Source organism: Kitasatospora sp. NPDC002522 (assembly GCF_053595195.1).
The window spans coordinates 54,921-168,377 of the sequence record NZ_JBSFXE010000002.1 but is presented as its reverse complement, the minus strand read 5'-3'; the positions used below and the strand labels follow the sequence as shown (position 1 = coordinate 168,377).

Below are 113,457 nucleotides of genomic sequence, written 5' to 3'. Positions count from 1 at the left end.
CCGCGAGCGGATCCCCGGCGTGACAGTGCTGGTGCACCCCGAGTGCAAGCACGAGGTGGTCACCGCCGCCGACATGGTGGGCTCGACCGAGTACATCATCAAGGCGCTGGACGCCGCCGAGCCCGGCTCCAAGTGGGCCATCGGCACCGAGCTGAACCTGGTCCGCCGGCTGGCCAAGGCGCACCCGGACAAGGAGGTCGTCTTCCTCGACCGCACGGTGTGCTTCTGCTCGACCATGAACCGGATCGACCTGCCGCACCTGGTGTGGGCGCTGGAGTCGCTCGCCGAGGGCCGGGTGCCGAACGTGATCACAGTGGACGCCGAGACCGAGAAGTACGCCAAGGCCGCGCTCGACCGGATGCTGGCCCTGCCGTAACGATCCTCCACGGCGCACACGAGAGGGCGGGCACCCCACCGGGGGTGCCCGCCCTCTCGTCACGTACCGCGCCCGAACTACTCCGGGATACCGGGGATCAGGCCGTCGCCCTCGTCCCGCAGCAGCTCGCGGACCTGCTCCAGGGACGCCTCGGCGTCCGGCAGGATCAGGTCCGACGGCTCCAGCGACTCCGGGGCCAGCGGCGTGCCGACCTCCCGGATCGCCGCCAACAGGCTGCCCAGGGCAGCCTTGAAGGCCGCCTCGTCGCCCGCCTCGACGGCCTGGAGCAGCTCGTCGTCCAGCTGGTTCAGCCGGTTCAGGTCGGCCTCGGCGACCTCGAACTGCCCCTCACCCAAGACCCGCATGATCATGCTGGTGCGTCTCCCCTGCTCGGGATTACTTGTTGTAGTTGATGGTGGGCGGCGGGGTGTCCTGCTTGCCCGGCTCGATGGCCTGCGGCTGCGAGGCGGGGGTGCCGCCGGTCAGCTCGGCCTTCATCCGCGCCAGCTCCAGTTCGACGTCGCTGCCGCCGGCCACCCGCTCCAGCTCGGCCTCGATGTCGTCCTTGCGGCCCAGGCCGCTGGCGTCGTCGAGCGCGCCGGAGGCCAGCAGCTCGTCGATCGCGCCGGCCCGCGCCTGCATCTGCGCGGTCTTGTCCTCGGCCCGCTGGATCGCCAGGCCCACGTCGCCCATCTCCTCCGAGATACCGGAGAACGACTCGGCGATCCGGGTCTGCGCCTGCGCCGCGGTGTAGGTGGCCTTGATGGTCTCCTTCTTGGTGCGGAAGGCGTCCACCTTGGCCTGCAGCCGCTGGGAGGCCAGCGTCAGCTTCTCCTCCTCGGCCTGCAGGGCCTGGTACTGCGTCTCCAGGTCGGTGATCTGGGTCTGCAGGTTGGCCTTGCGGGTGAGCGCCTCGCGCGCGAGGTCCTCACGGCCGAGCGACAGCGCCTTGCGGCCCTGGTCCTCGTACTTCGAGGACTGCTGCTGGAGCTGGGTGAGCTGCAGCTCCAGGCGCTTGCGGGAGGTGGCCACGTCGGCGACGCCCCTGCGCACCTTCTGCAGCAGTTCCAGCTGCTTCTGGTAGGAGTAGTCGAGCGTTTCGCGCGGGTCCTCCGCCCGGTCCAAGGCCTTGTTCGCCTTGGAGCGGAAGATCAGCCCCATCCGCTTCATGATTCCGTCGCTCATGGGCCTCGATAGCCCCCTTCTCGGGCCTTGGGTTTGCGTCTCGTGACAGGTCGAGTGTATGCGCGGCGGCCTCGCCGCCGCAGTCCACCAGCCTGCAACAATGCTGCTACAGCAAGGGGCCGTCAGGCATCGTCCTGGCGATCGATATCGGTTTGGGTCCAAGGGCCTGACGGAAAGCGGCCGGTCAACCCGTACGCTGGGAGTGTGTTCCGACGCCGCTCTGATGAATCCGCCGCCTCCACCGTCACGTTGACGAAGGAGGACGAGAAGTCCACCACCCGCGACCCGCAGGCCCCCAAGGGTCGGCCCACGCCCAAGCGCAGTGAGGCCGAGGCCAACCGGAAGACCCGGGTCACCGTCCCCAAGGACCGCAAGGAGGCCTCCAAGCAGGCCCGCGACCGGATGCGGACCGAACGGGAGAAGCAGCGCACCGCGCTTCTCAACGGCGACGAGTCCGCCCTGCCGCCGCGCGACAAGGGCAAGGTCCGCCGCTACGTGCGCGACTTCATCGACTCGCGCTGGGCCGCCGCCGAGTTCTTCCTGCCGTACGCCGTCGTGGTCCTGGTGCTCAGCATCACCAAGATCGGCTACCTGCAGCTGCTCTCGACCTACCTGTTCATGGTCTTCTTCATCGTCGTGATCCTGGACTTCGTCCGGATCGGCCTGTCGCTGCGCAAGGGCCTGGCGGCGAAGTTCCCGAACGAGGACACCCGCGGCGCCCTGATGTACGGCCTGATGCGCACCCTGCAGATGCGCCGGCTGCGGCTGCCCAAGCCGATGGTCAAGCGGGGCGAGCGACCCTGACCGCAGAGGCCGTTCCGCCGTACTGGGCCCCGCCCGCGCAGCAGCCGGGCGGGGCCTTCGGCACGCCGGGGATCCCCGCCCAGTACGGCCAGCCGCACGGGCGGCACGGACGGCTGCCGGGCCGGGTCGAGCGCTACCACAGCGGGGCCGGCGAGTGGCTGGAGCGGCAGGGCGGCCTGCACAACCTGGTCCGGCAGGAACTGGTCACCCGGCAGCTCGCCGAACAGCTCACCGGCCGGACCGCGCTGCGGGTGCTGGACGTCGGCTGCGGCCAGGGCACCCAGGCGCTGCAGCTGGCCCGGGCCGGGCACTTCGTCACCGGCATCGACCCCGATCCGGCCACCCTCGGCGCCGCGCAGGCCGCGCTGGCGGCCGAGCACCCCGGGGTGCGCGAGCGGGTCCAGCTGCTCACCGGCGACGGCCACCAGGTCGGCCGCTGGTTCGGACCCCGCAGCTTCGACCTGGTGCTCTGCCACGGCGTGCTGATGTACGTGCCCGACCCGGACCCGATGCTCGCCTCGGTGGCCCGCATCCTGGCGCCCGGCGGGCTGCTCTCGCTGCTGGTGCGCAACGGCGACGCGCTGGCCATGCGGGCCGGCCTCACCGGCGACTGGCGGGCCTGCCAGGAGGGCTTCGACTCCACCCGCTACACCAACCGCCTCGGCCTGCCCGCCCGCGCCGACCGGCTTGCCGAACTCTCCACCACCCTGGCCGAGTTCGCCGTCCCGGTGCAGCACTGGTACGGGGTGCGGGTGTTCACCGACGCGATGCCGGACGACGCCGCGCCGGTCGACGGGCGACAGCTCGCCCAGCTGCTCGACGCCGAGGAGCGGGCCGGCCGGCAGGACCCCTACCGGCAGGTCGCCGCCCTGCTGCACGTCGTCGCCGGGAAGTGACCGGCCGGCCGACGGACCGTCAGGCCTCGTGCAGGCTCATCGGGTAGATGTCCCGGCCGTCCTCGACCAGCACCACCCGGTCCACCCCGTCGTCCAGCAGCGACTTCCACTCCTCGCCGATCCAGGACTCGGCGTCGCCCTGGCTGGAGAACTCCTCGACGCCGCCGGCCGGGGACACCACGGTGCCGTCGTTCTTCTCGTACCGCCAGGTCCACACCATGCCGGGCTCCTCCGTGAGTCGTGCCACTGGGTCGTGACGGTAGCGTGCCCACCCGGCGAGCGGGCAATGCGCCGTCCGGCAGGATGATCGCATGGCACTCCCCCGCACCCTGCTCCTCGGCGGCGCCCGCTCCGGCAAGTCCACCCACGCCGAGCGGCTGCTCGCCGACCACGTCGACGTGCTCTACGTGGCCACCTCCGGCACCCGCGACGGCGACGCCGACTGGGCGCAGCGCGTCGACCTGCACCGGGCCCGGCGGCCGGCGAGCTGGCGGACCGCGGAGACCTGCGAGCTGGAGGCCGTGCTGGCCGACACCGCCGACCCGGCGCCGGTGCTGATCGACTGCCTGGCGCTGTGGCTGACCGCGGTGATGGACGAGCACGACGCCTGGGACGACGCGGTGTGGAGCGGCGGCGGGCAGGCGGCCGTGGAGGCGCGCTGCGCCGCCCTGGCCGCGGCCTGGGCGGCGACCGGCCGCACGGCGGTCGCGGTCAGCAACGAGGTGGGGATGGGCGTGGTCCCGGCCACCGCCGCCGGACGGCGCTTCCGGGACACCCTCGGACGGCTCAACATGGCGATCGCCGACGCCTCCGAGCAGGTGCTGCTGGTGGTCGCCGGACAGGTGCTCACCATCAAAGCGGCGGCCGTGTAGATTGCCGAGCGATGGACACCACCGTGGATCTCGACACTTTCTCCTCGCTCGTCGAACGACCGGACGAGAGTGCCCGGCGCGGCGCCGAGGAACGCTGGCAGCAGTTGGCGATGCCGCGCGGCGGCCTGGGCCGGCTGCAGGAGCTGGGTGCCTGGCTGGCGTCCGCGCAGGGTGAGGTGCCGACGCGTCCGCTCGCCACCGCCCGCGTCCTGCTCTTCGCCGCCGACCACGGCGTCGCCTCCCTCGGGGTCTCCACCCTCGACCCCCGCGGCGGCACCGCCGACCGGGTCCGCGCCGTCCTCGACGGCACCGCCCCGGTCGCCGCGCTGGCCCGCCGCTACGGGGCGGACGTCCGGGTGGTCGACGTCGCCGTCGACGCCGACCCGGCCGAGTTCCCCGAGGAGGTCGTCCGGCACCGGATCCGCCGCGGCTCCGGCCGGATCGACGTGGAGAACGCGGTGACCCAGGACGAGGCGGCCCGGGCCTTCCTGGCCGGCATGGCGGTCGCCGACGAGGAGGCCGACGCGGGCACCGACGTGATCCTGCTCGGCGACCTCGGGGTCGGCTCCACCACGGCCGCCGCGGTCCTGATCGGCGCGCTCTGCGGCACCGACGCCGCCGCGGTCACCGGTCGCGGCTCCGGCATCGACGACCGGGTGTGGATGGTCAAGTGCGCCACCATCCGCGACTCGCTGCGCCGCGCCCGCCCCGTCCTCGGCGACCAGCTCGCGCTGCTCGCCGCCGTCGGCGGTGCGGACTTCGCGGCGATCACCGGCTTCCTGCTGCAGGCCGCGGTCCGCAAGCTGCCGGTGGTGCTGGACGGCGTGGTCTCGGCCGCCTGTGCGCTGGTCGCCCAGCGGATCGCCTTCCGCGCCCCCGAGTGGTGGCGCGCCGCCGCCCTCACCGGCGAGCCGGCCCAGGCCAAGGCCTACGACCGGCTGACCCTGACGCCCCTTCAGGACCTCGACGTCACCATGGGCGAGGGCGTCGCCGCGGCGTTGGCGCTGCCGCTCCTGCAGGCCGCCTCCGACTCGCTCGCCGAGCCGGTTGCCGTCCCCAGCGCCAAGCCGCTGCCGCCGCGGGCGCCGGCCAAGCTGCCGACGGCCGCGGAGCTGCTGGGCAAGTACTGAGCTGCGGGGCACCGGTGGGTGACGAGCGGTCAGCGGTCGGCTCCTCGCCCTCCGGCCTCGCGGACGGGCTGCGCTTCGCGTTCGGGACGCTGACGGTGTTCCGGGTGCGGGTCCGCCGGTGGGACCGGCGGGCCGGCGGGGTGGCGATGGTGGTCGCCCCGGTGGTCGGGCTGGCGCTGGGGGCCCTCGCCGGAGCCGTGGGCGCGGGGGTCGCCTGGCGCGGGGGCGCGCTGCTCGGGGCGGTGGCCGTGGTCGGGGTACTGGCCGCGGCGACCCGCGGGCTGCACCTGGACGGCATCGCGGACGTCGCCGACGGGCTGGGCAGCGGGAAGCCGGCCGAGGACGCGCTCAGGATCATGAAGCAGTCCGACATCGGGCCGTTCGGCGTGCTGACGCTGGTACTGGTGCTGCTGGGTCAGGTCGCAGCGCTGGCCGGGCAGTTCGCGGTGTCGCCGCTGCGCGGGGCGCTGGCCGCCCTGGTGGCCGCGGTCGCCGGGCGGACGGCCCTGGCCTGGGGCTGCCTGCGCTCGGTGCCGGCCGCCCGCCCCGGCGGGCTGGGGGCGATGGTGGCGGCGACGGTGCACCCGGCCGTGGCGGTGGCGGTGACGCTGGTGCTCACGGCCGCGGCGGGCGCGGTGCGGTGGCAGTACGGGCTCGCGCTGCTCGCCGGGACGGCGGTCGCGGTCGCCTTGCTGCGGCGCTGCGTGCGACGGTTCGGCGGGGTCACCGGGGACGTGCTCGGCGCGCTGGTGGAGACCTCGGCGACCACGGCGCTGCTGGTCGTCGCGCTGGGCTGAGCCCCCGTCAACCTCCGCCCCGTACACGAACTCACGCACCGTCACGGACGGCGGCGGTTCGTGCACGGGGGAGGCGGGGCGGCGCGATCCCAACATGCGGACTACCATGCGGTGAGCACCCTGGCCCTGCGCCCCGTTTCGCCGCGGAGTCTGCCTGGGTTTGCCGGTCGGCAACGGAGCCGTCACCGGTTGTGGACCGCGAAAGAACAGGACGCATTTGTCGTGACTGCACTGTCTGTGAGCACCTCCTCCGCCGTGAGCCTGCGTGCGGATGCCCTGGTGATCGGCGTGGCGAAGGGCCCCAAGGGCCTGGTCGTGGCGTCCGGTGCCGAGGCGGTCGTCGAGGCGTTCGAGGGCAAGCTGGCCGAGGTCCTCACCACCCTGGGCGCCACCGGCGCCGAGGGTGAGGCGGTCAAGCTGCCCGCGCCGGCCGGCGTGAAGGCCCCGCTGGTGCTGGCCGTGGGCCTGGGCGAGGCGGCCGACGGCGCGTTCGGCGCCGAGGAGCTGCGCAAGGCGGCCGGTGTCGCCGCGCGCACCCTGGCCGGTTCGAAGAAGGTCGCGCTGGCGCTGCCGGCCGAGTCGGCGGACGACGTCGAGGCGGTCGCGCTGGGCGGCCTGCTCGGCGCGTACTCCTTCGGCAGCTACAAGGCCGAGGTGAGCAAGGCCCCGGTCGGCGAGCTGATCGTGGTCTCCGGCCGCAAGGGCTCGAAGGACGCCAAGGCCGCGGTCGAGCGCGCCTCGGTGCTCGGCGAGGAGATGAACCGCGCCCGCGACCTGATCAACACCGCGCCGAACGACCTGAACCCGAAGTCCTTCGCGGCGATCGCCCAGGCCACCGGCAAGGAGCTCGGCCTGAAGGTCGAGGTGCTGGACGAGAAGGCGCTCGCCAAGGGCGGCTTCGGCGGCATCCTCGGCGTCGGCGTCGGCTCGGCCAACCCGCCGCGGCTGGTGAAGGTGGCGTACACCCACCCGAAGGCGAAGGCCTCGCTGGCGTTCGTCGGCAAGGGCATCACCTACGACTCGGGCGGCATCTCGCTGAAGCCGGCCGGCCACAACGAGACCATGAAGTGCGACATGTCCGGCGCCGCCGCGGTGTTCGCCGCCGTGGTCGCCGCCGCCCGCCTGGGCCTGCAGGTCAACGTGACCGCGTGGCTGGCGCTGGCGGAGAACATGCCGTCGGGCTCGGCGACCCGCCCGGGCGACGTGCTGCGGATGTACGGCGGCAAGACCGTCGAGGTGCTGAACACCGACGCCGAGGGCCGCCTGGTGCTGGCCGACGCGATCGTCAAGGCCGGCGAGGAGCAGCCGGACGTGATCGTGGACGTGGCGACGCTGACCGGCGCGATGGTGCTGGCGCTCGGCACCCGCACCTTCGGCGTGATGGCCAACGACGACGCGCTGCGCACCCGGCTGCACGAGACCGCGACCGCGGTGGGCGAGCAGTCCTGGCCGATGCCGCTGCCTGCGGACCTGCGCAAGGGCATGGTCGAGTCGACCGTCGCGGACCTGGCGAACATGGGCGAGCGGATGGGCGGCGGCCTGGTGGCCGGCCTGTTCCTGAAGGAGTTCGTGGCCGAGGGCACCGCCTGGGCGCACCTGGACATCGCCGGCCCGGCGTTCAACGAGGGCGGCCCGTTCGGCTACACCCCGAAGGGCGGCACCGCCAGCGCGGTGCGCACCCTGGTCCGCTTCGCGGAGGACACCGCCGCGGCGAAGTAGTCGGCGGAGACCGTCCGTGGGGCCCGGCACCGTGGGTGCCGGGCCCCACGCGCATTACCAGCCGGTAGCCCCCGTCGACAATCCGCAGGCGTGTTCGCCCGGGGCGAAACTATGTTCCACCATGCGGAACCCGGCCGGTGAAGACCCCCGGACGGACCACCTCCGTTTGCCGATTTCGCGGCTGTGAGCTGCGACGATACCCCCGAGAACGGGGCATAGCGCCGCCGCCGGGGTCGCGCGGCCGCGGTCTCCGGGCAGCCCCCGACGCCAGCCGCCGCCAACAAGTGCAAAGATGTATTTCCGGCACGACTGGGCGCCCTTACAAGGGCACTCACCCACCGGACCGCGACCGGCCCGGCGATCCGCACTTTTGCATGGAGGACGTGACGTGGCGAACGACGCCAGCACCGTTTTCGACGTAGTCATTCTCGGAGGCGGAAGCGGCGGTTACGCCGCGGCGCTCCGGGGCGCTCAGCTGGGGCTGAGCGTCGCGCTGATCGAGAAGGGCGAGCTGGGCGGCACCTGCCTGCACCGCGGCTGCATCCCGACCAAGGCGCTGCTGCACGCCGCCGAGGTCGCGGACGAGACCCGCGAAGCCGCCGAGTTCGGTGTCCTCGCCACCTTCCAGGGCATCGACATCAACGGCGTCCACAAGTACAAGGACGACGTCGTCGCCGGCCTGTACAAGGGCCTGCAGGGCCTGGTCGCCTCCCGCAAGGTCACCTTCATCCAGGGCGAGGGCCGGCTCTCCTCGCAGACCTCGGTGGACGTGAACGGCCAGCGCGTCGAGGGCCGCCACATCGTCCTCGCCACCGGCTCCGTCCCGCGCTCCATCCCGGGCCTGGACATCGACGGCAACCGGATCATCTCCTCCGACCACGCGCTGAAGCTCGACTACATCCCGAAGTCGGCGATCATCCTCGGCGGCGGCGTCATCGGCTGCGAGTTCGCCTCGGTCTGGAAGTCGTTCGGCGTCGACGTCACCATCGTCGAGGGCCTGCCGCACCTGGTGCCGCTGGAGGACGAGAACTCCTCCAAGCTGCTGGAGCGCGCGTTCCGCAAGCGCGGCATCAAGTTCGAGCTGAAGTCCCGCTTCTCCGGCGTGGAGTACACCGCCGAGGGCGTGCGGGTCTCCACCGAGAACGGCAAGTCCATCGAGGCCGACGTCCTGCTGGTCGCCATCGGCCGCGGCCCGGTCTCGGCCGGCCTGGGCTACGAGGAGCAGGGCGTCGCGATGGACCGCGGCTACGTCCTGGTCGACGAGTACCTGCGCACCAACGTGCCGACCATCTCCGCCGTCGGCGACCTGGTCCCGACCCTGCAGCTGGCCCACGTCGGCTTCGCCGAGGGCATCCTGGTGGCCGAGCGGATCGCCGGTCTGAAGGTCGTCCCGATCGACTACGACGGCATCCCGCGCGTGACCTACTCCAACCCGGAGGTCGCGTCCGTCGGCCTGACCGAGGCCAAGGCCGTCGAGCAGTACGGCAAGGAGAAGGTCGTCACCCTCAAGTACAACCTGGCCGGCAACGGCAAGAGCAAGATCCTGAAGACCGCCGGCGAGATCAAGCTCGTCCAGGTCAAGGACGGCGCCGTCGTGGGTGTCCACATGGTCGGCGCCCGGATGGGCGAGCAGGTCGGCGAGGCCCAGCTGATCTACAACTGGGAGGCCCTGCCCGCCGAGGTCGCCCAGCTCATCCACGCGCACCCGAGCCAGTCCGAGGCGCTGGGCGAGGCCCACCTCGCGCTGGCCGGCAAGCCGCTGCACGCGCACGACTGATCGCGCCCCCGTCCCCGTTCATTCCTGTACGCAAGACTTGATAGGAGTCGCTGGAACCATGGCGGTCTCAGTAACACTGCCCGCGCTGGGCGAGAGCGTGACCGAAGGCACCGTCACCCGCTGGCTGAAGGCCGAGGGTGAGCGCGTGGAGATGGACGAGCCGCTGCTCGAGGTCTCCACCGACAAGGTCGACACCGAGATCCCGGCGCCGGCCTCCGGCATCCTGGCCTCGATCAAGGTCGGCGAGGACGAGACCGTCGAGGTGGGCGCCGAGCTGGCGATCATCGACGACGGCTCCGGTGCCCCGGTCGCCGCCCCAGCGCCCGCCGCCGCGGCCGCTCAGCCGGCCCCCAGTCCTGCCGCTGCCGAGGCCCCCGCCGCCCCCGCCGCCCCCGCCCCGGTCGCCGCCGCCCCGGCCCCGGCCGCTGCTCCGGCCGCTGCCGCTCCGGCCGGCGACGCCACCCCGGTGCTGCTGCCCGCGCTGGGCGAGTCGGTCACCGAGGGCACCGTCACCCGCTGGCTGAAGGCCGAGGGCGACACCGTCGCGGTCGACGAGCCGCTGCTCGAGGTCTCCACCGACAAGGTCGACACCGAGATCCCCTCCCCCGTGGCGGGCACCCTGGTGAAGATCCTGGTCGGCGAGGACGAGACCGCCGAGGTCGGCGCCCAGCTGGCGCTGATCGGCGCCGCGGGCGCGGTCGCCGCCGCTCCGGCCCCGGCCGCTCCGGCTGCCCCGGCTCCGGCCCCCGTTGCCCCGGCCGCCCCGGCGCCGGCTCCGGTCGCCGCCGCCCCGGCCCTCGCGCCGGTCGCTCCCGCCGCCCCGGTGGCCCCGGCCGCTCCGGCCCCGGCTCCGGCTCCGGTCGCCCCGGCTGCTCCGGCGCCGGTCGCCGCCGCCCCGGTCGCCGCCGCTCCGGCCGCGGACGCCGGTGACGCCTACGTCACCCCGCTGGTGCGCAAGCTCGCCGCCGAGCACGGTGTCGCGCTGTCCGCCGTCGCCGGCACCGGCGTCGGTGGCCGCATCCGCAAGCAGGACGTGCTGGCCGCCGCCGAGGCCGCGAAGGCCGCTCCGGCGCCCGTCGCCGCCCCGGCCGCCCCGGCGAAGGCCGCTGCGGCGCCGTCCGCGCTGCGTGGCCAGACCGTCAAGATGACCCGCATGCGCAAGGTCATCGGCGACAACATGCTGAAGGCCCTGCACGAGCAGGCGCAGCTGACCAGCGTGGTCGAGGTGGACGTCACCAAGATCATGTCGCTGCGCGGCAAGGCGAAGGACTCCTTCCTGGCCCGCGAGGGCGTGAAGCTGTCCCCGATGCCGTTCTTCGTGAAGGCCGCGGCCCAGGCGCTGAAGGCCCACGCGGTCATCAACGCCCGGATCAACGAGGCCGAGGGCACCATCACCTACTTCGACACCGAGAACATCGGTATCGCGGTGGACTCCGAGAAGGGTCTGATGACCCCGGTCATCAAGGGTGCGGGCGACCTGAACATCGCCGGCATCTCGAAGAAGACCGCGGAGCTGGCGTCCAAGGTCCGGAACAGCAAGATCACCCCGGACGAGCTGTCCGGCGCGACCTTCACCATCTCCAACACCGGTTCGCGCGGCGCCCTGTTCGACACCGTCATCGTCCCGCCGAACCAGGTCGCCATCCTGGGCATCGGCGCGACCGTGAAGCGCCCGGTGGTCATCGAGGCCGACGGCGGCACCGCCATCGGCATCCGCGACATGACCTACCTGTCGCTCTCCTACGACCACCGTCTGGTGGACGGCGCGGACGCCGCCCGCTACCTGGTCGCGGTCAAGGAGATCCTGGAGGCCGGCGAGTTCGAGGTCGAGCTGGGCCTGTAAGGCGCCCGGTTCGTCCCGGTTCGCGTCGAAGCCCCGCCCCGTCCTCGGACGGCGCGGGGCTTCCGCGTACCGGGGTGGCGTACGCGGGAGGTGGGCCGGGGCGGTACGGTGGCGGCCCAGTGGATCGGGTGCGGGCGGGATGGGGATCGTGAATCCTGGAGCGGTGATGGACGAGACGGCTTTCTGGCAGCTCATCGACGACACCCGGGACGCGGCCGACGGCGACCCGGACGACCAGGCCGAGGTGCTGGTCGAGCGGCTGATGCAGCTGACCCCGGACGAGGTGCTGGACTTCGCCCGGCAGTTCGAGGCGCGGTTCCAGCGCGCCTACACGGTGGAGCTGTGGGGCGCGGCGTCCCTGCTGCTCGGCGGGGCCTCGGAGGACGGCTTCGACTACTTCCGCTGCTGGCTGATCGGCCAGGGCCGCGAGGTGTTCGAGGGCGGGATCCACGACCCCGACCAACTCGCCGAGCTGGTGCCAGACTTCGACGACGAGGAGGACGGCGACGCGGAGGAGCTGGGCTACGCCGCCGACGAGGCGTACGAGCGGCTCACCGGTCTGCCGCTGCCCGACCTGGGGGTGCGTCAGCCGGCCACGCCGATGGGTGCCTCGTTCGACTTCGAGGACGGCGCGCTGATGGCGGTGCGCTACCCGCTGCTGTGGGAGCGGTACGGGGACTGACGGGGCGTCGGGCCGTCCGGGTGGCGGCCGTCCGGGTCAGCTTGCGGGCGCGATGCCGAGCACGATCCGGTCGAGCTCGGCGGGCTTCGGCGCCTTGGGGTCGTCGTCCACGCCGCCGTGCAGGATCACGAAGCCGCCGGACTGCGCGGGCAGCGCGACCACCAGCACGTAGCCGGAGGCGCCCTGCCCGGGCTGGACGTACCAGCGGATCGCGTGGCCACGGACGCCCGCCACGGTGACGGCGCCGGTGGCGAGTTCGCGGTGCGAGGTGAGCGGGCCGAAGACCTCCGGGGCGTAGGCGGCGATCTCGGCCTCGGCGGCGGACTCGGCGTCGGCGGCCTGGGCGGTGTCGACCGCGACCGAGAACTGCCCGCGGACGCACAGCGAGGTGGACTGGCTGCAGGAGTACTGTCCGGCGATCTCGATCACCGAGGCCTGGTCGCTGGGCCGCTCCGCGGTCCAGCCGTCCGGCAGCGGCACCCGCCAGCCGTGCACCGCGTCGGCGACGGTCAGCGCGGGCGCGGCGTTGGTGGCGCTGCGGCTCGGCGAGGCGGACGCCAGCGGGCTGGCCGTGACCGGCGAGTTGCCCGTCGCGGTGAGCGTGGGCACCGGGTTCGGGGTGGGCGGGTCGGTCCGGATCAGGACCACCGCGACGACCACGGCGGCGAGCAGCACCGCGCCGACGGCCGCGGAGACGCCGACCACCAGCCCGTTGCCGCGGCGCCCCGTTCCGTCCGACTTGCCGGTCGGGTAGGGGCCGGGCTGGGGCTGCCGGGTGGCGGCGGCCAGGCCGGAGTTGTCCCAGCCCTGGGTCGGGGCGTCGTTCAGCTGCCCGGCGGTGCGGTGGTCGTCGGTCCAGGCGGTGCCGTTCCACCACCGCTCCTGTCCGGTGCCGGGGACGGGGTACCAGCCGGGCGGCGTCGGGGTGCTCACGCCGGTTACGGTACCGGTCGCGGGGGTTCCGGTGGGAGCCGGGCGGCGGTCACGAATCGGGCGCGAGCACGCTGAGTTGACGGCCCGTCACGGGGCCGCTCAGAGCGCCCGGCCCATCCAGACGTCGTCGACGTACGCACCGTCCAGCAGGAACTCCTCCGGCAGCACCCCGTACACCTGGAACCCGTTGCGCTCGTACAGCCGCCGGGCCGGGGCGTTGTGCGCGAGCACCCGCAGCGTCAGCCGGCGGGCCCCGGCCGCGCGGGCCGCCTCCCCGGCGGCGGCCAGCAGGGCGTCACCGACACCCCTCCCCCGCGCCTCCGGCAGCACGCCGAGGCCCTGGATCTGGCGGACGTGCGCGTTGGACTCCAGCGGCGTGGGCGGCACCTGCCGGACGTAGCCGACCACCCGGCCGCCCCACTCCGCCAGCAGGTACTGCGCGGGCGTGTGCCTGCGGTCGAAGACCGGAGCGTCGGCGGCCGGCTTCTCGGACACCTCGCTGATCGGCGACCAGATCACCTGGTCGATGTCACGGATCGCCTGCTCGTCCGGCAGGACGGCCGGACGGATCGTCACTTCGTTCGAAGGCATGGCGGTCATGGTAGGGACCCGTCAGGGGCCCGGGGAACGGCGGGGGTGTGGGGCTGCCGGGGTTTCGGGGCGCTGCGCGGTCCGGGCGCACGGAGGTCTCCAAGGCCACCAACCCAGTTGAGACCGTCCGACACTCGCCTCGCCGTTCCCGAGCCCCCGGATAGTGCGACTCGAGCTGCGAGGATGAGTGCATGCGAATCGCGGTGACAGGTTCCACGGGATTGATCGGTTCCGCGCTGGTGCGCTCGTTGCTGGCGGACGGGCACGAGGTGCTGCGGCTGGTGCGCAGGCACTCGCGTACCGGGCCGCAGCCGGACGGCACGACCGGTGTCGGGTGGAATCCCCACCTGATGCAGATCGACGCGGCCGCGCTGGAGGGTCTGGACGCGGTCGTCCACCTGGCCGGCGCGGGAGTCGGCGACCGGCGGTGGACGGACTCGTACCGGCGCGAGATCCGGGACAGCCGGGTGCTGGGCACCGAGACCGTCGCCGCCGCGCTGGCCCGGCTGAAGGAGCCGCCGAAGGTGCTCGTCAGCGCCTCCGCGGTGGGCTACTACGGGCAGACCGGCGACCAACTGATCGACGAGTCGGCGCCGGCCGGCACCGACTTCCTCGCCGAGGTGTGCGTCGCCTGGGAGCAGGCCGCCCGGCCCGCCGCCGACGCGGGCATCCGGGTGGTGCACCCGCGCACCGGGCTGGTGCTCGACCCGGCCGGCGGCGCCGGGGCGCGGCTGCTGCCGCTGTTCAGGCTCGGGCTGGGCGGGCGGCTCGGCCGCGGCGAGCAGTTCTGGAGCCTGATCTCGCTGGCCGACGAGGTCGCCGCGCTGCGTTTCCTGATCGACCGCCAGGACGTCAGCGGCCCGGTCAACCTGGCCGGTCCGGCACCGGTCACCAACCGGGAGCTGACCGACGAACTGGCCCGCGAGCTGAACCGCCCCGCGGTGTTCGCCGTGCCGGAGTGGACGCTGCGCACCGTGCTCGGCGAGATGGCCGTCGAGGTGGTCGGCAGCCACCGGGTGGTGCCCAAGGCGCTGCTGGACGCGGGCTTCGCGTTCGGCGACCCGGACGTCGGCGCGATCGTCCGGGCGGCGCTGGGGAGGCGCTGAGGGGGTGCTGCGGGACGCGCTGAGGGAACGGCTGCGGGGGGGCGCTGCGGGGCGCTCGCGGGTGGTGCGGGTCACCGCCGCGGCGCGGCTGACGGCACGTCAGGGGGGCGCACGGTTGCACCGTCGCGGCGCGTGGGTGGTGGGCGGTGACGGTGTGCGCCCGTTCCCGCCCCGCGCGCCCCGTTTGACGCACGGTGGGTGACCGTCCGGACGCGCTGTGTCGGGACGCCCGGGCCTTCCTCCGATTGAGACCTACCGGCCGGTCTGGCACCCGAGATGACGGGGCATCACCACTGCGGACCATGTCCTGGCCCCCCGCTGCCCGCCCCGGCCGCCGCCCGTTCGCGGGCGACCGCCGTGCGCGGCCGGCCGCGGAGGGCTCCGCCAGGGAGGGAGCACCCACTCGTGCCCGCACATGACTTCACCAGCCGCGCCCGCGCCACCGACCCCGATGTGGTCGTGGTCGGCGCCGGCGTCGCCGGGCTGTCCGCCGCCGCCGCGCTGACCGCCCAGGGCCTGCGCGTCCAGGTCCTGGAGGCCACCGAGCGCGTCGGCGGCCGGATGGCCACCCGCGAACTCGACGGCTTCCGCCTCGACCACGGCTGCCACCTGCTCAACCCCGCGTACCCCGAGCTCGAACGCCGCCTCGACCTCGACCGCCTGGAGCTGCGCCCGCTCGCCCCCGGCGTGCTGGTGCACAGCGGCGGCCGCAACTACCGGGTCGGCGATCCGCAGCACACCCCCGCCCGGCAGGCCGCCTCCCGCGGGCCGCTCGGCACCCCGCTCGACAAGGCCCGGCTCGCCGCGACGCTCGCCCGGATCGCGGCCACCCCCGCCTCCCGGCTGCTCAGCCGACCGGAGACCACGGCGGCCCGCGCCCTCGCCGACCGCGGGCTCGCCCCGCGCACCGTCGACGGTTTCCTGCGCCCGCTGCTCGGCGCCCTGCTCTCGGACCCGACGCTCGGCACCTCCAGCCGGGTCGCCGACCTCGTCCTGCGCGCCTACTCGCGCGGCCGGCTCTGTCTCCCCGCGGCCGGAATAGGCGCCGTCCCGGCCCAGTTGGCGGCCTCCCTGCCGGACGGCACGGTCCGGCTCGGCACCGAGGTCGTCTCGGTCGGCACCGACGGGGTGGAGATCGCCGGGAACGGCCGGATCGCGGCCCGCGCGGTGGTGGTCGCCACCGACGCCGCCACCGCGACGGGCCTGCTGCCCGGTCTGCGGCAGCCCGGCTTCCACCCGGTCACCACGTACTACCACGCGGCCCCCCAGTCGCCGCTCGACGAGGCCGTCCTGCTGCTGGACTCCGAACGCTCCGGGGTCTCGCACTCGGTCGTCCTCAGCGACGCCGACCCCTCCTACGCCCCCGAGGGGCAGGCCCTGATCGCCACCACGGTGCTCGGCCGCCGCGCGTTCGACTCCGGCGGGCCGTCCGGCGACGAGCCGCTGGTGCGACGGCGGCTGGCCGAGCTGTACGGCACCTCCACCGCCGGCTGGGAGTTCCTGGCGGTCCGTCACGTCCCGGACGCCGTCGTCTCGATGCCGCCCCCGCACCACTTCCGCCGCTCCGTCCGCCTGCTGGCCGGCCTCTACGTCTGCGGCGACCACCGCGACACCGGGACGGTCCAGGGCGCCCTGGTCTCGGGCCGACGGGCCGCGGAGGCCGTCTGCCGCGACCTGGGCGTCCGGATCGAGGCGGCGGTCGCCGAGGCGGCGTAAGCCGTTTTTTAAGGGGCTCGGGGAACTGCGAGGCGAATGGCGGAGGATCTCAGTCCGGCTGTGGGTCTTTGGAGACCTCTGTGCGCCCGGACCTTGCAGCGCCCTGTGACCCTGACCGCCACGCACTCCCGCCGTTCCCCGGGCCCCTGCTTTCAGATCACTCCCGCCTGCCTGGTGGCCTCCTCGAAGGCGCGGGCGGCCGGGGTGGTGCGGTAGGGGGCCAGGCGGCGGTGGAAGTCGCGGAGGTACTCGACCGTCCGGGCCGATCGCATTTCGCCGGCCGCCCGCAGACTGTCGGTGGCCATGGAGCAGGACTCGTCGACGTCTCCCATGCCGAGGCGGGCGGAGGCGAGGACGAGGCGGCAGAGGATGCGGCTGCGGGCGAACGCGGGGGCCCGCAGCCGCAGGGACTTCTCGGCGTGCTGGGCGGCGGGGCGCCACTGCTGGAGGTCGCGGTAGCAGTGGGCGAACTCGTCGGCGAGTTGGGCGTCGTCGAAGTAGCGGGCCCAGGACGGGACTTCGTCGGCGGTGCGGGCGGTGCCGAGGGCGCGTTCGCAGCGGACCAGGGCGGTGGTGCAGGCACGGACGTCGCCGGCCAGGGCGTGGCCGCGGGCTTCGGCGGCGTGCATCAGGGCCTGGACCACGGGCGCGGCGGTGGTGCCGACGCCCTGCTGGGCGACCCGGGCGAGTTGGATGGCTTCGCGGGCGTGGCCGAGGTGGACCGCCTGCTGGCTCATGGTGGTGAGGATGAAGCCGCCGAGGACGCGGTCGCCGGCGGCCTGGGAGAGCCGCAGGGCCTGGACGAAGTAGCGCTGGGCGAGGCCGTGCGCGGCGATGTCGAAGGAGGTCCAGCCGGCCAGGCGGGTGAGGTCGGCGACGGCGCCGAACAGCGCGCGGCCGATCTGTTCGCCGTACCGGCCGCGGAGCATGGGTTCGGCCTCGCTCTCCAGGTAGCGGACCAGGGCCTGCCGGGCGTGGCCGCCACCGTAGGCGTGGTCGAGGGCACGGAAGAGGTCGCCGACCGCGCGGATGGCGGCGATGTCGCCGCGGCCGACCCGGACCGGGGGGCGGGTGTCGCGGTGTTCGGTGGCGGGTTCGGCCGCGGTGCCGCCGGGGCGGCGCAGTTGCTGCTGGGGGACCCGGTTGCTGCCGCCCTGTGGGGGTGTGCGGAGCTCCTCGGGGGGCAGCGTGGAGCCGTCCCGGGCGACGCGTTCGTCGGTCCGGCCGATCAGCCAGTCGCGGCTGGGGACGACCAGTCCGGCGGGGGTGAAGGCGATCTTGCGGAGTTCGGCGTAGGGGCCGTTGTCCTTGCGCCACATGGAGGCGACGATGTCGACGGCCTCCTGCGGGGTCTCGGCGAACTCGAGTCCGGCGTAGACCGGGGCGCAGGCGTCGAGACCGACGTCCTGGGCGGTGAGCCGGCGGCCCAGTCGGCGGGTGAAGACCTCGGCGATCAGCGCCGGGGTGGCGCCGCGGGGTTGCTGGCCGCGCAGCCAGCGGGTGACCGAGGTCTTGTCGTAGCGCAGGTCGAGGCCGTGTTCCAGGCCGAGTTGGTCGACCCGGCGGGCGAGGCCGGCGTGGGAGAAGCCGGATTCCTCGATGAGCGCCGCGAGTTGGGGGTTCTGCGCGCGCTGGACCGCGGCCGAGGGCGACTCCGCCGGGTCGGGGGCGTGCGGAGGGGTCTCATCCGCTCCGAGCGGGCGCGGGTCGAGCGGGCGCGGGTCGAGCGGGTCGAGCGATCGGTACACCGGGCTGTCGATTACGGGCCGTTGGGGCATAGCAGTCCACACCTCTCAGGCGCCGCTCCGGCCCCTCCTGCCCGGGACAGCGCCCCCTGTCGGGAATCGGCGCGAATGTAGCGAGCATTGGGGCGCTATGGGTGGATTCGGCCCCTCAATCCTCCGAACGGGTGAAGTGACCGCGTCCGTTGTGAGGAAGCACGGCCGGAGCGTGTTTGAGTCGGTGAGCCCTTGGTCCGGTTCTGACCACATGGTGTCGGGGCCCATGGGGGTCCGGGATGCTGTGGTGTCCGCCCACATCGTTGGCGGGGCCGCGGATTCCTACCGTTCTCGGCCATGGACACCACTTCAGCCCCGCTCCCCCAGCCCTCGCTGCGCGGCCGGACCGCACTGGTCACCGGGGCCGCCTCCGGCATCGGGCGGGCCTGCGCGGAGGCGTTCGCCGCGGCCGGTGCGCGGGTGTACGTCGTCGACCTGGCCGCCGAGCCGGCCGAGGAGCTGGCCGCGCGGATCGGCGGGGTCGCGTTCGTGACCGACCTGTCGGACCCGGCGGCGGTGGAGGAGCTGCCCGCCGACGCGGACATCGTCGTCAACAACGCGGGGCTCCAGCACGTCGCACCGGTGCACGAGTTCCCGATGGAGCGGTTCACGCTGATCCAGCGGGTGATGGTGGAGGCTCCGTTCCGGATCCTGCGCCGCACCCTGCCGCACATGTACGAGCGCGAGTGGGGACGGGTCGTCAACGTCTCCTCGGTGCACGGCCTGCGGGCCAGCGCCTTCAAGTCCGCGTACGTCACCGCCAAGCACGCCCTGGAGGGCCTGAGCAAGACGGTCGCCCTGGAGGGCGCGCCGTACGGCGTGACCAGCAACTGCATCAACCCCGCGTACGTCCGCACCGCCCTGGTGGAGAAGCAGATCGCCGCGCAGGCCCTGGCGCACGGCATCCACGAGGACGAGGTGGTGGAGCAGATCATGCTCGACCGCACCGCGGTGAAGCGGCTGATCGAACCGGACGAGGTGGCGCAGCTGGCCGTGTGGCTGTGCTCGCCGAGTGCCGCGTACATCACCGGGGCCAGCCTGCCGATGGACGGCGGCTGGACCGCGCACTGACCCACCCTCATCCCCCCACCTCTGCAAGGGACTCTCCATGGCTGCCACCTCTCCCGACGTCGCGAGATCCGGCTCCCTGCCCCGGGTCGTCGCCGCCTCCCTGATCGGTACGACGATCGAGTGGTACGACTACTTCTTGTACGGATCGGCGGCGGCGCTGGTCTTCGGGCACGTCTTCTTCCCGAAGTCGGACCCGCTGACCGGCACCCTGCTGTCCTTCCTGACCTACGCGATCGGCTTCGCCGCCCGGCCGCTGGGCGCGCTGGTCTTCGGGCACTTCGGCGACCGGATAGGCCGCAAGAAGCTGCTGGTGCTGAGCCTGCTGCTGATGGGCGGCGCGACCACGCTGATCGGCTGCCTGCCCACCTACGACCAGGCGGGCGTGGCCGCGCCGATCATGCTGACCGGCCTCCGGCTGGTGCAGGGCTTCGCGCTCGGCGGCGAGTGGGGCGGCGCCGTCCTGCTGGTCTCCGAGCACGGCGACCGTCGGCGGCGCGGCTTCTGGGCGTCCTGGCCGCAGGGCGGCGCGCCGGCCGGCAACCTGCTGGCGGCGGGCGTGCTCTCGCTGATGACGGCCGTCCAGTCGGACGCGGCGTTCCTGGACTGGGGCTGGCGGGTGCCGTTCCTGCTCTCCGCGGTGCTGGTGATGGTCGGCCTGTGGATCCGGCTCGCGGTCGACGAGTCGCCGCTCTTCAAGGCGGCGCTGGCCGCCGCGGAGCAGCGCAGGGCGACCGAGCACGCGGTGGAGCGCACGCCGCTGGTGTCGGTGCTGCGCGACCACTGGCGGGACGTCCTGGTGGCGATGGGCGCCCGGATGGCGGAGAACATCTCGTACTACGTGATGACCACCTTCGTCCTGGCGTACGCCGTCGGCCACGCCCACCTGCCCAAGCAGACCGCGCTGAACGCGGTGCTGATCGGCTCGGCGATCCAGTTCGCGCTGATCCCGGTCTTCGGCGCGCTCTCCGACCGGGTCGGCCGCAAGCCGGTGTACCTGGTCGGCGCGGTCGGCGTCGGGATCTGGGCGTTCGTCTTCTTCGGGATGGTCGACACCAAGGACTTCACCGCGCTGGTCGTCGCGATCACCGTCGGCCTGTTCTTCCACAGCATGATGTACGCCCCGCAGGCGGCGTTCTTCTCCGAGCTGTTCGCCACCCGCAACCGCTACTCCGGCGCCTCCATCGGCGCCCAGTTCTCGTCCGTCGCGGCCGGGGCGCCCGCCCCGCTGATCGCCACCGCGCTGCTCAAGGACTACGGCAGCGCCACCCCGATCGCCGTGTACGTGGCGATCGCCGCCGTGATCACCGTGGTCGCCGTGCTGTGCGGCCGGGAGACCCGCGGCACCGACCTCGCCGACGTCCAGCCGGACCAGGCGAAGGCCGCGGCCACCGTCGGCTGAGCCTTTTCCGCCGGGCCCGCTTTCCGGAAGGATCGAGGCCGCGTCCCCGGGCACCCGCCCGGCGACGCGGCCCGGGCCCGTCTCCGCGGCGGGTCGACCCGCCCGCGCGGCGGGCCCGGGGAGCCAGGGCCTGTCTGACAATTCGCGTCGGGTAAGCGCGCGGCGTCGGGCGCCCGGCTGGGCCTGCCGGCGGAACGCCCTCGTACTGGGTGTACTTGGGTGTTTCGCCGGCGGGTCCAGGCGGGATGATCCGGCGTCGCGCGCCCGGCGGGAATTGTCAGACAGGCCCTAAGGGGTCACGGGGGACGAGAGCGACAGGGAAGGCCGCATGGACCGCCACACCACCGCCGCACCGGCGCTGCGCCGACTGCTCGACCTGCTGTCGACCGGCGCGGCCACCGAGGACTTCGCCGAGGTGCTGGCCGACGCCCGCCGCCAGGGGGCGACCGCCCAGGTGCTCACCGACATCGACGACGCCACCTGGCAGGCCCTGCGCGTCCACCGGACGCTGCGCCAGCACCGCCGCCGCGAGGCCGAGTTGACGGCGCTCTTCGACACCGCGGGCGACCTGGCCGCCTCCCGCGACCTGGATTCGGTGCTGCAGGCCATCGTCCGGCGCGCCCGGATGCTGCTCGGCACCGACACCGCCTACCTGACCCTCCCCGACGAGCAGGCCGGCGACACGTACATGCGGGTCACCGACGGCTCGGTCTCGCCGCTCTTCCAGACCCTGCGGCTCAGCCTCGGCGACGGCCTCGGCGGCCTGGTCGCGCAGACCGCCCGCCCGTACGCCACCCACGACTACCGCACCGACGAGCGCTTCCGGCACACCGGCCAGATCGACGCCGGCGTGCTCGACGAGGGCCTGGTCGCGATCATCGGCGTGCCGCTGCTGCTCGGCGGCACCGTGATCGGCGTGCTGTTCGCCGCCGACCGCTCGCCGCGGGCCTTCTCCCCCGACGAGGTCGCGCTGCTCTGCACCCTCGCCGCGCACGCCGCGATCGCCCTGGACACCGCCAAGTCGCTCGCCGACACCCGCGCCGCGCTCGCCGAACTCGCCGCCGCCAACGCCGTCATCCGCGCCCACTCCGCCGCCGTCCAGCGCGCCGAGCAGGCCCACGACCGGCTCACCGACCTGGTGCTGCGCGGGGCCGAGGTCTCCGACGTGGCCGCCGAGGTCGCCGCGCTGCTGGACGGCGAGGCCTCCGTCCACGACGCCGAGGGCGGCCCGCTGACCGGTCCGGGCGCGGTCCCTGACGGCCTGTCGGAGGCGGTCGCCGCCTCCCGCGCCGAGGGCCACGCGGTGCGGCACGGCAAGGAGTGGGTCTGCGCGGTGCTGGCCGGGCAGGAGCTGCTGGGCAGTCTGGTGCTGCACGGGCGGCCCGAGTTGGACGACGCCGACCGCCGGGTCTTCGAGCGCGCGAGCGTGGTCACCGCCCTGCTGTTGCTGCTGCGCCGCTCGGTCGCCGAGACCGAGAACCGGGTCCGCGGCGAACTGCTCGCCGACCTGCTCACCGCCCCCGACCGCGACCCGGCGGGCCTGGCCGCCCGCGGCCGCCGGCTCGGCGTCGACCTGGGCCGCCCGCACCTGGTGCTGGTCGCCGAGGCCGCCGAGGCCGCCGCCCGCGAACGCCTCGGCGGCGCCGCGGCCCGCTACCTGTTCGGCTCCCGCGGCATCAGCGCCGAGTTCGGCGACGGCGTGGTCCTGCTGGTCCCGCACGAGGGCCCCGGCGACGGCGCGGTGGCCGCCCTGGCCGCCGAACGCCTGGCCCGGCTGGTCGGCGCCCCCGTCACGGTCGGCACCGGCCGGGCCGCCAGCGGCCCGGTCGCGCTGGCCGCCGCCTACGCGGAGGGCGTGCGCTGCGTGCGCGCCCTGCGGGTGCTCGGCCGCACCGGCGACGGCGCCTGCGCCGCCGACCTCGGCTTCCTCGGCGTCCTGCTCGGCGACGGCCACGACGTCGACGGCTTCGTCCGCGCCACCCTCGGCCCGCTGCTCGACTACGACGCCAAGCGCGGCACCGAACTCGTCCGCACCCTGCGCGCCTACTTCGACTGCGGCGGCAGCCTGACCCGCGCCAAGGACCTGCTGCACGTCCACGTGAACACCGTGGTGCAGCGCCTGGACCGGGTCGAGGTGCTGCTCGGCCGCGACTGGAACCAGCCCGAGCGGGCCCTGGAGCTCCAACTCGCCCTGCGGCTGCTGCTGTTGGCCGACGGATGACCTGGCCCACCGGGTTCCGCGGCCGCTGGGCGTACAGTGGCGAGGTTGGGCTCGGTGGCCGACAAGGAGCTGTGGTGAGCGAGAACGTGCGGTTCGTGCGGATGGGCATAGGCGAGCGGACCGTCCCGTACCCGGAGGCGTGGGAGGAGCAGCAGCGGCTGCACGCGCTGCGGGTCGCGGACGAGATCCCGGACACGGTGCTGCTGTTGGAGCACGACCCGGTGTACACCATGGGCAAGCGCACCAACCCGGAGGACCTGCCGCTGGACGGCACCCCGGTGGTGGAGGTCAACCGCGGCGGCGAGATCACCTGGCACGGGCCGGGCCAGCTGGTCGGCTACCCGATCGTGAAGCTGCCGGACCCGATCGACGTGGTGGCGTACGTGCGGCGGCTGGAGGAGGCGCTGATCCGCGCCTGCACCGACTTCGGGGTGGCGACCACCCGGATCGAGGGCCGCAGCGGCGTGTGGAAGCTCGGCGCGGACATCCCCGGCGCGGTGGTGGACCCGTCGCAGGTGGTGGAGATCGGCAAGCTGACCCTGCGGATGGGCCTGCCGCTCGGCATCGACCCGCGGCTGGCCGGCCCCGAGTACGCGCCGTCCAACGCCGGCCAGCGCGGCGACGACCGCAAGCTCGCCGCGATCGGCGTCCGGGTCGCCCGCGGCGTGACCATGCACGGCTTCGCGCTCAACTGCGACCCGGACATGACCTACTTCGACAAGATCGTCCCGTGCGGCATCCGGGACGCCGGCGTGGCCTCGCTCAGCGGCGAGCTGCGCCGCCCGTTCAGCGTCACGGACGCCGTCGGCACCGTGGAGCGCCGGCTCGCCGAGGTCCTCGCCGAGCTGCCCGAGCCCGCCGTCGTCGGCTGAAGCCCTACCGCCGGGTACGGAATCGGCGCGCCACGCCCGGTGTTGCCTTCCGAATGAAGGCCCGGGGCCCCGCGCAGGCCACCGAAGCACAGGCGTACCCTGATGGGTACCCCGTCTAGTTCTAGGAGTCACACGTGTCCGCTGTCGCACCCGACGGCAGGAAGCTCCTCCGCCTGGAGGTCCGCAACAGCGAGACCCCCATCGAGCGGAAGCCGGAGTGGATCAAGACCAGGGCGAAGATGGGGCCGGAGTACAACGCCCTGCAGTCCCTGGTGAAGAAGGAGGGGCTGCACACGGTCTGCCAGGAGGCGGGCTGCCCCAACATCTTCGAGTGCTGGGAAGACCGCGAGGCGACCTTCCTGATCGGCGGCGACCAGTGCACCCGCCGCTGCGACTTCTGCCAGATCGACACCGGCAAGCCCGCCGAGTTCGACCGGGACGAGCCGCGCCGGGTCGCCGAGTCCATCGTCACCATGGACCTCAACTACGCCACCATCACCGGCGTCGCCCGCGACGACCTGGCGGACGGCGGTGCCTGGCTGTACGCCGAGACGGTCCGCCAGGTGCACGCGATGACCGCCGCCCGCGAGGCCGGCCGCACCGGCGTCGAGCTGCTGATCCCCGACTTCAACGCGGTGCCCGAGCAGCTCGCCGAGGTCTTCTCCTCCCGTCCCGAGGTGCTCGCGCACAACGTCGAGACGGTGCCGCGGATCTTCAAGCGGATCCGCCCCGCGTTCCGCTACGAGCGCTCCCTGGACGTCATCACCCAGGCCCGCGCGGCCGGGCTGGTCACCAAGTCCAACCTGATCCTCGGCATGGGCGAGACCCGCGAGGAGGTCAGCGAGGCGCTGTCCGACCTGGTGGACGCCGGCTGCGAGCTGATCACCATCACCCAGTACCTGCGCCCGTCGGTGCGCCACCACCCCGTCGAGCGCTGGGTCAAGCCGCAGGAGTTCGTCGAGCTGCAGCAGGAGGCCGAGGAGCTGGGCTTCGCCGGCGTCATGTCCGGCCCGCTGGTGCGCTCCTCGTACCGCGCCGGCCGCCTGTACCGCCAGGCGCTGGAGCACCGCGCCAAGGCCGCGGTCTGAGGTCGCCGTTCGCACGCCGCCGAGGGCGGGTCCGCTGCCGGGCCCGCCCTCGGCGCGTCTGCGCGGCCTCGCGCGGCCTCGCTCGGCTGTGCGGTCTGCGCGGCCGATCGGCGTAAGCGCCCACGTTTCACGTGGCATTGACGACCGGGTCACCGTACGGTAACGGGCGTCCGGGACGCTTGAGCGGTACCCGGGTCGAGGAGTGGTGTCGAGATGCGTACCGGAATCCGGTCTGCCATGAAGTACGCGAAGTACGCGGAGCAGGTGCTGATCCGCGGCGCCCGCCGCAACGCGTGGGCCGCGGTGTGCGAGAACCGGCGCCTGGCCGGCGAACGCGAGCAGGCCGTGCAGGTGTTCGGCCGCAGCGCCTGACCCGCTGGTCGGCCGTGGGACGACCGTCGGCCTGCGCGCCCGGCCGGCTCAGGGAAAGACCAGGGTCACGAACCGGCACCGCCTTGGATGATCGCGGTGGCCGCCACGTACCATGAGCGGTATGGCGAGGCAAAATTCCGATACCCCTGGGCGGATCGCACAGATCCGCCAGGCTTATGTCATGACCAAGAAGGTCGATTCCAAGATCGGCCTGATCATCGCCGGCGTCGGCCTGCTGACCTTCGGCGTGTTCCTCGCCATCGGCTTCGCACTCGGCCACCCGGTCTACCTGGGCATCCTCGGCGTCGTCGTCGCGGTGCTGGCGGTCGCGATCGTCTTCGGCCGGCGCGCCGAGCGGGCCGCGTTCGGGCAGATGGAAGGCCAGCCGGGCGCGGTCGCCGCGGTGCTGGGCAACATCCGCCGCGGCTGGAGCGCCAACCAGACCCCGGTCGCGGTCACCCGCAACCAGGACGCGGTCTACCGCGCGGTCGGCCGGGCCGGCATCGCGCTGATCGGCGAGGGCAACCCGAACCGGGTGCGCCCGCTGCTGGCGTCCGAGAAGAAGAAGATGGCCCGCGTCGTCGGCGACGTGCCGGTGCACGACATCATGGTCGGCAACGGCGAGGGCGAGATCCCGCTGAAGAAGCTCCAGGTGCACCTGATGCGGCTGCCGCGCTCGATCAGCGCCGCCCAGGTCACCGAGACCAGCGACCGGCTGCGCGCGCTCGGCGACCTGCTCTCCAAGGCGCCGATCCCCAAGGGCCCGATGCCGAAGGGCGCCCGGATGCCCAAGGGCGGCGCGCGCTGAGGCCCGTTCCGGCCTCCGCTCCCCGCTCCACTCCCCCACACGACACCACGGCCCCGCTCGCGAGATGTGCTCTCGCCGGCGGGGCCGTTCGACGTTCTGGCGCTCGTTCTCGCCGTCGCTCAGATGCGGACCTCGACGGTGCCGACCGCCTTGTCGTGCAGGCCGCGGGTGTCGCGGTCCCAGACGAGGGCCGGGACGACCAGGCAGAGCAGCAGGGTGCGCAGCAGCACCTGCGGAATGGTGGCGCGCCGGCCGTCCAGCCGGACCACCCGCAGGCCGAACAGCCGCTTGCCGACGGTGGTGCCGGTGGTGGCCAGGAACAGCGCCGTCACCGCGTAGAACAGCGGGGTGGTCCACAGGTTGGCGGTGCTCTGCTCACCGCGGGCCAGGAGACCGTACGCGACCAGGCTGACCAGCCAGCCGTCGACGAACAGCGCGCCGATCCGGCGGCCGGGGCCGGCGATCGAGCCCGGGCCGGTCTGCGGGAGGCCGAGGCGCTCGCCGCGGTAGCCGAAGTCGGCGCCCATCTTCTCGGCGGCCGCCTTCGGGCCGTCGATCCACGATCCGAGTGCTTCTCTGGTGTCCACGAATCCACCCTAACCGGGCCCTACATCCGCCCCGGCGGCGGGCGTCGGTGCGGCGCGCCCGGGCGGTGTGCCACGCGGGTGAACCGGGTGGGGCCGAGTGCCACAAGTGGTCTGGACCAGTTGTGGAGCATCGGGGCGGTGAGCATGGAGATTTGCCCGGAACCGTACCGCTTTGCCAGCCCGCCGAGTGGCCTGGTTAACATGTGGGAAACAAGCGAGTCACGAGCCGGAAACGGGGCGTTCCTATCGTGAGGCCCCTGTACGGGGGCTTCCGTGCACGCCGAGGAGGAGGACGGATGTTCACCAACGCCGACGAGGTGAAGCAGTACATCGCGGACAACGACATCAAGTTCGTCGATGTCCGGTTCTGCGACCTGCCGGGCGTGCTGCAGCACTTCGCGGTCCCGGCCGCGACCTTCGACCCGGCCGAGACGCTGATGTTCGACGGTTCCTCGATCCGGGGCTTCCAGGCGATCCACGAGTCCGACATGGCCCTGGTGCCGGACCTGTCGACCGCGCGGCTGGACCCGTTCCGCACCGAGAAGCACCTCAACATCAACTTCTTCATCCAGGACCCGATCACCGGCGAGGCCTACAGCCGCGACCCGCGCAACGTCGCCCGCAAGGCCGAGGCCTACCTGGCCTCGTCCGGCATCGCCGACACCGCCTACTTCGGGCCCGAGGCCGAGTTCTACGTCTTCGACTCGGTGCGCTTCGAGACCAGCGCCAACGCCTCGTACTACCACATCGACTCGGTCGCGGGTGCCTGGAACACCGGCTCCGCGGAGGGCGACGCGCGCGGCTACAAGGTCAAGTACAAGGGCGGCTACTTCCCCGTCCCGCCGGTCGACCACTTCGCCGACCTGCGGGCCGAGATGTCGCTGGAGCTCGCCAAGGCCGGGCTCGCGGTCGAGCGCCAGCACCACGAGGTGGGCACCGCCGGGCAGGCCGAGATCAACTACAAGTTCAACACCCTGCTGCACGCCGCCGACGACCTGATGCTGTTCAAGTACATCATCAAGAACGTCGCCTGGCGGGCGGGCAAGACCGCGACCTTCATGCCCAAGCCGATCTTCGGCGACAACGGCTCCGGCATGCACGTCCACCAGTCGCTGTGGACCGGCGGCTCCCCGCTCTTCTACGACGAGCAGGGGTACGCGGGCCTGTCCGACATGGCGCGCTACTACATCGGCGGCATCCTCAAGCACGCCCCCTCGCTGCTCGCCTTCACCAACCCCTCGGTGAACTCCTACCACCGCCTGGTCCCCGGCTTCGAGGCCCCGGTCAACCTGGTCTACTCGCAGCGCAACCGCTCCGCCGCCATCCGCATCCCGATCACCGGGTCCAACGCCAAGGCCAAGCGCATCGAGTTCCGCGCCCCCGACCCGGCCTCCAACCCCTACCTGGCCTTCTCCGCCATGCTGATGGCCGGCCTCGACGGCATCAAGAACAAGATCGAGCCCCTCGAGCCCGTCGACAAGGACCTCTACGAACTCGCCCCCGACGAGCACGCCGCCGTCCCCCAGGTCCCCGCCTCCCTCAGCGCCGTCCTCGACGCCCTCGAAGCCGACCACGAATACCTCCTGGCCGGCGGCGTCTTCACCAGCGACCTGATCGAGACCTGGATCGACTACAAGCGCACCAACGAGATCGCCCCGATCGCCCTGCGCCCGCACCCGCACGAGTTCGAGCTGTACTACGACCTGTAGGAGTGCCTCCAACCTGCGGAAACGCAGGTCGGTCTCTCATCGTTTCCGCAGGTCAGCGCCCTCCTGACCTGCGGAGACGCTGTCTTCGGACCCGCCATCGATCGTCTGACGGCTCGCGATGTGAAATGACAGTGAAACGGAGAACGGGCAGGCAGGGCGCCCGAGCTCGTCAACTTCTCCCGCGCGTGGCCGCCAGGTGGCCCTCGTCGGACGGGAAGCCGGTACCGGGAAGCTTGTTCCGCGCAGCGAGTTCGAGCTCTACTCCCGAAGCGGCAGCGTTATCAACGGCAGTCTTCTGCTGCGGGGCGTGAATCGGGCGGCGTGCCCCGCGACCTCGATGGGCGGGGAGACGCGCTGTGCCGCCACCGGCACCTTCACCGACGACGCCACCGCCAAGACCGTCTCCCTCCCCCCGACCAGCGCACGCTACGTCCGGTTGCGCGCCCTCACCGAGGCCGGCAACCGCGGCCCGTGGACCTCCGCCGCCGACATCCGCGTCATCGGCACCACCTGACCGCCACCCGGAACCGACCGGCAACGAGGGGCACGCACCACCGCCGTGACCTCGAGGATCCCTCGTCAGCGCTGCCCTGCGGGACGGGCGGCGCGGGCGTAGCGGGCGGCCAAGTCCCGGAACGCGGCGGCCAGTTCGGGTGGGTCGAGGACTTCGATGTCGGCGTCGAAGCGGCCGATCGCGGCGGCGAGTCCGGTCCATGACCAGGAGCCGAGGATGAGCCGGCAGCGGTCGGGGCCGACGTCCACGACGATTCCGTCCTCGGCGAAGGGTGCGACGTGGGCGGCCGGGAGGTGGAGGATGACGTCGCCCGTGCACGGCCAGTCGGTGGTGGTGCCCTCGTTGCCGCGGAACCGGCTGGTGACGAAGGCGGAGACGGTGCCGCCGGGGAGGTCGCGCGGGGTGAAGCGGGGGCCGGTGGGGGTGCGGGGCCGGATGCGGTCGACGCGGAAGGTGCGCCAGTCCTCGCGGTGGAGGTCCCAGGCCACCAGGTACCAGCGATGACGCCAGGTGGCCAGGTGGTGGGGGTGCACCCGGCGCGCGTCACCGGCCGGGGTGCCCGGACCCGGGACGTAGTCGAAGCGCAGTTCCTCGCGGGCGTGGATGGCGCGGCTCAGCTCGATCAGGACCTGGGCGTCGACCCGGGGGGTGTCGCCGACCGCCTCGGGCGGTCGGACCGCGGTGACGCGCACCTGGTCGACGCGGTGGCGCAGGCGGGACGGCATGACCTGGCGGAGGGTGGCCAGCGCGCGGGCAGCGTCCTCGGCGACCGTGGTGCCGGCTGCCGCGGTCTGCAGCGCGACGGCCAGGGCGACGGCCTGCTCGTCGTCGAACAGCATGGGCGGCAGGTGCGTGCCGGCCTCCAGGCGGTAGCCGCCGGCGGGTCCTTTGACGGTCGTGATCGGGTAGTCGAGTTCGCGCAGGCGGTCGATGTCCCGGCGCACGGTGCGCGAGGTGATCCCGAGACGCTCGGCGAGATCGTCGCCGGACCAGGAACGGGGCGTCTGGAGGAGCGAGAGCAGCGCGAGCAGTCGGGCGGACGTCTTCTGCATGACACCCATCATCCCCGGAGTACCGGACACGTCCTGTCCTCTACTTTCGGCATCGTGGCACCCGAGCCGTCCGGGAGGCGCGACCCCCGGTCACGGCGCACACCTGTCACACCGAGGCGAGGAACGCATCATGTCCGTCACGACCACCACCCACCTGAACCTCCGGGGCACCGCACGGGAGGCGTTGGACTTCTACCAGTCCGTCTTCGGCGGGCGCACCGTCGCGGTCACCTACAAGGACGCGGGCGCCGTACGGAACGAGAGCGAGGCGGACTGGGTGATGTGGGGCGAGGTGGTCGGCCAGGACGGCTTCCACGTCATGGCCTACGACGTGCCCTCGCAGCTGCCCTGGAACCAGGGCGAGAACCCGTTCTTCGTCTCGGTGCGCGGGGACGACGCCGAGGAGATCAGCGCCCTCTGGGGCAGGCTCGCCGCGGGCTCGACCATCGTCAGCCCCCTGGAGCCCGCGCAGTGGGCGCCGCTGTACGGCATGCTCACCGACCGCTTCGGCGTCACCTGGGTGCTGGACGTCGCCGCGCCGTACACCGGCTGAACGCCTGCTGACGCGCGCACGGGGCGCAGGCTCGGGTGAGCCTGCGCCCCGTGCGGGCGTGGTCGCTATTGCTTGCAGGGGACCATCTTGACGCCGGTGTACGTGGTCTCGGCCGGCCAGAACGGGTTCGGGACGTCGCCGATGCCGTGCCAGCTGACCTGGAGTTCGCCTCCGGGGCGGCTCTGTTCGAGGTTGGCGACCTGGATGAGTTCGTCCTGGGTCGTGGAGATCATGATCGCGACTGCTCCGGCGCAGGCGATCATGGCTGCGGGGTTGGGGACCTTGCTGCAGATGAGGCCGGAGAGGGTGGCGGTCATCGAGGCGAGGCTGTTGGAGTTCTGCGACACGAACGCGGCGATCTGGGAGGTCTGTTGGGGGCTGAAGGTGTACCTGCAGATGCCGCCCGAGCAGTGGTAGCCGGGAGCGGGCATGCCCGTGACGGGGCCGGTGCCGTCGCATCCGCCCTGGCCGCTGAGGTCGCTGCTGTTCAGGGGGTCGCCGAAGCCGTAGACGTAGGCGTTGGCGCAGCCGCCCTGGATCGGGTCGACCGAGAGGAAGCGGCCCTCGGCCGGGTTGAGGGCGCGGGCACCCATGATGATGATGTCGCTCGCGGTGTCGGTGACCTTCCCCGCCGCCCCGTAGGCGCCGAGGCTGCCGCCGCCCGGGGTGTTGGCGAGGGCCGGGCCGCCGCCGATCGTCTGGCCCCACGGGTCGTACAGGACGGGGCCGCTCGTGCGGGTGCCCGAACTGTCCGCGGTGGTGATGAAGTTGCCGCGCAGGTCCGGGTAGGACCAGGTGGTGGCGCTCGCGGTGGCCGTGACGGAGACCCCGCCGGGCAGCGAGAAGAAGCCCGAGGTGACGTTCCCGAGGGCGTCGACGGTGCCGCCGGGTGAGTCGGCGAGGCCGGCGTACCAGTAGCCGGTGGTGGTGCCGCCGGTCTGCCGGGTGATGACGCGGTCGAGCGCGTCGTAGCGGTAGGTGGTCGCGGAGCCGCTCGCCGGGGTGGTGGTGGCGACCCGGTCGGCGGCGTCCCAGGTGAGTGTCGTGGTGCCGTCGTTGGTCTGGTTGCCGTGCGGGTCGTAGGCGTAGGCGCCCGGTCCTGCCGTGCCGTTGGCGAGGGTGCCGGTGAGCTGTTCGGCCCCGTTGTAGCAGTAGTCGGTCGTCTGCGCGGCCGCGGCGGCCGGGGTGACGGTGACCCGGGTGCGGTTGGTGTCCGCGCCGGCGCCGGGTGCCGAGCAGCCGTCGGCGGCCGGGTTGGCCGCGTAGCCGTAGTCGGCCACGGCCCCCGTCGCCAGGTAGGCGCGGGTCAGGCGGCCCGCGCCGTCGTAGCTGTAGTCCGTCGCGCCGGATCCGGCCGGGTTGGGGTTGGTCAGCGAGCTGCCGTTGATGTCCATCAGCTCGCTGGTGTAGCGGCCCGCCGGTGACATGGTGGCCTGGTCCCCGGCGACCATCGTGCCGGTGGGGGTCTTGAAGACCAGGCTGTTCTCGTGGCCGAGGGTGTCGAAGCCGATCGTCGCGGTGGTGCTGTTGGCGTAGGCGACGCTGGTCACCCGCCCGGCGACGTCGTAGCCGGGGGTGGCCAGCGTGGTCCCGTTCAGCGCGACGCCGGACAGCAGGCTGCTGTTGGCGTCGTAGCTCACGGTCAGCGTGCCCGCGGGGCTGGCCGTGCTGGTCACCCGGCCGGCCTGGTCGTAGGTGGTCCTGGTGGTCTTCCCCTGACCGTCGGTGTAGCTGATGGTGCGTCCGAGGAAGTCCGGCACGACGGTGATCGGGCCGCCGGGCGCGACGGAGTCGCTCACCGAGGAGACCAGCGGGTTGAGGAAGGTGCCGTAGCTGTAGCTGACGGTCCGTGCGGTGGTGCCGCCCGGGCCGGGCCAGGTCTGGCTGGTGGTCCGGCCGCGGCTGTCGTAGGCCGTGCACTGCCAGGGCTGGCTCGCGATGGCGTTGGCCGGTCCGGTGCGCACGCCCGCCTGGAGCCCGCCGGCCGTGTAGACGAACTGGCGGGCCCGGGGCTGTCCGCTCCCGCCGGGCGCGGGGTCGGTCACGCTCTGCAGCAGTCCGCCCTGCGGGGTGCCGGCGGCCACGCCGCAGGCCGCGGCGAGGGGGCCGTCGGTGCCGCCGTAGTAGGCGTAGGTGGTGCTCGCGCCGGACGGCAGCGTGGTCGAGGTGCGGCGCAGGAAGCCCGACCCGGGTGCTTCGTACGTGGTCCGGGTGGTCAGCGCCAGCCCGTTCGGGTCGCTGGTCAGCGCGGTGGGCAGGCCGAGTTCGGGCCCGACGACACCGTCCGCGTACTGGGTCCGCACGACCTTGCCGTCCGGGTCGGTGGAGCTGGTGAGCATGCCGTAGTTCGGGCTCAGCACCGAGTCGGGGACGACCGGCAGTGTGGTCGCGCCGTGCGCGCCGTAGAACACGCCGAACTCGCTGAGCTGGCCGGCGTTTCCGGTGAAGTCGACCGCGATGAAGTGGGTCCCTGCCGTGAGCGTCGCGGTCCCGACCGCGGAGTTGACCTGGCCCGGCGTGTACCCGGGGTGGCTCGCCGGATTGTCCTGCACGACGAGGACCCCGTCGATGGTCAGCCTGACGGGCTGGCTGTCCTTGACCTTGAAGTCGTAGGCCTGCGCCGTGCCGAGGGTGATCCGGCCGGTCAGCCGCAGGCCCCAGTTGCTCGCGGAGTCGACGGTGACGGGCGCCGTGCCGGCGGTCCACTGGGTGCAGAGCACGCCGCCGCTCGTCCCGCAGAACGCGGTGGGTTCGGTCCCGCCGGCGCCGGTGCCGTGCAGCGCGGCCGCGCCGGCGAGTTGGCCGTTGGACCAGTAGGTCGCGGCCAGGCCGGTGACCCCCTCGTCGTAGGCCATGTGGGTGTGCGGCACGTTGGTCAGGCAGCCGGAGGTGAGCGGCGGGTTGGCGACCGGGAGGTAGCCGACGAACGGCGTCCCCGGCGAACCGGTACCGGCCGGCCAGGCGCCGCCGTAGCACGCCGCGGGGGCCGGGCCGTACCGGTCGACGATGTTGCCGTTGGAGTCGTAGACCAGGCTGACCTGCTTGCCGCCCGCGTCGATGCTGGCCACGGGCCGGTCGGCGCCGTCGAAGGCGGTGTTCTCAGCGTGGTTGCCGGAGTCGAGGTGCTTGGTGATGCGGCCCTGGCTGTCGTAGAGGTACTGCTTCGCGTAGCCGGCGGACGGGCTGAAGCCGGCGATCGCCATCCGGGTGCTGCCGGCGGCGTAGCTGTAGGTGCGCACCGGTTGGGGCGCGCCGCCGGTGATCCCGAGCTGACTGGGGGTCACCACCGGCTGGGTGACGGACGCGACGCGGCCCTGGGCGTCATAGCTGAACGTGGTGTCCAGCTGGCAGCCCTGACCGGGCGGGCCCTGGCAGTTCTGGGGTTCCCACGGGCCCTCGCCGTCGTACGAGGCGTAGGTGGTGAACTCGCTGTTCAGCGGGTCGCGGAGGGAGTTCAGCCGGTTGTCGCTGTCGTAGCCGAACTGGGTCAGCACCAGCCCCGGGGCCCACACGAACGACAGCTGGCCGCCGCTGTTGTAGGAGAACGTGGCGATGGTTCCGTCCCAGTAGGAGATCCGGCACAGCATGCCCACGACGATGCCGGAGTTGGTGCAGACGGGGTCGCCGCCGTAGAAGAGGTGGATGGTGCGCGCGGAGACCGGGTCGGTGATCGCGGTCAGCACCGCGGGGGTGCCGCTGTAGGTGTACTGCAGCGAGGCGGGGTGCCGGTCGTCGGTCGCCGTGGTCATCGACGCCAGGGAGCCGTCGGGGTTGAAGGTGTAGATGGCGCCGCTGGTGGACAGTTGGAGCCGGCCGTCGCCGTTCACGCCGAGGAAGTCGTTGCTGCCGGGCGGCGACTGGTACCCGCCGCCGGCGGTCCTGGTGAACGTCGCGGTGTCGCCGCTGGTCGCCGTCAGCACCACCTGGCTGCCCTGGTCGTCGGCCCGCGTCCAGCCGGCGCTGCCCGGGGCCGCGGTCAGCCGCCAGCCCGGGGGCAGGCCCGTGGCGGCCGGGGTGAGCCAGTTGCTGGGGACGGTGAACGCGGACTGCACGCCCGGGTCGGTGATGTCGGTGTCCTTCGCCCACAGCTGCACCTGGCGGCCGCGGGCGAAGTTCTCCCAGTAGTCGACCTCGACGGTGTACTGCTGCCCGCCGGCCACCGAGGCGGAGCCGAAGCTCGCGCCGTTCCCGGTAGCCGCCCCTGACCAGTCGTCATAGACCGGCGTGGCGCCGCCGTTCAGGTAGACGCGCATCCCGCCGCCGGTCAGGCCGCCCAGCACCCAGTGGCCCGCCGGCAGGGTCAGCGCACCCGTCCAGCGGACGAGGAACGGCTTCCCGAGCTCCAGCCCGCCCACCGGCGGGACGTCAGAACTCCAGGTCGCGTTGACGCCGGAGTCGGTGCGCTGCCCGAGCGGCGCCCCGCTGAAGGCGTGGCTGCCGCCGGTGTCCGGGAAGTACTGGCCGGTGAGCCCGTAGTTGCCGCCCTTGGCCAGCGAGGCGGTGGTGGAGTTGTACTCCAGCGCGGGTCCCGCGTTCCCGGACGCGGTGGCCAGGCTGTGCAGGGTCTGGATCACCGAGAGGTTGCCGGTGACCATGTTGACGGTCTCGCTGCCCGCGGACAGGCCGATGCTCGGTGCGCCCTGGCCGGGCACGGTCGTGCCCTGCGGCGGCGAACCGACGGTGTCGACCGGCGACGGCCCGCCGGAGTCGAGTCGCTGCTTGATCTGGAAGCCGACCGGCGCCCGCGGCGCGACGGGCGGCACGTAGCTCGGGTCGGAGGTGTACCACTGCTGGGTGATGGCGTCGCGGACGGTCGCCCAGTACGTGACACCGTCGTGCAGACTGCCCGGCGGCACCGTCCAGGTCGGATCGTCCAGCCAGCTGGAGTCGATGACCGTGCCGCTGCCGTCCGGGGACGTCGAGATCCGGAAGTCGTAGATCGGCGCCCACGGGGACCCTGACGGCGCCTCACCGGTCACCGGCGCCGCGGAGAGCGTCGGGGTGGTGGTCGACAGGACGCTGCCGTTGGCGGGTGCCGTGATCGTCGTGGGCGGCGGCTGCTCGATGTAGTAGAAGCTGGCGTAGGTGTTGGCCGGGTCGAAGGTGGCCAGCGGGTCGCCCGCCATCACCACCGAGCTCGCCTGGACCCCGAACCACCAGCCGTCCGTCCGGGAGGCCATGTACTGGTGCAGCGCGGCGTTGTTCTCGGCGCTGCCCCCGCCCGACACCAGACCGACGCCGTCGGGGGACGAGTCGGCCTTGATCAACTGGCCGGCCGCGATGTCGGCGTAGCTCGGCGAGCCGTTGGGCGCGGTGGACAGCCCGGTCACCCGCAGCCCCTGGATCCCGCACGGGCCGTTGCAGTGGGAGATCATGCCCTGGGTGGAGAGCTGCCACGGTCCCGCGCCCACGACGGGCGCCGGCAGGGTGGGAGCGGGCACGAAGAACGCGTCCCGCCACACCTGGCCGTTGGAGTCCGTGCCCATCTGCAGCTGCCCGGTGAGCGCCCCGCCCCGGTCGCCGACGCTGACCATCTTCGTCTGGGAGTTCGTGCCGCTGAACGTCGGGTCGATCACCACCGGGAACGCGGACGCCGGCAGGCCGGCCAGCCAGGACGGCGACACCGACACGTGGATCACGTCGCCGGTGACGGTGAGCCGGGCGTCGGCGCCCGCGGCCAGGCCTGGGGTGTGGGTGCTGACCGTGACCGGCGGGATGACGCCCACCACGTGCCCGTCGGCCAGCACGTCCGCGCCGCCCGCGTCGTTCACCCGCGCGGTGGCGCCGGTCAGCCGGAACGCGTAGCCGGCCGGGGCGGTCGGCGCGGACAGCACGATGTCTTCCTTCACCGATGTCGCCGACACCTGGTCCCGCAGGTCGGCGTGGGGCCACAGGTCGGCGTAGGTGGCGGTGGAGTCCGTCACCCGCGGTGCCGGCGAGGACTGGTGGGCGATCCCCAGCGGGGTGAAGCCGATCCTCGCCGAGCCGATCGTGAGCTGCTCGAAGCCGTCGGCGGCATCGGCCGGCCCGAACGACGCCTGCCAGCTGTTGGCCGACGAGGTCCACCAACCCGGCTTGTCCGGCACGTCCTTCAGCTCGGTGCTGATCGGCTGCCAGCCCGACCCGGTCCGGTAGTACTGCGGTCCCAGGTACTGGCGTACCGAGATCGAGCCGTCGGAGTTCCGCCAGGTGGACGAGTTCGCCGTCCGGGCGCCCACCAGCTCACTGACCGCTGCCGGCGCCGGATCGGCCGCCCGGGTCGCGCCACCGGGCAGCTTCAGATCGGGGTGCTTCAACGGGCTGGCGTACAGCGCTTTCGGCTCGTGCCGCACCGGGTCCCGATGCGGGGCAGGGGATGCGGTGGCACCGTACGCTGCGCCGGCCACGGCTAACGAAGCCGTCATCACGGCGGAAACGAGAAGACTGACGTACCTTCGTGGACCGCGCATGACCGTACCCCTCGTCGTGTCGCGACGCGAGCACGTCATGGCCCGCCGGGCACGAACGTGACCCTCTCAGGCGTCGCGGTCCGATCGGCCCGATGAAGGACGGACATCGTGGAGATGAAGGAGCGAGCGGTGCGCGCCGTTGACGAAGGTGGCGAGCAGGCGGGTGAACTCGGTTGCCGTGTGGGCGAGTTCCGGGTGCCCGGTCACGCCGCGTCCCAGGCTGAACGGGGAATGCACGAGCAGGCCCGCCCCACCGGAGCATGGCCGTGTGACGGCTTTCGCCCCGGTTGAGGGGGCCGAGTGCCGGTGCTCTGATGCAGGTGTCACACCCGCCCGAAGGGAGTCACCGCTCCGGCCTGGCGGCTGCCCGGCGGCGCGCCGATGGCTGTGACCTGCGGTCCTGCCCGGCTACGGTGGAGGCACGACCGAACCCCACGGACCGAACCCCCACGACCGAACGCCGTCGCAGCGTCCGACGGCCGGAGACCCGAGGTGTGCGTCATGAGCCTGAGCATCCGCAACCAGCTGTCCGGCACCGTCACCTCGGTGACCGAGGGCGAGGTCACGGCGACCGTGAAGGTCCGGCTGGACGGCGGCCGCGAGCTGACCGCGGCGATCACCCGGGACGCGGTCAAGGACCTCGGGCTGCACGAGGGCAGCGCCGTCCGGGCACTGGTGAAGTCCACCGAGGTCGCCCTCGCGACCGGGCCGGTGGACGGTCTGAGCATCCGCAACCAGCTTCCGGGCACCGTCACCGCGGTCTCCACCGGCGCCGCGATGGCCGGCGTCAAGGTCATCGTCGACGGCGGCGAGCTGACCGCGGCGATCACCGCCGACGCCTGTGCCGACCTCCGACTCGCCGAGGGCGCCCCGGTGGTGGCGCTGATCAAGTCGACCGAGGTCTCGCTCGCCACCGCCTGAGCCGGGCGACCCGACCGCGGTCAGCCGAAGTAGCCGCTGGGCGTGACACCGAGGGTGCGACGGAACATCGCGCTGAACGCGCTCGGCGTCGCGTAGCCGAGGTCGGCGGCGACGGAGCTGACCGGGGTGGCGCGGGCGAGCAGGATCACCGCGTGCAGCAGGCGGGCCTGCTGCACCCAGAGGGCGAGCGTCATGCCGGTCGCCCGGGGGAAGCGGCGCTGCAGGGTGCGCGCGCTGAGGTGGGTGTGGGCCGCGGCGGCGGCGGTGCTCCACTCCGCGCCCGGGTCGGCCCGGATGGCGGCGCAGAGCCGCTCCAGGTCCGGGTCGGTGGGGACGGGCAGGTGCAGGGCGGGCACCGGATGCGGCTCCAGTTCGAGCAGCAGCAGGTCCATCAGCCGCCCGTCCCGCCCGTCCGGGTCGTACTCCAGGGGGACGCGGGTGGCGGCCTCGATCAGTTCGCGCAGCAGCGGGGAGACCGAGACGACGGTGGGTTCGCCGGGCGGATTGGGCGCGGCCCGCGGTTCGACGTAGAGGGTGCGCATCCGGACCCGACCGGTGCAGGTCATCGCGTGCTCGGTCCGCGGCGGCACCCAGACGCCGCGGGTCGCGGGGACCACCCAGCTGCCCCGGTCGGTGACCACCGTGATGACCCCGCTGGTGCCGTAGATCAGCTGGGCGCGGCGGTGCCGGTGCGGCGGGATGTGGTGACCGTCCGGGAGGTCGCGCGCCATCGCGGCCAGCGGCCTCGGGACGTGCTGGTAGTCCTCGCGGTCCTCGCTCTTGCCATGCATTGGCGCACTCTCGACAGTCTCGGGCGTTCCCGCGACAGCATGCCAGAAGCGGTCTGCCTAGCGTGGCCTGACGTGATCGACTCCGCTCTCCCCCACGCTGCCCGCGCTCAGAACCGAGTCCAGAACCGGCCCCAGAACCGGGCCCGGGCCCGGGCCCGGGCTCGGGCCGTGCCGACCGCACTGCTCGCCGCCGCCTCGGCGGTCACCGGCGCGAACGTCTACCTGAGCCAGCCGCTGCTCGGCGCCGCCGCCCGGGACCTGCACCGCACCCCCGCCCTGCTGGGCGCCGTCCCCACCGCCACCCAGCTCGGCTTCGCCGTCGGGATCGCGCTGCTCGTCCCGGCCGGCGACTGCGTCGACCGGCGGCGGCTCGTGTGCGCGCTCGGCGCGGCCGCCTCGGTGGCGCTGGCCGGCTGCGCGCTGGCTCCCGGGACGGCCTGGCTGGCCGCTGCCGGGTTCGTGCTGGGCCTGGTCTCCCCGGTGCCGCAGTTGGTCGCACCGCTCGCCGTGGCGCTGGCCGGCGAACGGGCGGCGGGGCGGACCGTGGGCGTCGTCCAGGCCGGACTGCTGGTCGGGGTGCTGGGCGCCCGGACGTACGCGGGGGCGCTGGCCTCGGCCGCCGGGTGGCGTGCGGTGTTCTGGTGCTCCTGCGCGCTCACACTCCTGCTGACGCTGGTGCTGCGACGGGCGCTGCCGGCCCTCCCGCCGGTCGGGACGGTCCGCTACCGCGCCGCGCTGGCCTCGCTGCCCCGGCTGTTCGCGGCCGATCCGCTGGTCCGGCGGGTGACCGCGTCCGGCGCCCTGGTCGGCGTCTCCTTCGGCACCTTCTGGACGGCGCTGACCCTGCTGCTCGACCGGCACTACCGCTTCGGCTCCACCGCGGTGGGCCTGTTCGGGCTGGTCGCGGCGGTGAGCGCACTGCTCTCGCCGGCGGCGGGACGGCTCGCGGATCGGTTGGGCGCCCGACGCGGACCGGCCGCGCTGGTGGCGGCGGTGCTCGCGGGGTGGGCGTTGCTGCTGCCGGGCGGCGGCTCCCTCGGCTGGCTGGTCGCGGGCACGGTGGCGCTGGACGTGGCCACCTGGGGCAACCAAGTGGCGTGCCAGAGCGCCCTGTTCACCCTGGACCGGAGTGCGCACAACCGCCTGAACACCTGTTACTTCACCCTGCGCTTCGCCGGCATCGCCGTCGGCTCGGTGGCCGGCTCGCTGGCGTGGGCGCGGGCCGGCTGGCCGGCCGTGGTCGCGGTGGGTGCGGCCGCGGCGACGGCGGCGGTGGTCCTGACGGTCGGTCAGTCCCGTACGCCGTCGCGCCCGTCGGCGACCGCGCGCCGCGGCCTCAGGGGGTCTTCGTGATGATCGTGTAGAGCTCGGCGATGCGGCCGTTCTCGACCCGGGCGATGTCCATCCCGCCGATCAGGGGCGGCTGCCCGGGCGGGCCGTAGTGGAAGCCGAGGTGGCCGAGGTCGTCGAGCTCCGCGGCCGGTCCGTCCGGGTGGAAGACCCAATCCGGGTTCTCCGCGCGGACCTCCTCGGCGCGGCGGGCGAGTTCGGCCCGGCCCCGATTGATGCGGTCCGGTTCGTGCCAGACCACGTCCTCGGCGTAGTGCTCGGCGATGGCCGCCGCCCGGCGGTCCCGATCGGGTTCGTTGAAGACGTCGAGGAGGTTGACGCGCATCAGGTCGGCGGGGGATCCGGTCATGACGGACTCTTCGCCGCCGCCGGCTCGGCCGCCACGGCGGCGGCGAAGTCCGGCTGGACGCCCAGTTGGGCGAGCATCACGCTGAGGCCGACGTAGCAGTTGAACTCCTTGATCCGGCCGTTCTCGACGTACCAGAAGTCGGCGGTCGGGATGCTCAGCCGGGCGCCGGTGGGCCGGACCACCCCGGCCGGTGTCTCGAACGGCCCGGTGAAGGTGCCCTCGATGGTCAGCTCGACGGCGACCACGTCGCCCATGACGTGGACCCGGTGGAGCTCGCGGTGGACGTCCGGCGCGAGGGCGCCCATGAAGGCGACCAGGTCGCCCAGGTGCTCGCCGCGGTAGGTCTCCCCCGCGACCACGTTGTCGAACACGCCGTCCTCGGTGAACAGGTCCATGAACCCCTGGACGTCCAGCACGTCGCCCTCGGCCGCCCGGTAGGCCGCCCGCACCAGGGCCTCCGCATCGGTGGTCATCGCACTCTCCCCTTCCTGCGAACTCCCGCAAAGGAAATCAAACGCTTGCTTTAAATTGTGCGCGCGACTCGGTGCTTGTCAAGCGATCGTTTGACTTTCGCGGCCCGTGCCAGGTCAGGCCCGTGCCAAGCCAAGCCCGCGACGGGTCAGTCCGCGACGCCGCGGAGCGCGCCCGCCACCACCGGGACGAGCACCCGCTCGACCTCCGCCACCGGGAGGGCGGCCAGCTCGGTGCCGATCGGCGCCAGGGCGAGCCAGTTCAGCAGGCCTGCCGCGCAGCGGGTGCGGAAGACCAGTTCCTCCTCGCCGACCCCGGGCAGGCGGGCCGCGAGCACCCCGACGGCCTCCCGGCGGGTCCGGTCGAACTTGCCGGCCAGCCGCTGCCAGCCCTCCGGCGGGTCGATCCCGACCCGCGCCACGGTCCGGATGACGGCCAGCTCGTGGCCGCCGGCCGAGATCGCCCGCACCATCGGGCCCGCGAAGGCGGCGGCCAGCTCGGTGAGCGTCGCGTCGGAGTCGAGCGGGGCGAGGGCCCGGATCTGCGCGTCCAGGTACCGCTCCAGCGCGTACTCGACCGCCGCGTCGCACAGGACCTTCAGCGAGCCGAAGTGGTAGCTCACCGCGGCCACGTTCGCCCCGGCCCGCTCGGTGATCTCACGCAGCGTCACGCCGTCCCGGCCGCGCTGCGCCAGCAGCTCCAGGGCAGCCGCCAGCAGGCCGTCCCGGGTGCGCTGGCCGGCCTCGCGGCGCTGGTCGGTGCGTTCTGTCGCCATGGGGAAACTCAAACAGGCGTTTTACTTCCGCGTCAAGGAGGGCCGGACCGGGGACCTCACGACGGCCTCGCCGTGCGGCGCAGGGTGCGGATCGCGGGGACGGCGAGCAGGGCGGCGCTGCCGGTGAGGGCGGCGGCGGTGGAGAGCAGAAGCAGGTGGCGGGGGGAGGCGAGGGCGGTGGCGGGGCCGACGAGGAGTTGGCCGAGGGTGATGCCGGCGATGGAGCCGGCGAGTTCATAGGCGGAGACCCGGTTGAGGACGGCGGGCGGGGTGTGGGTCTGGACGGTGGTGGCCCACATGACGGACCAGAAGGCGAGGCCCGCGCCGCCGAGCAGGTGGCCGGCGAGGAGGGCGGGGAGGCCGTGGGCGAGGGCGGCGGAGAGCGGGAGGGCGGTGTAGAGGGCCATCGCTGCGGCGCCCGCGGCGAGCGGGCGGGACGGGCGGACGCGGAGGGCCAGGACGCCGCCGAGGACGGTGCCGAGGCCGAGGGAGGAGACCGCCAGGCCGTACGCGTCCGGGCCGAGGCGGCTGCCGATCACGGCGGAGCCGAGCGGGACGAGCGGGCCGAAGACCAGCATCCCGAAGCCGATCCAGATCAGGATGACCGACCACATCCAGGCCCGGGCGCGGAACTCGTGCCAGCCCTGCCGCAGTTCGCGCCGCAGTGAACTTCCGCCGGTGGCGCGGGAGTCGGAGAGCCGCAGCAGCGCCAGGCAGAGCGCGCTGAGCAGGAAGGTGGCGGCGTCGACGGCGTACACGGTGCCGGCCGCGGCCAGGGTGATCAGCAGGCCGGCCAGGGCCGGGCCGAGGAGTTGGGCGAGGGCGTCGGCGACCTTGAGGGTGGCGTTGGCGCGCTGGGGGTCGCGGGTGACCAGCGGGACCATGCCGTTGACCCCGGGCAGGAACATCGCGACGGCCGCGCCGGCCAGCGAGGCCATGGCGAGCAGCAGCCACAGCGGCGGCGGTCCGGCGAGGAACGCGGCGGCCAGGACGCCCTGGGTGAGCACCCGGACGAGGTCCGCGCCGACCATCATCCGGCGGGCGCCGAACCGGTCGGCGAGCACCCCGCCGACGAGCACCAGGAGGACGAAGGTGCCGGTCCAGGTGCCGAGGACGAGGCCGACCCCGGAGACGCCGTAGAGCGCGCCGACGGCGAGCGCGGCGGCCACCGGCATCATCGCGTCGCCGAACAGCGAGACGGTGCGGGCGGTGAAGAAGAGGGTGAACTGGCGGTCCCACAGACGAACTGGGGAGGCCGTCGGGCGGGGAGCGGTCGGTGCGGTGGTCACCCGGCCGATACTGGTATGGACCAATCCGCCGTCCCAGTGTCGTGAATGACGCGAGGAGGTACTTTCCCGCCATGACGACCCGTCCGCTGCCGAAGTCCGCATTGCCGTCCGCATCGCCGCACCGGGTGGTGGCACTGGTGGGGGCGCCGCAGTCGGCCTTCCTGCTCGCCTGCGCGAGCGAGGTGTTCGGCGACCACGGACCGGCGATCCCGGCGCGGTACGCGTTCGAGGTGTGCGTCGAGCAGCCGGGCCCGGTGCGTACCCGGGCCGGCTACGAGGTGCTGGTGACGGCGGGTCTGGAGGCGCTGGAGCGGGCGGACACGGTGGTGGTGCCCGGGTGGGAGAAGGACGTCTCGCCGGAGGTGGTGGCCGCGGTCCGCCGCGCGCACGGGCGCGGGGCGCGGATCGTCGGGCTCTGCACGGGCGCCTGGGTACCGGCCGCCGCCGGGCTGTTGGACGATCGGCGGGCCGCCACGCACTGGGCGTGGGCGGCCGCGCTGGCCTCCGGCTTCCCCCGGGTCCGGGTCGATCCGGCGGTGCTGTACGTGCACCACGGGGACGTCGCCACCAGCGCCGGTTCGGCGGCCGCGCTGGACCTCTGCCTGCACCTGGTCAGCGCCGACCAGGGCTCGGCGTACGCACTGCGGGTCGCCCGGCAGTTGGTGATGCCGCCGCACCGGGAGGGCTGCCAGTTGCAGTACGCCGAACTGCCCACCTCCGGGCCGGTCGCCGACTCCCTGGCGCCGCTGCTGCAGTGGCTGGGCGAGCGGCTCGACCAGCCGGTCAGCGTCGAGGAGATGGCGCTCCGTGCGCGGGTCTCGGCCCGGACGCTGAACCGGCGCTTCACCGAGCAACTGGGCATCAGCCCCGGGCGCTGGCTGCTGGACCGGCGGATCGCCGCCACCCGTGCCCTGTTGGAGGAGACCGACCTCCCCGTGGAGGCCATCGCCCACCGGGTCGGCCTCTCCTCCGCGGTCAACCTCCGCCGCCGCTTCCACGAGGCGCTGCGCACCACCCCGGCCGCGTACCGCCGGGCCTTCCGCGCGGCTCGGACGGACTGACGCGCGAGTTCTTCGTGGACGGATGCAACCCTGCCGGGCGCTGCGGCGTCATCGGAGTGGGACGGCTGCCCGGAAACGAAGATCAACTGACGGTGCGTCAGATGGTAATGTACAGGCCAAACGGGGGCGTGGGGTGAGGTCGCGCGCCCTCGCCGCACCCGAACCCTGGAGCACCTGTGCCCGCACGCCTCTACCGCCGCGGCCTGCCGCTGGCGGCCGCCGTGATCGCCGTCTCCCTGCTGGCCGGTTCCGCGCAGGCGGACAACCCGCCGCCGGTGGACGCCGCGCTGACGGCGGACCTCGACGCCCTGCTGGGGGACGCCCGACTGGCCAACGCCCAGGCGGGCGTCGAGGTCCTGGACGCCCAGAGCGGGCAGGTGCTGTACGCGCGGCAGCCCGGGGCGCTGCTCACCCCGGCGTCCACGATGAAGACGGTGACCTCCACCGCGGCGCTCGAACTGCTGGGCACGGACTACCGGTTCAGCACCGAGGTGCGCAGCACCGGCACCACGTACGGCGGGACGCTGGTGGGCGACCTGGTGCTGCGCGGTGGCGGCGACCCGAGCCTGCTGGTGCAGGACCTGGACGACCTGGCGGCGAAGGTGGCCGCGTCCGGGGTCACCACGGTGACCGGGCGGGTGCTCGCGGACGGCAGCCGGTACGACCGGACGCCGCTGGGGCCGGGCTGGGCGTGGGACGACGAGCAGTACTCGTACAGCCCGCAGATATCCGGGCTGACGGTGGCCGGCGACGCCGAGTACACCATGGACACCGTGCAGGTGACGGTCACTCCGGGGGCGGCGGGCGAGAACGCCAAGGTCGCGCTGGTGCCCGCCGAGGCGCCGATGAAGTTCACCGGGACCGTCGCCACCGGCGCGGCCGGCAGCGGCACCAGCGCCGATGTCGAACGGCGGCGCGGGGAAAACGAGTTGGCGCTGTCCGGCAGCATCGCGGCGGGCGCCGCCCCGGCCACCTTCTGGGTGACGGTGGAGGACCCGGCGACGTACGCCGGCAAGGTGTTCGCGGGCGCGCTGGCCCGGCACGGGGTGAAGGTGGTGCGCGGGGTGCAGTCCGCGACCGGCTCGGAGACCTCGCAGCCGCTGGTGTCGCACGACTCGAAGACGCTCGGCGAGCTGATCGTCCCGATGCTGAAGCTCAGCAACAACGGCATCGCCGAGCACCTGACCAAGGAGATCGGCAAGGCCAAGGGCGGCCGGGGCGACTGGTCGACCGGCATCGCCCAGATCAAGGGCTTCCTGAAGGCCAACGGCCTGGAGAGCCCGGGCGGGCGGCAGGTCGACGGCTCCGGCCTGTCCCGCTACGACCTGATCACCCCGGCGAAGATGGCCGGCCTGCTCAAGCTCGCCCAGGACAAGCCGTGGTTCAGCGCCTGGTACAACGCGCTGCCGGTGGCGGGCAACCCGGACCGGATGACCGGCGGCACGCTGGCCGCCCGGATGCGCGGCACCAAGGCCGAGAACAACGTGCACGCCAAGAGCGGCTCGATGAGCGGCGTCGACAACCTGGTCGGCTACGCCACCGCCCCGGACGGCCGCAAGCTGGTCTTCGCGGTGATGGTCAGCAACTTCGCCGGCACCAGCCCGCGTCCGATCATCGACGCCATCGCCGTCCGCCTCGCCACCGGCCCGGCCGCGACCGCCGCCCCGAGCGCCCCGGCCGCCCCGGCGCTCAAGGCCCCGAAGTCGCTGAACGCCCCCGCCGCCACCGGTGACCAGGCCGCCGCCGACGCCCCGTCGGCCGTCGAGGGCGGGACCCGCTGGGAGGACTGCGAGCTGGTCGGCCGCTGCTGACGACCCGTCGGTGACCCGGGCCCCGTCGCGCTCCGCAGGGAGGCGGCGGGGCCCGCGTCGTTCCGGCCGGACGTCGCCTCCGTTCCCGTCGGGCGCCCTACCGCCCGCACCCGGGCGGCTGGCGGCGCGCCCGTTCCTGACCGGCCGTCAACTTCCGTCCGGGAGCAGGGCCGCGAGGCCGTCCGCGATGCGGTGCAGGCCGAACTCGAAGCGGGTGTCCATGTCCGGGTCGGTGAGGTCCTCGGCGAGCGCGACCAGGTTGGGGAAGGCGTCCGGCGGGAGCGCGCGCAGGCCCTGGCCGGCGGCGCGGGCGGCCTCGCCGCGGCTGGCGCCCGCCGCCTCGGCGGCGGAGAGCGGCGACTGCTCCTGCAGGACGAAGCCCTGGACGTAGGCGGAGAGCAGGTAGGAGGCCATCGCCGCGTCGGCGTCCCGGAACCCGGCCGCGCGCAGCCGGTCCAGCTGGTCCTCCAGCAGCCGCAGGGTGTGCGGTCCGGGGGCGAGCCGGCCGGCCACCACCTTGGCGGCGTCGCGCTTGTCGAGCAGCAGCCGGCGGTAGCGGCGGCCGTACTCCAGGTACTGGGCGCGCCAGTCGCCCTCGCGCGGCGGGGCCTCGGCGTCGGCGACGATCGCGTCGTTGAGCAGGTCGAGCAGTTCCTCCTTGTTGCGGACGTGCCAGTAGAGCGAGGCGGCCTTCACCCCGACCTCGGCGGCGACCTTGCGCATCGACAGTCCGGCGAGGCCGTCGCGCTCCAGGACGCGCAGCGCCGCCCTGGCCAGTGCGTCCCTGGTCAGTGCAGGTGCAGGTGCGGGTGCGGGGGTGGCGGATGCGGTGTCGGGGTCGGCCATGGCCGGGTGGCTCCTCCTGCCGTCGGGAACGATCGCGCTTGCAATCTAACACCGTTAGGGGCATTCTGGGCCGACCAGTCGCCCCTAACGGTGTTAGGGGCATGTCCGTACGAGAGGAGCCCCGGTGGAGGGGTCGGTCGCCGCCCGGCGCAAGTGGCAGGCACTGCTGACGCTCTGCGTCACCATGTTCATGGCGATGCTGGACAACGTCATCGTCGACATCGCACTCCCCCGGATCGGCCGCGACCTGGACGCGGGCATCAGCGGCCTGCAGTGGGTCGCCGAGGGCTACAGCCTGGTCTTCGCCGCGCTGCTGCTCACCGGCGGCGCGCTCGGCGACCGGTACGGCCGCACCCGGGTCTTCCGGATCGGCCTCGCCCTGTTCACCGCCGGCTCGGCGGCCGCCGCGCTGGCCGACGGCATCGGCCTGCTGGTCGCCGCCCGGATGCTGCAGGGCGTCGGGGCGGCGCTGCTCACCCCCGGCAGCCTGGCCATCCTGCGCGAGGTGTTCACCGACGAGCGCGAGCGCACCCGGGCGATCGGCCTGTGGTCCGGGGTCTCCGCGCTCGGCCTGTCGATCGGGCCGGTGATCGGCGGCCCGATGGTGGACGCCTTCGGCTGGGCCAGCGTGTTCTGGATCAACGTTCCCGTCGGGCTGGCCGCGCTGGTCATGGCCGCCCGGGTGCTGCCCGTGATCGCGCCGCGCGCCCGCCGCATCGACCCGGCCGGGCCGGCGCTCTCCGCGGGCGGCCTGGGCGCCCTGGTGTACGCCCTGGTCGAGGGCCCCGGCCGCGGCTGGGGCGACCCGCTCGTGGTCGGCTGCGCGGCGGCCGCCGCGGTGCTGCTCGCCGCCCTGGTCCTGGTCGAACTCCGGCTGCCGGAACCGATGGTGGAGCTGCGGATGTTCCGCGACCGGGTGCTCGGCGGCGCCCTGCTGAGCGGGCTGATGGTCAGCTTCGGCATGTTCGGCGCGCTGTTCTTCCTGCCGCTGATGCTCCAGGGCGTGCTCGGCTGGTCCCCCACCGACGCCGGGTACGCCGGCCTGCCGATGACCGCCGTCATCACCCTCGCCGCCCCGCTGGCCGGCCGCCTGACCGGCCGTCACGGTCCGCGGCTCGCCCTCGTGCTGGGCATGCTGCTGTGCGCGGCGGGCCTCGCCGGCCTGTCGCTCTACGGCGCCGGCGCCCACTACTACGCGTACGTCTGGACCCTGGTGCTCCTCGGCCTCGGCATGGGGATGTCCTTCACCCCCGTCTCCGTCGCCGTCCTGCACCGGGTGGCGCCCGCGCGCACCGGCATGGCCTCCGCCACCGTCAACACCCTGCGCGAGGTCGGCGGCGTCCTCGGCATCGCCGTCCTCGGCGCCGTCCTCACCCACCGGATGGCCGGCGCCCTGCACCACGCCGGCCTTCCCCCGCACGGAGCCGACCACCCGGCATCCACCCTCGGCAGCCAGGGGGCCGGCGGGATCGGCGCGCTGGTCGACGGCGCGTTCGTCGACGGCGTCCACCTGGCGCTGCGCTGCGGCTCAGCGGCCCTGGCCGTCACCGCGGTACTGGTCGCCCTGCTGCTGCACCGACCCGGCTCGCCCGCCACGACACCGACCGGGCCGACAGCGGTCCTCCGTCCGAGTGACACAGCGCCAGTGTCCGGGTAGGCGGCAAGTATTGCGCCGGCGGCGTTGCGGCTCCGCGGCCCTGGCCGGCACCGCGGCGCTGGTCGCCTCGCTCCTGCGCCGCCCCGGCCCGCCACGACACCGACCACGCCGACAGCAGTCCCCCGTTCGAGTGACACAGCGTCAGTGTCCGGGTAGGCGGCGGGTATTGCGCCGGCAAAGGAATCGTCAGGCGCGGAGGTGGTGAAAGGCCCCGGGGCGGGCTTCCGGCTTCGCTAGCATGGCCCGCTCAAACGGTCGGTCCGACACAGCTGTGGGGGATGGCGTGCGAGTGCTGGGTCCAGGCGGGGGCGGCGACGGATTCCGGGTCGTGCCGGACGAGTTGGACGGGGCGGGGCAGGCCGCCGCAGGCGTCGCGGAGCGGCTGCCCGGGGAGAGCGGCCGGGTGCTCGGGGCGTCGGACGATGCCGCGGGCGCACTGCGCGGCTGGCTCACCGGACGGGAGTTGGACGGCTGCACCGGCGAGTGGAAGCGGCTGCTGGACGGCCTGTCGGCGGAACTGGACCGGCAGGGCGACAACCTGCGGCGCACCGCCGCCAACTACCGCCGCTCGGACCAGGAGGCGGCGCGGGCGCTGTCCGCCGCCGGGGCGGCCGGGCGATGAGCATCGACGTCCCCACCCTGCGCGACGCCGAACCGGACCGGCTGTTCGGCGCCGCCGACGCGTACGCGGTGCTGGCCACCGCCGTCGGCGAGCACGCCGACACCTGGCGCGACGGCGTGGACGCCCGGGTGCGCGGCTCCGGCTGGAGCGGCGACGCCGCCGCCGACGCCGAACGGTCGCTGGCCCGCTCCAGCGCGAAACTCGTCGCCGCCCAGCTGGAGTTGGTCCGGATCGCGCCGGTGTTACGGGAGGGCGCGGAGGCCTTCCTGCTGGCCCAGGCCAAGCTCCGGGCCGCGCTCGCGGACGCCGCCTCGGGCGGCTACCGGGTGGCCGACGACGGCGGCGTCTCCTGGCCGCCGTCCGCCGCGGAACGGCACGACCCGGACGCCCCCGACCGCGCCCGGCAGGGCGCCGCGCTGCGCGACCGGATCGCCGAGGCACTGACCGAGGCCGCCCACGCCGACCAGGTCACCGCCGAACGGCTGCGCCGCCACACCGACGCCGCCCGGACCGGCGCGGGACTCGATCCGGCCTTCGCCGCAACGGAGTTGGCGAGCACCGCGCTCTCCTCGGCGTTCGGCGGCGGGCCGGAGGACCTGGTCCGGGCGGGCCTGCCGGGTCCGGACGCCCCGCCCACCGAGGTGAACGCCTGGTGGAAGTCGCTGCCCGCCGACGAGCGGCAGCGGCTGGTCACGGAGTACCCGGCCGAGATCGGCAACCGCGACGGCATCCCCGCCCTCGCCCGCGACCGGGCCAACCGGATCCACCTCGACCGCCTCATCGCCGAACTGTCGAACCGTCAGGACCCGTCCGAGCAGGACCGGAAGAAGCTGGCCGGGTTCCAGGCGGTCCGCGACCGGCTGCGCGACGACCAGGGCAAGCAGCCGCCGTCCTACCTGCTGGTGATCGGCGACCAGGGCCAGGGCCGGGCGGCGCTCTCGTACGGCGACCCGGACACCGCGGACGACGTGGTGGCGTACGTGCCGGGCCTGAACACCGAGGTGCGCAACCTCGGCGGCGGCGACGCCAACCGGGCCCGCGACCTGTGGCAGACCGCGCACGACCTCGACCCCACCCGGACCACCGCGTCGATCGCCTGGCTGGGCTACGACGCCCCGCAGGCCAAGGAGTTCGGCCCCGACGCGCTCGCGGTGGCGGGCGACGCGCGGGCCAAGCAGGGCGGCGAGGCCTACCAGGGCTTCCTGCAGGGCCTGCGCGCCGCGCACGAGGGGCCGCCCGCGCACCTGACCGCGCTGGGGCACTCGTACGGCTCGCTCACCGTCGGGCAGGCCGCGCAGCGCCCGGGCGGCATCCCGGTGGACGACGTCATCCTGGTCGGTTCGCCGGGGACGGGGGCGCAGCACGCCGCGCAGTTGGGCGTCGACCCCGCGCACGTGTGGGTCGGCGCGGCCGAGCACGACCCGGTCAGCCACCTGCCGAGCCAGCGGGAGGCGACCGGCGCCGGCACGGGCGCGGTGGTCGGCGGCCTGGTCGGCGGGCTGCCGGGCGCGGTGCTCGGCGGGTTCCTCGGCGACCACCTGGGCCGGCACGGCGATCCGCACGAGCTGTGGTTCGGGCAGGACCCGGCCAGCGCCGAGTTCGGCGCGCGCCGCTTCGACGTGGCGGACGGCCCGCTGGGCTTCGCCTCGCACTCCGACTACTGGAACCAGGGCGACGGCCGGGACGGCCACTCGCTGCGCAACATGGGCATGATCGTCTCCGGTCACGGCGACCGGGTGTCCGGACAGGAGCGGCGATGAACGAGCACGACCCGCGGCACCCCGCCCCGACCGACCTGGGCACCGCCCGCGACGCGATCGACGAGCTGCTGGACACCGCGGCGGCCGCGATCAGCCCGCCGCTGCGCTGGGCCGACGGCCCGTACACGGCGGTCGAGCACGAGCACCCGTACACCCGGGAGCCGGACGGCACCGCGCACCTGGAGAAGCGCCGCTACCTGATGACCCGGGTCGCCGCCGACCGGTACCCGGAGCTGCTCGGGCAGTTGGAGGCGTACTGGCGCGGCCGCGGCTGGGCGGTCTCCGCGGAGCCGGACCCGGTGCTGCCGGTGCTGCGGGCCGAAAGCCCGTCCGGCGCGGTGGAGTTGCGGATCGGCATCCCCGGCAACGCCACCCTGCTGGCCCGGGTGGCGCCCGTCCCCGCGGTGGGCACCGGCTACCCGTTCGGCGGGGCGAGTACGGTGCCGCTGGGGCCGGACGGGGCGCTGGACACCGTGCCCCGCCACGACGACCCGTACTGGTCGGGCCGGGAAGGACGACGCGGATGAGGCTGCGGGCGACGGGGGCGGTCCTGGCACTGCTGCTCGGGGCCGGGCTGACGGGCTGCGGGAGCGGCTCCGGTGCCACCGGAGCGGACCGTCCGGTGGTCGAACTCGCCCGCGCCCGGACCGAGTTGCAGACCGTGCTGGACGGCACCAGCACCGCTCTCTCCCCCGCCCTGCGGTACGCCGACGACGCCTACCGGGCCACCCCGCACGAGGACGGCCTGAGCCGGGAGAACGACGGCACCGCCCAGTTGACGCTGCGCCGCTACGTGCTGACCAAGGTCGCCGCCGCCAAGCAGCCCCGGCTGCTGGAGCAGGCCCGGGCGTACTGGACCGCGCAGGGCTACACCGTCACCGCGGACGGCTCCCGCTACGAGGCGGGCGCCCGCACCCCCGGCGGCACCGGGATCACCCTGACGATCGGCGCCCCGGGCAACGTCACGCTCGTCGCGACCGCCCGGGTCAAGGACCCCGGCTCCACCGAGCCGTTCGGCGCCGCGCCCAGCCCGCTGCCGACCGGCGCGGACGGCGCACCGGACACCATGCCGCGCTACGAGGACCCGCAGTGGTCGTCCTGACCCCGCCACCCCGACCGCCACGGGCCGGTGGCACGGCGACTGACGGGATATCAGCCACTTCGGTGCCCGGTCTGCCGGATTCGTTGGTGTTCAACCCATGCTCTTTCGCCCGTTGGCGAGGGCGGGGTCCGGCTGTCGTGACCATGCTGGTTATAGTCTGAACGATCTAGCCGGAACGGCGGCCGGCCGAGGGGTTCCCTCGGTATTGCCATGCCGCCGTTCCGTCATGCCGCCGTACCGTCCGACCGCCCTGGCCTGTTCGCGTTCCGCGTCGACCACGGGGAGAGACGACATGGCCTACAACACCCGCCGCGGGCGCACCGCGCTCGCCGCCGCACTCGGCGGCGCCCTGCTCCTCGCCGGCTGCGGATCCGGGGGATCCGACGGCGGGGGCGACCTGCACGCCCAACTGCCCGACGCCGTACGCAAAGCCGGCACCCTCACGGTGGGCACCTCCTTCACCGCAGCGCCGGTGGTCTTCCGCAACGACCAGGGCGACCCGGACGGCCTCGACCCCGACCTCGCCAAGGCGCTCGAGCAGATCCTCGGCATCAAGATCCAGTTCCAGGACGTCGGCCCGTTCGCCAACGTGCTGCCCGGACTGCTCGACCGCAAGTTCGACATCGCGATGTCCGGCATCACCGACACCCGCGAACGCGAGGAGGGCCTCGACAAGGACGGCAAGCAGGCCAACCCCGGCGTTGACTTCGTCGACTACTTCATGGCCGGCATCGGCATCGCCGTCCACCAGGGCAACCCGAAGAGCATCGCCTCCATCGACGACCTCTGCGGCCACACCGTCACCGTCAAGAAGGGCACCACCCACGACGACCTGGCCCTGCGCCAGGCCAAGGCCTGCGACCACCTCGGCAAGCCCCTCAAGGTCATCGAGACCGGCACCGACAACGAGGCCATCGAGAACCTCAAGACCGCCGCCGACGCCTACGTCACCGACTACCCCAAGGCCCAGTACGCCGCCCAGACCGTCAACGCCGGCAACTCCTTCCAGATCGGCGGCCCCCAGATCCAGCCCCGCCCCTTCGGCATCGCCCTCCGCAAGGACGACCAGGCCCTCCGCGACGTCCTCATGAAGGCCGTGAACCGCCTCGTCCTCAACGGCACCTACGACCAGATCCTCACCAAGCACCACCTCACCGTCGGCGCCATCCAGAACTCCGTCATCAACGGCTCGACCTGACGGATCGTCAAGAGCCTGGTCCCGTGCGCCCCTCGACGGCGAGGAACACGGGACCCGGCGCCATTGCCGACGACGGTGATCCACGGCCTCAGGACGGGGTGAGGGCGAGGACGGCGAGGTCGTCGGTGAGGGGGGAGGCGTGGCGGCGGACGTCGTGGTCGAGGAAGGTGACCAGGGTGTCGGGGTCGGTGGTGGGGAGGGTGGTGAGGCGGGCGGCGAGGGGGTAGAAGGCGCCGGTGTGGTCGCGGGCCTCGGTGACGCCGTCGGTGTGGAGCAGGAGGGTGTGGCCGGGCGGGAGGGGGAGGGTGGTGGGGGGTTCGGCGGTGGTGGCGAGGTGGCCGAGGCCGAGCGGGAGTTGCTCGGGGCAGTGCACGGGGCGGACGCCGCCGGGGGTGACCAGCAGCGGGGCGAGGTGGCCGCGGTTGACCAGGTCGAGGCTGCCGGTGTCGGGCCGGTGCTGGAGCAGGACGGCGGTGACGAAGAGTTCGGCGTCGCCGCGTTCGTCCGCCTCGCGGCGCACCTGCCGGTCCAACTGGTCGGCGAGCTCGTCGAGTTCGGTCGCCTCGTGGGCGGCGATCCGGAACGCGCCGATCACGTCGGCGACGGTGCGGACGGCGTCCAGGCCCTTGCCGCGGACGTCGCCGAGCAGGATCCGGGTGCCGTGGCGGGTCTCGCAGACCTCGTACAGGTCGCCGCCGATCGCCACGTCCGTCTCGGCGGGGTGGTAGAGGCCGGCGGCGCGCAGGCCGCCGGTGCGGGCGGGGACGGGGCGCAGCACGGTGTGCTGGAGGGTGTCGGCGACCGCGCGCAGGCGGACCAGGTCGCGGGCCTGGCGGCGGCGCTGCCAGGCGAGTCCGGCACCCATCGCGCCGGCCAGGACGGTGGCCAGGTAGGTCCACACGTGGTGCTGTTCGAGCAGGTGGCCGGCCCGCCAGGCGAGCAGTGCCTGCAGGACGACGGTGAGGACGGTGCTGCCGGCGACCGGCCACGGGCCGGCGCTGAAGGCGACCACCACGGGGAGCACGGTGAGCAGGAACCCGGCGGCCACCGACTGCGGGAGGGCGACCTCCAGCGTCAGGTCGACGGCGAGCAGCGCGGCGGGCAGCCAGCGCACCCAGCCGGGGCTGCGCAGGGCATCGCCCATCGCCGCCTCCCAGCGGGCGGCGGCGACTTTCGCGGTCCGCCGGGGGGCCTGCAGGGTCCGGGCGGGGTCGGCGGGTACGACGGGCGCGGTCATGCTCACCTCCTGGGCTGGGGGCCGCCCGCGGGTACGGGCCGACTGCGGACACGGCGCCCTTCCATCGTCGCGTCCCGCCCGCCCGGGCACCCGCCTGCCAAGGTCCCGATGGTTCGGGACCAAAGACCCGTTCACCCGACCGGGGCCAAACCGACCCAGGCCAGGTCAGGTCAGGTCAGTCGAGGCCCGTCAGCGGAGCGCCGTCAGCGGCCGGTGAGCGTGACCGGCAGCGTGTGGTAGCCGCGCAGGACGAGTCGTTGGCGGCGGGTCGGCGCCGCGGCGGGCGCGAGCGCGGGGAACCGGCGCAGCAGCGCGGGGAGCGCGGTGTCGGACTCCAGCCGGGCGAGTTGGGCGCCGAGGCAGTAGTGGATGCCGCCGCCGAAGCTGAGCGGCGGCCCGTCGTCGCGGGCCGGGTGGAAGCGGTCGGGGTCGGGGAAGCGCCGCGGGTCCCGGTTGGCGGCGCCGAGCAGCAGGAAGGCGCCGGTGAACCGGGGTACCTGCTGTCCGCCGATGGCGAGGTCGTCGGCGAGGGCGAGCCGGGAGGTGAGCTGCACCGGGGAGTCGTAGCGCAGCACCTCGGTGGTGAACGCCCCGGGGCTCAGCGTGCCGTCGCGGAGGTCGGCGGCGAGGTCGGGGTGGTCGAGGAGCAGGGCGAGGCCGTTGCCGAGCAGGTTGCCGGTGGTCTCGAAACCGGCCACCAGCAGCAGCGCCAGGTTGGCGATCAGTTCGGCGTCGGAGAGCCGCTGCTGGTCGGCGTCGGCGACCTCGACGAGGGCGCTGACCAGGTCCTGCTGCGGCCGGGCGCGGCGTTCGGCGGCGAGTTCGGTGAAGTAGGCGGCGAGTTCCTCGGCGGCCTGGTCGGCGCCGGTGAGGTCCTCGTCGCCGGTGAGGATCTCCAGGGTGGTGGTGAGGTCGGCGGCGAGCGGGCGGAAGCGGTGCCGGTCCCGCTCGGGGACGCCGAGCAGTTCGCAGATCACGCCGATCGGCAGCCGGAAGGCGAAGGCGTCCTGGAAGTCGACGGGGGTGTCGCCGTGGTCGGCGAGGTCGTCGAGCAGCCGCTCGACGGCGGCGGTGACGGCGGGCTCCAGCGCGGCGACCCGGCGCGAGGTGAAGACCGAGGCGACCAGGGAGCGCATCCGCGCGTGGTCGGGGGCGTTGCGCTGGAGCATCGAGTCGGCGAGCAGGGTCAGGCCCGGGTGGTCGGTGAAGCCGGGCTCCCACTGGGCGCGCAGCTCGGCGTCGCCGACCCCGAACGCGGGGGTGCGCAGCGTCCGGTCGGCCTCCTCGTAGCCGGTGACCAGGACCAGGAACTCGTCGGCGCGGGCCACCGGGCCGAGTTTGCGGGCCTGTTCGTACAGCGGGTACGGGTCGTCCTGCCCTTCCGGTGACATCAGCCCGTTGATGATCGTCAAGGCGTCCATGGCAGCTCCCCCGCTGGCGGTCCGGTCGGTGCGGCAACGGACGGGCGGTGCGGACGAGTTCCCCGGGGCGTGCGGGATAGGCTCGCGGCTCATGGAGATCTGGATCAACCCGCGGTGCAGCAAGTGCCGCACGGCGCTCGGCGAACTCGACGCGGCGGGCGTGGAGTACACGGTGCGGCGCTACCTGGACGAGCCGCCGACGGCCGCCGAACTCGACGAGGTGCTGGGCCGGTTGGGCCTGGAACCGTGGGACGTGGCGCGGCTGGACGAGGCGGTGGCCAAGGAGCTCGGCCTGCGCGGCTGGGGCCGCACCGACGCGGACCGGGCCCGCTGGGTGGCGGCGATGGCCGAGCACCCGGCGCTGATCCAGCGGCCGATCATCACCGCGGACGACGGCTACACCGTGATCGGCCGCACCCCGGAGGCACTGCGGGACGTGCTGGAGCACTGAGCGCGCAACCCAGAGGCTGTTCCGAGCCGAGAGGGCCCCGGAGGCGCTGACAGCGTTCTGACAGCGGGCTGTGAGCGGCGCCCGGCAGGCTGGTGCGGCAACGCCCAACCGACGGGAGCCGCCGTGTCCGACCTGCCGATCCGCCAGCTGACCGTGACCGCCGTCGAGCGGCTCAGCCCGCGGATGGTGCGGGTGACCTTCGCGCTGCCGCCCGGCGGCTTCGCCCTGGACGGGCCGGACCAGCAGGTGAAGCTGTACTTCCCGCGCCCGGGCCAGGACCGTCCCGAGCTGCCCGTACCCGCGCCCGGCCAGGACCTGATGAGCTGGTACCGGGCGTGCCAGGCCGTCCCCGAGCCGCTCCGCCCGTGGATGCGCAGCTTCACGCTGCGCGCCCACGACGCCGAACTGCACACCGTGGACGTCGACTTCGTGCTGCACCCGGAGTCGCCCGGCCCGGCCGCGGCGTGGGCGGCGCAGGCCCGGCCGGGCCAGCTGCTGACGATGTTCGGCCCGTCCGCGGCCTTCGCCCGGCCGTTCCCGCTGGACGGCGCCGACTGGCTGCTGTTCGCCGCGGACGAGTCGGCGCTGCCCGCGCTCGGCACCCTGGTCGAGGCGCTGCCGGCCGGGGCGAGGGCAATCGCGTACGTCGAGGTGGCGGGGCCCGAGGAGCGGCAACCGCTGCTCGGCTTCGGCGAGTTGACGGTCCATTGGCTGTACCGCGGGGTGTCCGCGCCCGGGTCGCTCCTGGTCGCGGCGGTGCGTTCGGCGCAGCTGCCCGACGGCGTCGGCCGGGCCTGGCTGGGCGGCGAGGCGGGCACCGTCCGCGCGTTGCGCCGCCACCTGCTCGCCGACGGCCGGCTCGACCGCGCCGACATCGACTTCACCGGCTACTGGCGCCACCGCCTCACCCAGGACGACGCGCCCACCGCCGAGGACCTCGCCGACGCCCGCGAACTGTCGGCCCGCCGGATCCCCTGACCCGCCCTGATCCGTCCCTCGCTGCGGCCGGGAGCCTGGTACCGTCCGGCCGGTGACGAGCCTTCTGCAACCGCCGCTGCTCACCCGCCTGTTGGCCGCCGAGCGGATCCTGGTCGCCGGCGCCGGCGGCGGCTACGACGTGTACGCGGGGCTGCCGCTCGCCCTGACACTGCGCGCCGCCGGCCGCGAGGTGCACCTCGCCAACTTCTCGTTCAGCAGCCTGTACGGGCTGGGCCGGGCGGTCTGGCAGGCGCCCGACCTGGCCCGGATCACCCCCGACGTGGACTCCGCCGAACGCTACTTCCCCGAGCGCTCACTGGCCCGCTGGCTGCGCGCCAACGGCCAGCCGGACACCGTCTGGGCGTTCCCGTCGGTCGGGGTGCAGCCGCTGCGCCAGGCGTACCGCGCGCTGGTCGACCTGCTCGGCATCGACGCGATCCTGCTGGTCGACGGCGGCACCGACATCCTGCTGCGCGGCGACGAGGCCGGCCTCGGCACCCCCGAGGAGGACATGACCAGCCTCGCCGCGGTGGCCGGCCTCACCGAGGTCCCGGAGCGCCTGGTCACCTGCCTCGGCTTCGGCATCGACGCCTACCACGGCGTCAACCACAGTCTGGTGCTGGAGAACCTCGCCGCCCTCGACCGCGACGGCGGCTACCTCGGCGCCTTCTCCATCCCGCCGGGCTCCCCCGAGGCCGCGCACTACCTCGACGCCGTCGCCCACGCCCGCGCGGAGAACCCCGAACACCCCTCCATCGTGCACGGCTCCGTCGCCGCCGCCCTCCGCGGCCAGTTCGGCGACGTCCAGTTCACCGAACGCACCGGCGGCAGCCGACTGTTCATCAACCCCCTGATGACCCTGTACTTCTCCGCCACCGTCGAGGCCCTGGCCGCCCGCCACCTCTACCTGGACCGCCTCGAACCCACCCTCCTGCTCGGCCAGGTGGCCACCGCCATCGGCCGCTTCCAGGACACCCTCCCCCGCCAGCGCCCGCCCCGCACCTTCCCGCACTGACCGGGCGTCAGGCCTTGCGGGCGGCCGCCGCGATCTTGGCGGTGGTGTGGAAGAAGCGCGAAGTGCCTTGACCGCGGTAGGACTTGGGGAAGGCGGTGGCGGGGTTGGCGCCCAGGCGACCGTTCCTGAGGCGCATGACCGTGAACGCGGCGCCGTCGGTGGCGGCGAGGATCTCCCAGTCGCCCTTGGGGGACGCCACCGGGAGGGCGAGGTCGGCGGGGAGGGGCTCGGAGAGGAAGACCACGCAGAGGCGGACCTCGGGGGTGACCTCGACGCCGGCGAAGGGGTCGAGGGCGAGCAGGGCCTCGACCTCGTCGACGGTGCGGAGCATCGCGGGGACGGGGTAGCCGAGGGCGGACTCGAGGTGGGCCTCGATCCGGCGGGTGAGCGCGGCCCGGTCGAGGTCGGCGGCGGCCCGGAAGAAGACGTTGCCGCTCTGGATGTAGGTCCGGACGGCGTCCAGGCCGAGCTCGGCGAAGAGCTCGCGCAGGCGTTCCATCTTCACGGTCCGCCCGCCGACGTTGATCGCGCGCAGGAAGGCGATGTAGGTCCGGGATCCACTCTCCACCATGGCCGAGAGTCTAGGGAGGTTCGCTGCCCCACCACGGCAGCCCCGCTCCCTAGACTTCGGCCATGACCTCCTGGCAGGACTTCGAGCAGCAGGCCCCGGAACTCGCCGAGCGGATCCGCGCCCGGTTCGAGGCGCACAAGCACCACGTGCTGGCCACCCTGCGCAGGGACGGTTCGCCGCGGGTCAGCGGCACCGAGGTGGACTTCCACGGCGCCGACCTGTTCCTGGGCTCGATGGCCGGCGCGGTGAAGGCCGCCGACCTGCGCCGCGACCCGCGCTGCGCGCTGCACTCCAACCCCGGGCCGGACGCCACGATGGCCGACGGGGACGCCAAGCTCTCGGCCCGGGCGGTGGAGCTGACCGACCCGGCCGACCTGGCGGCGTACGAGGCGGAGCTGCCCGCGCCGCCACCCGGCCCGTACCACGCCTTCCGGCTGGAGCCGACCGGGGCGACGCTGACCGAGGTGGCCGGCGACCGCCTGGTGATCAGCACCTGGACCCCGGGCCGACCGGTCCGGCGGGTCGAGCGGCAGTAGCCTCAGCGGGCCGCCGGGTCACGGTGCGGCCGGGCCCCACAGCTGGTCGGTGCAGCGGGCGTAGGTGTCGCGCCAGTGCGGCCAGTGCCGCACCGTCTCGTCGTCGCAGTCGGCCAGCAGCCGGTCGACCTGGGCCGGCTCGACGCCCTCCAGCAGCCAGACCAGCGCGTCGGACGGGGCCGGGCCGTCGGCGTAGCGCAGCAGGTCGAGCAGCTCGGGCAGGGTGCCGATCCGCGAGCCCGACTGGAACACCCCGGTCATCCGGGGCAGCAGCTGGCGCTCCTCGATCCGCAGGTGGGTCTCGACCCGGGCGGCGAGTTCCTCGACCGCGTAGGAGACCGGCCAGGCGCTGGCGGGGTCGCGGGTGGCGATGCCGACCAGGGTGGTGACCCGGGTGAAGGAGTGGTCGAGGTTGTGGTGGTCGGACTCCAGCCAGTTGAGCAGCAGCCGCAGTTCCGGCGCGAAGCGGCGCAGCAGCGGCCACAGCCGGGTGTCCTGCTGCTCGTGGTGGCAGGTGACCATCGCGGTGACGAAGTCCCAGTGCCGCTTGAGCGCCTCGGCGCCGACGGTGTCCTCGGGCTGCAGCAGCCGCAGGGCCTGCGGGATGCGGGCCAGGTCGCGGCGGACGGCGGCGTGCACCAGGCGGAGCCCGGCGAACGGGATCGGCTCGACCGCGGCCGGTGCGGCGGCGACGGGGTCGCCGCCCTGGGCGGGGATGCTCGCGGGTGCGACGGGCAGCAGGTGGCGGGGCATGGCGCTCTCTTCACGACTGGCTGAGGCTGGCCGGAGCGGGGGCCGCGGTTGCGGCGCCCCGGTCCAGGTCTCCGGTCCAGGGTCCAGGGTGCGAGCAGTGCATCAGGGGCGAATGAATGACCGATTGACGTGCAGGTCAGAGCGGTTTCCGGGGCCTCGGTGGCGGTTTCTGACGATCAGTCGGCCTCGGGCCCGGCGACGTTCTTGCCGAGCCACTCCAGGGTGTTCGGGATCATCTTCTTGAAGTCCGAGGTCAGGTGCTTGCCACCGGGCTGCTCGTAGTAGTCGACGGTGGTCGGGGCCTTCGCCTTGGCGACCCAGTTGGTGACCAGCTTGATCTCGTAGCCGTTGGCGCCGCCCGCCGTGGCGAAGATCCGCACGTCCGCCTTGCCCTGGCCGATCAGCTGGTCGGGGCTGTTGGCCAGCCGCTCCTGCTCGTGGCCCTTCCACAGCGGGGAGTCGGGGTTCCAGTAGCCGTCGATCGGCACCGCGGCCTTGAACACGTCGGGGTGCTGCAGGGCGAGCTTGGCGCTGCAGAACGCGCCGGTGGAGGCGCCCATCACGGCCCAGCCGTCGCGGCCCTTGACGGTGCGGAAGTTGGCGCGGACGAAGTCCGGGATGTCCTCGGCCATCCAGGTGCCGATCTTCGGCTGGCCCGGGATGTCGGCGCACTCCAGCGCCTTGGCCTCGTTGGAGTCGAGGTTCTGCACCGGCATGATCATGATGAACGGGTGGGTCTTGCCCTCGGCGACCAGCTGCTTGTCGGCCTCCTGGATCGGCAGCTGGTTGTCGGTCCAGGTGTTGTAGCCGGCGCTCTGCCCGCCCGCGTACAGGGTGAGCACCGGGAAGCCGGTCTTGGCGTACTTCGGGTCGTTGTACTCCGGCGGCAGCCAGACCCAGACCTTGCCGCTGACCCCGGACTTGGGGCCGCTGACGGTGGTCACCATGATCGGGCCGGCGGCGGTGTCGCGGGCCTTGGAGAACTGGGCGGCCGGGCCCGTCGGCATCAGCACCTTGGACGGCTTCGGCGGGGCGGTGCTGCTCTGCGCGGCCGACGGGGAGTTCGAGGCCTGGTTGGTGGAGATCGCCGCCTTGGCGTCGTTGGCGTTGCCGGTGCTGCTGCCGCAGGCCGCGAGCGGGCCGGCCAGGGCGAGCGTGGCGGCGGCCGCGAGCAGCACGCGGGCGGGGCGGACGGAGGCGGGGCGGGGCTGCGGCAGCACGGTGGGTCTCTCCGGGCGGGGGTCGCTCCCGACCGCGGCGGACGGGAGTCGGCCCTGGTCAGCGGGCCTGTCGGGGCGTGCGGAACCGACAGCCGGCACACCCCGTGAACGGACTGGGCCACCGCGCGACGCGCGGCGTTCCGGCCACTCGAGATCCTATGACGTGCCGACCCGGCCGCCGGTTGCGGCTGCCCCGTTGTCCCGCCGGTCGACGGGGGCGGGCCCAGCCGATCGGCGGGGGTGGGGCCCGTCCGCTCCTGCCGACGGCCCCCGGCGCGGCGGCTTTGGAGCTTCCGCCAGTGACGGCGTGCGCCGCCCGGGGCGATCATGGGCGTCCGAACGTCCCGAGGAGCGTGCGCGTGTCCCAGCAGGTTGCCGTGATCACCGGAGCGGGCAGCGGCGTCGGCCGCGCGGTGGCCCGCGAACTGGCCGGCGCCGGCTGGCGCCTGGTGCTCGCCGGACGGCGGGCCGGGCCCCTCGCCGAGACCGCCGACGGCCTCGGCGACGACCGCGCCCTGGCGGTGCCCACCGACGTCACCGATCCGGCGCAGGTGACCGAGCTGTTCGCCCGGGCCGCCGCCCGCTTCGGCCGGGTCGACCTGCTGTTCAACAACGCGGGCATGTTCGGGCCGGCCGCCCCGGTCGAGGAGGTCGACCACGCGGCGTGGCGCGCGGTGGTCGACCTCAACCTGACCGGCGCCTTCCTGTGCGCCCAGGCCGCGTTCCGGCAGATGCGGGAGCAGCGCCCGCAGGGCGGCCGGATCGTCAACAACGGCTCGATCTCCGCGCACGTCCCGCGCCCGCACGCGATCGCCTACACGGCGACCAAGCACGCCGTCACCGGCCTGACCAAGGCCCTCTCGCTGGAGGGCCGCCCGTACCGGATCGCCTGCGGGCAGATCGACATCGGCAACGCGGCCACCGACATGACCGCCGCGATGAGCAGCGGGGTGCGCCAGGCGGACGGCCGGATCGCGCCGGAGCCGACCATGGACGTGGCGGACGTGGCCCGGACGGTGCGTCACATGGCGGAGCTGCCGCTGGAGGCCAACGTGCAGTTCGCCACCGTGATGGCGACCGCGATGCCGTACGTCGGCCGGGGCTGACCGGCCGCCGGCGGGTCTACTCGTCGTACGCGTGCCGGTAGCAGGGCCTGGGCCCGTCCGGGTCGTAGCCGTAGACGCTGGTGGTGGGCCACTGCTCGCCGCGGAGCGGGTCGGGGAGGTCGGGGCGCAGCACCATCCGCAGCGACGGCGGCGGCGCGCCGGCCCGGACCCGCTTCAGGTGTCCGTCCCAGCGGCCGCCGTGCAGTTCGACGTCGAGGATGGTGGTGGGGGCGGTGCTCACCCGGCCGATGCTGCCAGCGCGGCGGAACCCCGGCGTCCGCGACGCCGGGGTTCCATCCCTTCGGGCGGTTTACCCGTCGGGGCCGTGACCTGACGGGTGCTCAGCTCCGCCAGGTGTCGCTGAGCGCGACCTGGCCGCTCGCCGGGACGGTCGCGGTGCGGTTGGCGCCGCTCTCCCAGGTGACGGTGCCGGCGGCGTCCTTGCGGATGTACTTGTACTGGAAGGCGGTGCCGGCGCTCATCGCCACGTCGAGCTTCCACACCGGGTAGGCGGCCGAGGAGAGCGGGAGCGCCTTGGAGGTGTCCCAGCCGCCGAGTGCGGCGGCGTCGCCGACCACGTAGACGTTCTGGCCGACCGTGGTGGTGGCGTTGACCGCGAAGGACGCGCCGGAGGCGGCGGTGGCCGTCGGCGTGGGCGAGGCGGAGGGACTGGCGGTGGCGCACGGGTCGCCGCTGCCGACCACGCCGTCCTTGACGGTGACGTTCCCGGTGCCGAGCGCGTAGTTGGCGCTGTTGTTGTTGTCCCAGGTGCCGGTGCCGTTGTTGAAGGTGGCGGCCAGGCCGGTGGCGGTGCCGAGCGCGACGGTCTTCTTCACCCAGCCGGTGCAGGCGGCGTCCATCCCGACGCCGGGGGCGGTGGTCCAGGTGCCGCCGGTGGGGGCGTAGTGCAGGTAGTAGGCCGACCAGTTCTTGTCGGTGGAGTAGAAGACGGTGGCGCTGTTGCCCGTCCCGGTGGGGCTGGCGGAGGCGGAGGGCGAGGGGGTGCTGCCGCCGCCCGCGCCGACGTACAGGGCGACCGCGTCGCCGGCCGCGACGGTGGCGGTGAACTTGCCGTCCGAGCCGACGGTGTAGGTCGGGCCGCTGCAGCCGCCGCTCACCGGGTCGCCGTGCTGGACGTCGCAGTAGACGCCGGCCGGCAGCGAGGTCTGGAAGGTCTGGGTGATCGCTCCGGACTCCCGGTTGATCGCCACGTAGCCCTTGGAGCCGCGGCCGAAGCCGATCGCGTTGTTGCCGTTGGACCACCAGTTGGTCATCGCGGTGCCGGACACCGCGTTGCGGAAGCCGACCATGTTGGCCACCTGCCGCCAGGCGTGCACGCAGTTCCAGCCGTCCTGGTAGCAGGCGTTGACGGTGCCGCCGTTGGGCGGGCCGTCGTCGTTGGAGCTGAACGCGTAGCCGGAGTAGACGTTCGGCGAGCCGTACGGGTAGGCCAGCATGAAGACGTTGGCCAGGGTGTAGGCGGAGCCGTACTTGTAGTTCAGGGTCGAGCCGTTGCGCTCGGTGTCCCAGTTGTCGACGAAGGTGCGGGCCTGGGCGCTGGGCAGCAGGCCGCTGCCCCAGGTGGCGAGGTCGGAGATCTTCCCGCCGTTGAAGGCGCTCTTCAGCCAGGTGCCGGAGCGGAACTCGTCCACGTCGCCGTTGCCGGTGTACTCGGAGGGCTGGATCGGCTCGCCCGCGCCGTAGATCACCTCCTGCACCCAGTAGGCGTTGGGGTTGCTCATCTTCGCCTTGATGGCGCCGAGTTCACCGGCGTCGACGTGCTTGGCGGCGTCGATCCGGAAGCCGTCCACGCCGAGGGTGAGCAGGTCGCTGAGGTAGTTGGCGATGGTCTGCTGCACGTACGCGGAGCCGGTGTTGAGGTCGGCGAGGTTGACCAGTTCGCAGTTCTGCACGTTGGCGCGGTCGCCGTAGTTGCTGATCGCCTGGCGGCAGGAGTGGAAGTCCTGGTCCTGGTAGTAGCCGGGGTAGTTGTACTTGGTGTAGTTGGTGCCGCCGGTGCCGGTGCCGGAGCCCGCGGTCATGTGGTTGATCACCGAGTCGGCGATCACCTTGACGCCCGCGGCGTGGCAGGTGGAGACCATCGACTGGAACGAGGCGCGGTCGCCGAGCCGGCCGGCGATCTTGTAGCTGACGGGCTGGTAGGAGGTCCACCACTGGGCGCCCTGGATGTGCTCCTGGGGCGGGGAGACCTCGACGAAGCCGTAGCCCTTCGGGCCGAGGGTGTCGGTGCAGGCCTTCGCCACCGAGTCGAACTTCCACTCGAACAGGGTGGCGGTGACGTCCTTGCTGCTCGGCGGGGTGGCGGTGGCCGTAGGGGCCAGCGAGAAGCCGGCGCCGATCGACAGGCCGAGCGCCGCGAGGGCGGTGGAGGCGGCGGCCAGCCGCCGTCTGCGAGCGGGGGCAGGGGTGGTCAAGGGAGCACTCCAGGAGGGGGAGGCCCGGTCCGCGGACGCAGGTCGCGGACGGGGAGGCGGCAGGGTGGGGGGCCGCGACGGCGGGGGTGGTGCCGTCAGTGCGACGCCGGAGGGTCGCTTTCTGCAAGACAATTGAAACTTGCTGGAAACTTGCAGTGGCTTGACCATAGGGTCACCCCGGACGCCCGTCAAGACATCCGGACGCGGGCACGGCAACGGCCCCCGTCCCGGGTGGGGACGGGGGCCGTGCACTGTGCTGACGGGCCGTCAGACCGCGTCGGGGCCCCGCTCACCGGTGCGCACCCGCACGATGCCCTCGACCGGGACGACCCAGACCTTGCCGTCGCCGATCTTGCCGGTGCGGGCGGCGGTGACGATGGCGGCGGTGACCCGCTCGGCGTCCTCGTCCTCCACCACCACCTCGATCCGGACCTTCGGCACCAGGTCGATCCGGTACTCGGCGCCGCGGTAGACCTCGGTGTGGCCGTGCTGCCGCCCGTAGCCGCTGGACTCGGTGACGGTCAGTCCGTGCACACCGAGCTCCTGCAGCGCGGTCTTGACCTCGTCCAGCTTGAACGGCTTGACGACTGCGGTGATCAGCTTCATACCGGGCGGGTCCTGTCGGAGGCGGGCGCACCGTGCGGGTGCAGGTTGGCGTGGGCGGCGGCGGAGCCGAGGCCCAGGACGCCGTGATCGTACGCGGTCTCGGCGTGCACGGCGAGGTCCAGGCCGGTGAGTTCGTGCTCGGGCGCGGCCCGGAAGCCCATCAGACGGTCGATCAGCCGGCCGATGCCGTAGGTCATGCCGAACGCGTACGCGGCGACCACCACGACCGCGACCAGTTGCTTGCCGCCCTGGCCGAGTCCGCCGCCGTGCAGCAGCCCGGCGGGGCCGCCGGTCATCACGGCGGTGGCGAACACGCCGATCAGCAGGGTGCCGATGACGCCGGCCACGAAGTGCACGCCGACCACGTCCAGCGAGTCGTCGTAGCCGAACCGGAACTTCCAGCTGACGGCGTAGCAGCAGACCACGCCGGCGGCCAGGCCGATGACCAGGGCGCCGAGCAGGTCGACGCTGCCGCAGGACGGGGTGATGGCGACCAGTCCGGCCACCGCGCCGGAGGCGGCGCCCAGGGTGGTGGCGTGGCCGTCGCGCTTCTTCTCCACCAGCAGCCAGCCGAGCAGCCCGGTGCAGCCGGCCGCCTGGGTGTTGAGCAGCGCGGCGGCGGCCAGGCCGTTGGCGCCCATCGCGGAGCCGCCGTTGAAGCCGAACCAGCCGAACCAGAGCAGCCCGGCGCCGAGCAGCACCAGCGGCAGGCTGTGCGGGCGCATCGCCTCCCGCTTGAAGCCGAGGCGGGGGCCGAGCAGCAGGGCCAGGGCGAGGCCGCTGGCACCGCAGTTGACCTCCACCACGGTGCCGCCCGCGAAGTCCAGGGCGCCCAGGTTCCGCAGGATCCAGCCGTCGGGGGCGAACACCCAGTGCGCGACCGGCACGTAGACCAGCAGCGTCCAGACGGCGGTGAACGCCACCCAGGCGCCGAACCTGGCGCGGTCGGCGATGGCGCCGGAGATCAGCGCGGCGGTGATGATCGCGAAGGTGAGCTGGAAGGCCGCGAACAGCAGCGTCGGGACGTGGCCGGTGAGGCTGGTCGGGGTGATGCCCGCCATGCCGAGGTGGTCGAGCGAGCCGATCAGGCCCCAGCCGGCGTCGGGGCCGAAGGCGAGGGTGTAGCCGGCGGTCAGCCAGACCACGGTGACCACGGCGATCGAGACGAAGCTCATCATGATCATGTTGAGCACGCTCTTGGTGCGCACCATGCCGCCGTAGAACAACGCCAGGCCGGGGGTCATCAGCAGGACGAGCGCGGTGCAGGCGAGCAGCCAGGCGGTGTCGCCGCTGTCCAGGGTGGGTGGGGAGTCAGCGAGGAGCATTCCGGGAGTGTGGCCGGGCCGGATTTCGCCGCGCCGTCGCCGGTGTTTCCACGGTGTTTCGTGTTGCGGCCGGGTTTCGGGGATCTCACTCCTCGGGACGCGGGCGGGCCCGGCAGCCGAGGGCTGCCGGGCCCGTCACTACTGATGGTGCGTCAGGCTCAGCTGGTCTGGATCGCGGTGTCGTCGATCACGAAGCTGGTCTGCAGCGAGGAGTCCTCCACGCCGTTGAACTTCAGGGTGACGGTCTGACCGGCGTAGGACGACAGGTCGACGGTCTTCTGGGCGTAGCCGGTGTTCTTGTTGAGGTTCGAGTACGAGGCCACCGTGGTGCCGTTGACGGTCACGGTGAGCTTGTCGTACGCCGTCGTCGTGGTGGTCTCGGCGGTGTCGATGTGCAGCCAGTAGCTCAGGGTGGCCTTGCAGCCGGCCGGGATGGTGACGGTCTGCGAGGCGCTGTCGGTGTGGGCCGAGCCGTAGCCGTTCAGCCACGCCTTCCAGGAGCCGCTGTGGGCGGCCTCGGAGGCGGAGTTGTCGACCACGCCGGAGGTGGTGGTCCACGGGGCGGCGGTGCCGGTTTCGAAGCCCGCGTTGCCGAGCACCTGCGCCGGGGTGCAGGTGCTGGTGCCGTCGTTGACGGTCCAGGTGAAGCTGGTGGAGCCGGTCTTGTTGGCGGTGTCCTTGGCGGTGACGGTCACCGAGGAGGTGCCGACCGCGGTCGGGGTGCCGCTGATCAGGCCGGTGGAGGCGTTGATCGACAGGCCGGCCGGCAGGCCGGTGGCCGAGTAGGTCAGCGCGCCGGTGCCGCCACTGGCCTGGATCTGCAGGCTGGCCGCGGTGTTGACCTTGGTGGTCTGGTTGCCCGGGTTGGTGACGGTCGGGGTGTTCTGCGGCACCGAGCCGACGTTGACCGCGGCCCAGGCGGTGGCAACCGCGTTGTACTCGGCCGAGTTGGCGCCGTAGAGGTCGGTGGCGGCGCTCAGCATGCCGGTGCGGGCATTGGCGTAGTTGGTGGTGGAGGTCCAGTACGTGGTGAGCGCCCGGTACCAGATCGCCGCGGCCTTGTCCCGGCCGATGCCGGTGACCGCGATGTTGCCCTGGGTCGGCGAGTTGTAGCTCACGCCGTTGATGACCTTGGCGCCGCTGCCCTCGGAGAGCAGGTAGAAGAAGTGGTTGCCGACGCCGGAGGAGTAGTGGACGTCCTTGTTGCCGACGGTGGAGGACCAGTAGTCGGCGGACGAGCCGTCCTTGGAGGGCTGGTCCATGTACCGCAGCGGCGTGCCGTTGCCGTTGAGGTCGATGAGCTCGCCGATGAGGTAGTCCGGGTTGTCGGACGGGATGTTGGCGTAGAACTCGACCATGGTGCCGAAGACGTCCGAGGTGGACTCGTTCAGGCCGCCGGACTCGCCCGAGTAGTTCAGGTTGGCGGTGGCCGCGGTGACACCGTGGGTCATCTCGTGGCCGGCCACGTCCAGCTCGGTCAGCGGGTGGGTGTTGCCCGACCCGTCACCGTAGGTCATGCAGAAGCAGGAGTCGTCCCAGAACGCGTTGGTGTAGTTGCTGTCGTAGTGGACGCGGCTGAAGGCGCCGACACCGTCGTTGCGGATGCCGTTGCGGCCGAAGGTGTTCTTGTAGAAGTCCCACGTCTTGGAGACGCCGAAGTGCGCGTCGACGGCGGCCGACTCCCGGTTGGAGGCCGAGCCGTTGCCCCAGGTGTCGGTCGACTTGGAGAACAGGGTGCCGTTGCCGGAGGTCCCGTTGTTCATGTCCGTGGTGTACATCCCACCGCGGCTGGTGTCCTTCATCTGGTACGTCGAGCCCGACAGCGTGGTGCCGATGGTGACGTTGCCGACGAAGACGCCGGTGCCGGTGCCGGTGTTGATGCCCTCGAACTTCTGGATCACCTCGCCGGTGTTGGCGTCGGTGACGACGTGCAGCTTGCTCGGGGTGCCGTCGGCCTCCTTGCCGCTGACCACGGTCTCGTAGGCCAGCCGCGGGGTACCGGTGGCGGCCCATACGACCAGGCGCGGGGCGGTCTCCAGGGCCGAGCCGGACTCGGCGGCCAGCGCGGTGGCCTGCGCCTTCGGGGCGGCCAGCTTCGGGGTGGTGCTGACGCCGGACAGCGACGCGGACGAGGCCCGGTCGACGCCCTTGGTGGTGCCGTTCGCGGCCTGGTGGACGATCAGGTCGCCGCCGAGGACCGGGAGTCCGCCGTACGTGCGCTCGTAACGGAAGTGCTGGGTGCCGTCGGCGTCCTTGAACGCGTCCTTCACCACCAGCTTCTCCGCGCCGCTCAGGCCCAGGGTCTGGGCGAACTGGGCGGAGCGGGTGCCCGCGTCGGCGACCAGCTGGGCGTGGCCGGCGGCGGCCTGCTGGTCGGCGACCTGGGCCGAGGAGGACGGGGCGGCGGGGGCGGCCTGGGCCACCGCCACCGGGATCGCGGTCACCAGCAGGGCGGTGGTGGCCGCCAGAGCGGCCATGCTCACGCGGGCATGCGTGTAGCGAGACATGCGGGACTCCTTTACCGACCGTCGCGGGGTCACGAGCGGTGGAGAGAATCTGGCCGCGGTTGCGGCGCAGCGGGGGCCCCACCCGCTGGTACGCGGACGGGGTGCGGTGCAGATACGCGGTGCAAGTTCGCCGTGCGTCGGCAGCGGATTCCGATGGCCTGGGGAGGGCTCCACCGGGTTGTGTGGGCAACCTGTCGTTCCGCAGCCGGGGGAATCGTGGCAGCAAACGCCTCATGAATGACAGATGCATGCCATGGATTGACTGATTTACGCACCATCGCATTGCCGTACGAACACCTGTCCATGGCACGGCATTTGGGCGTGTTCCAGGAAGGTCTCCACCACCGACCCGCCGCGAACGACGACTTTCGGCCAGAACGGCAAGGGGCCCCACCCGGAGGTGAGGCCCCTGTTACCGCGGGGAAACCATCAGTTCTGGACGAACACCGCGACCGTCCGGCCCGGAACCGTGAAGGCGCCCGTGGCCGGGTCGAACGACGCCCGCTTGACGGTCGCGTCACCGCCCTGCGCCTGCACCCGGTGCAGCGCCTGCGCGGTGCCGCGCAGGCCCGCCACGGTCTGCGTCTGCGCGTCCGGGGTGGCGTTGAAGACCACCGTCAGCCCCTTCTCGGCGCCGGCCAGCCCGGTGCCGTCCAGGTGCATGGTGATCACGCCCGGGTTCTCGCCCGCCGTGCCGGACAGCGGGAAGGACAGCCGGCGCTGGACCTCGGCCGCGGTCGGCAGCGCGAACAGCGGCGAGGACTGACGGATGCTCAGGAACTGCTGGTAGAGGGTGCTGCTCAGCTGCATGTCGTTGCAGCCGACCGTGAGCCGCGGGTCGGCCAGCAGCTGCTTGTCCTTCTCCCACATCGACTGGTTGTCCGCCGCCATCGGCAGGCCGCGGCCCCAGCCGTTGCCCTGGGCGCAGTCCCAGCTGATCGAGTTGAACCAGTCCCCGGAGTCGAAGGAGTTGGCGTCCAGCGACTTGGAGCGCAGCAGGTCGCTGCCGGCCTGGGCGAAGCCGGGGCCCTGGGCGAGCGCGGTCAGCGACAGGCCGAGCGCCTGCATCCGGGCCCGGTCGGCGGCCGGGGTGGCGGCGGGCAGCTTGAACGCCAGCGCGTCGAACAGGTCGGCGTTGTCGTGCGCGTCCAGGTACTCGACCGCCTCGCCGGGCTGCGCGGCGTACCCGGTGGGCGCGCCGTTGTAGTCCACCGCGCGGCCGGTGACGGCCTTTCCGGTGCTGTCGGTGAAGGCGTAGCCGGCCAGGTTGCCGGTCAGGCCGACCTTGATCTGGTCCATCTGGTGCAGCAGCCGGGCCTTCTGCTCCGCCGGGGTGCCGTTGTCCGCCGAGCCGTTGGGGTCGGTGTACAGGCCGGACGCGAAGCCCTGCTGCGGGGCCGAGGAGAGCATGAAGTTGCCGCCCCGGCCGGCGTCCCGGATCCGGTCGTTGAAGGTCGCGATGCCGGTGCCGGCCATGTTCACCTGGGTGGCCTGGACGAACCGGGCGTCGTTCGCGACCACGCCGAAGTTCCAGCCCTCGCCGTACAGGAAGACGCGCGATCCGTCGACGCCGTCCTTCTGCGGGGTGAGCGCGCGCAGCGCGGACTGCACGTCCAGCATGGTGGACTTCGGGTCGAGGCCCATCAGGTCGAAGCGGAAGCCGTCCACCCGGTACTGCTTGGCCCAGGTCACCACCGAGTCGACGACCAGCTTGTTCATCATGGCGTGCTCGGGCGCGGTGTCCGCGCAGCAGGAGTCGGTGGTCACCTTGCCGGTGTCGCTGAGCCGCTGGTAGTAGCCGGGCACGATCCGGTCCAGCACCGAGTGCTGGTCCTGCCCGGCGGCCGCGGTGTGGTTGTAGACCACGTCGAGGACCACCCGCAGGCCCGCGTCGTGCATCGCCTGCACCATCTCGCGGAACTGCACGGTGCGCGCCGTGCCGTTCGGGTCGGTCGCGTAGGAGCCCTCCGGCACCGTGTAGTGCAGCGGGTCGTAGCCCCAGTTGTAGGCGTCGTCGGCCTGCACCGCGGCCACGCACTCCTGCTGCTTCGAGGAGTCGGCGGGCAGCGCGGCCAGGTCGCAGGCGGGCAGCTTCTGCTCGGCGCGGTTCTCCCGGATGGTGGCGATGTCGAAGGTCGGCAGCAGGTGAATGGTCGTCACCCCGGCCTTGGCCAGCTCCCTCAGGTGCTGCATACCCGCCGACTTCGACTGCGTGAACGCCAGGTAGGTGCCGCGCTCGTCGGCCGGGACGGTGGTGTCCCCGGCCGAGAAGTCCCGCACGTGCAGCTCCTGGATCTGCTGCTGGGTGGCCGGGATCGCCGCCGGACTGCGGTGCTGGTCCCAGCCCTTGGGCTTGGTGGCCGAGGCCGACAGGTCGGCGACCAGGCTGCGGGTGGAGTCGGTGGACAGCGCGGTGGAGTACGGGTCGGTGACCAGGTTGGTGACCGTCTGCTGGACGCTCGGCGCCCACACCTTCACCTGGTACAGGTAGTACTTACCGTCCAGGTCCGCCGCGTCCCGGGTCAGCGACCAGACGCCGGACGCCTCGTCCCGCTTCAGCGGCACGGTCCGCGGGGTGCCGCCGCTCGCCGTGTCGAAGAGCTGCACCGCCACCTCGGTCGCGGTCGGCGCCCACAGCGACAGCGTCACCTTGCGCTCGTCGTGCCCGAACCAGCCCCTGCCCTTCTGCACCGAGTACACCGGCCCGAGCTGCGCACCGGCCGCCTTGCCCGCGTACAGGTCGTCCAGCACGCCCGGGAGCTGCACCCCGGTGGCGGCCAGCGCCGCGCCGTTCGGCAGGTGCTCGGTGAAGACCACCTGGCTGCGCAGCGCGGCGGTGACCCGCCCGGCGTCGCGCGGGTCGACGGTGAACGCCCGGTACCCGGCCAGGTTCGGGAACTTCGCCTTCTGGGCGTCCGTCAGACCGGCCGCCGGGCTCAGCCGGATCCAGTGGCCCGGCTTCGACAGCACGCCCTTGTCGACGGTCAGCCCGCCCTGCGGGTCGTAGATCAGCTGGGCGCTGGTGCCGCCCTTCAACTGGCCGTCCGCCGCACCGTAGTTGGCCGGGACCACCACCGTCCGCGCGTCGATCCACTGCGCCTTGGCGGAGCCCAGGTCGAGCTGCGAAGAGACGCCCGCGGTCTGCGGCAGCAGGTAGCCCTCCTGCCCGCCGAGGATCCACACCTCGCGGCCCGAGGTGGCGAAGCTCAGCGACTGGTCCTGCGGCAGGTCCTTGTCGCCGCCGTTGTGGATGATGTAGCTGAGGCTGGTCGCGCCCGCCGCAAGCGGCACCTCGAACACCGCGCCGAAGGCGTCCTTGCGCGCCGGCATCAGGGGGTTGCCCCAGTCGGTCGGGTTGGCCGCGCCGGTCCAGTCGTGCAGCCCCCAGCCGTCGTAGTTCCCGTCCGCCCGGTGGTAGTGGATCACCGCCTTGCCGTCGGGCACCGGCACCGCCCCGTCCGGGTTCGCCGTGCGGACGGTCGGGTCGCCCTCCTTGATCCACACCTCGCCGGTGGCCGAGATGTCGATGTGCCGGTCCGCGTCGACGTCCTTGGTGCCGTTGTTCTCCACCACGAAGCCGACGTCGGACGCCCCGCCCTTGAGCTTCACGTACGCGAACGCCCCGTACGCGTCCCGCCCGACGAAGCCGTGCCCGGCCGGCCAGGTGGTCGACTCGCCGTCGGCGATGTCGCCCCAGGTGTACAGGTTCCAGCCGTCGTAGTCGCCGTTCTTGCGCTGGTAGTGCACCACCGCGTACGGCCGCGACACCGCGCTCGGCGCCGGCGTCGGCGCCTGCTGACCCGTCGTGAACTGCCCGGTGGCGGACGCCAGTCGGCCCGCCGAGTCCTGCACCACGGCCTTGAAGCGCACCACCGTGCCCGGCACCACGCCGTCCAGGTTCTGGGTGACCTTGAAGACGCCGTTGTCGGCCGTCCCCAGCGTCTGCCACGGCCCGTCACCGACCTGCGCCGCGAAGCTGACCCGGTTGAAGCCGCCCCCGGGCACGCTCGCCCCGAGCGTCACCGTCCCGTAGGAGCCGTCGGCCGGCGCGCTCACCGTGATCGACGGGCCGGCGGCGGGCTTGGCCAGCCTGTCCTTCGCCTTCAGCACCACGGAGGCCATGGCCGGCACGGTGACCGTCACCTTGCCGTCCGCGCCGCTGGTGACCTTGCCGCCGACGCCGTACAGGCCGCTGAAGTCCATGCCCGCCGAGAAGGTGTCCAGCGTGACCGTCTTCGCCTCGGCCGCGTTGTTCACCGCCACCAGGTACTCGACCTGCTGCTTGGCGTCGATCCGGGAGAACGCGTACACGCCCGGCCCGTCCGCCGCGTACCGCTCCACCTGCGCGCCGTCCGCCAGCGCCGGGTTGTCCTTGCGCAGCTTCGCCAGGCCCGCGATCCCCTGGTAGAGCGCGCCGTCCCGGCCGTAGCGGTCCGCGGAGCCGGACGTCCCGCCGATCACCTGGTCGCTGTTGTACGAGGGCGTCTTCGAGGCGAACATGTCCTGCCGGGCGTCCTTGTCGCCGCCCGCGCCGGTGAAGCCCTGCTCGTCGCCGTAGTACACCACCGGCTGACCGCGGGTCAGGAACTGCAGCTCGTTGGCCAGCCGGTCCTTCTTCAGCAGCGCGTCGTTCGACGCCCCCGGGTTGTCGCTCTGCAGGAACGACCCGAACCGGCCCATGTCGTGGTTGCCCAGGAAGGTCGGCAGCTCGTAGGCGTCGGTGTCGGCCGTGGTGTACCGGTAGTCCTGCGCGTACAGCTCGCTGAGCGCCTTCGCCGAGCCGTTCTGCGAGACGTACTTGCGCGCCGCCTCCTGGAACGCGAAGTCCAGGGTGGCCTGCAGCTTGCCCTTGGTGACGTACGGCGAGGTGATCGACGGGTCGCCCGAGTACACCTCGCCGAACATGAAGAACTTCTTGTTCCCGTGCTCGGCCGCGAACTTCTTCAGCGCCGGCGCCCACTGCTCCCAGAACGCCAGGTTGACGTGCTTGACGGTGTCGATCCGGAAGCCGTCCACCCCGGTGTCGGCCACCCAGGTCTGGTAGATCTTCTGCATCCCGGCGACGACCCGCGGGTTCTGGGTGTCCAGGTCGTCCAGGCCGGAGAAGTCGCCCTCGGTCGCGGACTCGCCGACGAAGGTCGAGTTGCCGCGGTTGTGGTAGAGCGACGGGTCGTTCAGCCAGGACGGGGTCTTGGCGTTGGCGTCGGCCGCGCTGCGCAGCACCGGGGAGTAGGGGAAGGAGTCCTTGGTGATGCTCGGCCACTGCGCCCGCGCGTCGGCGATCGCGGTCTCGTCCACCGGGTTGCCGTCGGCGTCGAGGGTCGGGTAGGCGCCCTCGGAGCGGTAGTCGTAGCTCTGCTCCGCGTAGTCGACGACGTCCGCGGTGTGGTTGGTGATGACGTCGAAGAAGACCTTGATGCCGCGCTTGTGCGCCTTGTCGATCAGCTCCTTGAGCTGCGCGTTGGTGCCGAAGTGCGGGTCGACCTGGGTGAAGTCGGTGATCCAGTAGCCGTGGTACCCGGCCGAGGCGTCGGCCCCGGTGCCCTGCACCGGCTTGTTCTTGAAGATCGGCGCCATCCAGATCGCGGTGGTGCCCAGGTCCTGGACGTAGTCCAGCTTGTCGATCAGGCCCTGCAGGTCGCCGCCGTGGTAGAAGCCCTTGTCGGCCGGGTCGAGGCCGTTGTCCAGCCGGCCGCCGGTGATCCCGCCGGTGTCGTTGCCGGTGCTGCCGTTGGCGAACCGGTCCGGCAGCACGAAGTAGAACTGCTCCCTGGTCAGGTCGTGCCGCCCGGCGCTCGCGGCCAGCGCGGCGTCCGACGGCGCGGCCGGCGCCTTCGCCGCCACGGCCACCGGGATCGAGCCGAGCGTCGCGGCGATCAGCGAGGAGGCGAGCAGCACGGAGGCTCGCCCGGGTCGGCGGTACGGGGTGGTGCGGCGCGGGGGTCGGGGCTGGGCGTCGGCCACGGCTGGCTCTCCCTAGGGGCGCGAAGCGGGGGTGGGTGGCGTGGAACCTAGCGCCCTGCAAGATGTTTCAGCAAGATGCAGAAACTGTTTCCGGTAGTAGTCATACCGAGTCGTGACCTGGCGCCGATCGGGCGCACACCGACCGTGGGCATGCGAAAGGGACCCCGGTTCGACCGCTCGTAACCCGCGCGCCACAATGGTCTGCATGCGCCTCGAAAACCGATCGACCCCTACCCCCGTAGGCGGACAGTCGGTGAAGAATCCCCATCCAGAGGATGAGCAACCGGTCACGGAACGTCTGGCAGACTTCTCGTCCATGGGGGAACCGACCGAGATCCACGCATCCGGCGCCGACCGCGTCGGCCGGGCATCACGCGACGGTTCCGACCCGGGCCCGGACCACACCGCCCGTACGCCCGGCGGAGCCACCCGCGTCGCCCAGTCACCCGCCGCCGCCCTGCGCGGCCGGGTCCGCGAGCAGCGACGCACGCCGCGCCGCCCGCGACTGCTCTTCGAGCTCGCGCTGATCGGCCTCAGCTACTGGCTGTACTCGCTGGTGCGCAACGCCGTCCCGGAGCACGAGACCATCGCCCAGCAGCACTCCACCTGGGTCTGGAACCTCGAACACGACCTCGGCATCGCCGTCGAGCGCTCGATCAACCACGGCGTCAACTCGGTGACCTGGCTGATCGTCGGGATGAACTACTACTACGCCACCCTGCACTTCATCATCACCATCGGCGTCCTGGTCTGGCTCTACCGCTCGCATCCCGGGCGCTACGCCGCCTCCCGCACCGTGCTCTTCGTCACCACCGGCATCGCCCTGGTCGGCTTCTACTGCTTCCCGCTGGCCCCACCGCGCCTGATGACCGGCGGCGGGTTCGTCGACACCGTCGCCGTCCACCACACCTGGGGCTCACTGGCCTCCGGCGCCGGCGCGCAGGTCTCCAACCAGTTCGCCGCGATGCCCTCGATGCACATCGGCTGGTCCATGTGGTGCGGCCTGACCATCTTCTTCCTGGCCCGCCGCACCTGGGTCCGCGCCCTCGGCCTCGCCTACCCCGTGGTCACCCTCAGCGTGATCGTCTCCACCGCCAACCACTTCTGGCTGGACGCGGTCGGCGGCGAGGTCTGCCTGGCCGTCGGCTTCCTGGTGGCCCGCCTCCTCTACACCAACTGGGCCTTCCGCCTCCCCCGCCACCCGGACGACCCGGTCGAGGAGGAGCTGACCGTCCCGGCCCAGTGGGACACCAAGGTCAACGCCTAGGCGCTCACTCCGCGCCGTAGAACAACCGCTCGACGACCCGGCGCGCCCGCCGGGTCGTCCTGCGGTACTCGTCGACCAGCTCGCCGGAGTGCCCCACCCCGTAGCCGAGGTAGCGGGCCACCCCGGCCAGTTCGCGGGCGTCGCCGGGGAAGCTGTCCCCGGCCCGGCCGCGGACCAGCATGACGGCGGCGCGGACCCGGGAGGCGAGCACCCAGGCCGCGTCGAGCACCTCGGCGTCCTCCGCGGCCACCAGGTCCGCGGCCGCTGCGGCGGCCAGCGCCGCGCGGGTCCTGGTGGTCCGCAGCGCGGGCAACTCGTGGCCGTGCTGCAACTGCAGCAGCTGCACCGTCCACTCGACGTCCGCCAGCCCGCCGCGGCCGATCTTGGTGTGGGTGGTGGGGTCGGCACCGCGCGGGAGGCGCTCCGACTCGATCCGGGCCTTGATCCGGCGGATCTCCACCAGGTCCCGCTCCGGCACGCCCTGGCCCGGGTAGCGCAGCGGGTCGACCAGCTCCCGGAACCGCTCCCCCAGCGCGACGTCGCCCGCGATCGGCGCGGCCCGCAGCAGCGCCTGGCTCTCCCAGGCGTGCGACCAGCGCGCGTAGTAGGCCGCGTACGAGGACAGGGTGCGCACCAGCGGGCCGTTGCGGCCCTCGGGGCGCAGGTCGGCGTCGACCAGCAGCGGCGGCTCCACCGACGGCGCGGCGAGCAGGGTGCGCAGCTCGTGGATGACGGCCTGGGCGGCCTTGGCGGCGTCCTCGTCGAGCATGCCGAGCTGCGGCTGGTGGACGAAGAGCACGTCGGCGTCGGAGCCGTAGCCGAGCTCGTGGCCGCCGAACCGGCCCATGCCGATGATCGCGATCCGGGTGGGCAGTTCGCCGTTGCGGGCCTCCCAGCCGTCGACGGCGGCGCGCAGCGCGCCCTGCAGGGTGGCGGCGGTGATCGCGGTGAGCGCCTCGCCGGCCGCGTCCAGGGCGTCCGCCGGGTCGTCGCCGAGCCGGCCGAGCAGGTCGGCGGCCGAGGTGCGGAAGAGCTCGCGGCGGCGGACCGCGCGGGCCGCGGCGACCCCGGCGGCGGGGTCGGCGGCGCGGCCGACGGCGGCCAGGATCTCGGCCTCCAGGGCGGCCCGGCCGCGCGGGGCCAGGCCGTTCGGGTCGCCGAGCATGGCGACCGCCTCGGGGGCGCGCAGCAGCAGGTCCGGGGCGAGCCGGCCGGCCGACAGGACCCGGGCGAGCTGCTCGGCGGCGGCGCCCTCGTCGCGCAGCAGCCGCAGGTACCAGGGGGTGCGGCCGAGCGCGTCGGAGACCTGGCGGAAGTTGAGCAGCCCGGCGTCGGGGTCGGCGGAGTCGGCGAACCAGCCGAGCAGCACCGGCAGCAGGGTGCGCTGGATGGCCGCCTTGCGGCTGACGCCGGAGGCCAGTGCGGAGATGTGCCGCAGCGCGGCGGCCGGGTCCGCGTAGCCGAGTGCGGCGAGCCGGGCCTTGGCGGCGTCCGGGCTGAGCCCGGCGGCGCCCTCGCCGGTGACCCGCAGTTCGACCACCGGCAGCTCGGCGACGGCGTCCAGCAGCGGACGGTAGAACAGCCGCTCGTGCAGCCGCCGGACCTCCACCGCGTGCCGCTTCCACTCGCGCTCCAGCGCCGCGACCGGGTCGGTGCGGGTGTCGCCGGTGATCTGCGGGGCCATCGAGCGGGCCAGGCGGCGCAGGTCGGCGGGGTCGGTCGGCATCAGGTGGGTGCGGCGCAGCCGGTGCAGCTGGATCCGGTGCTCCAGGGAGCGCAGGAAGCGGTAGGCGACGTCCAACGCGGCGGCGTCGGCCCGGCCGATGTAGCCGCCCGCGCTGAGCGCGGCCAGCGCCTCCAGGGTGTTGCCGCTGCGCAGCCGCTCGTCGGTGCGGCCGTGCACGAGCTGCAGCAGCTGGACGGCGAACTCGACGTCGCGCAGCCCGCCCGGGCCGAGCTTCAGCTGGCGCTCGACCTCGGTGGCCGGGATCGCGTCGACCACCCGGCGGCGCATCTGCTGGACGTCGGCGACGAAGTTCTCCCGGGCTGCGGCCTGCCACACCAGCGGGGCGATGGCGGTGACGTAGGCGCCGCCGAGCTCGGCGTCCCCGGCGACCGGGCGGGCCTTCAGCAGCGCCTGGAACTCCCAGGTCTTGGCCCAGCGCTGGTAGTACGCGAGGTGGCTGGCGAGGGTGCGCACCAGCGGGCCGTTGCGGCCCTCGGGGCGCAGGTTGGCGTCGACCGGCCAGATGGTGCCCTCGCCGGTGGTGTCCGAGCACAGCCGCATGGCGCGGGCGGCCAGCCGGGTGGCGGCCTGCATCGCGCGCTGCTCGTCGGCTCCCTCGCGGGGCTCGGCGACGAAGATCACGTCCACGTCGGAGACGTAGTTGAGCTCCCGGCCGCCGCACTTGCCCATGCCGATCACGGCGAGCCGGCAGAGCGCGGCCGCGTCCGGGTCCTCCTCGGCGGCGATGTCCAGGGCGGTCTGCAGGGTGGCGCCCGCCAGGTCGGCGAGTTCGGCGGCGGCCTGCGGCAGGTCGGTGGTGCCGGACAGGTCGCGGGCCGCGATCGTCAGCAGGCAGCGCCGGTAGGCGGCCCGCAGCGCGTCGGCGCGGTCCGCCCGCTCCTCCGACCGGACCCGGCGGGTGAGCTCGCCGAGGAAGTCGCTGCGGCCGGGGTGGATGTCGCGCAGCTCGAAGGTGACCAGGGCGTGCCAGTCGCGGGGGTGCCGGGCCAGGTGGTCGCCGAGCGCGGTGGAGGCGCCGAGCACGCCCAGCAGCCGGTCGCGCAGCGGCTTGGCGGCGGTCAGGGTGTCGCGCAGGGTGTGCCGCTCGTGCGGGTCGAGCGCCTCCAGCATCCGGGCCAGCGAGAACAGCGCCTGGTCGGGGTCGGCGGTGGCGCTCAGCGCGTCCAGCAGCACCGGGTCCTCCGCCAGGCCCTGCAGTGCCGGTCCGGCGAGCAGCCGCACCGCCTGGTCCGGGTCGGTGAAACCGCGCCGCACCAGGCGGATCTCCAGCCGGCTGGTCCGGCTCCCGGCCCGTTCCTCCACTGCGTCCGCCCCTCCGCCCGCCGACATCCCGTTCGACTTCGAGCCTACGGCCCGGCGCGCTCCGGGGTCCGTCCGACCAGGTGCCAGAGCAGGGCCGCGAACAGGACGGAACCGGTCGCCGCGCCGCCCGCCACCGTCAGGTCCGGCTGCCGTCCGAGCTCGCCGAGCAGCATCCCGAGCGCGCCCGTCCCGGCGCCGATCGCGGTGAGCACCTGCCGACGCCGGTCCGACATCCGGGTGATGACGGTCCGTCGGCCCTGGCGTCCGGTCCACGAGGTCAGGTGCCGGCCCAGCACCCATTCGCGGAACATCACCCACAGGGCCAGCACCGTCCCCAAGGTGCCGACCACCAGGTAGGCCGGATAGTTGACGAGCGTCCGCCGGATTCCGATCTGCAGGCTGGCCGTTCCGAGCGTCACCGCGCCCATGACCAGGAACCACCAGCCCATCCAGCGGAAGGTGTCGAATTCCGCGAAACCGGTGGCGAGATGGTAGGCCAGCGAAAGATATCCGCTGGCGAGCAGTGCGCTGTCCACGAGCATGGCGCCGAATACCCGGGTGAATCCCCAGCTGCGGAAGAACAGCCCGCGGTGTTTGTAGAGGGCCTGCGCCCAGCCGGCCGCCCAGCGGTGGGTCTGCCGCCAGTAGACCTGCCAGCTGCCCGGGTCCCGGACGCACACGTACGCGCCGGCGACGAATCCCGCCCGCTGTCCGGAACGGTTCATCTTCAGCGCCAGCTCGACGTCCTCGCACAGGCTGTCCGTGGACCAGCCGTCGACCGCCCGGACGGCTTCGGTGCGGTAGATCCCGGCGCAGCCGGAGAGCACCGCCACCCAGCCGTGCCAACCCTCCACGGTCCGCGACATCCGGTGGGCCGCGGCCCACTCGATCATCCGCGAGCGCTGGAACATCCCCTTGACGCTGTGCGGGGTGACCGACATGCAGACGCCGCCGAAGCCCTTGTCGCGCATGCGGACCAGGCACTTCTCCAGCACGTCCGGCGAGGCGAAGTACCCGTCCGCGTCGAGCAGCGCCACGTACTCGGTGGTCACCTCCGCCAGCGCGAGGTTCAGCGACCGCGGCTTGCTCTCCTGGTGGACCTCCAGGACGTCGGCGCCGTTGCGCCTGGCGATCTCGGCGGTACCGTCGGTGCACGCGTCGGCGATGACCAGCACCCTGGCCGGCCGGACCGTCTGGGCCCAGGCGGACCTCACCGCGTCAGCGATGAAGTCCGCCTCGTCGTGTGCCGGGATCAGCACGGTGACGGAGTCGGTCACCGGCGCGCGAACCACTTCACGGCCGCGCCGATGGCGGCGGACGCCCCGCCGACCGCCAGCAGGGCCAGCGATGCGACGCCGGTGTGAGCAAGTCCGTACATGGTCTTTCCCCTTGATCGGTCAGAGTACGAATCTTCTGCGAACTCCCGGGGCGTTTCGAACGGATTTCGAAATACCCGGGGGACCGCCGTGAACCCGCAGCCAGATTCGCATGAGCCGCGGATCGATCCGCCCGTAACACGCCATCAGGTGAGGCACCATCGGCGTCCGCGCCCCGCATTCATCCGGTCGGCTCCGTCCCTGCGCGTACCGGTCGGTCGGGGGCCATTGTGAACGCCATGCTGACCACATTCCTCGCCGCCTCGGCGATCTCCTTCTCGATAGCCCTCGCCCCGCTCCCGGCGGCGGCCGCGGACACCGCCACCACCCCCGACTCCGCCACCGCACCGGCCGGAGCCCGCACCGTCCTGGCCGAGCGCTTCGGCGACCCGGGCATCGGCCCCGGCCGGGCCTGGGGCTGGCAGAGCGCCGCGTACGCCAACTGCACCTACAACCCCAACAGTTGGAAGCACGACCGGCTGAGCCGCTCCGCCCTCTCCGATCAGCAGGGCCACCTCCGCTTCACCGCCACCCACCGCGAGGACGGCGACTGGGACACCGGCCTGCTGACCACCGGCGACTCCTGCGACTCAGGCGGCAGCGGGTTCCAGGTCCACGCCGGCGACCTGGTGCTGGTCCACGTCCGCCTGCCCGAGGCCGACTCCGGCGCCTGGCCCTGCCTGTGGACCTGGCGGGACGGCGGCAACGAGGTGGACCTGTTCGAGTGGTACGCCGACCATCCGGACCGGATCGAGTTCGTCAACCACGTCCGCTCGGGGAGCACCGTCTACAGCGACGAGAACGTCGGGGCCGGGCGCTGGATCTACGTGGCGGTCCGACTCGGCGCCGACAACGACACCTGGTACGTCGGTCCGACCGAGGACAGGCTCACCGAGGTGTGGTCCGACGGCACCGGAGTCGGAGCGGACTTCGCCGCCTACCTGATCCTCAACCTCTCGATCAGCGACGGCAGTTTCCACCTGCCGCCGGCGAGCACCGCCCCGGTCACGATGGACGTGGACCTGCTCACCGTCGAGCGCCCGACGCTCCATCAGCGCAACTCGGCCGGCGGCGTCCTGGCCGGGTCCACCGCATCCTCACGCACCAGGCTCCCCCAGACCACCAGCCGGTAGCGCGAGGTGTACTCCGGCGTACAGGTCGTCAGGGTGATGTACCGGCCCGGCGAGCGGTACGGCGAGCCGACCGGCACCGGCGCGATCACGGCGGCGTTCTCCGGCGAGGTCTCCGGCAGGACGCCGTCGACCCGGTAGACGTACCAGCGGTCCCGGGTCTCGACGACCACCGCGTCCCCGGGGCCGACCCGGTCCAGGTCGTGGAACTTCGCGCCATGCCCGTCCCGGTGCGCCGCGAGCGCGAAGTTCCCCTCCCGGTCCCACGGCATCGCCTCGCCGTACGGCGCCGTGTACACCCCGGCCACCCCGTCCGCGAGCGTGTCCGGGTCGGTCCCGACCCGGATCAGCACCTGGTACCCCCGCCCCATCGCCGGCACGTGCAGCAGGCCGACGTCCTCACCGATCCCCGGCAGCCCGGGCGGCGGCGGGGCGGGCGAGGGGGCGGGGGTCGACGCCGACCACTGCCCGCGCAGCCGGCCGACGGCCTGCTCCGCCTTGCGGTCCGCCACCCCGTCGGTCCACCACAGCGCGTACCCGGCGAACAGCAGCACCAGCACACCCGCCGTCACCAGCAGGTCGCCCACCACCCGCGCCAGCACCCGCCCCCGGCCCGTCCCCCGCGCCTCCCGCACCACCCCGACCAAGAACCCTCACCACGCCTCACGACCGGTCACCTCGCGCCACTTCAGCGCGCGAGCCGACCGGCCGCAAGGCGACACGCGAGGCCTACAGCACCTGCAGGTTCTTCCGCAGCTCGAACGGGGTGACCTCGGAGCGGTACTCCTCCCACTCCTGGCGCTTGTTGCGCAGGAAGAAGTCGAAGACGTGCTCGCCGAGGGTCTCGGCGACGAGTTCGCTGCGCTGCATGAGGTCGATGGCCTCGCCGAGGTTCTGCGGCATGGGCTGGATGCCCAGGGCGCGGCGTTCGGCGTCGGTGAGGGCCCAGACGTCGTCGTCGGCGCCCGGGGGGAGTTCGAGGTTGTCCTCGATGCCCTTGAGGCCGGCGGCGAGGGTGACCGCGTAGGCGAGGTAGGGGTTGCAGCCGGTGTCGAGGGAGCGGACCTCGATCCGGGTGGAGCCCTGCTTGCCGGGCTTGTACATGGGGACGCGGATCAGCGCGGAGCGGTTGTTGTGGCCCCAGCAGATGTACGAGGGGGCCTCGCCGCCGGCGCCGGCGGTGCGCTGGGAGCCGCCCCAGATGCGCTTGTAGGAGTTGACCCACTGGTTGGTGACGGCGGCGGTCTCGGCGGCGTACTTGAGCAGGCCCGCGATGAAGGAGCGGCCGACCTTGGAGAGCTGGTACTCGGCGCCGGACTCGTGGAAGGCGTTGCGGTCGCCCTCGAACAGCGAGACGTGGGTGTGCATGCCGGAGCCGGGGAAGTCCGAGAACGGCTTGGGCATGAAGCTGGCGTGGACGCCCTGTTCGAGGGCGACCTCCTTCATGACCAGGCGGAAGGTCATGATGTTGTCGGCGGTGGAGAGCGCGTCCGCGTACCGGAGGTCGATCTCCTGCTGGCCGGGGGCACCCTCGTGGTGGCTGAACTCGACCGAGATGCCCATGGACTCGAGCATCGTGATGGCCTGCCGACGGAAGTCGTGGCCGATGCCGCGCGGGGTGTGGTCGAAGTAGCCGGACTGGTCGGCGGGGATCGGCGCGGTGCCGTCGCCGGGGAGGTTCTTCAGCAGGAAGAACTCGATCTCCGGGTGGGTGTAGAAGGTGAACCCGAGGTCGGAGGCGCGCTCCAGGGTCCGCTTGAGGACGTAGCGCGGGTCCGCGTACGACGGCGAGCCGTCGGGCATCAGGATGTCGCAGAACATCCGGGCGGTGCCCGGGTTCTCGGAGCGCCACGGCAGTATCTGGAACGTGGTCGGATCCGGCTTGGCGATCATGTCGGACTCGTAGACCCGGGCGAAGCCCTCGATCGCGGAGCCGTCGAACCCGATGCCTTCCTCGAAGGCCTGCTCGAGTTCCGCCGGGGCGACCGCCACGGACTTGAGGAAACCGAGCACGTCGGTGAACCACAGCCGGACGAACCGGATGTCACGCTCCTCGAGCGTGCGAAGCACGAACTCCTGCTGCTTGCCCATGGGGACAGTCTCACCTCTGCTCTTTACGCCCGTGTTACGCCGCCCGCACCGGTCGGCCCGGCCCGGTGAGCCCCCCTCGCCCGGACCGCGTCGTGACCATCATGGCGGATCTTCGCCCGCTTGCCGACCCACGAGCCCCACCGGTTGCCGCCACGAGCCCCACCGATTGCCGCCGCAGGCCCCACCGGTCGCCATCGCAGGCCCCAGCACGCGCGAACCGGCACCCCCGCGACATAGCGTCAGTTAGACGATTACACTCGGGGCATGCCGAATCTGCGTCTCGCCCTGTGCCAGATCGACCCCTGGGTCGGTGACCTCGCCCGCAACAGCGAGGAGGTGCTGCGCTGGTCGAAGCTGGCGGCCGAGTCCGGCGCCGACCTGATCGCCTTCCCCGAGATGGCGCTCACCGGCTACCCGGTCGAGGACCTCGCCTTCCGCGGCTCCTTCGTCGAGTCCTCCCGCGCCGCGCTCACCGACCTCGCGGCCAAGCTTCAGGCCGAGGGCCTGGGCGACGTCCCGGTGGTGGTCGGCTACCTGGGCCGCGGGGAGCCGGGCACGACGTACGCGGGCAAGCCGCAGAACTGCGCGGCGGTGCTGCGCGGCGGCGAGGTGGTGACCCGGTTCGCCAAGCACTTCCTGCCGAACTACGGCGTCTTCGACGAGTACCGCTACTTCGTCCCGGGCGACCAGCTGACTGTCCTCCGGCTGCACGGCGTGGACATCGCGCTGGCGATCTGCGAGGACATCTGGCAGGAGGGCGGCCGGGTCGCCGCCACCGGCCAGTCCGGGGCCGGGCTGCTGCTGTCGATCAACGGCTCGCCGTACGAGCGGGACAAGGACGACGTGCGGCTGGAGCTGGTGAAGCGCCGCGCCGCCGAGGCGGGCTGCCCGCTGGTGTACCTGAACATGGTCGGCGCGCAGGACGAGCTGGTCTTCGACGGCGAGTCGATGGTGGTCACCGCGGACGGTGAACTGCTGGCCCGTGGGCCGCAGTTCGAGGAGTCGCTGCTGGTGATGGACCTGGAGCTGCCGGCCGCGACCGAGGGCCTGCCGGACGGCACGGTGCTGGCGGACGGGCTGAAGCTGGTCCGGGTCGACCTGGGCGGCGAGCCGAAGGCCGCGCCCGCCGAGCCGATCGCCCCGCGGATCGAGACGCGGCTGGACGACGAGGCCGAGGTGTACGCGGCCCTGGTCGAGGGCGTCCGGGCGTACGTCCGCAAGAACGGCTTCCGCTCGGTGCTGATCGGGCTGTCCGGCGGCATCGACTCGGCGCTGGTGGCGGCGATCGCAGTGGACGCGATCGGCGCGGAGCACGTGTACGGGGTCTCGATGCCCTCGCGCTACTCCTCGCAGCACTCCCGGGACGACGCCGCCGAGCTGGCCCGCCGCACCGGGCTGCACTTCCGCACCGTCTCGATCGCCTCGATGTTCGACGCCTACCTGGCCGCCACCGAGCTGACCGACCTGGCCGAGGAGAACCTGCAGTCCCGGCTGCGCGGCACCCTGCTGATGGCGATCTCCAACCAGGAGGGCCAGATCGTGCTGGCCCCGGGCAACAAGAGCGAGCTGGCGGTCGGCTACTCGACCCTGTACGGCGACTCGGTCGGCGCCTACGGCCCGATCAAGGACGTCTACAAGACGCTGGTCTTCAAGCTGGCGCGCTGGCGCAACGCGCAGGCCGAGCTGCGCGGCGAGGTCCCGCCGATCCCGGAGAACACCATCGTGAAGCCGCCGTCCGCGGAGCTGCGGCCGGACCAGAAGGACTCCGACTCGCTGCCCGACTACGACCTGCTGGACGCGGTGCTGGACCGCTACGTCGAGGGCGACCAGGGCCGGGACGCGATCGTCGCCGAGGGCTACCCCGCCGAGGTGGTGGACCGGGTGGTGCGGCTGGTGGACACCGCCGAGTACAAGCGGCGGCAGTACCCGCCGGGCCCGAAGGTCTCGCCGAAGAACTTCGGCCGCGACCGCCGACTGCCCATCACCAACCGCTGGCGGCGCGGCTGACCGACACGCGCCCGGCCGACCCGCGGTGCGGACGGCTGACAGCGCGCCCGGCAGCGCATAGGGTGGGCGCCGCGTAGCGCGCCCGACCAGGAGACGGCGCCGCGGCCGAAGGAGGTGGGAGAGATCACCGTGCACGTCACCGAGGTGCTCCCCCGCCGACAGGCCGCGGCCTGACCGGTCCGGGGAGCCCCACAGGCTCTTCGAGAGGTCTCCGTGTCGCTCCACCCTTCGCCCGCCCTGCGTTCCACCGTCGTCCACCGGCTGCGCGCGGCCGGCTGCGTCTTCGCCGAGGACGAGGCGCGCCTGCTGCTGTCCGCCGCCGACTCCCCCGCCCGCCTCGCCGCCCTGGTCGAACTCCGCTGTGCGGGGCGGCCGTTGGAGCACGTGGTGGGCTTCGCCGAATTCGCCGGCCTGCGCGTCGCGGTCACCCCGGGGGTGTTCGTGCCGCGCCGCCGCAGCGAGTTCCTGGTCGAACGGGCCGCCGCGCTGGGCCGGCCCGGCGCGGTGCTGCTCGACCTGTGCTGCGGCTCCGGCGCGGTCGGCGCGGCACTGGCCGCCCGGCTCGGCCCGGTCGAACTGCACGCCGCCGACCTGGACCCGGCCTCGGTGGCCTGCGCCCGCCGCAACCTCGCCCCGTACGGCGGACGGGTGCACCTCGGCGACCTGGACGCCCCGCTGCCCGACCACCTGCGCGGCCGGGTCGACCTGCTGGTGGCCAACGCCCCGTACGTGCCGACCGACGAGATCCCGCTGCTGCCGCCGGAGGCCCGCGACCACGAGCCGCGGACCGCGCTGGACGGCGGCAGCGACGGCTTGGCGGTGCAGCGTCGGGTCGCCGAGGCGGCGCCCCGCTGGTTGGCGCCCGGCGGCCGACTGCTGATCGAGACCAGCGAACGGCAGGCCCCGGCCACCGCCGCACTGCTCGCCGCCCACGGCCTGCGCCCGCGGATCGAGGCGGACGACGAACGGGACGCCACCGTGGTGGTCGGCGAGCCGGCCTGACGTCGGGTCAGTGGCACCGGAACCGCGCGAGCCGACCTGACGTCGCGTCAGCGACCTCCGATCGCGCGGTCCGGCCTGACGCCGGGTCAGTGCCGTCGTCGCCGGCCGGCCGACCGCAGGTCAGTAGCGGTAGTCGGCGGCCACCGCCAGGTGGTCGCTGGCGTCCGCGGGCAGCACCCGGGAGTCGGTGGGGACCAGTCCGCCCTTGCTGAGGATCTGGTCGATCCGGGCCATCGGGAAGGAGGCCGGCCAGGAGAAGCCGAAGCCGTCGCCGGCCGCGCCCTGGGCGGAGCGCATCTGCGAGGTGATCGGGGCCAGGCTGCGGTCGTTCATGGTGCCGTTGAGGTCGCCGAGCAGCAGCACCTTGCGCAGCGGTTCGGCGGCGATGGCGTTGCCGAGCGCCTGGGCGCTGACGTCGCGCCGCCCGGCCGTGAAGCCGCTGTCGAACTTGACCCGGACCGACGGCAGGTGGGCGACGTACACCGCCAGCGGGCCCTTCGGGGTGGTGACCTGGGCGCGGAAGGCCCGGGTCCAGCCCATCTTGATGTCGACCACCTCGACCCCGTCGATCGGGTAGCTCGACCAGAGGCCGACGGTGCCCTCCACCACGTGGAACGGGTACTTCGCGGCCAGGCCGGCGGTGTAGACCGGGGCCGCGGCGGCGGAGAGCTCCTCCAGGGCGACGATCTGCGCGCCGGAGCCGGCGAGCATCCGGATGGTGCCCTGCGGGTCGTCGTTGGCGGCGGCGACGTTGTGGGTGAGCGCGGTGAAGTCGCCGTGACCGGTGCTCTTGTCGACCAGCAGGCCGCCGAACAGGTTGAGCCAGACCACGGCGGGCAGCAGCGCGGCGACCACCGCGAACCCCGAGCGCCGCCACAGCGCGAGCGCCAGCAGCACCGGGACGGCCAGGCCCAGCCAGGGCAGGAAGGTCTCCAGCAGGCTGCCGAGGTTGCCGACCCGGTTGGGCAGGTCGGCGTGGAACGCGAGCAGCACGGTGAGCAGCAGGCCGAGCAGGGTGACCGGCCAGGCCCGCTGCCAGTCGAACCAGCGGCGGAGCCCGGTGCGCCCGGTGTTCCCGGTGCCGGGCTTCTCGTCCGCCACTGCCGCCGGACCGTCCGCCCGCACCATGCACCGCTCCTTGCCGCCGTTCTCGTTCGGCTACCGCCGACCCCGTCCGGCCTGGTCCGATCTGATTCTCGGTTCAGCCTATGACGGGATGGACGCGGCGAAGTGCCCGGTCAGTTCCGGTGCGCCCGGTCGGCGCAGCCCTCGGCGGCGAGTCCGCCGAGGATCGCGTCGATCATCTGGCGGGGCAGGTCGGGGTCCTCCAGCGGGGCGTCGTCCCAGAGCACCGTGCGCAGCAGGATCGGGCCGAGCAGGATCTCGCAGAGCAGTTCCACGTCCACGTCGTCGCGCAGTTCGCCGGAGGCGACGCCGCGCCGGACGATCTGGCGGACCAGTTCGCGTCGGGGCTTGACCACCCGTTCGTGGTAGGTCTGCTTCAGCTCGGGCCAGGCGTTCATCTGCCCGAGCGCGGACTTGACGATCCATCGGGAGCGCTTGATCAGGCCGCGGCGGCGCATGTAGTCGACCACCGCGATCAGGTCGTCGCGGTAGGTGGGGCCGCCGAGGGCCGGCGGCGGTTCCTCCAGCCGGGCCACCACGTCGACCAGCAGGGCCTCCTTGTTGGGCCAGCGCCGGTAGATGGTGGCCTTGCCGACGCCGGCCTCGGCGGCGATCCGTTCGATGGACAGTTCGCCCAGGCCGGTGCCGTCCTCCATCAGCTTCTCCACCGCGGCGAAGATCGCCTGCTCGGCGGCCTCGCTGCGCGGACGGCCCCGCCGCGGAGCGTCCTGCTCCGCGGCGGGGTCGGACAGCGGCTGGAGCGGGGTGTCGACGCTCTTCATGGCCCTATTCTCCACCCTGGCGATCACACCTTGGCCGGGCTGGCCTCGGTCTCCGATCGGTCCTGCGGCGGGGCGGCCGGGCCGGGCGCGGCGACCTTGCCGGGCAGCAGCACCAGGGCGAGCACCGCGCCGAGCACGGTCACGCCGACCGAGACGCCGGCCACCGTGTGCATGGCGTGGATGAAGGAGTCCTTGGCGGTGGCGACCAGCGCGGCGTTGCCGCGGGCGATGGCCAGGGTGGCCTCGATCGACTCGCCGGCCTTGTCGCGCAGCGGCGCGGGCAGCGCGTCGAGCTTGCCGGCCGTGCCGTCGCGGTAGACCGTCGACAGCACCGCGCCGAGCACCGCAACGCCCAGCGAGCCGCCGACCTGGCGGAAGGTGTTGTTCAGCGCCGAGCCGGCGCCGGCCTTCTCGCGCGGCAGCGAGCCCATGATGGCGACCGTCACCGGCGGCATCACGTGCGCCATGCCCGCGCCCATCACGAAGCCGAGCACGATCAGCAGCCAGATCGGGCTGGTGGCGGTGAGGAAGGCGTAGCCGAGGAAGCCCACCGCGATCAGCGCCATGCCGCCGGCGCAGGTGGCACGGACGCCGAACCGGTCGACCACCAGCCGGGCCCGCGGCGCGAAGACCAGCTGGGCGACGGCCAGCGGCAGCATCAGCGCACCGGCCTGCAGGGCGCTGTAGCCGCGGACGCTCTGGGTGTAGAAGACGCCGAAGAAGGAGACGCCCATCAGCGCGAAGAAGACGATGCCGACCACGCCGATGGAGGCGGAGAACACCTTGTTGCGGAACCAGGTGACGTCCAGCGCGGGGTGGCTGGTGTGCTTCTCGAAGAGCACGAAGCCGGCCAGCGCGAGCACGCCGATCAGGGTCGGCACCCAGGCCTTGGGGTCGGTGAAGTCGGCGAGTTCGCCGCCCTTGATGATGCCGTAGATCAGCGCCACCAGGCCGATGATCGAGAGCAGCACGCCGACCGGGTCGAGCTTGCCGGGGTTGGGGTCCTTGGAGTCCGGGACCAGCAGGAACATCAGCACCAGGGCGACCGCCACGATCGGCACGTTCACCAGGAAGACCGAGCCCCACCAGAAGTGCTCGATCAGCAGGCCGCCGGTGATCGGGCCGATGGCGATGGCCAGGCCGACCGCGCCGGCCCAGATGCCGATCGCCTTGGGCTGCTCGTGGCGTTCGAAGACGTTCATGATGATGGCCAGCGTGGCGGGCATCACGAAGGCGCCGCCGAGGCCCATCACGGCGCGGTAGCCGATGAGTTCGCCGGGGCTGGTGGCCAGCGAGGAGAGCAGCGAGCCGAGGCCGAAGACCACCATGCCGGAGAGCAGGGTCCACTTGCGGCCGAACCGGTCGCCGAGCAGTCCGGCGGTGAACAGCAGGCCGGCGAAGACCAGGGTGTACGAGTTGATCGCCCATTCCAGGTCGCTCTGGGTCGCGCCCAGGCCCACCGGGGCGGGGGTGGCGATGGTCTTCATCGCCACGTTGAGGATCGAGTTGTCGAGGACGACGACGAGCAGCGCGAGCACCAGCGTGCACAGGATCCACCAGCGGCGGCGGTGGACGGCTTCCGGCACCCGGCGCGCCGGGGGCGGGGAGATCGGGGTGGTCATACGGAAAGACTAGCCCTCTTTTCGATACGATACGGGCCCGTATCGTAATGATTGGGTAAAGCCCGCGGGAGGCCCTCCGGCACGGGGCTCCCGGCTCTTTGCGCACGGCGCGCGGCGTGCAAGCATGGAGCCAGATCCGGGGACGCCGTACGGCGCCACGAGACGACAACACCAGGAGTCTGTTCGATGAACGCTTCTCCGCTTCAGCCTGCCCAGACGCAGGACACCCCCGTCCCGACGACCCTCTACGGCGGCGTCACCAACCGCCGGGTGACCGTCCGGGACCTCGCCAAGGCCAAGCGCAACGGCGAGCGCTGGGCGATGCTCACCGCCTACGACGCCCTCACCGCCGGAGTCTTCGACGAGGCGGGCATCCCCGTCCTGCTGGTCGGCGACTCGGCGGGCAACTGCCACCTCGGCTACGAGACCACCGTGCCGGTGACCATGGATCAGATGGTGATGCTCTCCGCCGCCGTGGTCCGCGGCACCAAGCGCGCGCTGATCGTCGGCGACCTCCCGTTCGGCTCCTACCAGGAGTCCCCGGCCCAGGCCCTGCACAACGCCGCCCGCTTCATGAAGGAGGCCGGGGTGCAGGCGGTCAAGCTGGAGGGCGGCGAGCGCAGCGCCCGCACCATCGAGCTGCTGGTCGAGGCCGGCGTGCCGGTGATGGCCCACATCGGCCTCACCCCGCAGTCCGTGCACGCCCTCGGCGGCTACCCCGTCCAGGGCCGCGGCGACGAGGCCGCCCACCAGTTGCTGCGCGACGCCAAGGCCGTGCAGCAGGCGGGCGCCTTCTCGGTGGTGCTGGAGGCCGTCCCCGCCGAGCTCGCCACCCAGGTCACCGAGCAGCTCGCCATCCCCACCGTCGGCATCGGCGGCGGCAACGGCACCGACGCCCAGGTCCTGGTGTGGACCGACTTCGCGGGCATGACCGCCGGCCGCGTCCCGAAGTTCGTCAAGCAGTACGCCAACCTGCGGGCCACCCTCTCGCAGGCCGCGCAGGAGTTCGCCGACGACGTCCGCTCCGGCGCCTTCCCGGCCGCGGAGCACGAGTTCCACTGAGCCGCCCCGGCAGGGGCGCGGGGAACTGCGCGCGGAACCAGCCCTGACGGTCAGATCGCGCCGCGGTGCAAGCCACTGCCCGCGGCGCGACCTCGCCGGCGGGTGCCTTCCGCTGCGCGCAGTTCCCCGCGTCCCTGTTGCCGCCTGCAGCCCGCGACAGCGCGTGACAGTGCCCGGCAGAGGGGTGACAGCCCGCTGACAGTGGTGTGACAGCCGGGTCCGGCACGGTGTTCCCATGACACGAATCGACCAGAACGCCGTGGAGGTCCGCGGCATCGTCAAGCACTACGGCGAGACGAAGGCCCTGGACGGGGTGGACCTGACGGTCCGTGAGGGGACGGTGCTGGGACTGCTCGGGCCGAACGGCGCGGGCAAGACCACCCTGGTGCGGATCCTCTCCACCCTGATCAAGCCGGACGCCGGCACCGCCTTCGTCGGCGGCTACGACGTCCTGCACCAGCCGAAGCAGCTGCGCCGGACCATCGGCCTCACCGGCCAGTACGCCTCCGTCGACGAGCTGCTCTCCGGCTACGAGAACCTCTACCTGATCGGGCGGCTGCTCGACCTCTCCGCCCGCGACGCCAAGGCCCGCGCCACCGAGCTGCTGGAGCGCTTCTCGCTCACCGAGGCCGCCAAGCGCCCCGCCAAGACCTACTCCGGCGGCATGCGCCGCCGCCTCGACCTGGCCGCGTCGATGATCGGCCGCCCCAAGGTGCTCTACCTGGACGAGCCGACCACCGGCCTCGACCCGCGCACCCGCAACGAGGTGTGGGACGAGGTGCAGCGGATGGTCGCCGAGGGCTCCACCGTGCTGCTCACCACCCAGTACATGGAGGAGGCCGAGCAGCTCGCCGACGAGCTGACGGTGATCGACCGCGGCCGGGTGATCGCCAACGGCGGCGTGCAGGAGCTGAAGACCCGGGTCGGCGGGCAGAGCCTCCAGGTCCGCCCGGTGCGGGCGCAGGACCTGCCGGAGATGGCCGCCTGCCTGCGCGAGTCGGGCATCCCCGCGACCTTCACCGAGGAGTCCGGCCTGCTGTCGGTGCACCTCACCGACGACTCCCAGCTGACCACCGTGATCGGGGTGCTGGGCACCCGCGGCTTCGGCGTCGCCGGGATCGACACCAAGCTGCCCAGCCTGGACGAGGTCTTCCTGACCATCACCGGCACCAAGTCCGTCCCCGCCCCGGCCCGTGACAAGGAGCCCGTCGCATGAGCACCGCCACCCTGACCACCGCCCCGGCCACGTACGCCGACGGCGCCGACGGCCGGATCGGCCTGCGCGCGAGCCTGCGCCACCTCGGGGCACTGACCCGCCGGAACCTGATGCGGATCAAGGCCGACCCGGAGTCGATGCTCGACGCCCTGCTGGTGCCGATCATCTTCACCGTGCTCTTCGTCTACGTCTTCGGCGGGGCGGTCTCCGGCAGCCGGCACGAGTACATCCAGTACATGATCCCGGGTCTGCTCGGCAGCACCGGCCTGAACCTGGCGATGGCCATCGGCACCGGTCTGAACACCGACTTCCAGACCGGCGTGATGGACCGGTTCCGCACCCTGCCGATCGGCCGCTCCGCGGTGCTGCTGTCGAAGATCATCGCGGAGACCTGCCGCGGACTGATCTCCTTCGCCATCCTGATCGGCTTCTCGATGCTGCTCGGCCTGGACATCACCGGCGGCCCGCTCGGCCTGCTCGGCGCGGTCGGCCTGTCGCTGCTGTTCGGCAGCTCGCTGATGTGGATCTCGATGCTGCTGGGCATGTCGCTGCGCAGCGCCCAGGCGGTGCAGGGCGTGTCGATGCTGGTGATCATGCCGCTGCAGTTCGGCGGCTCGACCTTCGCGCCGACCGGCACCATGCCGGGCTGGCTGCAGGCCTTCGCCAAGGGCAACCCGCTCTCCACCCTGGCGGACGCCTGCCGGCACCTGATCAACGGCACACCGGTCGGCAACACCGCGCTGATCGTGGTGCTCTGGTCGATCGGCCTGACCGCGGCGACCGCGCCGCTCGCGGTGGCCCGCTTCCGCAAGCGCACCTGACGACCCGTCGGAGGGCGGACCGGCTCAGAACGAGCCGAGGCCGTCCAGCTGGGCGGCCGCCTCGCGCAGCGTGAGGCGGCCGCCCAGCTGGTGCGCCGCCAGGTACTCGTCCGCGGGCAGCAGTTCGCCCAGCGCCCGCTCGCAGTACGCCATCTCCAGGCGCTCCATGTGCGAGCCCACCGGGGAGCTCAGCGCGGTGTGCGCGCCGAGCAGTACAGCGGCGTGGCGCGCGGCGTCCGGCGCCCGCTCCACGCCGGCCAGTTCGGTGAGCACCGCCGCGGCGGGCACCATCAGCATCAGCGCCATGTGCTCGGCGAAGATCGTCGCCCGGCCCTCCACCGAGGTCATCACGCCGCGTCCCTCGACCAGCAGTTCCAGGCCCCGGCGCGGCTCGCCGCCGCGGGCCAGCACCCAGCCGCGGACGCAGGTGACGATGCCGGCGAACACCGTGGGCAGCGGCCCGACCGCCTCGGGGCCGGCCATCAGCTCGTCCAGCTCGGCCAGGGCCGCGGCGTGGTCGCCGCGCTGGACCGCCAGGTGACACAGGATCAGCCGACCGAACATCCGGGCGCCGTCGGCGCTGCGGCCGTCCTCGCTGACCTCCGCCAGCGCCTGGCGGATCATCAGCTCACCGCCCTCCGGATCACGTTCGGAGATCACCTCGCCGAGCCGGGTGCGCAGCAGCGGCACCTCCTGGAAGGCGCCGATCTCCCCGGCCAGGTCGATCGCCTGCCGGTACGCGGCGGCGGCCTGCTCGGCCTCACCGCGCTTGGCGGCGTTCTCCGCCTTCGCGGACAGCGCCTCGGAACGGCCCCAGCGGTCCCCGGCGGCGGTGTACAGCGCGAGCGCCTCCTCGCTGTCGGCCACCGCCTGGTCCAGGTGCCCGGCCCAGTCGTTGAGCAGGTGGGCGCGCACGTGCAGGGCGAACGCCAGGTCCAGCGGGCGGCCGTGCACCCGGGCGCCGGCCACCGCCTCGTCCATCACCTCGCGCATCCGGTCCATCTCGCCGACCAGGAAGACCGTGAAGACCCGGTTCAGGGCCGGCAGCCGGTAGGACTGCGGCAGCCCGGGCCGGTAGAAGTCCAGCACCCGGTGGGCGGTGTCCAGCGCCGACTGGTTGTTGAGCATCCCCATGTCGCCGCTGAACTTGCTGATCAGCGCGTGCAGCCGGATATGCCGGCGGGCCTCCTCGAGCAACTCCGGGGCCATCGGCGGCGGCTGGTCCAGCGGGCCCTCGGTGAGCGGCACCGGCGGCGGGGCGTCCTCGCCGAACGCGTCGGGGCCGAGCGCGGCCACCGCGTCGAACCAACCGCTGGCCTCCACCCGGTAGTCGCGCAGCGCCCAGTAGCCCGCCATCGCGAGGGCCAGCACCAGGGCCTCCTGCTCCTCGCCGGCGTCCACGGCGCGGCGCAGCGCGGCCCGGACGTTCTCCTGCTCGCGGTCCAGGCGGGCGAGTTCGTCGAGCTGGCCGGGGCCGTGCAGCTGCAGTTCGGCGTTGCGGGCGAGCTCCCGGTAGTGCCGGGTGTGCCGGGCGGCGACCTCCGGCTCGGCGGCCTCGGCGAGCCGCTCGACGGCGTACTCGTGGATGGTCTCCAGCATCCAGTAGCGCGGCTGGTCACCGAGGCCGGCGACCAGCAGCGACTTGTCGACCAGCGACAGCAGCAGGTCGGCGACCTCCGCGCGGGTCACGTCGGTGCCGTCGGCGACGACCTGCTCGGCCGACTCCAGGGTGCAGCCGCCCGCGAACACCGCCAGCCGGCGCAGTACCGCCCGCTCGCGCTTGCCAAGCAGTTCCCAGGACCAGTCGACCACGGCGCGCAGCGTCTGCTGACGGGGCAGCAGGGTGCGCGAGCCGGCGGTGAGCAGCGCGAACCGGGAGTCCAACCGGTCCGCGAGCTGACGCGGCGTCAGGCCGCGCAGCCGGGCGGCGGCGAGTTCGATGGCCAGCGGCAGGCCGTCCAGCCGGCGGCAGATCTCGGCGCAGGCGGCCGGGTCCTCGGCGGTGCTGAAGCCCGCCCGGGCGGCGGCGCCGCGCTCGCCGAGCAGCCGCAGCGCGGCCGGATCGGGCAGCGGCTCGACCGGCAGCACCGCCTCGCCCGGCACGCCGAGCGGCTCGCGGCTGGTGGCCAGCACGGTGACGCCGGGGCAGTCGGCGAGCAGCTGGTCGGCCAGGTCGGCGGCGGCCTGGATGACGTGCTCGCAGTTGTCGAGCAGCAGCAGGACGCGGCGGCGGCCGAGGTGGTCGGTGAGGCGGCGCACCGGGTCCTTGCGGCCCTCGATCGCCTCGGCGACCGTGCCGCTGCCGGTGTGCAGCACGGTCTCCCGCAGGCCGAGCGCGGAGGCCACCGCCTCGGGGACGGCCGCCGGGTCCTCCAGCGGGGCCAGTTCGACCTGCCAGACGCCGCCGGGCCAGCGCTCGGAGTCCAGCTCGCGACGGCCGGCCTCCACCGACAGCCGGGTCTTGCCGGAGCCGCCGGGGCCGGTCAGCGTGGTCAGCCGACCCGCCGTCAGGGCGTCCTTCACGGTGGCGAGTTCGGCGTCACGGCCGACGAAGCTGGTCCGCACGGGGCGCAGGTTCCCGTCCGGCACGGCCTGGCGGGGCGCGGCGGGGGCGGGTTCGGGGGCGGCGGTGAGCAGCTCCTGGTGCACGCGGCGCAGCTCCGGGCCGGGGTCGGTGCCGAGCTCCTCGGCCAGGCCGCGGCGGATCTCCTCGTAGCGGCCGAGCGCCTCGGCGGTGCGGCCGCTCGCCCGCAGGGCGCGCAGTTGCAGGGCCTGGAGCTGCTCGTCGAGCGGGTACTGGCGGCACAGCTCGGCGAGTTCGGCGGTCACCTCGGCGGCCCGGCCGAGGGCCAGCTCGGCGGTGAGGCGGTGCCGGCGGGCCTCCTCGCGCTGGCTCTCCAGCCGGGCGGCGGGGCCGGTGCGGTCGGGCAGGTCGGCGAGGGCGGGGCCGCGCCACAACGCGAGCGCGACGCCCAGCCGCTCGGCGGCGGCGGACGGGTCGCCCTGCTCCAGGGCGCGGGCACCGTCGGCGGCCAGCCGCTGGAACTCGGCGACGTCGGTGTGCGCGGCGGTCAGCCAGTACCCGGCGGGGCCGGAGCCGATCTCGGCGCGGCCGATGGTCCGGCGCAGCCGGCCGACCAGGGTCTGCAGCGCGGCGGCGGCGTCCTGCGGCGGCTCGTCCGCCCACACCTCGTCGGCCAGCAGCTCGGCCGGGACGGGCCGGCCCTGGCGCAGGACCAGCGCGGCGAGCAGCGCGCGCAGCCGGGCGCCGCCGAGCGCGACCGGGGTGCCGTCGTCGTGGTGGGCGGTGGTGGTGCCGAGGATGCCATAGTGCACCCGCCCATTCTGGTCGACGTCCGCAGTGCCGGGCGCACATATATGCGGACACACACAGTCCGCCGGGCCGCGCGGCCGTCCGGCACCCGCCGTTCCGACCCGCCGCCGGGCCCGCGCCGGGACCTACCGTCGGGCCGGAACGCCTGCGCTGCGCCGTACGTTCACCCGGGGCCGCTTGTCCCGCCGGGCGCCGGACCGGCATGATCGACGCCTGATTCCCGCCCGTGACCCCGGAGCCGTACCGAGATGACCTTCGCCAGTACCCGTCAGCGCAGCGCGGAGAACCGGATCAGCCCGATCTTCCTGGTGCTGGCGGCCGCCCTCGGCGCCTCCGGCTGGGCGCTGGCCGCCGGCTGGGGCAACTCCCGGTTCGGGATCTTCCTGTTCGTGGTCTCCGGCTGGATGGTCTCGCTCTGCCTGCACGAGTACGCGCACGCCCGCACCGCGCTGGCCGGCGGCGACATCACGGTCGGCGCCAAGGGCTACCTGACCCTCAACCCGCTGAAGTACGGCCACGTGCTGCTGAGCTTCGTGCTCCCGGTGGCCTTCATGATCATGGGTGGCATCGGCCTGCCCGGCGGCGCGGTCTACATCGAGCGCAGCCGGATCTCCGGCAAGCTCAAGCACAGCCTGATCTCCGCCGCCGGCCCGCTGGTGAACGTGGTCTTCGGCGTGGTCCTGCTGGTGATGGTCAGCCAGGGCTGGTTCAACGACCCGGACGTGCTCGCCACCTACCACGACCAGCAGCTGAACGTCTCGCCGCTGCCGCTCGCCCTCGCCTTCCTGGCGTTCCTCCAGGTCACCGCGGCCATCCTCAACCTGCTGCCGGTCCCCGGCCTGGACGGCTACGGGATCGTCGAGCCCTGGCTGTCCTACAACGTCCGCCGGGCGATCGAGCCGTACGCGCCGTACGGGATGCTGGTGCTGTTCGTGCTGATCTGGCAGACCGGGGTCGGCCGGTGGCTCGCCGACCTGACCTACCGGATCTTCGACCTGTTCGGCGCCAACCCGGATCTGGCCTACGCCGGACGGGCACTGTTCAGCTTCTGGAACTAGCCGCTCAGAACTGCTGCTGCTCGGCCCGGGCCCGCTCCACACGGTCCTTGCGCACGTAGTACCAGGCGATGTTGCTGGACACACCGGCCATCAGCACCCACACCACTCCGAGCCAGTTGCCCTCGATGAACGAGACCACCGCGGCGGTCACCGCGAGGACGAGGACGATGCAGGCGTACAGGGCGTTGCGGGGCATGGCGGGGCTCCTCGTGGTGACGGTGTGCCCCGCCATTCTCGCCGACCGGACGCCGGGGTCGGGCCCCGGGTCCGCTCCGCGCGCCGCGGGCTGCGTCACACGTCGGTGATCCGCAGGCCCGCGTGCGCCTTGTACCGGCGGTTCACCGAGATCAGGTTGGCCACCAGCGACTCCACCTGGTGCGCGTTGCGCAGCCGCCCGGCGAAGATCCCGCGCATCCCGGGGATCCGGTCGGCCAGCGCCTGGACGGTCTCGGTGGCGGCGCGGTCCTCGCCGAGCACCATCACGTCGGTGTCGATCCGCTCCACCGTCTCGTCCTGCAGCAGCACCGCCGACAGGTGGTGGAAGGCCGCGGTGACGGTCGAGTCGGGCAGCAGCGCGGCGGCCTGCTGGGCGGCCGAGCCCTCCGGGACCTGCAGCGCGTACGCGCCCTGCTTGTCGAAGCCGAGCGGGTTGACGCAGTCCACCACGATCTTCCCGGCGAGCTCCGCGCGCAGGGCGGTCAGCGTCTCGGCGTGGCCGTCCCAGGGCACCGCGACGATCACCACGTCGCTCTCCCGGGCGCAGGTCGCGTTGTCCGCGCCGCGGATGCCGAGGCCCAGCTCGGCCGCGCAGCCTTCGGCGCGCTCGGCGTTGCGCGAGCCGATCACCACCTGCTGGCCGGCCTTGGCCAGCCGGTAGGCCAGGCCCCTGCCCTGGTCCCCGGTCCCGCCGAGGACACCCACCACAAGACCGGACACGTCCGGCAGCGTCCGGCCCGGGCCGGACGTCGCGTTCACCGCGTCGGGTGCGTTCACTGAATCGGGTTGCGTCATGGCGAAGATCCTGCCAAACCGGGTGATCCGCCAGCATGCTGTGGCCCATGGACGCGGTGAGAGTTTCCGCACTCCGGCAGTCGCTCGCCGGCACCGGCTGGCCCGAACGGGCCGGCGCCTTCGCCGGCGCGCTGCGCGGCGCCGTCACCCGCCGCAGTTCCACCGGCCTGCTGCTGGTCGGCACGCCCTGCTACGAGCCCTGGCACCTGGCCGCCCACCTCACCGACGAGGCCGCCTACAGCGGACTGCCCGCGCTCGCCCCCACCCTGCTGCGGCACGAGGTCCCGCCGGGCGCCCCCGGGCACCTCGCCTGCGGCCTGCCCCGGCTGGGCGAGGCCCGCGGCGGCGCCACCGTCCTGCTGGTCGCGCCCGCCCCCGCCGACGCCCCGCTGCTGGAACGCCTCTCCGACGCCCGCCGGGCCGGTGCCACGCTGCTCGCCCTGGACGACGGCGACCCCGAGCTCACCGACCTCGCCCACGACCGCCTCACCGTCCCCGGCACCGCCCCGGAACCCTTCGAGGTGGTCCAACACCTCGTCAGTTCGGCCACCGCCGACGCCCCTTCCCGCAGCCGCCTCGCCCGGCTGGCCGCCCGGCTCACCGCCTCCCCCGTGCTGCGCTGGTAGCCCGGGGCGCCGCGCCGGAACGGAAAACCGCTTGCCCGCGGCACCTTCGCTCGAGCACCATCTCGCCATGTGACCAGCGCCGCCGCCCTCCTCCGCAAGCTCCGCCCCGACCTGACGCCGTGGCGGTCCTCGCGCGACTTCCGCCTGCTGTGGACGTCCGGGTGCGTCAGCGCGTTCGGCAGCTACCTCTCGTACGTCGCGGTGCCGCTGCAGATCAAGCAGCTCACCGGCTCCTCCCTGGCGGTCGGCCTGATCGGCGCCTTCGAACTGGTGCCGCTGGTGGTGTTCGGCCTGTGGGGCGGCGCGCTGGCGGACGCGCTGGACCGCCGCCGCCTGGTGCTGCTCTCCGAGGCCGGGCTGTGCCTGCTGTCCGTCGTGATGCTGGCCAACGCGCTGCTGCCGCACCCCGCGGTGTGGCCGCTCTACGTGGTCGCCGCGTTCTCGGCGGCGCTCTTCGGCCTGCAGCGCCCGCCCCTGGACTCGCTGATCCCCCGGGTCGTCCCGCACGACCAGCTGCCCGCCGCCTTCGCCCTCAACTCGCTCTACCACAACGTCGCTTCGGTGGCCGGCCCGGCGCTCGCCGGCGTGGTGGTCGCGGTCAGCGGGGTGCAGACGGCGTACGCGCTGGACGTCGCGACCTTCCTGGTCTCCCTGGCGCTGATCGCCCGGATGCGCCCGGCCCCGCCCGCGGACAGCGCGGAGCGGCCCTCGCTGCGGACCATCGCCGAGGGCGTCCGCTACGCGTGGAGCCGCAAGGACCTGCTGGGCACCTACGCGATCGACACGGTGGCGATGCTGTTCGCCTTCCCGGTCGCGGTCTTCCCCTTCCTCGCCTCGGCGCTGGACGCGGACTGGGCACTCGGCCTGCTGTACGGGGCCACCGCGGCCGGCGCCCTGGTGGTGTCGGCGACCAGCGGCTGGATCTCGCACGTGCACCGGCACGGCCGGATGCTGCTGTTCTCGGCGCTCGCCTGGGGCGGCGCGATGGCGCTGGCGGGCCTGTCCGGCAACGTCTGGCTGGTGCTGCTGTGCCTCGCGCTGGCGGGCGGCGCGGACGAGATCAGCGGGGTGGCCCGGTCGGCGATCTGGAACCAGACCATCCCCGACGAGCTGCGCGGCCGGCTCGCCGGGGTGGAGGTGCTCAGCTACTCGGTCGGCCCGCAGCTGGGCCAGGTCCGGGCCGGCGGCATGGCCGGACTGATCGGGGTGCGCGCCTCGATCTGGACCGGCGGCCTCGCCTGCGTCCTCGGCGTGCTGGCCCTGACCGCGGCGATCCCGCGCCTGCTGGCCTACGACGCGCGCACCGACCCGCACGCGCTCGCCGTGCGGGCCCAGCACGAGGTGCAGGCCGCCGCGGCGCCCGCCGCCGCCTGACGGCCCCTCAGCCCTTGTCCGCCTCGGGCTCGTCGTCGTTCCACCGCGGGTCCTCGCGCCACTCCTGGTTGCGCTCGGCGGCGGTCTCCAGCGCGTGCGCCGCCTCCTCGCGGGTGGCGTACGGGCCGAGCCGGTCCTTGGCCGGGCACTCCGGCCCCTCCTCGACCTTGCCGTGCTTGATGCAGTAGAACCACTCCCCCGGCTGCCCGGTGGGCTTGCGGCCGAAACCCAGCGCCATCGCTCGTTCTCCCGTCCTGGTCGTGGCCCGCGGCCCGCGGACCCCTGCTGATCATTCCCGGCACCCGGGTCGTACACACGGCCGGGGCGGGCGGGTGGTGGCGGATACACTCACGGTCATGGCTCTGGTACCCGGCACGCAGTCCCCCACCCGCAAGGTCCCCGCGCACATCGCGCGTCCGGAGTACGTCGGCAAGCCCGCGCCGACCCCGTACACCGGGCCGGAGGTGCAGACCGCCGAGACCGTCGAGAAGATGCGGATCGCCGGCCGGATCGCCGCCCAGGCCATGGCGGAGGCGGCCAAGCTGATCGCCCCCGGGGTCACCACCGACGAACTGGACGCGGTCGCCCACGCCTACATGTGCGACCACGGCGCCTACCCGTCCGACCTCGGCTACCGGGGCTTCCCCAAGTCGATCTGCACCTCGATCAACGAGGTGATCTGCCACGGCATCCCGGACTCGACCGTGCTGCAGGACGGCGACATCGTCAACATCGACGCCACCGCCTTCATCCACGGCGTGCACGGCGACCTGAACGCCACGTACCTGGTCGGCGACGTCGACGAGGAGTCCCGCCTGCTGGTCGAGCGCACCCGGGAGTCCCTCGACCGGGCGATCAAGGCGGTCAAGCCCGGCCGCCAGATCAACGTCATCGGCCGGGTCATCGAGTCCTACGCCAAGCGTTTCGACTACGGCGTGGTGCGCGACTTCACCGGCCACGGCATCAACACCTCGTTCCACTCCGGCCTCATCGTCCCGCACTACGACAGCGACCGGGCCACCCAGGTGATCAAGCCCGGGATGACCTTCACCATCGAGCCGATGCTCACCCTGGGCACCTACGACTACGAGATCTGGCCGGACGGCTGGACCGTGGTCACCAAGGACCGCAAGCGCACCGCCCAGTTCGAGCACACCCTGGTGGTCACCGCCGACGGCGCGGAGATCCTCACCCTGCCCTGACGGCCCGTCACGCGCGGAACGGCCCGCCATCCCCTCGAGTACGGGGTGGCGGGCCGTTCGGTTGAGCGCTCGTGCGTGGGCTCGGCGTGGGCTCGACGTCGGCGTCGGCCTCGGCCTCGGTGTCAGCCGATCAGCCACTGCTCCTGGGCGACCGCGCCGACCTCGGTGCAGGCGTCGGTGAGCACGTCCAGCACCCGCAGCGGGTCCGGCAGCGGCTGGTCGGGGCCGCGCAGCCACCGCACCTCGGTGCCGTCCGGCAGCGCGGCCGGCGGGACCAGGGTGTAGGAGCCGCGGCAGTGCCAGCGCAGTCCGGGGTGCTCGGAGACGGTGTCGGGGGTGGAGTCCAGCGCGCTGGTCCACCACTCGTCCTCGTCCTGCGGGGTGCCGCGGGTGGCGGTGAAGAACAGGTAGCGGTCCTCGCCGACCGCGGCGACCGGACCGCCGACACCCTGCTCCTCGAGGCGCTCCAGCGCGAGGCGCCCGGCCTCGGCCGGGACGTCCAGCACGTCGTGAGCCCGGCCGGTGGCGGTGACGAAGTTCGCCTGCGGGTCGCGGGAGAGCCACCGGGCCAACTGTTCGGCGTCCGTGGTCGCCTGCGACTGCCAGGCGAAGGAGAGCGGGTGCTGGGCGGGCGCGGGACAGCCCACCCGGTCACAGGAACACCGGTACCCCGCCGGGTGCGCGGCGGGCGCCACCGGGAATCCCGCCCGGACCGCTCCCAGCAGCAGATCCAGCCGCACGGCCGCGTCCCCACCCGTGGCCGGGCGGTCCTGCCGCCGGTCACGCCGCCACCAGGCCGTCCACCTGCTGCTGGCTTCCATCGGGCCCCTTCCGTACCTGCTGAGTTGTCGTGCCAGGTACGGCACGACACACCACCGACGCAACATCCGACGCCAACGCACGAAGCCGCTCGCTGCTTCCCGAAGAGGTGCACCACGCGCGGGGGGCGTCCGCCGTCAGCCGGCGCCGGGTTCTCCGGCCGACCGACGTCCGGGGCCACGGTACGGAGGCGAGCCTCGCGCTCGACCGAGTGCGAGCGTCGCGCTCGGCGGGCAGGCGCGCTTCGACGCGCCCGATCCAGCCCGTACAGGACCGCGGACCCGGGTGAAAGCCCGGGGGCGTACAGAGCAGGATAAGGCTCCCGAGGGCCTCTCCATGACCGGGGGCGGTGCCTGCCCCGTCACACCGGCTCCACATCGCCGTGGCGGAACGGACACATCCCGACGCAACGGACACCCGCGCGCCGCCCGCCGTCCGGCCGGATTCCGCCCCGCATACCCTGAACAAGTGAAAAGCGCCGACACCGAGTTCATCGGGGGCCCGCTCGACGGACGGATCCTGCCGATCCTGCTGAGCCCGCTCCACAACGTGCCGAAGGTCTACCGCGTCCCCGTCCCCGCCCACGACGACACGCCGGCCGTCACACTGGTCTACCGCCGGGCCAAGGAGTACGGCCCCAAGGGCCGCTGGCGCTGGCGCTACGAGTACGACGCCGCGGCGAGCAGCTGACCGCGAGCCGACAGCCTGCCGACCTCGTACCGGCTTCACGCCTCGCGCCTCACGCCTCGCGACTCGTGCTGACCCGCCGTCAGCCTGCGGTCGGGTGGCCCTCGCCGGGTGCCGGGCGTCGGATGCCGCCCGGCACTGCTTCGGGCTCACACCCCCTCGGGCTCACGCCTCCTCGGCCAGGATCAGGTACAGCTTCTTCTTCGCCTCGGCCAGCACCGCCAGACCCTTCGCACGCTGCTCCTCGGTGCCGGTCATCATGACCTGGCGCACCGCGTGGTCCACCGCGGCCAGCGCCGCGGCCACCTCCTGGACGGCCTCCCAGTCGTGCCGTCGCCCGGCCTCGTCCCACGGCGAGGCGGACGCCTGCTCGGCCTCGGTGCGGCCCTGCTCGGTGAGCTCGAACAGCTTCTTTCCGGACTCCTCGCTGGCGCGGATCAACCCCTCCTCCTCCAGCAGCTGCAGGGTCGGGTAGACCGAACCAGGGCTGGGCCGCCAGGCCCCGCCGGTGCGCTCACCGATCTCGGTGATCATCTCGTAGCCGTGCATCGGACGCTCCCGCAGCAGCGCGAGCAGCGAAGCCCGCACGTCCCCGCGACGCGCCCGGCCGCCACGCCGACCGCCGTGACCGCGGCCGCCGTGGCCCCCGAACCCGCGACCGTGCCCCCCGAACCCCGGACCGAACGGCGGCCCCGGCCGCCCCTGCCCGCCGAACGGCCCGAACGCCGCCCGCACCACGAACTCCTCGCCGCCCATCCCGGGCATCTCGTCACGTCCCGAACGTCCGGCCGCCTCGGCCCAGCGACGTCGGCCTTCTCCGCCATTGCGCTTGTCGAACCGCATGACGAACACCTGCTTTCCATGCTTACGAACGCTTCGCCTATCGAAGCATCTCGATAACTCGACGATATATCGCTAACTCGCGAACGACAACCCCTTTCCGATACTCGCCCGCCGTCAGCCCCGGGCCGGTGCCCGCCGAATCCACCCGACACGGAGCACCCGAACCGCGCCGAACACCCCACCACCCGCACCATCAGCCACTACCGTGACGCCATGGCAGGCGAACGCGACCTTCAGAAGCTGCTCTCCGGCATGCGCCCGGTCCTCCACCCGGGCCGCTACGTGTACTGCACCCTCCCGGCGAGGGTCCCCGCCGGACTCCGCCCGGTGGTCACCGTCGCCGAACCCGAGGGCGTCACCTTCGTGGTCTCCCAGGAGGAGGCCGACGCCCTCGGCCTGCGCTACGAGTTCGTCGCCTCCTGGATCACCCTGCAGATCCACTCCGCCCTGGACGCCGTCGGCCTCACCGCCGCCGTCGCCGGCCGCCTCGCCGACCAGGGCATCAGCTGCAACGTGGTGGCCGGCTTCCACCACGATCACCTCTTCGTCCCCGCCGAGGAAGCCGAGCGGGCCCTGGCCGCCCTCGACTCCCTCTCCACCGAGCAGCACTGACCCTCAGTCAGCCCGGTGCCCGCCGGGAAGCACCGGCGGCCCCGGTAGCGGCCCCGGCACGCCACCGGGTCGCTTCCTCACGTCCCACCACCGGTCACCACCCCGGGCACTGGTTGCCGCACCGCTCCTCGGGTGACAATCCGATCGAAGGCCCGCGCCACTCCGGACGAGAGGGACGCCGTGTCACCCGATCCGCAGCACCCGGTCTCCACCTGGACCGCCGATTCCGCCGCCGCCCTCGACGCCGCCCTTGACGCCGCCGTCAACGCGGGACAGTTCCCCGGCGGCGTCCTGGTCATCGGCCAGTCCGGCACCGGCCGACAGGTCGTCAGCCGCGGCGTGGTGGCCCCGGAGTGCGGCCCCGCCGCCCCCGACGAGCACACCCGCTACGACCTCGCCTCGCTCACCAAGGTCCTCGCCACCTGGCCGCTGGTCGGCGAGGCGGTCCGGACCGGCCTCCTCGACCTGGACGCCCCGCTCCGCTCGCTTCGCCCCGAACTCCCTTCACCCGGTGCCGACCTGACCGTCCGCCACCTGCTGACCCACACCTCCGGCCTGTACCCGCAGACCGGTCTGGCCCGCTACGAGCACACCGGACGCCCGCTCATCGAGCACCTCTGCGCCGAACCCCTGGTCAGCGAACCGGGCACCCACCACCGTTACATCGACCGCGGCTTCATCCTGCTCGGACTCCTCCTCCCGGCCCTCTTGGGCCAACCGCTGCACCTGCTCGCCGACCGGCTTTGGCGCGACCTCGGCCTGACCTCCACCACCTACGGCCCGCTCGCCCGCGACCCGCGCATCGCGCCCACCGAACAGCGCCTGGCCGACGCTCCCCGCACCTGGGGCATCCCGCACGACCCCAGCGCCGCCCTCCTCGGCGGCGTCGCCGGGCACGCCGGCGTCTTCTCCACTGCGGCCGACCTGGCCACCTTCGCCGAACACCTCCTCAAACCGCCCGGCCCACTGCCCACCTGGTTCGAACAGAGCCGCCACCCGCAGACCACCGTCGAACCCGGCCTGCACCGCGGCCTCGCCTGGCTGGTCACCGAGAACGACGCGGTCACCTACCACCACGGCTTCACCGGCACCAGCCTCTTCCTCGCCCCGCACTCCCGCCGCTACGTCGTCCTCTGCAGCAACGCCGTCTACCACGGCTGGGACCGCACCCGACTCGCCGGCCTCCGCAGCCTCGCCCTCCACCTGCTCCACGGCTGAGCGGTCGGGCAGCAGCGGTCAGGCATCAAGCCTGTCCTCCGCCGTCCTGCGGGCCCTCGGCCCTTCTTTTGCTCAGGCCATCGGCTGCCTCCGTCCGCCGCTGAGGACGGTCAGTACCTCCGTGCTGCGCGGTCGTCCTGACCGACCGTCACCGCGCTCGGGCCGGACCGCGGCGGCCGCCAGCAGGGCGATGTCGTCCTCGGCGGGGGCCGGTGCACCGGCCAGGACGGCGTCGAGCAGTTGGGCCGGGGTGGCCCCGGCGGGGAGGCGCAGTCCGGTCAGTCGCTCCAGGGAGTCGTCGATGTCCTCGCCGCGGCGCTCGACCAGGCCGTCGGTGAAGAGCAACAGGGTGTGGCCGGGTGGCAGGACCACCGTGCTGGGCAGGTAGCCGGCCAGTCCGGTGCCGAGCGGCGGGCCGGCCTCGACCGGGAGCAGCGCCACCGCGCCGTCCGGCCGAACCACCGCGGGCGGTAGATGTCCGGCACTGGCGAAGCTGTACCTGCCGCGGGCGGGATCGGCGTACACCGCCAGGCAGGTGGACGGCCGGTAGTCGTGCACCTCGCAGGCCAGCCCGTCCATCCGCTGCAGCAGCCGGTCCGCACTCGGCTCCAGCAGGGCCATCGCCCGCAGCATCGCCTGATAGTGGCTCATGTCAGCCGCCGCCTCGATGCCGTGGCCCATGACGTCGCCGATGGAGAGGACGGTGCGGCCGTCCGGAAGGGCCACCGTCTCGTACCAGTCGCCGCCGATCAGGGCGCTCGTCCCGGCCGGGCGGTAGCGAAAAGCGACCGCGAGGTCCGGGTGCGGGCTGCCCGGTTCGGCGAGCATGGCGCGTTGCAGGTCGACCGCGACCGCGTGCTCCCGGCTGTAGCGCCGGGCGTTGTCGAGGTTGATCGCGGCGCGCCGGGCGAGGTCCTGGGCGGCGACCGCGTCGTGCTGGCCGAAGCCCTGCGAGGCGCCGGCCCGCATCAGGGTGACGGTGCCGATCCGGTGACCGCGCGCGGTGAGCGGGATGATCATCCCGGAGTGGATGCCGATCGCCCGGTAGAGCGCGACCCGGTCGGCGTTGGGTGCGGAGCGGCTGAGCTCCTCGTCGGTGAGCAGGTTCTCGATGATCGGCCGCCCGGAGGCGAGGCAGCGCGGGATCGCCGATCCGGGCTGGTAGTCGACGTACTCCCCGCGGTCACCGAGCAGCCGGACCTGGTCGATGAGTTCGGGGTGGGCGGCCATGGCGGCGCGACGCAGGCGGCGACTGCCGTCGGTCCGGGGGCGGGCGTGGGTGCTGTCGGGATGCGGGAGGACCTCGACGGTGGCGGCGTCGGCGAGGTGCTCGACCAGGAAGTCGGCGAGCTCTCCGCAGGTGGTGTCCACGTCGAGGGTGGTGCCGATCCGGGTGGCGGCGGCGTCGAGCAGGGTGAGGCGTGCCCTGGCCTGTTCGAGTTCGTGCTGCTGCTGGCGGGAGGCGGTGACCTCCAGCACGATCCCGACCAGGCCGATCGGGACGCCGTCGGCTTCGAGTCGGTGGTAGGCGCCGTGCCAGTAGCGGCGGTGCGGTGGCGAGGCGGCCTGGGTGTGTCCGCTGGAGGTGACCTCGCGCGCCCGCCCGTCGGCGAGCACGGCACGCAGCACCTCCTCGCGGGCGTCGATGTCGGGGAGGAGTTGGGCGATGGTGAGGCCGAGGTGGAGTTCGGCGGGCACGCCGTTCATCCGGGCCAGGGCCGGGTTGACGTAGAGGTAGCGCAGGTCGGTGTCCAGGACACCGATCCCGGCCGTGGTGCCGTCCAGGAGTTGGCGGAGCGGCTGGGGCAGGTCGTGCCAGATCCCGTCGGCCATGGCAGTCGCACCTCCTCGCCTCGCTCCCCGGTCCGGGGTCCGGGTGGCGGTCGCGAGGCCGGGTGGCGTCCGGTGCACCTCGTGCCCGCCCAGGCACTGTGACCAGTTAACAAGGCGCGCGCCCTTCGGGCGATCCGGTACCGACCGGCATCGCGGCACTTCCCGGTGGGTCCGAAGACCACCCGAATGGAGTCGCCCGAGTGCCCGAGCCCCTGAGGTGTCCGAGGGTCGACACAAGACCAGCTTCGGCCAAGGAGGTTCCATGAGCTCGTCTGTCGGTCCGACCGCGCCCACCCCGAGCGGTGCCCGCGGTGCTGCGCCACAGTCCGGGAACAAGACCTGGGTGACCGGGATGGTGCTGTTCGCCGGTGTGGTGATGATGATCAATGGTCTCCTCGAGGTGTTCGCGGGGATCATGGCGATCGCTCAGGACGACGTCTACGTCAGGACTCCGAACTACGTCTTCCAGTTCAGCCTGACCTCCTGGGGCTGGATCCATCTGGTCATCGGCCTGTTGGTCGCGCTGACCGGCATCTGCGTGATCCGAGGCATGGCCTGGGCACGGATCGCGGGTATCTTCCTGGTCTCGCTGAGCATGATCGGAAACTTCCTCTCGCTGCCGTACTACCCGCTGTGGTCGCTGGTCGTCATCGCGCTGGACGTCTTCGTGATCTGGGCGCTCTGCATCTACCGACACGACTGAGTCGCGGCCGCGTCACACCATCTCCGCCTCCTGTACTGCTCTTCGTGAGTGCCGGGGTTCCGCGGGCCCGCTCGATCGAGCGGGCCCGCGGTCTGCCGTCAGGCCTCAGGCATCAGACCTCAGCCCTCAGGTGCTGGCCGTCAGGCATCCGCCGTCGGACGTCAGTCGGTAGCCCTCCGGCGTGCGTCATTTGCCCAGGGCCGCGACGCCGGCCTGGGCGAACTGCTCGTCCTGGTCGCCGCTGGGCGCACCGGCCACGCCGATGCCCGCGATCGGGGCGCCCTTGAGCTGGACCGGGGCGCCGCCGCCGAGGAACAGCGTGCCGGGGATGTCCTTCAGGTTCGGCGCCTGGGCGAGGCGCTTGGCCAGCTCGGAGGTCGGCGCGTTCCAGGACACGGCCGTGAAGGCCTTCCGCTGGGCGGACTCGAAGGACTGCGGGCCGGCGCCGTCGCCGCGCAGCTGGACTATCACGGTCCCGTTCCGGTCCACGACCGCGACGGAGACGTGCTGCCCGGCCTTCTCGGCGGTGTCGATGGTGACCTGCGCCGCCTTGGTGGCCGCCTCGACCGTCAGGTGCGAGGTCTCCATCGTGTAGCTCTTGGCTGTGTCGACCTTCGCCACGGCGGGCGCCTGGGGGGTCTCGGCGTTGGCGGACACGGCACCGACCACGCTGGCTCCGACCGCGGCGACCGCGACGGCACCGGTGACGACGCGGGTACGGGTGCTCAGCTTCTTCATCTTTCGGCTCCTGATCGGTTCGGAGCCGGACTTCCTGCGGTCCGGCCTCGCACTCAATACTTCGCCGCCGGAGGGCCGCCGCGGATCGTCGGACCGGCTCGGCTGGAGGGGCATGATGGACGACAGCCGTGTCAACCGATCGGTGGATGTGCGGGCCTCGTCGCCGAGCCAATATCCCTATGCAGGCGCTACTCGGCGTGATTCCAGGTGGTCACGCGACGACGCCGCGTAGCCACATCCGGTGGGTGCTCGTTGCCCGCCGGGTACGGCGCAGCAATGCACAGGGGCTGACACAGAGAGAGGAGGTGGCCGTCATACGCCGACCCACGCCTCGTCCGGTCGATCCGGACGCCGGCTGGCTGACCGTCGTCATGCGGCTGGTCTTCCTCCTGCTGCTCGGCACCTCCCTGGTGCGCTATCTGATGCATCATCTGCACAGCGCGCTCACCCCGTGGGTGATCGGGCTCAGCCTCGCGCTGGCTGTCGGCCACCTGCTCGGGCGGGCCGAGCGCCGACCGGCCTGGTTGGCCGGGGAGCTCGGGATCTGGGCGGTGCTGGTGGTGATGGCCCCCAGCTTCGCCTGGTGCGCCATCCCGCTGATCTACACGGTGCTTCGCGCTCTGCCGCCGCGGGCCGCGATCCCGCTGGTGACGGTGCTGACGCTGCTGGTGGTGGGGGCCGAACTGCAGCTGGCCGACAGCTTCGACCCGACGTTGCCGCTGCTGCCGCCCGCCATCGCAGCGCTGGCCACCGCGGTGTTCCTCTACATGCAGCGGCAAGGCGCCCGGCAGCGCCGGCTGATCATGGATCTCATCCGCACCCGCCGGGAGCTGGCCGCGATCGAGCGGCGCGAGGGCGCCCTCGCGGAGCGGGAGCGGCTCTCGGTGGAGATCCACGACACCCTGGCCCAGGGGCTGTCCAGCCAGCAGATGCTGCTGCAAGCGGCCGACCGCACCTGGGAGCACGATCCGCAGGCGGCGCGCGGCCACGTCCGCACGGCTGCGGCGATCGCCGCTCGCAACCTCGCCGAGGCCCGCCGTTTCGTCCACGACCTCGCCCCGGCCGATCTCGCCGAGCAGGGCACCCTGGAGGCGGCCCTGCGCGCGCTCGCCGAGCGGGAGGCCGCGGAGAGCGGCCTGCCCGTGCGCTTCCACCTGGACGGCCCTCCGATACCCATGCCGGCCGCCGCGCAGTCCGCGCTGCTGCGGATCGCGCAAGGCGCGCTGGCGAACGTCCGAGAGCACGCACACGCCACCACCGCCTCGCTCACGCTGTCCTACCTGGGCGACCAGGCCGTACTGGACATCGCGGACGACGGCCGGGGCTTCGTCCCCGGCCGCACCGGACGCGCCGCCCAGGTCGGCGGTGCCCCCTGGGCACACGAGCCGGCGGGGGGCGCAGTCAGGGGCGACCGCGGGCACGGCCTGCCGGCCATGCGGGCGCGGCTCCGGCAGCTCGGCGGCAGTCTCACCATCGAGTCCGCTCCGGGCGAGGGCACGGTGGTCTCCGCCGCCATCCCGCTGGAGATCCGCTGACCCTGCCGGGCCCGGCCGCCCGGTCGGCCGCGCCGTTGCCACCGTCAGGACAGGAGGGTTCATGAACGACAAGGTCAGGCTGATCGTCTGCGACGACCACGCGATGGTCCGGGCCGGGCTGCTGGCACTGCTGTCCAGCGATCCGGACGTCGAGGTGGTGGGCGAGGCCAGCACCGGGGAGGAGGCGGTGACGCTCGCCGCCCGCCTGCAGCCCGAGGTGGTGCTGATGGATCTCCAGCTGGGCAGCGGGATCGACGGGGTGGAGGCCACCCGCCGGATCCTCGCCGGGCCGGGCTCCACCCATGTCCTGGTACTGACCACCTTCGACACCGACGCCGACATCACGCGGGCCATCGGCGCCGGGGCGACCGGGTACCTGCTGAAGGCCGAGCGTCCGGAGGAGCTGTTCGCCGCGATCCGCTCCGCCGCGGCCGGGCGCCCGGCCCTCTCTCCGCCGATCGCCTCCCGGGTGATGGCCCAGATGCGCTCACCACTGCCCCAACTCACCGACCGGGAACAGGACATCCTCGACCAGCTGGGCCAGGGGCTCGGCAACAGGGAGATCGCCAAGGCCCTCTACATCAGTGAAGCCACCGTCAAGACCCACCTCGGCCGGATCTACGCCAAGCTCGGCGTCGACACCCGCTCCGGCGCGGTGGCCATCGCCAAGGAACGCCGACTGTTGCGCTGACCGGCCGGCAGACCGCCAACGACCGGCCGAGCACGGACGCTCCGACCGAAAACCGCTGCTTGAGAACTGAAGAACGCCAACATCCGGCCAACCCCGCGATCTGACGAATCATCGGTTGCCGGAAGGTGCGGAAGTGACAGGCGAGGGGTAACCATCCGGGGCCCGCCACGCGTGACGCGAACGCGTAAGGAACGCGCCACCCCCCGCTCACCGGGTCATCGCCGTCGTGTCGTTCGGGCGCGACACGGTTTGGCTGAACCGACGTCACGAAAGGCTGACGCGCACCATGCCGACCGCACCAAGCCCGCCGCCCCTGCCGGGTCGCCGCCTCGGGGAGCAGGGGCTCGCCTGGGCGTTCCTGCTGCCCTCGCTCGCGGTCTTCGGGTTCTTCATCGCATACCCCCTGGGCCGCACCCTCTATCTGAGCACCCACGCCAACGACCTGTTCGGCGCGCCGTCGCAGTACGTCGGTCTGAAGCACTACACCGACCTGCTCGCGTCGGCGGACTTCCGGCACACCCTGGTCACCACCGCCCTGTTCGTACTGTTCACGGTGGTGCCTGGGGTGCTCGGAGCGCTGCTGCTGGTCCTCTTGCTGGAGAGCCGGATCCGCGGAGTCCGGCTGCTGCGCTCCGCGTTCGCGCTGCCGTTCGCCTTCTCGGTGGCCAGCGCCTCCGTGGTCTTCTCGGTCTTCTACAACCCGGCGAGCGGGGTGCTCAACGGGCTGCTGTCCACGGTCGGCCTCGATCCGGTCGGGTGGCTGACCGATTCGAAGTACGCGCTGCTCTCGGTCGCGGCATCCACGATCTGGATGAACCTCGGCTACAACGTGCTGGTGCTTTCCGCGGGCATCGGCTCGATCCCCGGCGAGATCACCGAAGCCGCCCGGCTCGACGGTGCGTCAGGGATCCGACTGGCCCGGTCGATCACCATCCCGATGCTCGGGCCCAGCCTGTTCTTCCTCATCGTGGTCTCCACCGTGAACGCCCTGCAGAGCTTCGGGCAGATCCACATCCTCACCAAGGGCGGGCCGGACGGCGCGACCCGCACCCTGGTCTACTCCGTCTACCAGAAGGCCTTCGCCTACGGTGCCAGCGACTTCGGCATGGCGAGCGCGCAGGCCGTGGTGCTGATGGTCGTGGTCCTCTGCTGCACCGCCGTCCAGTTCGGCTTCCTGGAGCGGAAGGTGCACTACGCATGAGCGCGATCGCCGACACCACCCCCGCCCAGGCCGAGCCGACCCGCTCGGCCCGCCGTCCGCTGCCGCTCCGCGCCACGCTCGCCCGCGTCGCCGTCTACCTGCTGCTCGGGATGGCCCTGCTGACCGTCGCGTTCCCGGTCTACTACGTGTTCGCCGGCGCCTTCATGCAGCCCGACGAGATCGCCACCTACCCGCCCGCCCTGGTCCCGCACTCCTTCACCGGCCGGAACTTCTCCGGCGCGGTGCACGCCATCCCACTGATCCGTCAGTACGCCAACTCGGCCCTGGTGGCCGCAGTGATCACCGCGGCCCAGCTGCTCACCGCGATCCTCGCCGCGTACGCCTTCGTGTTCCTGCCGCTGAAGGGCCGGGCAGCGGTGTTCGGGCTGTTCCT

Annotated in this window: 96 protein-coding genes and 1 pseudogene (2 of these 97 running past the window's edge); 56 read left to right on the top strand and 41 right to left on the bottom strand. The window is 73.0% G+C overall.

What is annotated here, in order from left to right; all coding sequences use genetic code 11:
• Positions 1–376: the final stretch of a quinolinate synthase NadA gene (gene nadA / locus ACWD4U_RS02425; protein ID WP_363449652.1), read on the top strand. Its footprint begins 806 nt before the window's first position; 376 of the gene's 1,182 nt are visible here — the last part of the coding sequence; its start codon lies off the left edge, out of view; it ends in the stop codon at positions 374–376.
• Positions 377–453: 77 nt separating this feature from the next.
• Here nadA and pspAA read toward each other — a convergent pair whose 3' ends face one another.
• The gene (pspAA, locus tag ACWD4U_RS02420; protein WP_363449650.1) at positions 454–747 is read right to left on the bottom strand and encodes a PspA-associated protein PspAA; all 294 of its coding nucleotides are present in this window, start codon (positions 745–747) and stop codon (positions 454–456) included.
• A gap of 25 nt (positions 748–772) precedes the next feature.
• Positions 773–1,561, bottom strand: a complete 789-nt coding sequence (locus tag ACWD4U_RS02415; protein ID WP_363449649.1) for a PspA/IM30 family protein — start codon at positions 1,559–1,561, stop codon at positions 773–775.
• A gap of 204 nt (positions 1,562–1,765) precedes the next feature.
• On the opposite strand from ACWD4U_RS02415, the gene ACWD4U_RS02410 reads away from it, so the two are divergent.
• Together ACWD4U_RS02410 and ACWD4U_RS02405 are read left to right on the top strand one after the other, a co-directional pair.
• Positions 1,766–2,365, top strand: a complete 600-nt coding sequence (locus ACWD4U_RS02410; RefSeq protein WP_449787074.1) for a DUF3043 domain-containing protein — start codon at positions 1,766–1,768, stop codon at positions 2,363–2,365.
• A 251-nt stretch (positions 2,366–2,616) separates the two neighbouring features.
• Positions 2,617–3,261, top strand: a complete 645-nt coding sequence (locus ACWD4U_RS02405; protein WP_363449647.1) for a methyltransferase domain-containing protein — start codon at positions 2,617–2,619, stop codon at positions 3,259–3,261.
• Between the two features lie 19 nt (positions 3,262–3,280).
• Here the strand turns inward: ACWD4U_RS02405 and ACWD4U_RS02400 are convergent, their stop codons facing one another.
• Positions 3,281–3,481, bottom strand: a complete 201-nt coding sequence (locus ACWD4U_RS02400) for a hypothetical protein (protein ID WP_363449827.1) — start codon at positions 3,479–3,481, stop codon at positions 3,281–3,283.
• A 103-nt stretch (positions 3,482–3,584) separates the two neighbouring features.
• On the opposite strand from ACWD4U_RS02400, the pseudogene cobU reads away from it, so the two are divergent.
• The 7 genes and pseudogenes from cobU to ACWD4U_RS02365 form a co-directional block, all read left to right on the top strand.
• A pseudogene (gene cobU / locus ACWD4U_RS02395) lies at positions 3,585–4,133 on the top strand (bifunctional adenosylcobinamide kinase/adenosylcobinamide-phosphate guanylyltransferase); the annotation flags it as partial.
• Between the two features lie 11 nt (positions 4,134–4,144).
• Complete coding sequence (locus ACWD4U_RS02390) at positions 4,145–5,263, top strand: nicotinate-nucleotide--dimethylbenzimidazole phosphoribosyltransferase (protein ID WP_363449645.1); 1,119 nt, start codon at positions 4,145–4,147, stop codon at positions 5,261–5,263.
• Between the two features lie 14 nt (positions 5,264–5,277).
• Positions 5,278–6,060, top strand: a complete 783-nt coding sequence (locus ACWD4U_RS02385; RefSeq protein WP_363449643.1) for an adenosylcobinamide-GDP ribazoletransferase — start codon at positions 5,278–5,280, stop codon at positions 6,058–6,060.
• A 222-nt stretch (positions 6,061–6,282) separates the two neighbouring features.
• Complete coding sequence (locus tag ACWD4U_RS02380; RefSeq protein ID WP_363449641.1) at positions 6,283–7,779, top strand: leucyl aminopeptidase; 1,497 nt, start codon at positions 6,283–6,285, stop codon at positions 7,777–7,779.
• Positions 7,780–8,167: 388 nt separating this feature from the next.
• Positions 8,168–9,556 carry a dihydrolipoyl dehydrogenase gene (gene lpdA / locus ACWD4U_RS02375; RefSeq protein ID WP_363449639.1) on the top strand — a complete coding sequence of 463 codons (1,389 nt, stop codon included), beginning with the start codon at positions 8,168–8,170 and terminating at the stop codon, positions 9,554–9,556.
• A gap of 58 nt (positions 9,557–9,614) precedes the next feature.
• Positions 9,615–11,399, top strand: coding sequence for a 2-oxoglutarate dehydrogenase, E2 component, dihydrolipoamide succinyltransferase (sucB, locus tag ACWD4U_RS02370; RefSeq protein ID WP_363449637.1), 1,785 nt, complete (start codon positions 9,615–9,617; stop codon positions 11,397–11,399).
• A 166-nt stretch (positions 11,400–11,565) separates the two neighbouring features.
• Entirely contained in the window at positions 11,566–12,081 is a 516-nt protein-coding gene (locus tag ACWD4U_RS02365; RefSeq protein ID WP_363449635.1) for a DUF4240 domain-containing protein, read from the top strand.
• A 36-nt stretch (positions 12,082–12,117) separates the two neighbouring features.
• Here the strand turns inward: ACWD4U_RS02365 and ACWD4U_RS02360 are convergent, their stop codons facing one another.
• Positions 12,118–13,014, bottom strand: coding sequence for a DUF2510 domain-containing protein (locus ACWD4U_RS02360; protein ID WP_363449633.1), 897 nt, complete (start codon positions 13,012–13,014; stop codon positions 12,118–12,120).
• Between the two features lie 99 nt (positions 13,015–13,113).
• Positions 13,114–13,614, bottom strand: coding sequence for a GNAT family N-acetyltransferase (locus ACWD4U_RS02355; protein ID WP_363449631.1), 501 nt, complete (start codon positions 13,612–13,614; stop codon positions 13,114–13,116).
• Between the two features lie 182 nt (positions 13,615–13,796).
• Between ACWD4U_RS02355 and ACWD4U_RS02350 the strand changes: the two genes are divergently transcribed.
• Positions 13,797–14,711, top strand: a complete 915-nt coding sequence (locus tag ACWD4U_RS02350; protein ID WP_363449630.1) for a TIGR01777 family oxidoreductase — start codon at positions 13,797–13,799, stop codon at positions 14,709–14,711.
• 405 nt (positions 14,712–15,116) lie between these two features.
• Entirely contained in the window at positions 15,117–16,427 is a 1,311-nt protein-coding gene (locus ACWD4U_RS02345) for an NAD(P)/FAD-dependent oxidoreductase (RefSeq protein ID WP_363449629.1), read from the top strand.
• A 152-nt stretch (positions 16,428–16,579) separates the two neighbouring features.
• Here ACWD4U_RS02345 and ACWD4U_RS02340 read toward each other — a convergent pair whose 3' ends face one another.
• Positions 16,580–18,205, bottom strand: coding sequence for a regulator (locus ACWD4U_RS02340; RefSeq protein WP_363449628.1), 1,626 nt, complete (start codon positions 18,203–18,205; stop codon positions 16,580–16,582).
• Between the two features lie 297 nt (positions 18,206–18,502).
• Here ACWD4U_RS02340 and ACWD4U_RS02335 point away from each other — a divergent pair, with 297 nt between their 5' ends.
• The 7 genes from ACWD4U_RS02335 to ACWD4U_RS02305 all read left to right on the top strand — a co-directional run bounded on the left by ACWD4U_RS02335 (position 18,503) and on the right by ACWD4U_RS02305 (position 26,036).
• Positions 18,503–19,276, top strand: coding sequence for a 3-hydroxybutyrate dehydrogenase (locus tag ACWD4U_RS02335; protein ID WP_363449626.1), 774 nt, complete (start codon positions 18,503–18,505; stop codon positions 19,274–19,276).
• 37 nt (positions 19,277–19,313) lie between these two features.
• Positions 19,314–20,675, top strand: a complete 1,362-nt coding sequence (locus ACWD4U_RS02330; RefSeq protein ID WP_363449624.1) for an MFS transporter — start codon at positions 19,314–19,316, stop codon at positions 20,673–20,675.
• A gap of 328 nt (positions 20,676–21,003) precedes the next feature.
• Positions 21,004–22,896 (top strand): helix-turn-helix domain-containing protein, encoded by a 1,893-nt coding sequence (locus ACWD4U_RS02325; RefSeq protein WP_363449622.1) that lies wholly within the window; start codon positions 21,004–21,006, stop codon positions 22,894–22,896.
• A gap of 101 nt (positions 22,897–22,997) precedes the next feature.
• Positions 22,998–23,768, top strand: a complete 771-nt coding sequence (lipB, locus tag ACWD4U_RS02320) for a lipoyl(octanoyl) transferase LipB (protein ID WP_449787081.1) — start codon at positions 22,998–23,000, stop codon at positions 23,766–23,768.
• A 134-nt stretch (positions 23,769–23,902) separates the two neighbouring features.
• The gene (gene lipA, locus ACWD4U_RS02315) at positions 23,903–24,856 is read left to right on the top strand and encodes a lipoyl synthase (RefSeq protein ID WP_363449618.1); all 954 of its coding nucleotides are present in this window, start codon (positions 23,903–23,905) and stop codon (positions 24,854–24,856) included.
• A gap of 213 nt (positions 24,857–25,069) precedes the next feature.
• Positions 25,070–25,228, top strand: coding sequence for a hypothetical protein (locus ACWD4U_RS02310; RefSeq protein WP_363449616.1), 159 nt, complete (start codon positions 25,070–25,072; stop codon positions 25,226–25,228).
• 121 nt (positions 25,229–25,349) lie between these two features.
• On the top strand, positions 25,350–26,036 hold the full coding sequence (locus ACWD4U_RS02305; protein WP_363449614.1) for a DUF4191 domain-containing protein: 687 nt from the start codon (positions 25,350–25,352) through the stop codon (positions 26,034–26,036).
• A gap of 119 nt (positions 26,037–26,155) precedes the next feature.
• On the opposite strand, the gene ACWD4U_RS02300 is transcribed toward ACWD4U_RS02305, so the two are convergent.
• Positions 26,156–26,623, bottom strand: coding sequence for an RDD family protein (locus ACWD4U_RS02300; RefSeq protein ID WP_363449612.1), 468 nt, complete (start codon positions 26,621–26,623; stop codon positions 26,156–26,158).
• Positions 26,624–26,919: 296 nt separating this feature from the next.
• Here ACWD4U_RS02300 and glnA point away from each other — a divergent pair, with 296 nt between their 5' ends.
• Together glnA and ACWD4U_RS02290 are read left to right on the top strand one after the other, a co-directional pair.
• A complete protein-coding gene (glnA, locus tag ACWD4U_RS02295; RefSeq protein WP_363449609.1) occupies positions 26,920–28,332 on the top strand; it encodes a type I glutamate--ammonia ligase in 1,413 nt (470 codons plus the stop codon).
• A 307-nt stretch (positions 28,333–28,639) separates the two neighbouring features.
• Positions 28,640–28,846: a hypothetical protein gene (locus ACWD4U_RS02290; RefSeq protein ID WP_363449607.1), complete on the top strand. Its 207-nt coding sequence runs from the start codon at positions 28,640–28,642 to the stop codon at positions 28,844–28,846.
• Between the two features lie 65 nt (positions 28,847–28,911).
• Here the strand turns inward: ACWD4U_RS02290 and ACWD4U_RS02285 are convergent, their stop codons facing one another.
• Complete coding sequence (locus ACWD4U_RS02285) at positions 28,912–29,898, bottom strand: helix-turn-helix transcriptional regulator (RefSeq protein WP_363449605.1); 987 nt, start codon at positions 29,896–29,898, stop codon at positions 28,912–28,914.
• A 130-nt stretch (positions 29,899–30,028) separates the two neighbouring features.
• Here ACWD4U_RS02285 and ACWD4U_RS02280 point away from each other — a divergent pair, with 130 nt between their 5' ends.
• On the top strand, positions 30,029–30,451 hold the full coding sequence (locus ACWD4U_RS02280) for a VOC family protein (RefSeq protein WP_363449603.1): 423 nt from the start codon (positions 30,029–30,031) through the stop codon (positions 30,449–30,451).
• A gap of 65 nt (positions 30,452–30,516) precedes the next feature.
• Here ACWD4U_RS02280 and ACWD4U_RS02275 read toward each other — a convergent pair whose 3' ends face one another.
• Complete coding sequence (locus tag ACWD4U_RS02275) at positions 30,517–36,747, bottom strand: RHS repeat domain-containing protein (protein ID WP_363449601.1); 6,231 nt, start codon at positions 36,745–36,747, stop codon at positions 30,517–30,519.
• 654 nt (positions 36,748–37,401) lie between these two features.
• Here ACWD4U_RS02275 and ACWD4U_RS02270 point away from each other — a divergent pair.
• Positions 37,402–37,821: a TOBE domain-containing protein gene (locus tag ACWD4U_RS02270; RefSeq protein ID WP_363449599.1), complete on the top strand. Its 420-nt coding sequence runs from the start codon at positions 37,402–37,404 to the stop codon at positions 37,819–37,821.
• Between the two features lie 20 nt (positions 37,822–37,841).
• Here ACWD4U_RS02270 and ACWD4U_RS02265 read toward each other — a convergent pair whose 3' ends face one another.
• Complete coding sequence (locus ACWD4U_RS02265) at positions 37,842–38,612, bottom strand: AraC family transcriptional regulator (protein ID WP_363449597.1); 771 nt, start codon at positions 38,610–38,612, stop codon at positions 37,842–37,844.
• A gap of 168 nt (positions 38,613–38,780) precedes the next feature.
• Between ACWD4U_RS02265 and ACWD4U_RS02260 the strand changes: the two genes are divergently transcribed.
• Positions 38,781–39,965, top strand: coding sequence for an MFS transporter (locus tag ACWD4U_RS02260; protein ID WP_363449595.1), 1,185 nt, complete (start codon positions 38,781–38,783; stop codon positions 39,963–39,965).
• Here the strand turns inward: ACWD4U_RS02260 and ACWD4U_RS02255 are convergent.
• The 4 genes from ACWD4U_RS02255 to ACWD4U_RS02240 form a co-directional block, all read right to left on the bottom strand.
• Entirely contained in the window at positions 39,949–40,311 is a 363-nt protein-coding gene (locus ACWD4U_RS02255; RefSeq protein WP_363449593.1) for a nuclear transport factor 2 family protein, read from the bottom strand. The two genes, ACWD4U_RS02260 and ACWD4U_RS02255, sit on opposite strands and share 17 nt — an antisense overlap.
• Positions 40,308–40,784, bottom strand: coding sequence for a nuclear transport factor 2 family protein (locus ACWD4U_RS02250; protein ID WP_363449591.1), 477 nt, complete (start codon positions 40,782–40,784; stop codon positions 40,308–40,310). Before ACWD4U_RS02250 ends, ACWD4U_RS02255 begins: the two co-directional genes overlap by 4 nt.
• Before the next feature lie 146 nt (positions 40,785–40,930).
• A complete protein-coding gene (locus ACWD4U_RS02245) occupies positions 40,931–41,557 on the bottom strand; it encodes a TetR/AcrR family transcriptional regulator (RefSeq protein WP_363449589.1) in 627 nt (208 codons plus the stop codon).
• 56 nt (positions 41,558–41,613) lie between these two features.
• Positions 41,614–42,846: an MFS transporter gene (locus ACWD4U_RS02240; protein ID WP_363449587.1), complete on the bottom strand. Its 1,233-nt coding sequence runs from the start codon at positions 42,844–42,846 to the stop codon at positions 41,614–41,616.
• A gap of 71 nt (positions 42,847–42,917) precedes the next feature.
• Between ACWD4U_RS02240 and ACWD4U_RS02235 the strand changes: the two genes are divergently transcribed.
• Both ACWD4U_RS02235 and dacB read left to right on the top strand, forming a co-directional pair.
• Positions 42,918–43,907, top strand: a complete 990-nt coding sequence (locus tag ACWD4U_RS02235; protein ID WP_363449585.1) for a GlxA family transcriptional regulator — start codon at positions 42,918–42,920, stop codon at positions 43,905–43,907.
• 176 nt (positions 43,908–44,083) lie between these two features.
• Positions 44,084–45,718 (top strand): D-alanyl-D-alanine carboxypeptidase/D-alanyl-D-alanine endopeptidase, encoded by a 1,635-nt coding sequence (gene dacB / locus ACWD4U_RS02230; protein WP_363449583.1) that lies wholly within the window; start codon positions 44,084–44,086, stop codon positions 45,716–45,718.
• Positions 45,719–45,865: 147 nt separating this feature from the next.
• Here dacB and ACWD4U_RS02225 read toward each other — a convergent pair whose 3' ends face one another.
• Positions 45,866–46,564 (bottom strand): TetR/AcrR family transcriptional regulator, encoded by a 699-nt coding sequence (locus ACWD4U_RS02225; RefSeq protein WP_363449581.1) that lies wholly within the window; start codon positions 46,562–46,564, stop codon positions 45,866–45,868.
• Between the two features lie 124 nt (positions 46,565–46,688).
• Between ACWD4U_RS02225 and ACWD4U_RS02220 the strand changes: the two genes are divergently transcribed.
• From ACWD4U_RS02220 to ACWD4U_RS02195, 6 genes are all read left to right on the top strand, one after another.
• Positions 46,689–48,221: an MFS transporter gene (locus ACWD4U_RS02220; protein ID WP_363449579.1), complete on the top strand. Its 1,533-nt coding sequence runs from the start codon at positions 46,689–46,691 to the stop codon at positions 48,219–48,221.
• Positions 48,222–48,549: 328 nt separating this feature from the next.
• The gene (locus ACWD4U_RS02215) at positions 48,550–48,843 is read left to right on the top strand and encodes a hypothetical protein (protein WP_363449577.1); all 294 of its coding nucleotides are present in this window, start codon (positions 48,550–48,552) and stop codon (positions 48,841–48,843) included.
• A complete protein-coding gene (locus tag ACWD4U_RS02210) occupies positions 48,840–50,603 on the top strand; it encodes an alpha/beta hydrolase (protein ID WP_363449575.1) in 1,764 nt (587 codons plus the stop codon). Before ACWD4U_RS02215 ends, ACWD4U_RS02210 begins: the two co-directional genes overlap by 4 nt.
• The gene (locus tag ACWD4U_RS02205; RefSeq protein WP_363449573.1) at positions 50,600–51,130 is read left to right on the top strand and encodes a hypothetical protein; all 531 of its coding nucleotides are present in this window, start codon (positions 50,600–50,602) and stop codon (positions 51,128–51,130) included. Before ACWD4U_RS02210 ends, ACWD4U_RS02205 begins: the two co-directional genes overlap by 4 nt.
• On the top strand, positions 51,127–51,705 hold the full coding sequence (locus ACWD4U_RS02200; RefSeq protein WP_363449571.1) for a hypothetical protein: 579 nt from the start codon (positions 51,127–51,129) through the stop codon (positions 51,703–51,705). Before ACWD4U_RS02205 ends, ACWD4U_RS02200 begins: the two co-directional genes overlap by 4 nt.
• 292 nt (positions 51,706–51,997) lie before the next feature.
• Complete coding sequence (locus tag ACWD4U_RS02195; protein WP_363449569.1) at positions 51,998–52,903, top strand: ABC transporter substrate-binding protein; 906 nt, start codon at positions 51,998–52,000, stop codon at positions 52,901–52,903.
• 88 nt (positions 52,904–52,991) lie between these two features.
• On the opposite strand, the gene ACWD4U_RS02190 is transcribed toward ACWD4U_RS02195, so the two are convergent.
• Both ACWD4U_RS02190 and ACWD4U_RS02185 read right to left on the bottom strand, forming a co-directional pair.
• Positions 52,992–54,140, bottom strand: coding sequence for a PP2C family protein-serine/threonine phosphatase (locus tag ACWD4U_RS02190; protein ID WP_363449567.1), 1,149 nt, complete (start codon positions 54,138–54,140; stop codon positions 52,992–52,994).
• A 203-nt stretch (positions 54,141–54,343) separates the two neighbouring features.
• Complete coding sequence (locus tag ACWD4U_RS02185; protein ID WP_363449565.1) at positions 54,344–55,561, bottom strand: cytochrome P450; 1,218 nt, start codon at positions 55,559–55,561, stop codon at positions 54,344–54,346.
• A 91-nt stretch (positions 55,562–55,652) separates the two neighbouring features.
• Between ACWD4U_RS02185 and ACWD4U_RS02180 the strand changes: the two genes are divergently transcribed.
• The 3 genes from ACWD4U_RS02180 (at position 55,653) to ACWD4U_RS02170 (ending at position 58,005) form a co-directional block, all read left to right on the top strand.
• Entirely contained in the window at positions 55,653–56,012 is a 360-nt protein-coding gene (locus tag ACWD4U_RS02180; protein WP_363449563.1) for an arsenate reductase family protein, read from the top strand.
• Positions 56,013–56,135: 123 nt separating this feature from the next.
• Complete coding sequence (locus ACWD4U_RS02175; RefSeq protein WP_363449561.1) at positions 56,136–56,990, top strand: siderophore-interacting protein; 855 nt, start codon at positions 56,136–56,138, stop codon at positions 56,988–56,990.
• A gap of 52 nt (positions 56,991–57,042) precedes the next feature.
• A complete protein-coding gene (locus ACWD4U_RS02170) occupies positions 57,043–58,005 on the top strand; it encodes a DUF1152 domain-containing protein (RefSeq protein ID WP_363449559.1) in 963 nt (320 codons plus the stop codon).
• 7 nt (positions 58,006–58,012) lie between these two features.
• Here the strand turns inward: ACWD4U_RS02170 and ACWD4U_RS02165 are convergent, their stop codons facing one another.
• The gene (locus tag ACWD4U_RS02165) at positions 58,013–58,576 is read right to left on the bottom strand and encodes a DUF1697 domain-containing protein (protein WP_363449557.1); all 564 of its coding nucleotides are present in this window, start codon (positions 58,574–58,576) and stop codon (positions 58,013–58,015) included.
• 62 nt (positions 58,577–58,638) lie between these two features.
• Between ACWD4U_RS02165 and ACWD4U_RS02160 the strand changes: the two genes are divergently transcribed.
• Positions 58,639–59,112, top strand: coding sequence for a pyridoxamine 5'-phosphate oxidase family protein (locus ACWD4U_RS02160; protein ID WP_363449555.1), 474 nt, complete (start codon positions 58,639–58,641; stop codon positions 59,110–59,112).
• 18 nt (positions 59,113–59,130) lie between these two features.
• On the opposite strand, the gene ACWD4U_RS02155 is transcribed toward ACWD4U_RS02160, so the two are convergent.
• Positions 59,131–59,865 carry a hemerythrin domain-containing protein gene (locus ACWD4U_RS02155; RefSeq protein WP_363449553.1) on the bottom strand — a complete coding sequence of 245 codons (735 nt, stop codon included), beginning with the start codon at positions 59,863–59,865 and terminating at the stop codon, positions 59,131–59,133.
• A gap of 176 nt (positions 59,866–60,041) precedes the next feature.
• A complete protein-coding gene (locus ACWD4U_RS02150) occupies positions 60,042–61,085 on the bottom strand; it encodes an alpha/beta hydrolase (protein ID WP_363449551.1) in 1,044 nt (347 codons plus the stop codon).
• A gap of 359 nt (positions 61,086–61,444) precedes the next feature.
• Between ACWD4U_RS02150 and ACWD4U_RS02145 the strand changes: the two genes are divergently transcribed.
• Positions 61,445–62,191, top strand: a complete 747-nt coding sequence (locus ACWD4U_RS02145; protein WP_363449549.1) for an SDR family oxidoreductase — start codon at positions 61,445–61,447, stop codon at positions 62,189–62,191.
• Positions 62,192–62,207: 16 nt separating this feature from the next.
• Here ACWD4U_RS02145 and ACWD4U_RS02140 read toward each other — a convergent pair whose 3' ends face one another.
• The 6 genes from ACWD4U_RS02140 to pulA form a co-directional block, all read right to left on the bottom strand.
• On the bottom strand, positions 62,208–62,432 hold the full coding sequence (locus ACWD4U_RS02140; protein WP_363449547.1) for a hypothetical protein: 225 nt from the start codon (positions 62,430–62,432) through the stop codon (positions 62,208–62,210).
• Positions 62,433–62,532: 100 nt separating this feature from the next.
• On the bottom strand, positions 62,533–64,626 hold the full coding sequence (locus ACWD4U_RS02135; RefSeq protein ID WP_449787073.1) for a carbohydrate binding domain-containing protein: 2,094 nt from the start codon (positions 64,624–64,626) through the stop codon (positions 62,533–62,535).
• 267 nt (positions 64,627–64,893) lie between these two features.
• Positions 64,894–65,232, bottom strand: a complete 339-nt coding sequence (locus ACWD4U_RS02130; RefSeq protein ID WP_363449545.1) for a P-II family nitrogen regulator — start codon at positions 65,230–65,232, stop codon at positions 64,894–64,896.
• Positions 65,229–66,557 (bottom strand): ammonium transporter, encoded by a 1,329-nt coding sequence (locus ACWD4U_RS02125; protein WP_363449542.1) that lies wholly within the window; start codon positions 66,555–66,557, stop codon positions 65,229–65,231. Before ACWD4U_RS02125 ends, ACWD4U_RS02130 begins: the two co-directional genes overlap by 4 nt.
• A 158-nt stretch (positions 66,558–66,715) precedes the next feature.
• Positions 66,716–69,064, bottom strand: coding sequence for a M4 family metallopeptidase (locus tag ACWD4U_RS02120; protein WP_363449540.1), 2,349 nt, complete (start codon positions 69,062–69,064; stop codon positions 66,716–66,718).
• 429 nt (positions 69,065–69,493) lie between these two features.
• On the bottom strand, positions 69,494–75,028 hold the full coding sequence (gene pulA, locus ACWD4U_RS02115; protein WP_363449538.1) for a pullulanase-type alpha-1,6-glucosidase: 5,535 nt from the start codon (positions 75,026–75,028) through the stop codon (positions 69,494–69,496).
• 316 nt (positions 75,029–75,344) lie between these two features.
• Between pulA and ACWD4U_RS02110 the strand changes: the two genes are divergently transcribed.
• Complete coding sequence (locus ACWD4U_RS02110; protein WP_363449536.1) at positions 75,345–76,295, top strand: phosphatase PAP2 family protein; 951 nt, start codon at positions 75,345–75,347, stop codon at positions 76,293–76,295.
• A gap of 4 nt (positions 76,296–76,299) precedes the next feature.
• Here the strand turns inward: ACWD4U_RS02110 and ACWD4U_RS02105 are convergent, their stop codons facing one another.
• Together ACWD4U_RS02105 and ACWD4U_RS02100 are read right to left on the bottom strand one after the other, a co-directional pair.
• Positions 76,300–79,371, bottom strand: coding sequence for a bifunctional [glutamine synthetase] adenylyltransferase/[glutamine synthetase]-adenylyl-L-tyrosine phosphorylase (locus tag ACWD4U_RS02105; protein ID WP_449787072.1), 3,072 nt, complete (start codon positions 79,369–79,371; stop codon positions 76,300–76,302).
• Positions 79,372–79,388: 17 nt separating this feature from the next.
• Positions 79,389–80,621 (bottom strand): glycosyltransferase, encoded by a 1,233-nt coding sequence (locus ACWD4U_RS02100; RefSeq protein WP_363449532.1) that lies wholly within the window; start codon positions 80,619–80,621, stop codon positions 79,389–79,391.
• 338 nt (positions 80,622–80,959) lie between these two features.
• Between ACWD4U_RS02100 and ACWD4U_RS02095 the strand changes: the two genes are divergently transcribed.
• Positions 80,960–81,853, top strand: coding sequence for a LamG domain-containing protein (locus ACWD4U_RS02095; protein WP_363449530.1), 894 nt, complete (start codon positions 80,960–80,962; stop codon positions 81,851–81,853).
• Here the strand turns inward: ACWD4U_RS02095 and ACWD4U_RS02090 are convergent.
• Together ACWD4U_RS02090 and ACWD4U_RS02085 are read right to left on the bottom strand one after the other, a co-directional pair.
• Positions 81,772–82,488: a class E sortase gene (locus ACWD4U_RS02090; RefSeq protein WP_363449823.1), complete on the bottom strand. Its 717-nt coding sequence runs from the start codon at positions 82,486–82,488 to the stop codon at positions 81,772–81,774. The two genes, ACWD4U_RS02095 and ACWD4U_RS02090, sit on opposite strands and share 82 nt — an antisense overlap.
• 91 nt (positions 82,489–82,579) lie before the next feature.
• Positions 82,580–83,941: a glutamine synthetase family protein gene (locus ACWD4U_RS02085; protein WP_363449528.1), complete on the bottom strand. Its 1,362-nt coding sequence runs from the start codon at positions 83,939–83,941 to the stop codon at positions 82,580–82,582.
• Positions 83,942–84,205: 264 nt separating this feature from the next.
• Between ACWD4U_RS02085 and ACWD4U_RS02080 the strand changes: the two genes are divergently transcribed.
• Entirely contained in the window at positions 84,206–85,948 is a 1,743-nt protein-coding gene (locus ACWD4U_RS02080; protein ID WP_363449526.1) for an NAD+ synthase, read from the top strand.
• A gap of 213 nt (positions 85,949–86,161) precedes the next feature.
• Positions 86,162–86,950 carry a putative protein N(5)-glutamine methyltransferase gene (locus ACWD4U_RS02075; protein WP_363449524.1) on the top strand — a complete coding sequence of 263 codons (789 nt, stop codon included), beginning with the start codon at positions 86,162–86,164 and terminating at the stop codon, positions 86,948–86,950.
• 120 nt (positions 86,951–87,070) lie between these two features.
• On the opposite strand, the gene ACWD4U_RS02070 is transcribed toward ACWD4U_RS02075, so the two are convergent.
• The 3 genes from ACWD4U_RS02070 to ACWD4U_RS02060 all read right to left on the bottom strand — a co-directional run bounded on the left by ACWD4U_RS02070 (position 87,071) and on the right by ACWD4U_RS02060 (position 90,479).
• Positions 87,071–88,078 (bottom strand): endonuclease/exonuclease/phosphatase family protein, encoded by a 1,008-nt coding sequence (locus tag ACWD4U_RS02070; RefSeq protein ID WP_363449522.1) that lies wholly within the window; start codon positions 88,076–88,078, stop codon positions 87,071–87,073.
• Between the two features lie 110 nt (positions 88,079–88,188).
• On the bottom strand, positions 88,189–88,857 hold the full coding sequence (locus ACWD4U_RS02065; protein WP_363449520.1) for a TetR/AcrR family transcriptional regulator: 669 nt from the start codon (positions 88,855–88,857) through the stop codon (positions 88,189–88,191).
• 23 nt (positions 88,858–88,880) lie between these two features.
• Positions 88,881–90,479 carry an MFS transporter gene (locus ACWD4U_RS02060; RefSeq protein WP_363449518.1) on the bottom strand — a complete coding sequence of 533 codons (1,599 nt, stop codon included), beginning with the start codon at positions 90,477–90,479 and terminating at the stop codon, positions 88,881–88,883.
• Between the two features lie 186 nt (positions 90,480–90,665).
• On the opposite strand from ACWD4U_RS02060, the gene panB reads away from it, so the two are divergent.
• The 3 genes from panB to ACWD4U_RS02045 all read left to right on the top strand — a co-directional run bounded on the left by panB (position 90,666) and on the right by ACWD4U_RS02045 (position 93,578).
• Complete coding sequence (gene panB, locus ACWD4U_RS02055) at positions 90,666–91,541, top strand: 3-methyl-2-oxobutanoate hydroxymethyltransferase (protein WP_363449516.1); 876 nt, start codon at positions 90,666–90,668, stop codon at positions 91,539–91,541.
• A 235-nt stretch (positions 91,542–91,776) separates the two neighbouring features.
• On the top strand, positions 91,777–92,757 hold the full coding sequence (locus tag ACWD4U_RS02050) for an ATP-binding cassette domain-containing protein (protein ID WP_363449514.1): 981 nt from the start codon (positions 91,777–91,779) through the stop codon (positions 92,755–92,757).
• Positions 92,754–93,578 carry an ABC transporter permease gene (locus ACWD4U_RS02045; protein WP_363449512.1) on the top strand — a complete coding sequence of 275 codons (825 nt, stop codon included), beginning with the start codon at positions 92,754–92,756 and terminating at the stop codon, positions 93,576–93,578. Before ACWD4U_RS02050 ends, ACWD4U_RS02045 begins: the two co-directional genes overlap by 4 nt.
• Before the next feature lie 24 nt (positions 93,579–93,602).
• Here the strand turns inward: ACWD4U_RS02045 and ACWD4U_RS02040 are convergent, their stop codons facing one another.
• Positions 93,603–96,914 (bottom strand): BTAD domain-containing putative transcriptional regulator, encoded by a 3,312-nt coding sequence (locus ACWD4U_RS02040; RefSeq protein WP_363449510.1) that lies wholly within the window; start codon positions 96,912–96,914, stop codon positions 93,603–93,605.
• A 246-nt stretch (positions 96,915–97,160) separates the two neighbouring features.
• Between ACWD4U_RS02040 and ACWD4U_RS02035 the strand changes: the two genes are divergently transcribed.
• Positions 97,161–97,970, top strand: coding sequence for a site-2 protease family protein (locus ACWD4U_RS02035; RefSeq protein WP_363449508.1), 810 nt, complete (start codon positions 97,161–97,163; stop codon positions 97,968–97,970).
• A gap of 4 nt (positions 97,971–97,974) precedes the next feature.
• On the opposite strand, the gene ACWD4U_RS02030 is transcribed toward ACWD4U_RS02035, so the two are convergent.
• Entirely contained in the window at positions 97,975–98,166 is a 192-nt protein-coding gene (locus ACWD4U_RS02030) for a hypothetical protein (RefSeq protein WP_363449506.1), read from the bottom strand.
• A 95-nt stretch (positions 98,167–98,261) separates the two neighbouring features.
• Entirely contained in the window at positions 98,262–98,981 is a 720-nt protein-coding gene (gene npdG / locus ACWD4U_RS02025) for an NADPH-dependent F420 reductase (protein ID WP_363449504.1), read from the bottom strand.
• 47 nt (positions 98,982–99,028) lie between these two features.
• Between npdG and ACWD4U_RS02020 the strand changes: the two genes are divergently transcribed.
• Together ACWD4U_RS02020 and ACWD4U_RS02015 are read left to right on the top strand one after the other, a co-directional pair.
• Complete coding sequence (locus tag ACWD4U_RS02020; protein ID WP_363449502.1) at positions 99,029–99,607, top strand: hypothetical protein; 579 nt, start codon at positions 99,029–99,031, stop codon at positions 99,605–99,607.
• A gap of 69 nt (positions 99,608–99,676) precedes the next feature.
• On the top strand, positions 99,677–100,981 hold the full coding sequence (locus tag ACWD4U_RS02015) for an MFS transporter (RefSeq protein WP_363449499.1): 1,305 nt from the start codon (positions 99,677–99,679) through the stop codon (positions 100,979–100,981).
• A 7-nt stretch (positions 100,982–100,988) separates the two neighbouring features.
• Here the strand turns inward: ACWD4U_RS02015 and ACWD4U_RS02010 are convergent, their stop codons facing one another.
• Entirely contained in the window at positions 100,989–101,219 is a 231-nt protein-coding gene (locus tag ACWD4U_RS02010) for a hypothetical protein (protein ID WP_363449497.1), read from the bottom strand.
• Positions 101,220–101,337: 118 nt separating this feature from the next.
• Between ACWD4U_RS02010 and map the strand changes: the two genes are divergently transcribed.
• Positions 101,338–102,183, top strand: coding sequence for a type I methionyl aminopeptidase (map, locus tag ACWD4U_RS02005; protein WP_363449495.1), 846 nt, complete (start codon positions 101,338–101,340; stop codon positions 102,181–102,183).
• A gap of 122 nt (positions 102,184–102,305) precedes the next feature.
• Here the strand turns inward: map and ACWD4U_RS02000 are convergent, their stop codons facing one another.
• Positions 102,306–103,004 carry a bifunctional DNA primase/polymerase gene (locus ACWD4U_RS02000; protein ID WP_363449493.1) on the bottom strand — a complete coding sequence of 233 codons (699 nt, stop codon included), beginning with the start codon at positions 103,002–103,004 and terminating at the stop codon, positions 102,306–102,308.
• 466 nt (positions 103,005–103,470) lie between these two features.
• Here ACWD4U_RS02000 and ACWD4U_RS01995 point away from each other — a divergent pair, with 466 nt between their 5' ends.
• Positions 103,471–103,692 carry a hypothetical protein gene (locus ACWD4U_RS01995; RefSeq protein ID WP_363449491.1) on the top strand — a complete coding sequence of 74 codons (222 nt, stop codon included), beginning with the start codon at positions 103,471–103,473 and terminating at the stop codon, positions 103,690–103,692.
• A 162-nt stretch (positions 103,693–103,854) separates the two neighbouring features.
• On the opposite strand, the gene ACWD4U_RS01990 is transcribed toward ACWD4U_RS01995, so the two are convergent.
• Positions 103,855–104,532: a PadR family transcriptional regulator gene (locus ACWD4U_RS01990; RefSeq protein ID WP_449787071.1), complete on the bottom strand. Its 678-nt coding sequence runs from the start codon at positions 104,530–104,532 to the stop codon at positions 103,855–103,857.
• A 213-nt stretch (positions 104,533–104,745) separates the two neighbouring features.
• Here ACWD4U_RS01990 and ACWD4U_RS01985 point away from each other — a divergent pair, with 213 nt between their 5' ends.
• Together ACWD4U_RS01985 and ACWD4U_RS01980 are read left to right on the top strand one after the other, a co-directional pair.
• Positions 104,746–105,144 carry an ACT domain-containing protein gene (locus ACWD4U_RS01985; RefSeq protein WP_363449489.1) on the top strand — a complete coding sequence of 133 codons (399 nt, stop codon included), beginning with the start codon at positions 104,746–104,748 and terminating at the stop codon, positions 105,142–105,144.
• Between the two features lie 180 nt (positions 105,145–105,324).
• A complete protein-coding gene (locus ACWD4U_RS01980; RefSeq protein WP_363449487.1) occupies positions 105,325–106,362 on the top strand; it encodes a serine hydrolase domain-containing protein in 1,038 nt (345 codons plus the stop codon).
• 72 nt (positions 106,363–106,434) lie between these two features.
• On the opposite strand, the gene ACWD4U_RS01975 is transcribed toward ACWD4U_RS01980, so the two are convergent.
• Positions 106,435–108,195 carry a SpoIIE family protein phosphatase gene (locus ACWD4U_RS01975; protein ID WP_363449485.1) on the bottom strand — a complete coding sequence of 587 codons (1,761 nt, stop codon included), beginning with the start codon at positions 108,193–108,195 and terminating at the stop codon, positions 106,435–106,437.
• A 262-nt stretch (positions 108,196–108,457) separates the two neighbouring features.
• Between ACWD4U_RS01975 and ACWD4U_RS01970 the strand changes: the two genes are divergently transcribed.
• Positions 108,458–108,898, top strand: coding sequence for a DUF7144 family membrane protein (locus ACWD4U_RS01970; RefSeq protein ID WP_363449483.1), 441 nt, complete (start codon positions 108,458–108,460; stop codon positions 108,896–108,898).
• Between the two features lie 186 nt (positions 108,899–109,084).
• Here ACWD4U_RS01970 and ACWD4U_RS01965 read toward each other — a convergent pair whose 3' ends face one another.
• Entirely contained in the window at positions 109,085–109,636 is a 552-nt protein-coding gene (locus tag ACWD4U_RS01965) for a GlcG/HbpS family heme-binding protein (protein ID WP_363449481.1), read from the bottom strand.
• 371 nt (positions 109,637–110,007) lie between these two features.
• On the opposite strand from ACWD4U_RS01965, the gene ACWD4U_RS01960 reads away from it, so the two are divergent.
• From ACWD4U_RS01960 to ACWD4U_RS01945, 4 genes are all read left to right on the top strand, one after another.
• On the top strand, positions 110,008–111,171 hold the full coding sequence (locus ACWD4U_RS01960) for a sensor histidine kinase (protein WP_363449819.1): 1,164 nt from the start codon (positions 110,008–110,010) through the stop codon (positions 111,169–111,171).
• Between the two features lie 61 nt (positions 111,172–111,232).
• Complete coding sequence (locus ACWD4U_RS01955) at positions 111,233–111,862, top strand: response regulator transcription factor (protein WP_363449479.1); 630 nt, start codon at positions 111,233–111,235, stop codon at positions 111,860–111,862.
• Positions 111,863–112,148: 286 nt separating this feature from the next.
• Entirely contained in the window at positions 112,149–113,063 is a 915-nt protein-coding gene (locus ACWD4U_RS01950; protein ID WP_363449477.1) for a carbohydrate ABC transporter permease, read from the top strand.
• A protein-coding gene (locus ACWD4U_RS01945) for a carbohydrate ABC transporter permease (protein ID WP_363449475.1) crosses the window boundary here: on the top strand, positions 113,060–113,457 show its beginning. It continues 490 nt past the right edge of the window; 398 of the gene's 888 nt are visible here — the first part of the coding sequence; the start codon lies at positions 113,060–113,062; its stop codon lies beyond the right edge, outside the window. Before ACWD4U_RS01950 ends, ACWD4U_RS01945 begins: the two co-directional genes overlap by 4 nt.

Bases quoted from the DNA above. Each gene is read 5' to 3' on its own strand.
- ACWD4U_RS02350 (WP_363449630.1), top strand. From the start codon at position 13,797: ATGCGAATCGCGGTGACAGGTTCCACGGGATTGATCGGTTCCGCGCTG.
- ACWD4U_RS02330 (WP_363449624.1), top strand. From the start codon at position 19,314: ATGGCTGCCACCTCTCCCGACGTCGCGAGATCCGGCTCCCTGCCCCGG.
- ACWD4U_RS02125 (WP_363449542.1), bottom strand. From the start codon at position 66,557: ATGCTCCTCGCTGACTCCCCACCCACCCTGGACAGCGGCGACACCGCC.
- ACWD4U_RS02180 (WP_363449563.1), top strand. From the start codon at position 55,653: ATGGAGATCTGGATCAACCCGCGGTGCAGCAAGTGCCGCACGGCGCTC.
- ACWD4U_RS02050 (WP_363449514.1), top strand. From the start codon at position 91,777: ATGACACGAATCGACCAGAACGCCGTGGAGGTCCGCGGCATCGTCAAG.
- map (WP_363449495.1), top strand. From the start codon at position 101,338: ATGGCTCTGGTACCCGGCACGCAGTCCCCCACCCGCAAGGTCCCCGCG.
- glnA (WP_363449609.1), top strand. From the start codon at position 26,920: ATGTTCACCAACGCCGACGAGGTGAAGCAGTACATCGCGGACAACGAC.
- ACWD4U_RS02060 (WP_363449518.1), bottom strand. From the start codon at position 90,479: ATGACCACCCCGATCTCCCCGCCCCCGGCGCGCCGGGTGCCGGAAGCC.
- ACWD4U_RS02415 (WP_363449649.1), bottom strand. From the start codon at position 1,561: ATGAGCGACGGAATCATGAAGCGGATGGGGCTGATCTTCCGCTCCAAG.
- lipB (WP_449787081.1), top strand. From the start codon at position 22,998: ATGGGCATAGGCGAGCGGACCGTCCCGTACCCGGAGGCGTGGGAGGAG.
- ACWD4U_RS01960 (WP_363449819.1), top strand. From the start codon at position 110,008: ATGCGGCTGGTCTTCCTCCTGCTGCTCGGCACCTCCCTGGTGCGCTAT.
- ACWD4U_RS02080 (WP_363449526.1), top strand. From the start codon at position 84,206: ATGCCGAATCTGCGTCTCGCCCTGTGCCAGATCGACCCCTGGGTCGGT.
- ACWD4U_RS02205 (WP_363449573.1), top strand. From the start codon at position 50,600: ATGAACGAGCACGACCCGCGGCACCCCGCCCCGACCGACCTGGGCACC.
- ACWD4U_RS02340 (WP_363449628.1), bottom strand. From the start codon at position 18,205: ATGCCCCAACGGCCCGTAATCGACAGCCCGGTGTACCGATCGCTCGAC.
- ACWD4U_RS02030 (WP_363449506.1), bottom strand. From the start codon at position 98,166: ATGCCCCGCAACGCCCTGTACGCCTGCATCGTCCTCGTCCTCGCGGTG.
- ACWD4U_RS02035 (WP_363449508.1), top strand. From the start codon at position 97,161: ATGACCTTCGCCAGTACCCGTCAGCGCAGCGCGGAGAACCGGATCAGC.
- ACWD4U_RS02285 (WP_363449605.1), bottom strand. From the start codon at position 29,898: ATGCAGAAGACGTCCGCCCGACTGCTCGCGCTGCTCTCGCTCCTCCAG.
- ACWD4U_RS02070 (WP_363449522.1), bottom strand. From the start codon at position 88,078: ATGGTGCGGGCGGACGGTCCGGCGGCAGTGGCGGACGAGAAGCCCGGC.
- ACWD4U_RS02195 (WP_363449569.1), top strand. From the start codon at position 51,998: ATGGCCTACAACACCCGCCGCGGGCGCACCGCGCTCGCCGCCGCACTC.
- ACWD4U_RS02020 (WP_363449502.1), top strand. From the start codon at position 99,029: ATGGACGCGGTGAGAGTTTCCGCACTCCGGCAGTCGCTCGCCGGCACC.
- ACWD4U_RS02390 (WP_363449645.1), top strand. From the start codon at position 4,145: ATGGACACCACCGTGGATCTCGACACTTTCTCCTCGCTCGTCGAACGA.
- ACWD4U_RS02130 (WP_363449545.1), bottom strand. From the start codon at position 65,232: ATGAAGCTGATCACCGCAGTCGTCAAGCCGTTCAAGCTGGACGAGGTC.
- ACWD4U_RS01975 (WP_363449485.1), bottom strand. From the start codon at position 108,195: ATGGCCGACGGGATCTGGCACGACCTGCCCCAGCCGCTCCGCCAACTC.
- ACWD4U_RS01965 (WP_363449481.1), bottom strand. From the start codon at position 109,636: ATGAAGAAGCTGAGCACCCGTACCCGCGTCGTCACCGGTGCCGTCGCG.
- ACWD4U_RS02250 (WP_363449591.1), bottom strand. From the start codon at position 40,784: ATGACCACCGATGCGGAGGCCCTGGTGCGGGCGGCCTACCGGGCGGCC.
- ACWD4U_RS02265 (WP_363449597.1), bottom strand. From the start codon at position 38,612: ATGCATGGCAAGAGCGAGGACCGCGAGGACTACCAGCACGTCCCGAGG.
- ACWD4U_RS01955 (WP_363449479.1), top strand. From the start codon at position 111,233: ATGAACGACAAGGTCAGGCTGATCGTCTGCGACGACCACGCGATGGTC.
- ACWD4U_RS02310 (WP_363449616.1), top strand. From the start codon at position 25,070: ATGCGTACCGGAATCCGGTCTGCCATGAAGTACGCGAAGTACGCGGAG.
- ACWD4U_RS02365 (WP_363449635.1), top strand. From the start codon at position 11,566: ATGGACGAGACGGCTTTCTGGCAGCTCATCGACGACACCCGGGACGCG.
- ACWD4U_RS02010 (WP_363449497.1), bottom strand. From the start codon at position 101,219: ATGGCGCTGGGTTTCGGCCGCAAGCCCACCGGGCAGCCGGGGGAGTGG.
- ACWD4U_RS02335 (WP_363449626.1), top strand. From the start codon at position 18,503: ATGGACACCACTTCAGCCCCGCTCCCCCAGCCCTCGCTGCGCGGCCGG.
- ACWD4U_RS01985 (WP_363449489.1), top strand. From the start codon at position 104,746: ATGGCAGGCGAACGCGACCTTCAGAAGCTGCTCTCCGGCATGCGCCCG.
- panB (WP_363449516.1), top strand. From the start codon at position 90,666: ATGAACGCTTCTCCGCTTCAGCCTGCCCAGACGCAGGACACCCCCGTC.
- ACWD4U_RS02210 (WP_363449575.1), top strand. From the start codon at position 48,840: ATGAGCATCGACGTCCCCACCCTGCGCGACGCCGAACCGGACCGGCTG.
- ACWD4U_RS02325 (WP_363449622.1), top strand. From the start codon at position 21,004: ATGGACCGCCACACCACCGCCGCACCGGCGCTGCGCCGACTGCTCGAC.
- ACWD4U_RS02110 (WP_363449536.1), top strand. From the start codon at position 75,345: ATGGGGGAACCGACCGAGATCCACGCATCCGGCGCCGACCGCGTCGGC.
- ACWD4U_RS02065 (WP_363449520.1), bottom strand. From the start codon at position 88,857: ATGAAGAGCGTCGACACCCCGCTCCAGCCGCTGTCCGACCCCGCCGCG.
- ACWD4U_RS02095 (WP_363449530.1), top strand. From the start codon at position 80,960: ATGCTGACCACATTCCTCGCCGCCTCGGCGATCTCCTTCTCGATAGCC.
- ACWD4U_RS02270 (WP_363449599.1), top strand. From the start codon at position 37,402: ATGAGCCTGAGCATCCGCAACCAGCTGTCCGGCACCGTCACCTCGGTG.
- ACWD4U_RS02165 (WP_363449557.1), bottom strand. From the start codon at position 58,576: ATGGTGGAGAGTGGATCCCGGACCTACATCGCCTTCCTGCGCGCGATC.
- sucB (WP_363449637.1), top strand. From the start codon at position 9,615: ATGGCGGTCTCAGTAACACTGCCCGCGCTGGGCGAGAGCGTGACCGAA.
- ACWD4U_RS02235 (WP_363449585.1), top strand. From the start codon at position 42,918: ATGACGACCCGTCCGCTGCCGAAGTCCGCATTGCCGTCCGCATCGCCG.
- ACWD4U_RS02105 (WP_449787072.1), bottom strand. From the start codon at position 79,371: ATGTCGGCGGGCGGAGGGGCGGACGCAGTGGAGGAACGGGCCGGGAGC.
- ACWD4U_RS01950 (WP_363449477.1), top strand. From the start codon at position 112,149: ATGCCGACCGCACCAAGCCCGCCGCCCCTGCCGGGTCGCCGCCTCGGG.
- ACWD4U_RS02200 (WP_363449571.1), top strand. From the start codon at position 51,127: ATGAGGCTGCGGGCGACGGGGGCGGTCCTGGCACTGCTGCTCGGGGCC.
- ACWD4U_RS02160 (WP_363449555.1), top strand. From the start codon at position 58,639: ATGACCTCCTGGCAGGACTTCGAGCAGCAGGCCCCGGAACTCGCCGAG.
- ACWD4U_RS02085 (WP_363449528.1), bottom strand. From the start codon at position 83,941: ATGGGCAAGCAGCAGGAGTTCGTGCTTCGCACGCTCGAGGAGCGTGAC.
- ACWD4U_RS02305 (WP_363449614.1), top strand. From the start codon at position 25,350: ATGGCGAGGCAAAATTCCGATACCCCTGGGCGGATCGCACAGATCCGC.
- ACWD4U_RS02225 (WP_363449581.1), bottom strand. From the start codon at position 46,564: ATGGCCGACCCCGACACCGCATCCGCCACCCCCGCACCCGCACCTGCA.
- ACWD4U_RS02400 (WP_363449827.1), bottom strand. From the start codon at position 3,481: ATGGTGTGGACCTGGCGGTACGAGAAGAACGACGGCACCGTGGTGTCC.
- npdG (WP_363449504.1), bottom strand. From the start codon at position 98,981: ATGACGCAACCCGATTCAGTGAACGCACCCGACGCGGTGAACGCGACG.
- ACWD4U_RS02000 (WP_363449493.1), bottom strand. From the start codon at position 103,004: ATGGAAGCCAGCAGCAGGTGGACGGCCTGGTGGCGGCGTGACCGGCGG.
- ACWD4U_RS02355 (WP_363449631.1), bottom strand. From the start codon at position 13,614: ATGACCGCCATGCCTTCGAACGAAGTGACGATCCGTCCGGCCGTCCTG.
- ACWD4U_RS02155 (WP_363449553.1), bottom strand. From the start codon at position 59,865: ATGCCCCGCCACCTGCTGCCCGTCGCACCCGCGAGCATCCCCGCCCAG.
- ACWD4U_RS02245 (WP_363449589.1), bottom strand. From the start codon at position 41,557: ATGGCGACAGAACGCACCGACCAGCGCCGCGAGGCCGGCCAGCGCACC.
- ACWD4U_RS01970 (WP_363449483.1), top strand. From the start codon at position 108,458: ATGAGCTCGTCTGTCGGTCCGACCGCGCCCACCCCGAGCGGTGCCCGC.
- ACWD4U_RS02185 (WP_363449565.1), bottom strand. From the start codon at position 55,561: ATGGACGCCTTGACGATCATCAACGGGCTGATGTCACCGGAAGGGCAG.
- ACWD4U_RS02120 (WP_363449540.1), bottom strand. From the start codon at position 69,064: ATGTCTCGCTACACGCATGCCCGCGTGAGCATGGCCGCTCTGGCGGCC.
- ACWD4U_RS02280 (WP_363449603.1), top strand. From the start codon at position 30,029: ATGTCCGTCACGACCACCACCCACCTGAACCTCCGGGGCACCGCACGG.
- pspAA (WP_363449650.1), bottom strand. From the start codon at position 747: ATGATCATGCGGGTCTTGGGTGAGGGGCAGTTCGAGGTCGCCGAGGCC.
- ACWD4U_RS01990 (WP_449787071.1), bottom strand. From the start codon at position 104,532: ATGCGGTTCGACAAGCGCAATGGCGGAGAAGGCCGACGTCGCTGGGCC.
- ACWD4U_RS02255 (WP_363449593.1), bottom strand. From the start codon at position 40,311: ATGACCGGATCCCCCGCCGACCTGATGCGCGTCAACCTCCTCGACGTC.
- ACWD4U_RS02045 (WP_363449512.1), top strand. From the start codon at position 92,754: ATGAGCACCGCCACCCTGACCACCGCCCCGGCCACGTACGCCGACGGC.
- ACWD4U_RS02190 (WP_363449567.1), bottom strand. From the start codon at position 54,140: ATGACCGCGCCCGTCGTACCCGCCGACCCCGCCCGGACCCTGCAGGCC.